At 70.6% G+C, this 110,569-nt stretch carries 108 protein-coding genes and 1 pseudogene (2 of these 109 cut by a window edge); 50 read left to right on the top strand and 59 right to left on the bottom strand.

Annotation, left to right across the window (positions count from 1 at the left end; genetic code table 11):
- From pheA to EYW40_RS12805, 3 genes are all read left to right on the top strand, one after another.
- Positions 1-30, top strand: the end of a protein-coding gene (pheA, locus tag EYW40_RS12815; RefSeq protein ID WP_135821990.1) for a prephenate dehydratase. It extends 777 nt beyond the left edge of the window; only the last 30 of its 807 coding nucleotides appear in the window; its start codon lies off the left edge, out of view; the stop codon is at positions 28-30.
- An 85-nt stretch (positions 31-115) separates the two neighbouring features.
- Positions 116-544: an Hsp20/alpha crystallin family protein gene (locus EYW40_RS12810; protein WP_135821989.1), complete on the top strand. Its 429-nt coding sequence runs from the start codon at positions 116-118 to the stop codon at positions 542-544.
- A 40-nt stretch (positions 545-584) separates the two neighbouring features.
- Entirely contained in the window at positions 585-773 is a 189-nt protein-coding gene (locus EYW40_RS12805) for a hypothetical protein (protein ID WP_135821988.1), read from the top strand.
- A gap of 130 nt (positions 774-903) precedes the next feature.
- On the opposite strand, the gene leuS is transcribed toward EYW40_RS12805, so the two are convergent.
- Positions 904-3,582, bottom strand: a complete 2,679-nt coding sequence (leuS, locus tag EYW40_RS12800; protein ID WP_135821987.1) for a leucine--tRNA ligase — start codon at positions 3,580-3,582, stop codon at positions 904-906.
- A 149-nt stretch (positions 3,583-3,731) separates the two neighbouring features.
- Between leuS and EYW40_RS12795 the strand changes: the two genes are divergently transcribed.
- A complete protein-coding gene (locus EYW40_RS12795; protein ID WP_135821986.1) occupies positions 3,732-3,938 on the top strand; it encodes a DUF7535 family protein in 207 nt (68 codons plus the stop codon).
- 7 nt (positions 3,939-3,945) lie between these two features.
- Here EYW40_RS12795 and EYW40_RS12790 read toward each other — a convergent pair whose 3' ends face one another.
- The 6 genes from EYW40_RS12790 to EYW40_RS12765 all read right to left on the bottom strand — a co-directional run bounded on the left by EYW40_RS12790 (position 3,946) and on the right by EYW40_RS12765 (position 11,279).
- The gene (locus EYW40_RS12790) at positions 3,946-4,926 is read right to left on the bottom strand and encodes an ornithine cyclodeaminase family protein (RefSeq protein ID WP_135821985.1); all 981 of its coding nucleotides are present in this window, start codon (positions 4,924-4,926) and stop codon (positions 3,946-3,948) included.
- A gap of 379 nt (positions 4,927-5,305) precedes the next feature.
- Positions 5,306-6,991 carry a thermosome subunit alpha gene (gene thsA, locus EYW40_RS12785; RefSeq protein WP_135822071.1) on the bottom strand — a complete coding sequence of 562 codons (1,686 nt, stop codon included), beginning with the start codon at positions 6,989-6,991 and terminating at the stop codon, positions 5,306-5,308.
- A gap of 144 nt (positions 6,992-7,135) precedes the next feature.
- Positions 7,136-7,684, bottom strand: coding sequence for a KH domain-containing protein (locus EYW40_RS12780; protein ID WP_135821984.1), 549 nt, complete (start codon positions 7,682-7,684; stop codon positions 7,136-7,138).
- Positions 7,685-7,739: 55 nt separating this feature from the next.
- Entirely contained in the window at positions 7,740-9,044 is a 1,305-nt protein-coding gene (locus tag EYW40_RS12775) for an MFS transporter (protein WP_135821983.1), read from the bottom strand.
- 106 nt (positions 9,045-9,150) lie between these two features.
- On the bottom strand, positions 9,151-10,011 hold the full coding sequence (locus EYW40_RS12770; protein WP_135821982.1) for a winged helix-turn-helix domain-containing protein: 861 nt from the start codon (positions 10,009-10,011) through the stop codon (positions 9,151-9,153).
- Positions 10,012-10,043: 32 nt separating this feature from the next.
- The gene (locus EYW40_RS12765; protein WP_135821981.1) at positions 10,044-11,279 is read right to left on the bottom strand and encodes a tryptophan--tRNA ligase; all 1,236 of its coding nucleotides are present in this window, start codon (positions 11,277-11,279) and stop codon (positions 10,044-10,046) included.
- Between the two features lie 317 nt (positions 11,280-11,596).
- Between EYW40_RS12765 and EYW40_RS12760 the strand changes: the two genes are divergently transcribed.
- Positions 11,597-12,718 (top strand): hypothetical protein, encoded by a 1,122-nt coding sequence (locus EYW40_RS12760; RefSeq protein ID WP_135821980.1) that lies wholly within the window; start codon positions 11,597-11,599, stop codon positions 12,716-12,718.
- 24 nt (positions 12,719-12,742) lie between these two features.
- Here the strand turns inward: EYW40_RS12760 and EYW40_RS12755 are convergent, their stop codons facing one another.
- Positions 12,743-14,023 carry an MFS transporter gene (locus EYW40_RS12755; RefSeq protein WP_135821979.1) on the bottom strand — a complete coding sequence of 427 codons (1,281 nt, stop codon included), beginning with the start codon at positions 14,021-14,023 and terminating at the stop codon, positions 12,743-12,745.
- A 181-nt stretch (positions 14,024-14,204) separates the two neighbouring features.
- On the opposite strand from EYW40_RS12755, the gene EYW40_RS12750 reads away from it, so the two are divergent.
- Positions 14,205-15,116: a hypothetical protein gene (locus EYW40_RS12750; protein WP_135821978.1), complete on the top strand. Its 912-nt coding sequence runs from the start codon at positions 14,205-14,207 to the stop codon at positions 15,114-15,116.
- A gap of 138 nt (positions 15,117-15,254) precedes the next feature.
- Here the strand turns inward: EYW40_RS12750 and EYW40_RS12745 are convergent, their stop codons facing one another.
- The 6 genes from EYW40_RS12745 to EYW40_RS12720 form a co-directional block, all read right to left on the bottom strand.
- Positions 15,255-15,641, bottom strand: a complete 387-nt coding sequence (locus EYW40_RS12745) for a hypothetical protein (protein ID WP_135821977.1) — start codon at positions 15,639-15,641, stop codon at positions 15,255-15,257.
- A gap of 75 nt (positions 15,642-15,716) precedes the next feature.
- A complete protein-coding gene (locus tag EYW40_RS12740; protein WP_135821976.1) occupies positions 15,717-16,292 on the bottom strand; it encodes a TorD/DmsD family molecular chaperone in 576 nt (191 codons plus the stop codon).
- Positions 16,289-17,623: an NrfD/PsrC family molybdoenzyme membrane anchor subunit gene (nrfD, locus tag EYW40_RS12735; RefSeq protein WP_135821975.1), complete on the bottom strand. Its 1,335-nt coding sequence runs from the start codon at positions 17,621-17,623 to the stop codon at positions 16,289-16,291. Before nrfD ends, EYW40_RS12740 begins: the two co-directional genes overlap by 4 nt.
- A complete protein-coding gene (dsrO, locus tag EYW40_RS12730; RefSeq protein WP_135821974.1) occupies positions 17,623-18,390 on the bottom strand; it encodes a sulfate reduction electron transfer complex DsrMKJOP subunit DsrO in 768 nt (255 codons plus the stop codon). The genes nrfD and dsrO overlap by 1 nt, the downstream gene beginning before the upstream one ends.
- Positions 18,391-18,392: 2 nt before the next feature.
- Positions 18,393-20,876: a molybdopterin-dependent oxidoreductase gene (locus tag EYW40_RS12725; RefSeq protein ID WP_135821973.1), complete on the bottom strand. Its 2,484-nt coding sequence runs from the start codon at positions 20,874-20,876 to the stop codon at positions 18,393-18,395.
- A 186-nt stretch (positions 20,877-21,062) separates the two neighbouring features.
- Positions 21,063-21,719 carry a helix-turn-helix domain-containing protein gene (locus EYW40_RS12720; protein WP_135821972.1) on the bottom strand — a complete coding sequence of 219 codons (657 nt, stop codon included), beginning with the start codon at positions 21,717-21,719 and terminating at the stop codon, positions 21,063-21,065.
- Between the two features lie 243 nt (positions 21,720-21,962).
- Here EYW40_RS12720 and EYW40_RS12715 point away from each other — a divergent pair, with 243 nt between their 5' ends.
- Genes EYW40_RS12715 through EYW40_RS12705 form a run of 3 tightly spaced genes read left to right on the top strand, consistent with a single transcriptional unit; the run spans position 21,963 to position 24,266 of the window.
- Positions 21,963-22,187: a FeoA family protein gene (locus tag EYW40_RS12715; protein ID WP_135821971.1), complete on the top strand. Its 225-nt coding sequence runs from the start codon at positions 21,963-21,965 to the stop codon at positions 22,185-22,187.
- A gap of 1 nt (position 22,188) precedes the next feature.
- Entirely contained in the window at positions 22,189-24,078 is a 1,890-nt protein-coding gene (feoB, locus tag EYW40_RS12710) for a ferrous iron transport protein B (protein WP_135821970.1), read from the top strand.
- Positions 24,075-24,266, top strand: a complete 192-nt coding sequence (locus tag EYW40_RS12705) for a hypothetical protein (RefSeq protein ID WP_135821969.1) — start codon at positions 24,075-24,077, stop codon at positions 24,264-24,266. Before feoB ends, EYW40_RS12705 begins: the two co-directional genes overlap by 4 nt.
- A gap of 30 nt (positions 24,267-24,296) precedes the next feature.
- Here the strand turns inward: EYW40_RS12705 and EYW40_RS12700 are convergent, their stop codons facing one another.
- Positions 24,297-25,064: an HFX_2341 family transcriptional regulator domain-containing protein gene (locus EYW40_RS12700; protein ID WP_237560604.1), complete on the bottom strand. Its 768-nt coding sequence runs from the start codon at positions 25,062-25,064 to the stop codon at positions 24,297-24,299.
- Between the two features lie 110 nt (positions 25,065-25,174).
- On the opposite strand from EYW40_RS12700, the gene EYW40_RS12695 reads away from it, so the two are divergent.
- The 5 genes from EYW40_RS12695 to EYW40_RS12675 all read left to right on the top strand — a co-directional run bounded on the left by EYW40_RS12695 (position 25,175) and on the right by EYW40_RS12675 (position 31,498).
- Entirely contained in the window at positions 25,175-25,579 is a 405-nt protein-coding gene (locus EYW40_RS12695; protein WP_135821968.1) for an ArsR/SmtB family transcription factor, read from the top strand.
- Positions 25,580-25,863: 284 nt separating this feature from the next.
- Entirely contained in the window at positions 25,864-26,724 is an 861-nt protein-coding gene (locus tag EYW40_RS12690) for a sulfurtransferase (protein ID WP_135821967.1), read from the top strand.
- A 451-nt stretch (positions 26,725-27,175) separates the two neighbouring features.
- A complete protein-coding gene (locus tag EYW40_RS12685) occupies positions 27,176-27,436 on the top strand; it encodes a hypothetical protein (RefSeq protein WP_237560603.1) in 261 nt (86 codons plus the stop codon).
- Between the two features lie 64 nt (positions 27,437-27,500).
- Complete coding sequence (locus tag EYW40_RS12680; protein WP_135821966.1) at positions 27,501-29,120, top strand: SLC13 family permease; 1,620 nt, start codon at positions 27,501-27,503, stop codon at positions 29,118-29,120.
- Between the two features lie 110 nt (positions 29,121-29,230).
- Positions 29,231-31,498, top strand: coding sequence for an NADP-dependent malic enzyme (locus EYW40_RS12675; RefSeq protein ID WP_135821965.1), 2,268 nt, complete (start codon positions 29,231-29,233; stop codon positions 31,496-31,498).
- Positions 31,499-31,522: 24 nt separating this feature from the next.
- On the opposite strand, the gene EYW40_RS12670 is transcribed toward EYW40_RS12675, so the two are convergent.
- Complete coding sequence (locus EYW40_RS12670; RefSeq protein WP_135821964.1) at positions 31,523-31,963, bottom strand: universal stress protein; 441 nt, start codon at positions 31,961-31,963, stop codon at positions 31,523-31,525.
- Between the two features lie 162 nt (positions 31,964-32,125).
- On the opposite strand from EYW40_RS12670, the gene lwrS reads away from it, so the two are divergent.
- Together lwrS and dpsA are read left to right on the top strand one after the other, a co-directional pair.
- Positions 32,126-32,509 (top strand): LWR-salt protein, encoded by a 384-nt coding sequence (gene lwrS / locus EYW40_RS12665; RefSeq protein WP_135821963.1) that lies wholly within the window; start codon positions 32,126-32,128, stop codon positions 32,507-32,509.
- 85 nt (positions 32,510-32,594) lie between these two features.
- Positions 32,595-33,140, top strand: a complete 546-nt coding sequence (gene dpsA, locus EYW40_RS12660) for a DNA starvation/stationary phase protection protein DpsA (protein WP_135821962.1) — start codon at positions 32,595-32,597, stop codon at positions 33,138-33,140.
- A 17-nt stretch (positions 33,141-33,157) separates the two neighbouring features.
- Here dpsA and EYW40_RS12655 read toward each other — a convergent pair whose 3' ends face one another.
- From EYW40_RS12655 to EYW40_RS20025, 3 genes are all read right to left on the bottom strand, one after another.
- Complete coding sequence (locus EYW40_RS12655; RefSeq protein ID WP_135821961.1) at positions 33,158-33,547, bottom strand: metal-dependent transcriptional regulator; 390 nt, start codon at positions 33,545-33,547, stop codon at positions 33,158-33,160.
- A gap of 77 nt (positions 33,548-33,624) precedes the next feature.
- The gene (locus tag EYW40_RS12650) at positions 33,625-34,419 is read right to left on the bottom strand and encodes a DUF7260 family protein (protein WP_135821960.1); all 795 of its coding nucleotides are present in this window, start codon (positions 34,417-34,419) and stop codon (positions 33,625-33,627) included.
- Positions 34,420-34,490: 71 nt separating this feature from the next.
- Entirely contained in the window at positions 34,491-34,664 is a 174-nt protein-coding gene (locus tag EYW40_RS20025; RefSeq protein ID WP_202614514.1) for a hypothetical protein, read from the bottom strand.
- A gap of 261 nt (positions 34,665-34,925) precedes the next feature.
- On the opposite strand from EYW40_RS20025, the gene EYW40_RS12645 reads away from it, so the two are divergent.
- On the top strand, positions 34,926-35,498 hold the full coding sequence (locus EYW40_RS12645) for a DUF7978 family protein (protein WP_135821959.1): 573 nt from the start codon (positions 34,926-34,928) through the stop codon (positions 35,496-35,498).
- An 83-nt stretch (positions 35,499-35,581) separates the two neighbouring features.
- Here EYW40_RS12645 and EYW40_RS12640 read toward each other — a convergent pair whose 3' ends face one another.
- Positions 35,582-35,779, bottom strand: coding sequence for a heavy-metal-associated domain-containing protein (locus EYW40_RS12640; protein ID WP_135821958.1), 198 nt, complete (start codon positions 35,777-35,779; stop codon positions 35,582-35,584).
- Positions 35,780-35,910: 131 nt separating this feature from the next.
- Between EYW40_RS12640 and EYW40_RS12635 the strand changes: the two genes are divergently transcribed.
- From EYW40_RS12635 to EYW40_RS12585, 11 genes are all read left to right on the top strand, one after another.
- Positions 35,911-36,501, top strand: coding sequence for an AsnC family transcriptional regulator (locus EYW40_RS12635; protein ID WP_135821957.1), 591 nt, complete (start codon positions 35,911-35,913; stop codon positions 36,499-36,501).
- A gap of 92 nt (positions 36,502-36,593) precedes the next feature.
- Entirely contained in the window at positions 36,594-36,887 is a 294-nt protein-coding gene (locus EYW40_RS12630) for a hypothetical protein (protein WP_135821956.1), read from the top strand.
- A 5-nt stretch (positions 36,888-36,892) separates the two neighbouring features.
- Positions 36,893-37,798, top strand: a complete 906-nt coding sequence (locus tag EYW40_RS12625; protein ID WP_135821955.1) for an alpha/beta fold hydrolase — start codon at positions 36,893-36,895, stop codon at positions 37,796-37,798.
- 181 nt (positions 37,799-37,979) lie between these two features.
- Entirely contained in the window at positions 37,980-40,634 is a 2,655-nt protein-coding gene (locus EYW40_RS12620) for a heavy metal translocating P-type ATPase (protein ID WP_135821954.1), read from the top strand.
- 128 nt (positions 40,635-40,762) lie between these two features.
- Positions 40,763-42,202, top strand: a complete 1,440-nt coding sequence (locus EYW40_RS12615; RefSeq protein ID WP_135821953.1) for an APC family permease — start codon at positions 40,763-40,765, stop codon at positions 42,200-42,202.
- Positions 42,202-42,903, top strand: a complete 702-nt coding sequence (locus EYW40_RS12610; RefSeq protein ID WP_135821952.1) for a universal stress protein — start codon at positions 42,202-42,204, stop codon at positions 42,901-42,903. Before EYW40_RS12615 ends, EYW40_RS12610 begins: the two co-directional genes overlap by 1 nt.
- A gap of 96 nt (positions 42,904-42,999) precedes the next feature.
- Positions 43,000-44,250 (top strand): inorganic phosphate transporter, encoded by a 1,251-nt coding sequence (locus EYW40_RS12605; RefSeq protein ID WP_135821951.1) that lies wholly within the window; start codon positions 43,000-43,002, stop codon positions 44,248-44,250.
- Positions 44,251-44,318: 68 nt separating this feature from the next.
- The gene (locus EYW40_RS12600; protein WP_135821950.1) at positions 44,319-44,519 is read left to right on the top strand and encodes a hypothetical protein; all 201 of its coding nucleotides are present in this window, start codon (positions 44,319-44,321) and stop codon (positions 44,517-44,519) included.
- Between the two features lie 69 nt (positions 44,520-44,588).
- Positions 44,589-45,359 carry an SDR family NAD(P)-dependent oxidoreductase gene (locus EYW40_RS12595; protein WP_135821949.1) on the top strand — a complete coding sequence of 257 codons (771 nt, stop codon included), beginning with the start codon at positions 44,589-44,591 and terminating at the stop codon, positions 45,357-45,359.
- A gap of 117 nt (positions 45,360-45,476) precedes the next feature.
- Entirely contained in the window at positions 45,477-46,091 is a 615-nt protein-coding gene (locus tag EYW40_RS12590) for a rubrerythrin family protein (RefSeq protein ID WP_135821948.1), read from the top strand.
- A gap of 73 nt (positions 46,092-46,164) precedes the next feature.
- Positions 46,165-47,343 (top strand): DUF4330 family protein, encoded by a 1,179-nt coding sequence (locus EYW40_RS12585; protein WP_135821947.1) that lies wholly within the window; start codon positions 46,165-46,167, stop codon positions 47,341-47,343.
- A gap of 231 nt (positions 47,344-47,574) precedes the next feature.
- On the opposite strand, the gene EYW40_RS12580 is transcribed toward EYW40_RS12585, so the two are convergent.
- The 4 genes from EYW40_RS12580 to EYW40_RS12565 form a co-directional block, all read right to left on the bottom strand.
- Positions 47,575-47,952, bottom strand: a complete 378-nt coding sequence (locus tag EYW40_RS12580) for a hypothetical protein (protein ID WP_135821946.1) — start codon at positions 47,950-47,952, stop codon at positions 47,575-47,577.
- Between the two features lie 168 nt (positions 47,953-48,120).
- Positions 48,121-48,393: a DUF7553 family protein gene (locus EYW40_RS12575; protein ID WP_135821945.1), complete on the bottom strand. Its 273-nt coding sequence runs from the start codon at positions 48,391-48,393 to the stop codon at positions 48,121-48,123.
- Between the two features lie 54 nt (positions 48,394-48,447).
- Positions 48,448-49,845 (bottom strand): FAD-dependent oxidoreductase, encoded by a 1,398-nt coding sequence (locus EYW40_RS12570; protein ID WP_135821944.1) that lies wholly within the window; start codon positions 49,843-49,845, stop codon positions 48,448-48,450.
- Positions 49,846-49,960: 115 nt separating this feature from the next.
- The gene (locus EYW40_RS12565; protein WP_135821943.1) at positions 49,961-51,292 is read right to left on the bottom strand and encodes an MFS transporter; all 1,332 of its coding nucleotides are present in this window, start codon (positions 51,290-51,292) and stop codon (positions 49,961-49,963) included.
- A gap of 412 nt (positions 51,293-51,704) precedes the next feature.
- Between EYW40_RS12565 and EYW40_RS12560 the strand changes: the two genes are divergently transcribed.
- Entirely contained in the window at positions 51,705-52,127 is a 423-nt protein-coding gene (locus EYW40_RS12560) for a hypothetical protein (RefSeq protein WP_135821942.1), read from the top strand.
- A 60-nt stretch (positions 52,128-52,187) separates the two neighbouring features.
- Entirely contained in the window at positions 52,188-53,021 is an 834-nt protein-coding gene (locus EYW40_RS12555) for a cytochrome c oxidase subunit 3 (protein WP_135821941.1), read from the top strand.
- Positions 53,022-53,055: 34 nt separating this feature from the next.
- Here the strand turns inward: EYW40_RS12555 and EYW40_RS12550 are convergent, their stop codons facing one another.
- Together EYW40_RS12550 and EYW40_RS12545 are read right to left on the bottom strand one after the other, a co-directional pair.
- Positions 53,056-53,568: a DUF7979 domain-containing protein gene (locus tag EYW40_RS12550; RefSeq protein WP_135821940.1), complete on the bottom strand. Its 513-nt coding sequence runs from the start codon at positions 53,566-53,568 to the stop codon at positions 53,056-53,058.
- Complete coding sequence (locus EYW40_RS12545) at positions 53,568-55,904, bottom strand: DUF6789 family protein (protein WP_135821939.1); 2,337 nt, start codon at positions 55,902-55,904, stop codon at positions 53,568-53,570. Before EYW40_RS12545 ends, EYW40_RS12550 begins: the two co-directional genes overlap by 1 nt.
- A 149-nt stretch (positions 55,905-56,053) precedes the next feature.
- Between EYW40_RS12545 and EYW40_RS12540 the strand changes: the two genes are divergently transcribed.
- A complete protein-coding gene (locus tag EYW40_RS12540; RefSeq protein ID WP_135821938.1) occupies positions 56,054-58,015 on the top strand; it encodes a bacterio-opsin activator domain-containing protein in 1,962 nt (653 codons plus the stop codon).
- A 155-nt stretch (positions 58,016-58,170) separates the two neighbouring features.
- On the opposite strand, the gene EYW40_RS12535 is transcribed toward EYW40_RS12540, so the two are convergent.
- On the bottom strand, positions 58,171-59,286 hold the full coding sequence (locus tag EYW40_RS12535) for an outer membrane protein assembly factor BamB family protein (RefSeq protein WP_135821937.1): 1,116 nt from the start codon (positions 59,284-59,286) through the stop codon (positions 58,171-58,173).
- Positions 59,287-59,492: 206 nt separating this feature from the next.
- Here EYW40_RS12535 and coxB point away from each other — a divergent pair.
- A pseudogene (coxB, locus tag EYW40_RS12530) lies at positions 59,493-60,170 on the top strand (cytochrome c oxidase subunit II); the annotation flags it as partial.
- 154 nt (positions 60,171-60,324) lie between these two features.
- Here coxB and EYW40_RS12525 read toward each other — a convergent pair.
- The gene (locus EYW40_RS12525) at positions 60,325-60,720 is read right to left on the bottom strand and encodes a hypothetical protein (RefSeq protein ID WP_135821935.1); all 396 of its coding nucleotides are present in this window, start codon (positions 60,718-60,720) and stop codon (positions 60,325-60,327) included.
- 131 nt (positions 60,721-60,851) lie between these two features.
- On the opposite strand from EYW40_RS12525, the gene uvrB reads away from it, so the two are divergent.
- Positions 60,852-62,915, top strand: a complete 2,064-nt coding sequence (gene uvrB / locus EYW40_RS12520) for an excinuclease ABC subunit UvrB (protein ID WP_135821934.1) — start codon at positions 60,852-60,854, stop codon at positions 62,913-62,915.
- 97 nt (positions 62,916-63,012) lie between these two features.
- On the opposite strand, the gene EYW40_RS12515 is transcribed toward uvrB, so the two are convergent.
- The gene (locus tag EYW40_RS12515; protein WP_135821933.1) at positions 63,013-63,549 is read right to left on the bottom strand and encodes a DoxX family protein; all 537 of its coding nucleotides are present in this window, start codon (positions 63,547-63,549) and stop codon (positions 63,013-63,015) included.
- A 118-nt stretch (positions 63,550-63,667) separates the two neighbouring features.
- Positions 63,668-65,311: a Na+/H+ antiporter NhaC family protein gene (locus tag EYW40_RS12510; protein WP_135821932.1), complete on the bottom strand. Its 1,644-nt coding sequence runs from the start codon at positions 65,309-65,311 to the stop codon at positions 63,668-63,670.
- 232 nt (positions 65,312-65,543) lie between these two features.
- Here EYW40_RS12510 and EYW40_RS12505 point away from each other — a divergent pair, with 232 nt between their 5' ends.
- Together EYW40_RS12505 and EYW40_RS12500 are read left to right on the top strand one after the other, a co-directional pair.
- On the top strand, positions 65,544-67,961 hold the full coding sequence (locus tag EYW40_RS12505) for a ribonucleoside-diphosphate reductase subunit alpha (protein WP_135821931.1): 2,418 nt from the start codon (positions 65,544-65,546) through the stop codon (positions 67,959-67,961).
- Between the two features lie 18 nt (positions 67,962-67,979).
- Positions 67,980-68,972, top strand: a complete 993-nt coding sequence (locus EYW40_RS12500; protein WP_135821930.1) for a ribonucleotide-diphosphate reductase subunit beta — start codon at positions 67,980-67,982, stop codon at positions 68,970-68,972.
- 11 nt (positions 68,973-68,983) lie between these two features.
- Here the strand turns inward: EYW40_RS12500 and EYW40_RS12495 are convergent, their stop codons facing one another.
- The 3 genes from EYW40_RS12495 to EYW40_RS12485 form a co-directional block, all read right to left on the bottom strand.
- Positions 68,984-70,717, bottom strand: a complete 1,734-nt coding sequence (locus tag EYW40_RS12495) for an excinuclease ABC subunit C (protein ID WP_135821929.1) — start codon at positions 70,715-70,717, stop codon at positions 68,984-68,986.
- Positions 70,718-70,769: 52 nt separating this feature from the next.
- Positions 70,770-71,783 carry a helix-turn-helix transcriptional regulator gene (locus EYW40_RS12490; RefSeq protein ID WP_135821928.1) on the bottom strand — a complete coding sequence of 338 codons (1,014 nt, stop codon included), beginning with the start codon at positions 71,781-71,783 and terminating at the stop codon, positions 70,770-70,772.
- A gap of 116 nt (positions 71,784-71,899) precedes the next feature.
- Positions 71,900-72,172, bottom strand: coding sequence for a hypothetical protein (locus EYW40_RS12485; protein WP_135821927.1), 273 nt, complete (start codon positions 72,170-72,172; stop codon positions 71,900-71,902).
- Between the two features lie 258 nt (positions 72,173-72,430).
- On the opposite strand from EYW40_RS12485, the gene EYW40_RS12480 reads away from it, so the two are divergent.
- Together EYW40_RS12480 and EYW40_RS12475 are read left to right on the top strand one after the other, a co-directional pair.
- Complete coding sequence (locus EYW40_RS12480; protein WP_135821926.1) at positions 72,431-73,345, top strand: ABC transporter ATP-binding protein; 915 nt, start codon at positions 72,431-72,433, stop codon at positions 73,343-73,345.
- On the top strand, positions 73,342-74,211 hold the full coding sequence (locus tag EYW40_RS12475; RefSeq protein WP_135821925.1) for an ABC transporter permease: 870 nt from the start codon (positions 73,342-73,344) through the stop codon (positions 74,209-74,211). Before EYW40_RS12480 ends, EYW40_RS12475 begins: the two co-directional genes overlap by 4 nt.
- 13 nt (positions 74,212-74,224) lie before the next feature.
- Here the strand turns inward: EYW40_RS12475 and ligA are convergent, their stop codons facing one another.
- From ligA to EYW40_RS12455, 4 genes are all read right to left on the bottom strand, one after another.
- A complete protein-coding gene (gene ligA / locus EYW40_RS12470; protein ID WP_135821924.1) occupies positions 74,225-76,285 on the bottom strand; it encodes an NAD-dependent DNA ligase LigA in 2,061 nt (686 codons plus the stop codon).
- Between the two features lie 46 nt (positions 76,286-76,331).
- Positions 76,332-76,772, bottom strand: a complete 441-nt coding sequence (locus tag EYW40_RS12465) for a hypothetical protein (RefSeq protein ID WP_202614512.1) — start codon at positions 76,770-76,772, stop codon at positions 76,332-76,334.
- Between the two features lie 67 nt (positions 76,773-76,839).
- On the bottom strand, positions 76,840-77,265 hold the full coding sequence (locus tag EYW40_RS12460; RefSeq protein WP_135821923.1) for a hypothetical protein: 426 nt from the start codon (positions 77,263-77,265) through the stop codon (positions 76,840-76,842).
- Positions 77,266-77,343: 78 nt separating this feature from the next.
- The gene (locus EYW40_RS12455; protein WP_135821922.1) at positions 77,344-78,546 is read right to left on the bottom strand and encodes an MFS transporter; all 1,203 of its coding nucleotides are present in this window, start codon (positions 78,544-78,546) and stop codon (positions 77,344-77,346) included.
- A 317-nt stretch (positions 78,547-78,863) separates the two neighbouring features.
- Between EYW40_RS12455 and EYW40_RS12450 the strand changes: the two genes are divergently transcribed.
- From EYW40_RS12450 to EYW40_RS12430, 5 genes are all read left to right on the top strand, one after another.
- Entirely contained in the window at positions 78,864-80,156 is a 1,293-nt protein-coding gene (locus tag EYW40_RS12450; RefSeq protein ID WP_135821921.1) for an O-acetylhomoserine aminocarboxypropyltransferase/cysteine synthase family protein, read from the top strand.
- Positions 80,153-81,373, top strand: coding sequence for a homoserine O-acetyltransferase MetX (gene metX, locus EYW40_RS12445; protein WP_135821920.1), 1,221 nt, complete (start codon positions 80,153-80,155; stop codon positions 81,371-81,373). Before EYW40_RS12450 ends, metX begins: the two co-directional genes overlap by 4 nt.
- Positions 81,374-81,423: 50 nt before the next feature.
- Positions 81,424-82,269, top strand: a complete 846-nt coding sequence (locus tag EYW40_RS12440) for a hypothetical protein (protein WP_135821919.1) — start codon at positions 81,424-81,426, stop codon at positions 82,267-82,269.
- Positions 82,270-82,333: 64 nt separating this feature from the next.
- Positions 82,334-83,101, top strand: coding sequence for a hypothetical protein (locus EYW40_RS12435; protein ID WP_135821918.1), 768 nt, complete (start codon positions 82,334-82,336; stop codon positions 83,099-83,101).
- Positions 83,102-83,177: 76 nt separating this feature from the next.
- Positions 83,178-83,942 (top strand): hypothetical protein, encoded by a 765-nt coding sequence (locus EYW40_RS12430; RefSeq protein WP_135821917.1) that lies wholly within the window; start codon positions 83,178-83,180, stop codon positions 83,940-83,942.
- Positions 83,943-83,977: 35 nt separating this feature from the next.
- Here the strand turns inward: EYW40_RS12430 and serB are convergent, their stop codons facing one another.
- On the bottom strand, positions 83,978-84,613 hold the full coding sequence (gene serB / locus EYW40_RS12425; RefSeq protein WP_135821916.1) for a phosphoserine phosphatase SerB: 636 nt from the start codon (positions 84,611-84,613) through the stop codon (positions 83,978-83,980).
- 150 nt (positions 84,614-84,763) lie between these two features.
- Between serB and serA the strand changes: the two genes are divergently transcribed.
- Complete coding sequence (gene serA / locus EYW40_RS12420) at positions 84,764-86,353, top strand: phosphoglycerate dehydrogenase (protein ID WP_135821915.1); 1,590 nt, start codon at positions 84,764-84,766, stop codon at positions 86,351-86,353.
- 6 nt (positions 86,354-86,359) lie between these two features.
- Here serA and EYW40_RS20020 read toward each other — a convergent pair whose 3' ends face one another.
- Positions 86,360-86,614 carry a hypothetical protein gene (locus EYW40_RS20020; protein ID WP_135821914.1) on the bottom strand — a complete coding sequence of 85 codons (255 nt, stop codon included), beginning with the start codon at positions 86,612-86,614 and terminating at the stop codon, positions 86,360-86,362.
- A 116-nt stretch (positions 86,615-86,730) separates the two neighbouring features.
- Between EYW40_RS20020 and EYW40_RS12410 the strand changes: the two genes are divergently transcribed.
- Positions 86,731-87,432, top strand: a complete 702-nt coding sequence (locus EYW40_RS12410) for a hypothetical protein (RefSeq protein WP_135821913.1) — start codon at positions 86,731-86,733, stop codon at positions 87,430-87,432.
- On the opposite strand, the gene thrC is transcribed toward EYW40_RS12410, so the two are convergent.
- From thrC to EYW40_RS12395, 3 genes are all read right to left on the bottom strand, one after another.
- On the bottom strand, positions 87,422-88,675 hold the full coding sequence (gene thrC, locus EYW40_RS12405) for a threonine synthase (RefSeq protein WP_135822067.1): 1,254 nt from the start codon (positions 88,673-88,675) through the stop codon (positions 87,422-87,424). The genes EYW40_RS12410 and thrC overlap by 11 nt on opposite strands.
- Positions 88,676-88,751: 76 nt before the next feature.
- On the bottom strand, positions 88,752-89,132 hold the full coding sequence (locus EYW40_RS12400; RefSeq protein WP_135821912.1) for a helix-turn-helix domain-containing protein: 381 nt from the start codon (positions 89,130-89,132) through the stop codon (positions 88,752-88,754).
- A 33-nt stretch (positions 89,133-89,165) separates the two neighbouring features.
- A complete protein-coding gene (locus tag EYW40_RS12395; protein ID WP_135821911.1) occupies positions 89,166-89,408 on the bottom strand; it encodes a DUF8001 family protein in 243 nt (80 codons plus the stop codon).
- A 193-nt stretch (positions 89,409-89,601) separates the two neighbouring features.
- Here EYW40_RS12395 and EYW40_RS12390 point away from each other — a divergent pair, with 193 nt between their 5' ends.
- Positions 89,602-90,072: a hypothetical protein gene (locus tag EYW40_RS12390; protein WP_135821910.1), complete on the top strand. Its 471-nt coding sequence runs from the start codon at positions 89,602-89,604 to the stop codon at positions 90,070-90,072.
- Here EYW40_RS12390 and argF read toward each other — a convergent pair whose 3' ends face one another.
- From argF to EYW40_RS12335, 11 genes are all read right to left on the bottom strand, one after another.
- Positions 90,073-90,984, bottom strand: coding sequence for an ornithine carbamoyltransferase (gene argF / locus EYW40_RS12385; RefSeq protein ID WP_135821909.1), 912 nt, complete (start codon positions 90,982-90,984; stop codon positions 90,073-90,075).
- The gene (locus EYW40_RS12380; protein ID WP_135821908.1) at positions 90,981-92,024 is read right to left on the bottom strand and encodes a [LysW]-lysine hydrolase; all 1,044 of its coding nucleotides are present in this window, start codon (positions 92,022-92,024) and stop codon (positions 90,981-90,983) included. The genes argF and EYW40_RS12380 overlap by 4 nt, the downstream gene beginning before the upstream one ends.
- Positions 92,021-93,148 (bottom strand): aspartate aminotransferase family protein, encoded by a 1,128-nt coding sequence (locus EYW40_RS12375; protein ID WP_135821907.1) that lies wholly within the window; start codon positions 93,146-93,148, stop codon positions 92,021-92,023. Before EYW40_RS12375 ends, EYW40_RS12380 begins: the two co-directional genes overlap by 4 nt.
- Positions 93,145-93,999 (bottom strand): acetylglutamate/acetylaminoadipate kinase, encoded by an 855-nt coding sequence (locus EYW40_RS12370; RefSeq protein WP_135821906.1) that lies wholly within the window; start codon positions 93,997-93,999, stop codon positions 93,145-93,147. Before EYW40_RS12370 ends, EYW40_RS12375 begins: the two co-directional genes overlap by 4 nt.
- Positions 94,000-94,045: 46 nt before the next feature.
- On the bottom strand, positions 94,046-95,083 hold the full coding sequence (gene argC / locus EYW40_RS12365) for an N-acetyl-gamma-glutamyl-phosphate reductase (RefSeq protein ID WP_135821905.1): 1,038 nt from the start codon (positions 95,081-95,083) through the stop codon (positions 94,046-94,048).
- Complete coding sequence (gene lysX / locus EYW40_RS12360; RefSeq protein ID WP_135821904.1) at positions 95,080-95,949, bottom strand: lysine biosynthesis protein LysX; 870 nt, start codon at positions 95,947-95,949, stop codon at positions 95,080-95,082. Before lysX ends, argC begins: the two co-directional genes overlap by 4 nt.
- A 72-nt stretch (positions 95,950-96,021) precedes the next feature.
- Entirely contained in the window at positions 96,022-96,186 is a 165-nt protein-coding gene (gene lysW, locus EYW40_RS12355) for a lysine biosynthesis protein LysW (RefSeq protein ID WP_135821903.1), read from the bottom strand.
- 204 nt (positions 96,187-96,390) lie between these two features.
- Positions 96,391-97,872: an argininosuccinate lyase gene (gene argH / locus EYW40_RS12350; protein ID WP_135821902.1), complete on the bottom strand. Its 1,482-nt coding sequence runs from the start codon at positions 97,870-97,872 to the stop codon at positions 96,391-96,393.
- Between the two features lies 1 nt (position 97,873).
- Positions 97,874-99,112, bottom strand: a complete 1,239-nt coding sequence (locus tag EYW40_RS12345; protein WP_135821901.1) for an argininosuccinate synthase — start codon at positions 99,110-99,112, stop codon at positions 97,874-97,876.
- 293 nt (positions 99,113-99,405) lie between these two features.
- Positions 99,406-100,215 carry a hypothetical protein gene (locus EYW40_RS12340; protein WP_135821900.1) on the bottom strand — a complete coding sequence of 270 codons (810 nt, stop codon included), beginning with the start codon at positions 100,213-100,215 and terminating at the stop codon, positions 99,406-99,408.
- 120 nt (positions 100,216-100,335) lie between these two features.
- Complete coding sequence (locus tag EYW40_RS12335) at positions 100,336-101,496, bottom strand: helix-turn-helix transcriptional regulator (RefSeq protein WP_135821899.1); 1,161 nt, start codon at positions 101,494-101,496, stop codon at positions 100,336-100,338.
- Between the two features lie 86 nt (positions 101,497-101,582).
- On the opposite strand from EYW40_RS12335, the gene EYW40_RS12330 reads away from it, so the two are divergent.
- Positions 101,583-101,777 (top strand): DUF7554 family protein, encoded by a 195-nt coding sequence (locus EYW40_RS12330; RefSeq protein WP_135821898.1) that lies wholly within the window; start codon positions 101,583-101,585, stop codon positions 101,775-101,777.
- A 50-nt stretch (positions 101,778-101,827) separates the two neighbouring features.
- Positions 101,828-102,328 carry a 2'-5' RNA ligase family protein gene (locus EYW40_RS12325; RefSeq protein ID WP_135821897.1) on the top strand — a complete coding sequence of 167 codons (501 nt, stop codon included), beginning with the start codon at positions 101,828-101,830 and terminating at the stop codon, positions 102,326-102,328.
- A gap of 37 nt (positions 102,329-102,365) precedes the next feature.
- On the opposite strand, the gene EYW40_RS12320 is transcribed toward EYW40_RS12325, so the two are convergent.
- From EYW40_RS12320 to EYW40_RS12310, 3 genes are all read right to left on the bottom strand, one after another.
- Entirely contained in the window at positions 102,366-104,537 is a 2,172-nt protein-coding gene (locus EYW40_RS12320) for an ATP-dependent DNA helicase (protein ID WP_135821896.1), read from the bottom strand.
- A gap of 42 nt (positions 104,538-104,579) precedes the next feature.
- Positions 104,580-105,527, bottom strand: a complete 948-nt coding sequence (locus EYW40_RS12315) for a cation diffusion facilitator family transporter (RefSeq protein ID WP_135821895.1) — start codon at positions 105,525-105,527, stop codon at positions 104,580-104,582.
- 62 nt (positions 105,528-105,589) lie between these two features.
- Positions 105,590-106,246 carry a hypothetical protein gene (locus EYW40_RS12310; RefSeq protein WP_135821894.1) on the bottom strand — a complete coding sequence of 219 codons (657 nt, stop codon included), beginning with the start codon at positions 106,244-106,246 and terminating at the stop codon, positions 105,590-105,592.
- Positions 106,247-106,409: 163 nt separating this feature from the next.
- Here EYW40_RS12310 and EYW40_RS12305 point away from each other — a divergent pair, with 163 nt between their 5' ends.
- Positions 106,410-106,916: a metallophosphoesterase gene (locus EYW40_RS12305; RefSeq protein WP_135821893.1), complete on the top strand. Its 507-nt coding sequence runs from the start codon at positions 106,410-106,412 to the stop codon at positions 106,914-106,916.
- 287 nt (positions 106,917-107,203) lie between these two features.
- Here EYW40_RS12305 and EYW40_RS12300 read toward each other — a convergent pair whose 3' ends face one another.
- Entirely contained in the window at positions 107,204-108,100 is an 897-nt protein-coding gene (locus tag EYW40_RS12300) for an ArsR/SmtB family transcription factor (protein ID WP_135821892.1), read from the bottom strand.
- 98 nt (positions 108,101-108,198) lie between these two features.
- On the opposite strand from EYW40_RS12300, the gene EYW40_RS20320 reads away from it, so the two are divergent.
- Positions 108,199-108,327, top strand: a complete 129-nt coding sequence (locus EYW40_RS20320) for a DUF7859 family protein (RefSeq protein WP_259370030.1) — start codon at positions 108,199-108,201, stop codon at positions 108,325-108,327.
- On the opposite strand, the gene EYW40_RS12295 is transcribed toward EYW40_RS20320, so the two are convergent.
- Both EYW40_RS12295 and EYW40_RS12290 read right to left on the bottom strand, forming a co-directional pair.
- Complete coding sequence (locus tag EYW40_RS12295; protein ID WP_135821891.1) at positions 108,328-109,344, bottom strand: threonine aldolase family protein; 1,017 nt, start codon at positions 109,342-109,344, stop codon at positions 108,328-108,330. It lies immediately after the preceding gene.
- 96 nt (positions 109,345-109,440) lie between these two features.
- Positions 109,441-110,205: an Lrp/AsnC family transcriptional regulator gene (locus EYW40_RS12290; protein ID WP_135821890.1), complete on the bottom strand. Its 765-nt coding sequence runs from the start codon at positions 110,203-110,205 to the stop codon at positions 109,441-109,443.
- A 304-nt stretch (positions 110,206-110,509) separates the two neighbouring features.
- On the opposite strand from EYW40_RS12290, the gene EYW40_RS12285 reads away from it, so the two are divergent.
- Positions 110,510-110,569 carry the beginning of a universal stress protein gene (locus tag EYW40_RS12285; protein ID WP_135821889.1) on the top strand. Its footprint extends 369 nt past the window's final position, so the window shows 60 of its 429 coding nt (coding positions 1-60); its start codon is at positions 110,510-110,512; its stop codon lies off the right edge, out of view.

Raw genomic sequence — 110,569 nt, 5'->3', positions numbered from 1 at the left:
TCCTACGACAGCGAGCACGTCCTCTACTGAGCGGACCGGCGACGCCCGCCCCGACGCGACGTTTAAGCCCGCGAGCGTCGTACTCCCGGCCGAGGGCGCGAGCCCTGGGGAGACCATGCAACGCAACCCGTTCGACGACTTTCAGGAACTGCTGGACCGGATGAGCCGACAGGCCGAGGAGGGGCTGCTCCGCGGAGCCGGCGCGGACCTGCGGGGGGTCGCGGTCGACGTGGCGGAGCGCGACGACGAGTTCGTCGTCACCGCGGACCTGCCCGGCTACGAGGCCGACGACATCGACCTGACCGTCGCCGACGACCGCCTCCACCTGTCGGCGGAGCGCTCCGAGGAGCGCGCGGTCGAGGGGGACGACGGCGCGCGCTACCACCGCCGCGAGCGCCGGCACCAGTCCGCGAACCGGACCGTGCGGCTGCCCGACGCGGTCGACGAGAGCGCCGTCACCGCCGAGTACGAGCACGGCGTCCTCACCGTGACGCTCCCGAAGCGCGAGGAGCCCTCCGGCGGCCGGCGGATCGACATCGACTGATACCGGCAGTTTTTACCACCGGCGTGGAACAGGGCCGAGTATGGACATCACGCGCGAGTTCACCCGAACGGAGCTCGCGGGCCTCGCGACGGTCGCGGCGACGATACTGGTCACCTCCTGGCTGCAAACGCCGGTCGACGGCGTTTCCCGGGCCGCGACCGCGCTGCTCGCCGGGAGCGCGGCGCTGGCGAGCGCGACGCTCGGACTCCGGATGATCAAGCGAGCGTAGCGGCGACCGCCGCCTCCCAGCCGGCCGGCAGGTCGCCGCCCCGCTTGAGGGGATCGACCGTTAGGTCGTAGTACGCGGAAAACAGCTGACGGACGACCACCCGCCGGTCCCCGTCGGGCGCGCCGGGGCGCTACTCGACGATGTCGATCGCCGGACGGCCGGGTTCGGCCTTGTTCGCCACGCCGTCGTCGGCCTCGGCGGCGCGGACGACCCGGACCGGCGCGTCGAACTCGCGCTCTATCAGCCACGCGGCGGCCACGAGCGACTCGTACTCCGTCTCGGGGTCGAGCGTGCGCGACAGCGCCTCGCGCTCGGCCTGCAGGTCCTGTCCGTAGGACGCCGCGGCGTCGCCCTGCTCGCGGATGTGGTCCTCGCCCATCAGCTCGGAGATCAGGTTGTCGGCGTCGCTCTCGACGGCGATCTCCAGGGCGTCGAACTTCCACTCGGGCGTGACGACCACGTCGATCCGCTCGGGGTCGTCGATGCCGGCGACCTCGACGATCTGGCGGACGTCCTCGCGGGTGTTCTCCACGAGATTCCGGCGCTTCCGGGCGGTCCCGCGGTCGACCGCGGCGCTCGGCCAGTCGGCCTCCGCGACGAACCCGTCGCCGCCGAGTTCGTCGTACAGCTCCTCGGCCAGGTGGGGGACGACGGGGGAGAGCAGGCGGACGGCGACGTCCAGCCCGCGCTCGAACGTCGGGCCGTGCACGTCGTCGGCGTAGTCGCGGTAGCCCCGCAGCGTGCCGACCAGGTCCTGGGCCTGCCGGAGCGCGACGTTGAACGTCAGGTCGTCGTACTCCTCGGTCGCGACGGCGACGGCGGCGTCGGTCTCGCTTTCGACGTACTCGGCGACGGCGTCGCGGTCACCGTCGGCCGCCCCGCTCTCGAAGTCCTCGACCAGCTCCTTGAGTCGGGTCAGGAAGCGGTACGTCGAGCGGACGCCCTCCTCCGTCCAGTCGAAGTCGCGCTCGGGCTGGGCGGCCTGCATCATGAACAGCCGGGCGGTGTCCGCGCCGTACTCCTCGACGATGCGCTGGGGCGAGACGGTGTTGCCCTTGGACTTCGACATCGCCTCGCCCTCCAGCTGGACCATCCCCTGGGCCAGCAGGTTCGTGAACGGCTCGCGGTGCTCCAGGCCCTCCTCGTCGGCGACCACCTTCGTGAAGAAGCGGGAGTACAGCAGGTGCATCACCGCGTGCTCGATGCCGCCGACGTACTGGTCGACCGGCATCCAGTCGTTGGCCTGCGCGCGGTCGAACGGCGCGTCGTCGAGGTCGGGGGAGACGTAGCGCAGGAAGTACCACGAGGAGTCGACGAACGTGTCCATCGTGTCCGTCTCGCGGACGGCGTCGCCGCCGCAGTCCGGACAGGTCGTCCGCTTCCACTCCTCGGCGGCGTCCAGCGGGTTGCCGGTCGTGTTGACGAACTCCGGCAGTTCGACCGGCAGGTCGTCCTCGGGCACCAGCACGGGGCCACAGTCGTCGCAGTGGACGACCGGGATCGGCGTCCCCCAGTAGCGCTGCCGGGAGATGCCCCAGTCGCGCAGGCGGTACTGGGTCGCCTCCTCGGCACCCTCGGTGTCCGCGGTGATGCGCTCGCGGGCGGTTTCGCTGTCCAGCCCGGAGTACTCGCCGGAGTCGACGAGCACGCCGTCGTCGGTGAAGGCCGACTCGGAGACGTCCGGCGCGTCGGGGACGCTCTCGCCGTCCCAGCCGTCGGGTTCGGGGGCGACGACGGGGTCGATGTCGACGCCCATCTTCTCGGCGAACGCGTGGTCCCGGTCGTCGTGGCCGGGGACGCCCATCAGCGCGCCGGTGCCCACGTCCGAGAGCACGAAATCCGCGACGAAGACCGGCAGTTCCCCGCCGGTGACGGGGTTGGTGGCGACCAGGTCCGTCTCGACGCCGTTTGGCTCGTCGCCGTCGGGGTCGGCCTCGTGGTGGACGAACTCGTGGACGGCGTCGTCGGCCTCGACGAGTTCCTCGGCGATGGGGTGGTCGGGGGCCAGCGCGAAGAACGTCGCGCCGAAGACGGTATCGGCCCGCGTCGTGAACGCCTCGACGGTGCCGTACCGTTCGGGGTCGTCGGCGTCGCCGACGGCGAAGGGGAGGCGGGTGCCGTACTGGCGGCCGATCCAGTTGCGCTGCATCTGCCGGACGGAGTCGGGCCACCCGTCCAGTTCGTCGATGTAGTCGACCAGTTCGTCGGCGTATTCCGTGATCTCGAGGAACCACTGGGAGAGTTCGCGCTGCTCGACGGGATTGTCACACCGCCAGCACAGTTCCTCCTCGCCCTCGACCTGCTCGTCGGCAAGCACCGTCTCGCAGGACGGACACCAGTTCACGTCGGCGTCGCGGCGGTCGACGAGGCCGGCCTCGTGGAACCGCCGGAAGAACCACTGGTTCCACTTGTAGTAGTCGGGGGTGCAGGTGGCGACCTCGCGGTCCCAGTCGTACCCGAAGCCCATCGACTCCATCTGCCCTTTCATCGTGTCGATGCAGTCGAAGGTCCAGTCGCGGGGGTTCGTGTCCCGCTCCTTGGCGGCGTTCTCGGCGGGGAGGCCGAAGGCGTCCCACCCCATCGGGTGGAGCACGTCGTCGCCGCGCATCCGCCGGTACCGGGCATACGCGTCCGTGATCGTGTAGTTCCGGACGTGGCCCATGTGGAGTTTCCCGGACGGGTACGGGTACATGCCGAGGACGTACGTGGGGTCCTCGACGTCGTCCGGCGTCCGGTACACCTCCGCGTCGTCCCACGCGTCCTGCCAGCGGGCTTCCACCGCCGCGTGGTCGTAACTCTCGTCGCTCATTCGCTTACCTACCGTTCCGCGAGTCGTCACCCTATACCTTTCCATCCGACAGCGCCGCCGCGGCAGGGTCTGGGACGCGGTCGCTGCCGCCGCAGTCGGCCGCCCGCGGCGGGGCGACGCTTTAGCCCCCCGGCGTCGTAGAAGCCGGCATGAGCGACGCTGACGACCCCGGACTCCCGCGGAAAGCCCTGCGTACGGTGACGCCGCCGTTCGCCGGCCACGAGGACCGCGAGATGAACCTCATCGGCTGGGGGTACTTCCTCGGTCTCCTGATACTGCTGGTGCCGCTGCTGCCCTTTATCGTGATCCTCTGGGCGCTGACGAAACTGCTCGACAGAACGGCGGGCGGGGAGTGAGGCGGCCTCAGATCAGTTCGAACGGGTAGCCGTTGCCCTGCTCGTCGGCCGCGGCGTAGACGACGTGGGCCGCGGCGACGTCCTGGATGGCAAGGCCGGTCGAGTCGAACACCGTGACGCCGTCGTCGTCGGTGCGGCCCTCGCGGTCCCCGACGACGATCTCGCCGATCTCGCCGTAGATGTCGTCGTCGTCGATCGCGCCCTCGCTCCAGGGGACGTTGACCTCGCCGGAGTGGGTACACTGCTCGTGGTCGTCGATGACGACCTTCGCGGACTGGAGGACGGCGGTTTCGAGTTCCTGCTTGCCGGCGGCGTCGGCCCCCATCGCGTTGACGTGGGTGTGCTCGCCCAGGTCCTCGGCCGAGACGATCGGCTCGCGCACCGGCGTCACCGTCGACAGCACGTCGCAGGCGGCGGCGTCGGCGATGGAGCCCTCGCGGACGGTAAAGCGGTCCGCGAACTCGGCGCGGAACGCGTCGACGCGGTCCGGGTCCTTGTCGGCGACGACGACCTCCTCGATGGGGCGGATCTGGGCGATCGCCTCCAGTTGCGTGTACGACTGGACGCCCGCGCCGACGATGCCAAGCGTCGTCGCGTCCTCGACGGCGAGGTGGTCGGTGGCGACGGCGGCGGCCGCGCCGGTCCGCTTCATCGTCAGTTCGGTGCCGTCCATGATGGAGAGGGGGTACGCCGTCTCGGGGTCGGAGTAGATCATCGTCCCCATCACGGTCGGCAGGCCGTGGTCGGCAGGGTTGTCCGGGTGCACGTTCACCCACTTGACGCCGGCGGCGTCCCAGTCGCCCGCGTCCATGTACGCCGGCATCGACCGGAAGTCGCCGTTGTACCGCGGCAGTTCGATGTACGACTTCGCCGGCATCTGTACGTCGCCCCGCTCGTAGGCGGCAAACGCCGACTCGACCGCCCGGATGACCTCGTCCATCCGCGCGTTCTCGTCCACGGCGTCGCCGTTCAGCAGTAACGTCTCCATGCGCGAACCTCCAGGCGCGCAATACTTAGTTGAACCGGAACCGCTGGTTTCGCGGAGTCCCGCCCGGCAGCGCCGCCGCTGGCGAGTCGGCCAATAAAGAATACGGGGTCAGTCGGCGCGCGGTGCGGGGCGGTGGGTCGAACGCCTGCCGTGGCCGGGAGCGCGTCGCGCCGCAATAGGCGGCGGGGCGCGCGACCCGGGGAAGGGCAGGCCGTCTGCAACGTCTGCACCCGTGAGCGAGGGCCTCAGCCCGAGCGAACGGTCCGAGGAACCCTCGACGGGACGCCGTCGGCGTCCCCGAGGGGGTGACGACGTGATTTTGATCGACCTTTTACCGAACGAGGGCGCGAAGCGCCCGAGTGCAGCGTAAAAGGTCGGCTTACATCGCGCCGCCCATGCCACCCATACCGCCCATGCCGCCCATGCCGCCGCCCATACCGCCGGGGCCGCCGGCACCGGGGCCGCCGTCGTCGCCGCCGTCGTCGGGGTCGACCTGACCGCCGGAGAGGTCGCCCGCCGCGATGACGTCGTCGATGCGGAGGATCATCACGGCCGCCTCGGTGGCGGACTCGATGGCCTGGGTCTTCACACGGAGCGGCTCGACGACGCCCTCGGACTCCATGTCGATGATGTCGCCCGTGTAGGCGTCGAGGCCGGCAGCGGTGTCGCCGGCGTCGTGCTGGCTCCGCAGGTCCACCAGCGAGTCGATGGGGTCGAGGCCCGCGTTCTCGGCCAGCGTGCGCGGGTTGACCTCCAGCGCGTCGGCGAAGGCCTCGACGGCGAGCTGCTCGCGCCCGCCGACGCTGTCGGCGAACTGGCGCAGCTGCAGGGCGAGCTCGGTCTCGGGGGCACCGCCGCCGGGCAGGACCTTGCCGTCCTCGAGCGTGACGCGGACGACGCCGAGCGAGTCCTCGATGGCGCGCTCGACCTCGTCGACGACGTGCTCCGTGCCGCCGCGCAGGATGAGGCTGACGGACTTGGCGTCCTCGACGTCCTCGACGAAGATGCGCTGGTCGCCGCCGACGTCCTTCTGGGCGACGCTGCCGGCGAAGCCGAGGTCGTCGGCCTCGATGTCGTCGAGGTTACCGACGACGCGGGCGCCCGTCGCGCGGGCGAGCTTGTCGGCGTCGCTGGACTTCACGCGGCGGACGGCGATGATGCCCTCCTCCGCGAGGTAGTGCTGGGCCATGTCGTCGATGCCGTCCTCGGCGAACACGACGTCCGCGCCGACGTCGGCGAGCGTGTCGACCATCTCCTTGAGCTGCTCCTCCTCCTGGTCGAGGAACTGCTGGAGCTGGTCGGGGTCGGTGACGTTGACCTCGGCGTCGATCTCGGTCTCCTTGACCTCGAGCGCGTCGTCGAGCACGGCGACGTCGGCGTCCTCGACGAAGTAGGGCATGTTCTCGTGGACGCGCTCCTTGTCGACGATGACGCCCTCGACGAGCTCCGAGTTCTCGATGGAGCCGCCGACGACCTTCTCGACCTTGATGTTGTCCGTGTCGATGCCGTCCTCGTCGGCGACCGAGCGGACCGCGTCGACGACGAGCTCCGCGAGCACGTCGCGGGCGCTCTCCGCGCCCTTGCCGGTCATCGCCGTGGAGGCGATCTGGGTGAGGATCTCGGTGTCGTCCTCGTCGACGTCGATGGCGACGTCCTCGAGGATGTTCTTGGCTTCCTCAGCGGCCTGACGGTACCCCTGGGCAAGCGTGGTGGCGTGGATGTCCTGGTCCAGCAGGTCCTCGGCCTGGCTCAGGAGCTCGCCGGAGACGACGACGGCGCTCGTGGTGCCGTCGCCGACCTCGTCCTCCTGTGTCTCGGCGACCTCGACGATCATGTTGGCCGCCGGGTGCTCGATGTCCATCTCCTTGAGGATGGTCACGCCGTCGTTCGTGACGACGACGTCGCCCGTCGAGTCGACGAGCATCTTGTCCATCCCTTTCGGGCCGAGCGTCGTGCGGACGGCCTCGGAGACGGCCTGCCCGGCCGTGATGTTCATCGACTGCGCGTCCTTCCCGGAGGTTCGCTGGCTGTCCTCGGAAAGTACAATGAGTGGCTGGTTGCCCATCTGCTGTGCCATAATCAAGCTACAGGTTGAATGGGATTCTATATAAAACTACCGGACACGGCGTGGGAAACCGCCGCACGAACCCCCACGGGGTGTCGTGTTACGTCGTCACAAGGGAGGGGTTTAAGTGTGGTTTCCGTCCCGCTATCCGGGGAACTGGTGGTACTCCATACCCCGGCGCTTGAGTTCGTTGTGCTTGCGTTCGAGGAACGAGTAGACGGAGCCGTGGGGCGCGCCCTCCAGGATCATCTCGGCGGCCTCGCGGACGATCTCGACCTGCTCGGGGTCGCCGATGACGCCAAGCGTCGAGCCGTAGATGACGACCGACGCGCCGGTGAGCTCCTCCATCAGCTCGCGGGTCCGGCCGTTCTCGCCGATGAGCCGGCCCTTCTTGCGCTTCAGGTCGCTCTTGTTCCGGGCCGCCGCGTCGATGTCGACCAGGTCGAACATCATCATCTCGTCGTCCAGAAGCGTTAGCGCGGTCTCGGGCTTGAAGCCGCGACCGATGGCTCTCACGATGTCCGGCCCCTTCAGGCCGCGGATGGGGTCGCCCGTCTTGTCGATGCTGACCGAGCCGTTCTCGGAGTCGATGTCGAGTCGCACCTCGGCCCGGCTCTCGATCTCGCGCATCGTCTCGCCGCCCTCGCCGATGAGCACGCCGATGCGGTCCTGCGGAATCTTCACGTGCTGCATGCACGGCGGTAGGCGATACGCCGGTTTAAGCGTTCGCCACCGCGGACGGGGACGGTCACGCCGGCCCCGTCAGCGACACCTCGTGGACCGGGGGGATCCGGCGCATCGAGGGCACGGCGGCCCAGTACAGCGCGAACAGGCCCATGAACGTGCCGCCCGCGGCGAGCACGACCCCGGGGCCGATCGCGCCGGCGACCGCCCCGCCCGCCAGCGATCCGACGGGGGTTGCGACCTGCGACGCGCTCCCGAGGACGCTGCTCACCCGCCCGACCATCCCCTCCGGGACGCCCGACTGGACCAGCGCCGCCAGCAGGACGTTGACGACGCCGACCGGCACGAACGCGAGGCCGAACAGGACGACCGTCGCCGGAAACGGCCCGGCGAGGACCGAGGCGGTCCACAGCACGCTGCTGACCGACAGGCAGGCGACGCTGAGCCGGCCGAACGGCAGGTGCTCCAGCCGCGAGGCCAGGAGCGCGCCGCCGAAGTTCCCGGCGGCGAGCGCCGCCGCGAGGACCCCGTACGCGCCCGCCCCGCCGACCGTGTCCGCGTACGCGGGCAGGACCGCGAACGTCGCGCCGGCCGCGAAGTTGACGAACGCCGCGCCGAGGACGGTCAGCGAAAGCACCGTCCCGCGGAGGAAGTCGATCCCCTCGCGGAGCTGTGCGAGGTAGCCGGGGTCGGTGCCGCCGTCGGCCACGGGCGTCGCGTCCGGGTCGGCGTCGTCCGCAGCCGTTCCCTCGGCTGGCGCGCCCGCCGGCTCGTCGGCCGTCGCGGCGTCGTCGCCGGCTTCGGGCACGGTCAACGTGGCGAACAGCGCCGCCGCGACGGCGAACGTGACGGCGTCGACGAGGAACAGGGAGACGGCCCCGACGAGCGCCACGAGCGCGCCGCCGACGGCGTTGAACACCGTCTCGGTCCCCTGGTAGGCCAGCGAGAACGCCGAGTTGGCGTCGACGAGTTCGTCGTCCTCGACGATCCGCGGGAGCGCGGCCGTCTGCGCCGGGTAGACGAGCTGGTTCAGCAGCGCCAGCGTCGGCATCACCGCGAGCACCAGCGGCGCGGACAGCGCGCTAAGCGCCGCGGCCAGCGGGACGACGAGCACCAGCACGCCCTGCGCGACCTGGGTGCCGACGAGCACCCGCCGGAGCGGCCAGCGGTCAGCCAGCGGGCCGAACAGGAACTGGAGGGCCGCGGGGGCCATCGTCAGGAAGCCGGCGACGCCGGAGTACAGCGGGTCGTCCGTCAGGGCGTACACGAGCCACATCGCGGCGACGTAGTAGACACTGTCGCCGACGTTCGTCACCAGCCGGCCGGCGAACAGCCGCGCGAAGTCGCGGTTCCGGAGCAGCGATCGCATGTCCGGATCGGAGCGCCCCGACCGGCATAACTGTAATCAGAATTATGTTTCTGTTTCGTCCGAAACAGATGCGCGTTTCTGTAAGGATTCATACACGACGGGGCGCTCACGCCGACCGCCGCTCGTACCCGTCGACGGTCGCGTCGGCGTCGACGTCGACGAGCAGCGTCTCGTCGTCGAGGGGGACAACCACCCGGACGCGGGACGGGTCGGTCGACAGCAGTTCGTGGCGGTCGGAGATGAGCCAGTCGAGTTCCCACAGCGGCGTCTCGCGGAGGTCGACGCCGTGGTCGTGGTGGAACGCCACGACCGCCGGGTGGTCGATGACCGCCGAGCCGACGACCGACACCGACGAAAAGGTACAGCGGTCGCAGGCGTGGGTCAGCCCCGGGAGGCCCAGGTCGTCGTCCGGTTCGTCGTCCACCGTCGTCCGCATCCGCCCGAGGCAGCGCGGGCAGAACCCGGCGAAGAACTGCGACATCTGGGTCCGGATCCAGCGGTCGAAGGCGTAGGGGAGTTCCTCGCGGTCGTACCCCTCGACCAGCCCCGGCGGGACGCCGAACTCCGTCACGGACAGGCCACAGTCCCGGCAGCCGATCCGGGCGCGCTCGTCGCGGTAGGTCGCTTCGAGCCCCCCGCCGCAGTCGAAGCAGCGCCCGTCGACCGGGACCGGGTCGACCGTCAGTTCGCGGGTGTACGCGCCCGAGAGCACCGCCCCGATCACCCGCCTGCCGGCGTACCGGAGCGCGTAGCCGTCGTCGACCTCCCCGACGAACACGCCGACGAGCTTGCCGAGGTGGTAGTTGAACTGGCCGCTGTCCCGGACGCCGGTCCGCTCGCGCAGCTCCGAGAACGACAGCGACCGGTCGTCGGCGTCGTACAGCGCCCGGAGGATCGCAAAGCGGGTCTCGTTCGACAGCAGTGAGAACGCCGCTTCGGGGGAGCGGGCGGCGTCGTCGTCGGTCATGCGTGACGGCTCGCGGCGGCCCCACTTGAACCCTACTCCGGCGTGTCGGCCCGCAGGCGGGCGCGCTCGGCCTCGCGAAGCCGGTACGGCGCGAGCTCCTCGCGGAGGTCGCCCAGCGCCGCGCGCCGGCGCCGGTGGGCGTCGAGGAAGTCGGCGATGCGCTCGATGGCGGCGGCCTTCAGTTCGCCCGAGAGCAGGTCGCCGGCGCGGTACTCATGGGCCAGTCGCTCGACCTCGGCGTCGTCGGGCTCGAAAAAGGCGTGGAGGTAGCGGAAGGCGACGTCGACCGCCGGGTCGCCGCCGTGCTCGCGGTGCTCGGCGACGCTCCCACGGCCCCCGGAGTGGGCGTGGCCGTTCACCTTCTCGGCGACCGTCTCGCGGTCGTCCGTCAGCCGGATCGACGGCGCGTCGTCGGAGCTGCTCATCTTCCCCGGGCCGCCGAGACCGGGCAGGAACGTCGACAGCAGCGCGCCGGGCTTTCGCACGTCGTACGCCGCCTTGCCGGCGACGTCCCGCGCGACGCGGACGTGGGGGTCCTGGTCGACCGCGATGGGGACGAGCGTCGGGTGCTCCCCGCGGACGAGCTGGGGGAGCAGCAGGTGCGTGGCCTGCATCGCCGGGTAGAACGACTCGCCGGCGTTCCGGGGCTCGCCGTACGTCGCCTCGACCGTCGACTGGGTGATCCCGGCGGCAAAGCGGGTCGCCTGCGGGTACAGCGCGCCGGCGTCGGCGGTGTCTATCACGATCCGCGTCCGCTCGGGGTCGAACCCGACGGCGAGCAGGTCCCGCAGGTTCTCGCGGAGGTGCCCGCGGACCTCCCCGGCGGTCAGGTCCCGCGTGAACAGTTTCTCGTCGTCGGAGACGGGGACGTACACGTGCGCGCCCGTCCGCTCCTGCAGCGCCTTCGCGAAGTAGAAGGGAAAGACGTGGCCCAGATGGAGCGGCCCGGAGGGGCCGACGCCCGTGACGATGGAGTGGGGGTCGCCCCGCTCGGCGGCCGCCAGGAACGGATCGAGGTCCCGCCCGGCGTAGAACACGCCGCGCCGGACCAGCGGGTGGTCGGGGAAGCGGCCGACCTGCTCGGCGGTGACGGGGGTCGCCCCGAACTGCTCTATCACGCGGTCGTACTCCTCGTCGCCGACCGCGCGGGGCCGCACCCCGGCGACTGCAGGCGGAAGGCTCCCGCTCGGCGCGTCCGCGCCGGTCCCGTCCGCGTTCGGCTGGTCTGCTGGCTGTGCGTCGTCGGTCGTGGCTGTGTCGTTCGGCATCGTGTCGGTGGCGTCGCGGCTGGTCGGACGGCGGTTCGCGAGAGAAAGCGAGTGAGCGCCGGCCGCCCGGGCGGCGGGTTACGCCGCGCCGACCGCGCCGCCGACACTGTCCGCTCCCGGGGGCTGCCAGCGCCAGCGCGTCGCGGGAGCGGACTGCATCGGGACCCCGTAGCCGGCGCGCCGAAAAAAGCGTTTCGAGGGAGGGCGACGTCGCGAGCGGCGTACGCGCCGCGTCGAACGGGCGGGGACGGGGGATCGCGCCGTGGCGGCCTCCACCTTTATCCCACACCCGGACGAACCGAAAGCAGTACCGAAACATGGTCCCCCGACCCCTCCGTCGGACGGTCCCGGCGAGCGATAGCCCCGCCGTCAGCGCGTACGGGCCGGTGTTCGCGCTGTTGGTGGCGTCGCTTCTGTTGCAGCGGTTCCTCCCGGCGGTCGTGAGGACGGTGGTCGACCGCCTCTCGGCCGTCGCGGGGCCGCAGGCCGTCGGCGCGGCCGTCTACGCGGTCCTCGCGACCGCCGCGTACGTCGCCGTCGCCGGCCATTGGGGTCGCGGCGTCGAGTGGGACGCGCTGCTCTCGGTGGGCGGGACGACGGCGCTGGTCGGGTTCGCCGGGGCGTACCGACTCCTCGGCGCCGCGGCGCTCCCGGCGTTCCCCGACGACGCGGTCTCCGCGCTGCTGGTCGGCGGGGTGGCGATGGGGGCGCTCGGCGTCGGCTACGCCCGGTTGCGGGGCGTCGGCGTGCGGTTCACCGGCCCGGCCCGCGACGCCCTCCCGGTCGCCGGCGCGGTCGGCCTCGTGGCGGCGGTCGCCTGCCTGGGGTGGGTCGCCGCGTTGGCGGCCCGCGGGAACGCGGTCTTTCTCGGCCCGGTCGGCGGGGTGTTCGGCCCGCGGCGGTCGGCGGCGGCGCTGCTCGCGGACGCGGCGCTGCCGGCCGCGCTCGTCGGGAGCGGGACGGCCGTTCTCTACAACGGCGCGGTCCAGGCGGACCTGCGCGGGCGCGTCGGGCCGAACGGGGCCGTCGCCGCGGTCACGGCGCTGGTCGGTCTCGGCGCGGTCCAGATCCGCGTCGGCGGGCGGGCCGACCCGGTCGCGACGGCGGCGACGGTCGGGGCCGTCGCGCTGGCGGCGGTGTTCTGTGCGTTCGTGGCCGCGCGGGCCGCGGCCGCCGGCCCGCTCGACGCCGACCGGCCGGCGGTCGCGGCGGCGGTCGGCGTGGTCGTCGTCGCGCTCGTCCTCGGCGCGGTGGCGTCGGTCAGGCCGGCCGATGGGCTGTTCGTCGCTTACGGCCTCGCGCTGACGGTCGTCGCGGCCGCCGCCGGCGTCGGGTACGAACGGACGCGGTCGGTGTGGGTGCCCGCACTCGCCTTCGCCCTCCAGCGCCTCCTCACCGACGCCGGGGTGGCGCTGGCCCTCGCTTCCGCGGTCGGGTGAACCCGGGCCTCGCGTTCGAACACCTCAGTCCGTCGGCAGTATCGACCCCTTCGGCGTCACCGTCTCCTCGACCTGCGTCCACACGAGGACGACGCCGACCGCCGCGAGCGCCGCGCCGAACGCGAACGGCACGACGAAGCCCAACTGGACGAGAAAGCCCGACGCGAGCGGGCCGAAGGCGACGCCGAAGCCGAAGGCCATCGTCAGCACGGACAGCGTCGACCCGGAGCGGCCCGCGGGCGCGATGTCGCCGGCCAGCGCGAGCGAGGGGGCAAACACCAGCGCGCCGGCGACCCCCTGGGCGAACCGGGCGACCACCATCAGCCAGGGGTCGAGGATGATCCCCTGAACGAACGTCGTCGGCACGAGCAGGACCAGCCCGGCCACGATGAAGTTCTTGCGGCCGTAGAAGTCCGTCGCCCGGCCGATCGGCGTCTGCAGGAGGACCTGGGCCAGGATGAACGCCGCGAACTCCAGGCCGAACAGCGTCGGCCCCTGGTCCAGCCGCGCGTTGATGATGTCGCCCAGCGTCGCGAACAGCGCGATCCCGACCGCCATGAAAAACGAGGCGACGCCGAGCGTGAACACGGGGTCAAGGGTCCCCCGGCCGCTCCGGTCGAAGACGGCGATGCCGCCGAGCGCGTCGTCCCCGCCGCCGGCGACGTCGTCGGGGTCGCGGATCAGCGCCGAGACGAGGACGAAACTGAGCGTCGCCGTCGACGTGGCGAAGTAGAAGGCGGCGTCGAAGCCGCTCATCACGACGTCGAGCGGGCCGAGCGCGACGGCGTACGGCCCGCCGGCGACCATCGCGCCGGCGGCGATCGGCCCCGCGCCGAACCCGACCAGCCGGAACGTGTTGTACGTCCCCATGTTCCCGCCGCGGTTCTCCGCCGACGCGAGGTCGTTGACCAGCGCCACCGTCGTCGGGATGATCAGCGCGCCGGCCAGCCCCTGGAGGCAGCGCAGGGCGACCAGATGCCAGTACCGGGTCGCCAGCGAGTAGGAGAAACTCGCCACGCCGATAAGCACCAGTCCGACGAGGACGAACACCTTCCGGCGGCCCGTGCGGTCAGAGATCCGCCCGGTGAAGGGCTGGAGCGGGCTGTTGACGAATCCGAACAGCGAGAGCACGATGCCCGTGACAGCGACTTCCGTGAGCCCGAACGTGGAGCCGGCGAGCACGTCGCTCCCGATGAAAAGCGGGAGCACGACGATGAGAAAGGAGTTGCCGATCGACTCGGTCATCCGGGCGATGGCCAGCGTGAGCACCTGCGGGTCGATCCCCAGTCGGTCCGCTACGCCCATCTCCCCACCGGCACTGACGGCGCCATACCCGGCCATTCCGTAGCGACCGCCAAGATACTGTCGACGGCCCGGGATATCGCCCGGTTCTGCCTTCGTCCGGCCGCCCGCGGGGCGCGGCGGCAGGTCAAATGGCCGTTTGAGTCATGACGAGACATTTACCGGTCGCCGCCCACGGGAGCGTATGCACAGACGAACGCTGCTCGCGGCGACCGGCGTCGCCCTCGGCACCGCAGTCGGTGGCTGTCTGAGCGGGTCCGACTCCGACGACTCGACCGACGACCCGACCGACGACGCGGCAGGCCCGACGGACGATACCGCGGAGACGACCGGCGACCCGGACACGACCGAACACACCGACACCACGACGGACGGCTCCGGCGGCGTCGTCGTCGAAGACGTCGTCGTCAAGAAGGCCGTCACGTACACGTCGATAATGGGGTCCGGCGGCGTCCTCGTCGGCCCCGACCGGCAGTACGTCGTCGCAACGGTCCGGGCCGACGAGAAGCCCTCGGCGTCGGAGTTCGCGTTCGAGGCCGACGGCGAGTCGTGGGAGCCCGGGCTACCCGACACGGAAGGGGCGATCAACTACGCCGTCGAGGGCCACGAGGGCGGCCCCGTCAGCCGGAGCTTCGAGGACGGGACGTCGTTTCTCGCGTTCACCGTCCCGTCGCCGCTGTCGGCCTCGGACGCCCGGATCCGGTACACGGGCGACGGCGGCGGGGAGTGGGCGCTCTCCGCGGACGCGCTCGACCGGCTGGCGGCGGCCGGCCCGCGGTTCGAACTCGACGACCTGACGGTCCCCGGGGAGGTCTCGCAGGGCGAGCCGCTGTCCGTGTCGCTGACGGTGACGAACGTCTCCGAGACGGACGGGCGGTTCCTCGCGGCGGCGTACTGGCCGACGAAGACGATCGCGGACGACGACGAGTCCCACGTCGTCGAACGCGAGATGGCGGCCGGGGAGTCCGTCGCGGCGATGGTCGATATCGACACTGCGTACACGACCGACGAGGACGAACCGGTGACGCTGTCGCTCCGGGGTCACGTGACCGCCGACCGCGAGGTGCAGGTGCGGGACGCGTCGGGGCCGGAGTAGTTCGGCCCGGCCCCCGGCAGTTCACGCCAGCGGCGCGCGGGTCGCGGTGCGCGGTGCACACCGCGCGGCCCGCTCGACGGGGTCGGCCATACTCCGTGGGTGGAGGTATCGCCCGTCAAATGCTCACTAAGCGGGGTTTTAGTCGGGCGACCCCGACGCCGCCGGCTCGCCGTCGCAGCCGGCCCCTTCCGTCGCGGTCGGCCCGCGGCTCAACTGGAGGTCGTCGCGTTCCCACAGCGTCGCGTCGAGGTGTTCCGTGAGCGATTCGAGCCGGTCGATCGCCGCCCGGTGGGTGTCGCTCCCGGCGAACCGCGCCCACTCGCGCAGGGATTCGAACTCGAAGACGAGCTTCGTCTCCGGCGAGAGGCCCTGCTCGTTGTGAAACACCTCGAATCCCGCGACCGTGTAGTGGGTGACCCAGCGCAGCGCGTCCGCTTCGAGCCACGCGTCGTACGCCTCGCGGCACTGGCCGGGGACGTCGAACTGTACCTCGTAGACGTGGGATATCCGCGTCAGTGGTGTCATGGGGTTCGTGGCGTGTCGCGGTCGTTCGGCGGCGGTCGCGTTCGCCGCCGGTCGGTGCGCCGGTCCGGGCGGGTGCTACTCGCCCTCCGTCACCTCCGTGACGGTCGTCCCGCCCGTTTCGACGGCCCGCTCCGTCAGGTCGAGCAGCGTCCGGTAGAACCCGTCCGGGTCGTGGTCGCGCACCCGGGCGGCGAACGTCCCGACCCAGCGCCGCGGGTGCTCGTCGAGGAACTGCTCGACGACGTCCGGGTCCTCCGTCTCGGCCAAGTGGGCGACGAACTCCAGTTCCGTCGCGACGTGGTCCGCGAGGGCGGGCCGCTCGGGGTCCGGGCGGGTCCCGAACTCCCGGTACCAGCGCCGGACCGCGTCCGTCGACGGGCCGCGGACGGGGCCGAGTTCCCCGTCGTCGTCGCCGTCCCGGTAGACGCTCTCGTAGGGTGGACACTGTCCCGTCCCCGGGCCGAGGAACAGTCGCGTGTACTCGACCCGGAGCTCCCGGAGCTCGACGTCCGCCGAGAGGCCGGGCGAGGCCTCGCGTAGCACCCGGATCAGGTCCTGCGTCGGGTACTGCCAGTACCGCGACAGCCCCCTGAACACCGCCGCCCGGTCCGGCGGCTCCGCCTCCGCCTCCGGATGTTCGGTGACGGTCACGGGGACCCCTCCTCCGTCTCGGTGCCGCCGTCGGGCGCGGCGCGGCCGGCCGACGGGAGCTGGGAGCCGCTCTGGATCGGCAGGTAGCGCAGCCCCAGCGTGAGGATCAGCGCCCCGATAGCCACGATGCCGAGGGTGACGATGACCTCGACGAGCGTCGGGGTGTACGCCCCCGACGTCGCCCAGATGTCGCCCGCCAGCCCTCCAGCGGGCTCGCCGACGGAGACCCCCGGCGGCGCGTCGACGTTCACCTGGTCGTAGCCGACGAATATCAGGCGCACGCCCTCGAACACAACGCCGAACACCGCGAGCGCGGCGGCGGCGAACACGACCCGGGTCCGCCGCCGGAGCGACGGCGTCACGAGCAACGCCAGCGGGACGAGCCCCCCGACCACCGTCCAGATCCAGAAGAAGACGGTGTCCCCGAGCAGGAACCCACTGGTGATCGCCCAGAACCCGAAGTGCTCGGCCCAGGCGTGGGGCAGCCGCTCCGCCCCGAGCAGGTAGACGACGTGGAACGCCAGGAACACGCCGAGGAGTTTGCCGAGGCCGGGCACCAGCGACTCGTCCAGTTCGAAGCCGGTGAACCGGTCCGCCAGGACGGCCGTCACCAGCAACAGGCCGAGCCCGGAGACCAGCGCCTTCGCGATGAACACCGGCGCGACCAGCGGGCTGAACCAGTCGCCCCGGCCGACCTGCGTCGCGAAGATCCACCCGGTGACCGAGTGCAGCATCACGGCGGCCGGCAGCGCGACGGCGGCCGACCAGAACGCCAGCCGCCGGTCGCGCTCGCGGCCCTCCCGGGTGTCCTCGACGCCGAGCGCGAGCCGCGACCCCGCCGCCGCGAGGTCCCGCCGCGTCAGCAGCCAGAGGTACCAGACGTTGAACAGCCCGTACAGCACGATGATGCCGAAGTCCCAGACCATCGGCGACCGGAGGTTCGGCGAGGTGACGAACTGGTAGAGCCGCTCCGGCCGGCCGATGTCCGGGACGATGAGCAGCCCCGCCACGACGATACACGCCAGGCTCAGCAGGACGCCGAGCCGCGAGAGGTTCTCGTAGCGGTCCGAGTGGAAGAACTTCGGCGCGCTGCTGACTATCATCCCGCCGGCCGACAGCCCGACGAACAGCACGAACATCATGATGTACAGCCCCCACGTGAAGACGTTGCGCATCCCCGTGGCGGCCAGTCCGGCCGTGAGCTGGTACGCCCACGCCGCCGCGCCGGCGAGTATCAGCAGCGCCAGCAGCCCAAGCCACGCCTTGCCGAGGCTCCCGAACTCCGGGATGGCAACGATCCAGTCCCGCTCGCGGGCGGTCGCGTCGGCCATCAGTCGCCACCTCCGGCTTCGGGCACCTGCGGCTGTGGGTCCGCGTTCGCCGGCTCGCCAGCCACGTCGGGCTGGGGGTCCTCCGGGAGTTCGCTCTCGAGTTCGTCGCCCTTCCAGGGCCGCCCGGGCGACATCTCGCCGCTGATGTAGTAGGTGCTTGGCTCGGTCCCCTTCTCGTCGAGCAGCCGATGGGTCTCGTACTCGGCGACGTACTGCGACACCGTGCTCGACGGGTCGTCGAGGTCGCCGAAGATGCGGGCGTCGGCCGGGCAGTTCGACACGCAGGCGGGGTCGAGGCCCTCGTCGACGCGGTGGCTGCAGAACGTGCACTTCTCGACGACGCCCTGCGGGCGCTCGGGGACATTGCCGGTCCCCTCTTCCGGGCGGTGTTCGGGCTCGTCCCAGTTGAACACGCGGGCGTTGTACGGGCAGGCGGCCATGCAGTACCGGCAGCCGATGCACTTGTCGTAGTCTATCTCGACGATGCCGTCGTCGCGGGTGTACGTCGCGTTGACCGGGCAGACCTTCACGCACGGCGCGTTCTCGCAGTGCTGACACGCCGTCGGCTGGTACGACATCTCCAGGTTCCCGTCGTCGCCGTTCTTGGGGTACCGACCCGACGGGGTGTCCACGTGGTCGCCGCCCTCCGTCAGCACGCGGTTCCAGTAGTTCCCCATCGCGACGTTGTTCTCCTGTTTGCACGTCACGGCACACGCGTGACAGCCGATACACCGCTCCTGGTCGATGACGAGTCCGTAGTTTGTCACTGTCAGTCACCTCCCGCCTCGGCCCCCGCGCCGGTGGGGGACCCGTCAGTGTACTGGCCGGTGTCGACGTCGTCCGGTGCCGATTCGACCTGGACGCGCACGTCGTAGTACGCGAACGTTTGCCCGACCTCGGCAGTCTCCTCCGAGATGAGGTCCTGCAGATGCCCCTGCACGAAGTCGCGGGTGTACCAGCCCTGGTCGGTGTTCACGAGACCAGGGCGGATCCCCTCGTTGTACTTCGCCTTCACGACCATCTCGCCGCGGTCGTTGAACACCCGGACGTACTCCCCGTCGTCGATACCGCGACGCTGCGCGTCCTCGGGATGGATGTCGAGCTGTGGCTGCGGGTTGATCTCCCTGAGCCACGGCTGGGATTCGTACTGTGAGTGGATCCGCCACTTCGAGTGCTTCTGCATGAAGATCAGGGGGTAGTCGTCGGCCGTCTCGTAGTCGTCCGTGGTTCTCCCCTCGATCGGTTCGGGGAGTTCGAGCGAGACGCCCTCCTCGGGGAGGTTCGGACCGCGCTCGGTCGGCGCGTCGTCGTCGTACAGTTCGATGCGGCCCGTGTCGGTCCCGAACTCGCCGGTGTAAAACGGGGAAGGCGTTTCGTCCGTCGCGACGGTCCCGTTCTCGCGCAGCTCGTTCCAGGAGAACCGGTCGTCGTTCTCCACGAACGATTTGAGGACGGTCCGCTTGTCCTCGGGGAACTGGTCCCCGTAGCCGAACCGCTCGGCCAAGCCACGCAGGATGTAGTAGTCGTCCCTGCTCTCCCACAGCGGCTCCTGGGCCTTCTCCCGGTACCCGATGTTCGGATGCGTGTAGCAGGTCATCACGTCCTCGGTTTCGAACCAGTGAGCGGCCGGGAGGATGATGTCCGCGTGCTGGGTCGTCGGGGTGTGGTGTATGTCGGCCCAGGCGACCATATCGACGTTCCGTATCGCCTCGATCCAGGACTGGCGCTCGGGATACTGGTTTATATCGTTGCACTGCATCCCGTACATCGCCTTGTACTCCCCCTGCTGGAGCGCGTCCAGCTTGTCGGCTTCGCCGACATACGACGTTTCCTTCGCGTTCTCCGGCGACCCCCAGTCGCCCGTCTGGAGGTACGATCCGCTGTAGTTGGCGTACTGCGAGTGGATGTTCCCGTGGTTGCCGTAGTCGCCGGTGAGCGCCATCAGCGTCGCGTACGCCTGCCCGAACACGTGCCCGTAGAGGTAGCGTCCGACGCCGTAGCTTGGCATGATGCCGCCCGACCCGCGGGACGTGAACCACTCGATCGTGGTCCGGATGTCCCCCTCGTCGAGGCTGGTGACAGAGGCGACCTCGTCGAGCGGGTAGTCCGCGGCGTGGTCGCGGAGTTCGGTCAGCCCGGTCCTCGTCTCGACCCCGTCGACCGTGTACTCGCCGAAGAGGGCGAAGTCCCCACCGGTCTCGGGGCCGACCGCGGTCGGCTCGCCGGTCGCCTCGTCGATGACGACGATGTCGCCCTCCTCCGCGTCGTCGAACACCTCGGTCGCCCGTAACAGTTCGCCGGTGTCTGTGCGCACGAGCGCCGGGGCGTTCGTGCGCGTCCGGAGGAACTCGGCGTCGTAGGCGTCGTTCTCGAACACCCAGTGCATCATGCCGAGCGCGAGGTAGACGTCCTTCCCCGGCTCGATCGGGAGCCAGAGGTCCGCCTTCTCGGCCGTGTTCGTGTACATCGGGTCGACGACCACGAGCTTCGCGCCCGCGCGCTTCGCGTCGAGGATCCACTGGGCGTCCTGCTGGAACTGGCTGGCGAAGATGTCGCTCCCCCAGATGATTATCGTCCCGGCGTTCACCCAGTCCTCGTTCGGGTTCGTCGGCGGGAGGTACGTCGAACCCTCGCCCGTGACCCGCAGGAAACCGCGCCCGACGTTCGTGTCGATGCCGGGGGTCCCGTCGACCGTCCCGCCGATCAGCTGTGTGAGCCGGGAGAACCCGGTCGTGCCCGAGTCCCCGGACCCGGTGTGCCAGAGCATGCTCTCCTCGCCGTACTCCCGCTGGGTCCGCCTGATGCCCTCGGCGACGAGGTCCAGCGCCTCGTCCCAGGAGACGCGCTCGAACTGCGCGTCCTCGCCGCGCTTCTCCGGCTGCGGGTCGTCAACCGACCAAGACGACCGCACCATCGGGTACTTCAGCCGCGTCGAGTTGTACACCCGCTGGACGTGGCTCAGCCCGAGGGTACAGCCCCGGCGGAACTGCTCGTTGGCGGGGACCTGCTGTTCGACCGCGCGGATCTGCCCGTCGCGAACGTGCACTTCGAGCGGGCATTTCCCCCGGCAGTTCGGCGAGCAGACGCTGTAGTACGTCTCGTTGTCCCCGAGGTAGCTCTCGCGGTCGGCGTCCGCGCCGTCCGTCTGCTGGAGCAACTGGAGCGCGCCGCCCCCGCCAGCCGCCATCGCGAGGGACGCCGCCCCGCTGGCCTTCAACACGTCGCGGCGCAGGAGGGGGTCGGTGTCGCTCATCGAACCCCCCCGTCATCGGCGCGGGTGACGCCGTCCGGACTGTGCGCTTCCGTCTTTTGCCGTTCGTCGGAGTCGGAGCCTGTCCGACGGAGTGGTTCCCGGTTCACACGGGAAACTCGTCCGTCCAGCCCCCAATCTCCGATGCGGGATAGTTCAGGCGTTTAAGAGGTGGAGCCGCGACGCCGGTCAGCCGGTGTCGGCCGCCTCCGCGAACGCCGCCGTCGCGAGCGTCGATTCGACGGCGCTGAGCCGCTGTGAGAGCGCGGACTTCGAGATGTCGAGCTCCGCCGCGAGCTCCCCGAACGAGCTCTCCCGGGACGGCGAGTAGTAGCCGGACGCCACGGCCGCCGCGGCCGCCTCCCGCTGTTTCTCCGTCAGCTCGCGGAGGTCGAGCGTCACGCGCTCGGCCGGGCCGTCGGTCTCGTCGGGGTCGACGCGCCGCAGCCGGCGGAGCGAGAACCCGTCGAACACGTCGTCGAGCCGGTCGACGAGGTCGGTGAGCTGGTCCCGGTCCGGCAGGTACGTCCCGATCGTCACTCGGTTCTCCGCGACGTCCAGCACCCGGGGGACGCAACCGAGGTCGCTGAAGACCGTACACGGGCACGCGCCGTCGACGGCGCTGGTCGTATGGACGACCCGGGCCCCGTCGGCGTCCGGGCGGTCGTCGACCCAGACCGTCACGTCGGCGTGGCACTCGTCGTCGACGAGTTGCTGGCGCACGTCGACGAACTCCCCGTCCAGGTCGCCGAGCGGGCAGGCTCCGGGCGCGGGCGGGCGGACGTCGAACTCGACGTGGAGGCGACGGCTCGACGAACCGGCGTCCAAAGCGTTCTCCCCGCTCATACCCGTGCGTACGACCTCCTCGCATAAATTCCCCAACGCGTTTCCCGGCGCCTGGCAACCGGACCGCGCCGTCGACGGCATCGGCGGGGCCCTGGAACGGGCGGCTCGGCCCGCCGAGAGCCCCGTTTCGCCGCCCGTACGTCCGGGCCCCGACGGCGGCGTGGCGGCGGACCTTCCCGTGCCCTGAGAAGAGCGCCCACATATTTGGCCCCGCCGATGCGAGTTCGATTTAGGTGACCCTAAATGACGGTGCCGCTCGCGGCCGTCCGTCGCGGGGAAACGTTCGCCATCGAGACCGTCCCGGACGCCGAGGTCCGTGCGAAGCTGTTGCGGGTCGGGCTCCTCGACGGGACGGTGGCGTGTCGCCGCCGCGTCCGGAAGGGGCCGGTCGTCATCGAACGCGGGGGGACGGAACTGGCCCTCGGCTCGTCGCTCGCGGCCGAGATCGAGGTGTCGCGGGTCGACTGAGATGGGCCGCGAAACCGCCGACGGACGGGACGGCGCGGAGACGGTCGCCCTCGTCGGCTGCCCGAACGTGGGCAAGAGCGTCGCGTTCGGCGAACTCGCCGACGACTACGTCGACGTCTCGAACTACCCCGGCACGACCGTCGAGACGACCGTCGCGACCCTCGACGGCTACCGGCTGGTCGACACGCCCGGCGTCTACGGGATCTCCTCTTTCTCCGAGGAGGAGGCCGTCACCCGCGGGATCGTGCTCGACGACGCCGACGCGGTCGTCAACGTCGTCGACGCCACGCAACTGGAGCGGGATCTCTTCCTGACGCTCCAGCTGCTCGACATGGGGGTGCCCACGGTCGTCGCGGTGAACATGCTCGACGAGGCCGAGGCCGACGGGCGCGAGGTCGACGTCGACGCGCTGGCGGAGGCGCTCGGCGTCCCCGTCGTGCCCACCGTCGCCGTCGACGGGCGCGGGATCGACGAGATCCGTTCGCGCGTCGGGGACGCCCGCGCGCCGGCCGAGACGGGGGTCGAGCGGTGGTACTCGGCGCTGCCGGACGACCTGTCGGCCACGCGGGCCGAGCGGACCCTCCTCGTCGAGGCGGACGAACCGACGGCCGCCCGCGTCCGGGACCGGGGCGACGTCGTCGCCGACGGGGGGATGCCGACCGTCGACGACGACCTCCGCGAGGACGTGTACGCCCACCGGCGCAGCCGCGTCGGCGACGTGGTGTCGGCGGTCGTGGACGACGGCGGCGCCGGCCGGCGCTGGGGCGACCGGATCAGCGACCTGCTGATCAGGCCCGCGACGGGCACGCCGATCGCGGTGGGGCTGCTCGCGGTCATCTACTACGTCATCGGCGACCTGGTGGCACAGCGGCTGGTGGACTTCGTCGAGGGGGCCATCTTCGCCGAGCGGTACAACCCCGCCGTCACGGCGCTGGTCGGGGAGGCGGTGCCGGTGGGGCCGTGGGCGCGCCCGTTCGAACACCTCCTCGTCAACGGGAACCTCGGGCTGCTCACGGTCACCGTCCAGTACGTCGTCGGCGTGTTGCTCCCGCTCGTGACGGCGTTTTACCTCGCCATCGGCCTCCTCGAGGACGCCGGTATCCTGCCGCGGCTGGCGGTGCTGACCGACCGGGGGCTCGACCGGATCGGCCTGAACGGCCGGGCCGTCGTGCCGCTCATCGTGGGCGTCGGCTGCGTGACGATGGCGGTGATCACCACCCGGATGGTCGGGTCGCGGCGCGAGCGGCTGATCTCGACGGCGCTGCTCGGCCTGGCGATCCCGTGTTCGGCCCAGCTCGGGATCATCATGGGGCTGCTCGCCGGCCTCGGGATCGGGTGGTGGTTCGCCTACCTCGGCGTGCTCCTGTTCGTCCTCGGCGTCGCCGGGACGGTGCTCGACAGGACGCTCCCGGGCCAGCAGGAGGCGCTCGTGACCGAACTGCCGCGGCTTCGGGTCCCCCGCGTCCGGAACGTCGTCCGGAAGACGGCCGGCCGGGCGGGGATGTTCCTCCGGGAGGCCGTCCCGCTGTTCGGCGTAACGGCCGTCGCCGTCTCCGCGCTCGACTACGTCGGCGGGATCGCGCTCGTCGAACGCGGGCTCGCGCCGCTGACCGGGTTCCTCGGCCTTCCCCAGCGGTTCGGCCGGGTGCTCGTGCTCGGGCTGATCCGCCGGGACTTCGCCGCGGCGGGGATGACCGACCAGGCGCTGGCCACGGCGGAGACGTTCGTCGGGCTGGTCGTCATCACGCTGTTCGTCCCCTGTATCCTCTCGATGACGATGATCCTCAAGGAACGCGACGCCCGGACCGGGCTGGTCATGTGGGTCGGCTCGTGGGTCGTCGCGTTCGCGGTCGGGGGCGCGGTCGCCGCGGCGCTGGGGGTGGTCGGGTGACCCCGTCCGACCCCGACGCGGAGGCGGTGACGCTTCCCTGCCCGCAGTGCGGGTACGACATCGACCCGACCCGGCGGATACAGTGTCCCCGATGTGGCGAGCGCGTCGACTGCTCGTCGGTCGACTGCGGCGAGTGCGGCTCCTGTCCGTCGGTCGGGGGCACGCTCAGCGACTGGCTGAGACGCTGACCTGGAAGTCGTCGCCGTTCCGCGACCGACCTACCCGCCGGACTCGGGGAGCTTGTGCCGGAACGCACGCAGCGCGTTCCGCCCGGTGTCGGTCAGCGACACCTGCTTCGTCCGGCCGACGGACTCGATCCGGAGGTACCCCTGCTCGGTGAGCGGGTCGACGATGCGGTTGTTCAGCAGGGCGAACTTGGCCTTCTCGTTCGCGGGGTCGGCCCGGGTCATGAACGCGAGGTCGTTCTCCTCGGCGAAGGCGATCAGGTCGCTCTTCTTCGGCGTGTACGCCGCGTCGGTCGACGACTCGACGTAGTCGAGGACCTGGACTTGGTCGGCCGTCGGCGTTTCGAGCGGGTACGACGGGAGCTGTTCCGCCACCGCCATGCCCTCGGTGCGGGGGGTCTCCTCGACCGGGTGCGACCCCGACTCGGGGTGGACGTGGTAGCCGCTCGCGTCGGTCGCCATGCACGCGAGCGCGGCCCCCACCGCCGCGAGCTTCGGGCCGCTCGACACGTTGACCCTGACGATGTCGTCGTCGTACCGGTCGGCGATCGTCGTGATCTCGCCCAGGACGTCGTACACGTCGTCGAGGTCGACCGTCCGGGCGTGCACGGTCACCCCGCGGTCCGCGAGTTCGGACTCCAGCCGGTCGTGGTAGGCCGTCCGCTCGGACTCCGGGTCCCCGAGCAGGTAGAGGGTGTCGGCACCGTACTCCAGCACCGGCTCCCTGATCCGGTCGAACTCGTACCCGAGGGGGGCGACGTGGACCTCCTCTATCGTCCGCAGGGCGGCGTCACCTGACATCGTATTTAGTAATGATAGTATCGATACTATAGTTGTAGGGGTTGTATAGATAGTATTCGGATAGTCGATAAATACTGACCGGCGCAACGTACGGACGACGAAACACGCCCATGACGATGCAACCGCCCTCCAGCGAGCAGTCCGAGCGTACGACGGAAACGACGGGCCGGAGCGACGCGACGTCCGGGTCCGACGAGTCGACAGTCGACCCGGCGACGGTGCTCGAACTGATCGGCGACGCGAACACCCGCGCGGTGCTGGGTGCGGTCGCCGGCCAGCCCAGGAGCGCCCGGGAGATAGCCGAGGCGACGGACGTCTCCAGGGTGACCGCGTACCGCCGGCTGGACCGCCTCGAAGCGCTGGGGCTGGTCGACTCGACGACGGCGTTCGACGAGAACGGCCACCACCACGAACAGTACCGGGCGACCTGTGAGCGCGTGGTCGTCCGGCTCGACGCGGACGGGCTCGGCGTCTCGGTCCGAACGTCGCCCGAGGGGGACGAACCCGGGGAGTAGCGTCCGCACGGCCGGGAACCGTCGGTCCCCGCGCTTCAGCCCTCGCCGTCCGACCCCGAGACGCCCCCGACTCGGAGATACCTGCAACTGTTGCCGGAGAGCGGCCGGGCCGCCCCCGCCTGGTGCCCGGGACGGCCCACGACGCGACGCGGGTCCCGGCCGCCCGGGGGCCACCGGACGAAGCTCCCGGATATCGCCGGCAACATGATCCGGGAGTTCGGCGGGAAGGCGGTACCTGCCGAATGTGTAGTTTCTTTAAGAAGGGGACCCGTACGTGACCGTGTATGAGCGACAGCGACTACGCGAACGACGTGCTCGTCTCGGCCGACTGGGTCGAAGAGCACATCGAGGAGTTCGAGAGCGACGACCCCGAGTACCGACTCGTCGAGGTCGACGTCGACACGGAGGCCTACGAGGAGAGCCACGCGCCCGGCGCGGTCGGCTTCAACTGGGAGACACAGCTCCAGGACCAGACCCAGCGCGACATCCTCGAGAAGGGGGACTTCGAGGACCTGCTCGGCTCCCACGGCATCAGCGAGGACTCGACGGTCGTCCTGTACGGCGACAACTCCAACTGGTTCGCCGCCTACGCCTACTGGCAGTTCCAGTACTACGGCCACGACGACGTGCGCCTGCTCGACGGCGGCCGCGAGTACTGGGTCGAGAACGACTACCCGACGACCGACGAGGAGCCGGACTTCTCGGCCGTCGAGTACGAGGCCGGCGGCCCGCGCGAGTCCATCCGCGCGTACCGCGACGACGTCGAGAAGGCGATCGACCGCGGCGTGCCGCTCGTCGACGTCCGCTCGCCCGAGGAGTACAGCGGCGAGGTGCTCGCCCCGCCGGGACTCCAGGAGACCGCCCAGCGCGGCGGCCACATCCCGGGCGCGAAGAACATCTCGTGGGCGGCCGTGACGAACGACGACGGCACGTTCAAGACCGCCGAGGAGCTGGAAGAACTGTACGCCGAGGAGGGCATCGACGGCGAGGGCACGACCGTCGCGTACTGCCGCATCGGCGAGCGCTCCTCCGTCGCGTGGTTCGCGCTCCACGAACTGCTGGGCTACGACGACACCGTCAACTACGACGGCTCGTGGACCGAGTGGGGGAACCTCGTGGACGCGCCGATCGAAACCGGCGAGTAACCGGCGAGACGGTTCATCGTCGAGCCGTACTCGCGGTTTCGTAGTGTTCGGCGAGTAACCGGCGAGGCGTTCATCGCCGCGCGACCGTTCCGATTTTCTTGCGCAGCCTCGGCGAGAGCGCCGCAGCGACCCCCTTCGTGTCGGTGTGGCCGCCCGTGATCCCGTCGGGGCGGTGACCGCCGAGGCGGGCGTTGTCGGAATTTATAACGTGGCGTCGTCTTGTAGCACGGTATGGTACGCATCGCGGCGGTCGAACCGACTGCCACGGCGGACGCGGGAGCCGGACACGACGGCCCCGTCCGGTCGTGGCCGGCCCACGCATGGGTGGGTCACCCGTAGGTGTTCTTGCCGAAGATGAGTGGACACACGACGCGTAAGGCACGGTCCCCCGACGCCCGTCGGACTCCAGTGACACGTTTCGCGGACAGCGGAAGAACCGGTGGTGATACGTTTGGCGACGGACGACGCTGAACCCGTCGAGTCGACCGACCTCGACGACGTGTCGCCGATGGCGTGGCGGCTCCTCCGGGTCGCCGCGGGCTACGAGCAGCGGGAGGTCGAGCGGGAGGTCGACGACCTGATGCAGGCGCACCTCTCGATGCTCGAAAACGGGAACCGGGCGCTCTCCCGGCCGCGCCGGCAGTTGCTGTTGGACCTGTACGCCGCGGAACTCGACGGGGACCAGGTCGCCGCGATCGTCGGCAATTTCTGAATCTGTCATGGTTTGTGGCAAACCAAAATAATTAATAACGACACCGGGAAAGACGCCTGTATCAATGATACACCGTCATTTGAGCGACGTACAGCAGCGAGTGGCGAAGTTCTGCGTCGCGTGTCTGGGGGCGTTGCTCATCGGGCTCGCGCCGTCCCCGTCGGGGCTCTCGGTGGCCGGCCAGTACGCGCTCGCGACCATGTTCTTCGCCGGGTTTCTCTGGGTGACCGGCGCGCTCCCGCTGGCCGTCACCGCGTTGACGATCCCGGTGTTACTCACCGGGACCGGCGTGTACGACGACATGGACACGGCGCTCGTCGGCTTCTCGGACCACCTCATCTTCCTGTTCATGGCGGGGTTCATGCTGGCAAACGCCATCCAGAAGTACGACATCGACCGGCGGATCGCGCTGTACACGATGGCGAAACTGGGCAGTTCGCCCCGCCGCCTGATCGGGGCCGTCATGATCTCCACCGCGGGGCTGTCGATGTGGGTCTCGAACACGGCGACGGCAGCGATGATGACGCCGATCGCCGTCGGCGTGCTCTCGCAGGTCCTCAGCACCGGCGGCACCGCGGCCGCCGGCGAGTCGACCCCGGGGAACGCGGCCGCCGAGTCGGTCCCGGACGGCGGGGTGGTCGGGGGCGGTGACGAGTTCACGAACATGCAGATCGGCATGCTGCTCGGGACGGCCTACGCCGCCAGCATCGGGGGCGTCGGGACGATAATCGGCACGCCGCCCAACGCCGTCCTCGTCGGACAGCTCAACGCGACGCTGGGGTACGAGATCGGGTTCGTCGACTGGCTGCTGATCGGGTTCCCGGTCGTCGTCATCACGCTCCCCATCGTCTGGTATCTCCTCACGTACGTCCTGTACCCGCCGCAGGTCGCGAACGTCGACGACGCACAGGCACAGGCGCAGGCGCTCCTCGACGAGGAGGACAGCCTCGGCACGCGGGGTCGGCGCGTCGCGGTCATCTTCGGGGCGACCGCCGGGCTCTGGGTGGTCGGCGGGCTCGGGACCTTCGTCGAGCCGTACCTCCCCGACGTGTGGATGACCACGCTGTTCGGCGGCAGCGGGGCGACCGTGTTCGGCCTCGACGGCCACCAGGGGCTGCTCTACTACGTGATGGTCGGGGTGATGGCGATCCCCGCGCTCGTCCTGGCCGACACCATGGAGTGGGACGAACTGGTCGACATCGACTGGGGGACGCTGCTGCTGTTCGGCGGCGGCATCTCCCTCGCGCGGGGGCTCGCGGACACCGGCACGACGGGGTGGATCGCGGACACGGTGTTCGGCGGCCTCACCGGGACGCCCGTGGTCCTCGTCATCGCCGCCGTTGTGTTGCTCGTCGTGTTCCTGACCGAGATGACGTCCAACACCGCGACGACGAGCGTCATCGTGCCGATCCTCATCGGGCTGGGCAGCGTCTTCGCGGCCACGCTCGGCCTCACCGAGTTCAAGACGGCCATCTTCCTCTCGGTCGCCGGGACGATCGCCGCGAGCTTCGCGTTCGCGCTCCCCGTCGCGACGCCGCCGAACGCGATCGTCTTCGGGAGCGGGTACATCCGGCAGCGGCACATGCTTCGCACCGGCGTCGTCCTCAACGTCCTGATGACCGCGGTGCTGACGGGGCTGATCTGGGTGCTGTTCACGTTCGTCTGGCCGCACCTCCTCTGGTGAGCGGCCGATCCCCTGCGCTGGCTTCTCTCTTGCTGCATTCGGCCACCGAAACGGCGCGCCGTGAGACGTGCGATCATTAATACTACGGCAACACAACGGTACGACACCCGATGTCACTGGAAGACGACGCGCGCGAATACCACCGGCGTTCGCCGCCGGGCAAAGTAGAGATATCGACGACCAAGCCGACGAGCACCCAGCGTGACCTCTCGCTCGCGTACTCGCCCGGCGTCGCGGCACCCTGCCGGGACATTGCCGAGGAGGAGACCCGGGCGTTCGACTACACGGCGAAGGGGAACCTCGTCGGGGTCGTGTCGAACGGCTCGGCGGTGCTGGGGCTGGGCGACATCGGCGCGCAGGCATCCAAGCCCGTCATGGAGGGGAAGGGGGTGCTGTTCAAGCGCTTCGCCGACATCGACGTGTTCGACGTCGAACTGGACCTCGACGACACGGACGCGTTCGTGCAGGCGGTCGCGGGCATGGAACCGACGTTCGGCGGGGTCAACGTCGAGGACATCGCCGCGCCCGAGTGTTTCGAGATCGAGCGTCGGCTCCGCGAGCGAATGGACATCCCGGTGTTCCACGACGACCAGCACGGCACCGCGATCATCTCCGGTGCCGCCCTGCTCAACGCCGCCGACATCGCCGACAAGGACCTGGCCGACCTGCAGGTAGCCTTCGCCGGCGCGGGCGCGGCCGCGACGGCGACCGCCCGCTTCTACGTCTCGCTCGGCATCCCGCGGGAGAACATCACGATGTGCGACGTCGACGGCGTCCTCTCGGAGCGCCGCGCCGAGGCCGGCGAACTGAGCGAGTTCACCGAACCGTTCGCGCACGGGGTCGCGGACGGCGAGTTGGCCGACGCGATGGAGGGCGCGGACGTGTTCGTCGGCCTCTCTGTCGGCGGCATCGTCGACGGGGAGATGGTCCGCTCGATGGCCGACGACCCGATCATCTTCGCGATGGCCAACCCCGACCCGGAGATCGATTACGAGGAGGCGAAGGCGGCACGCGACGACACGGTCATCATGGCGACGGGGCGGTCGGACTACCCCAATCAGGTCAACAACGTCCTCGGGTTCCCGTTCATCTTCCGCGGGGCGTTGGACGTCCGCGCCACCGAGATAAACGAGGCGATGAAACGCGCGGCGGCGGAGGCGCTGGCGGAACTCGCCCGCCAGGACGTCCCCGACGCCGTCGTCAAAGCCTACGGCGACCAGCCCCTCCAGTTCGGCCCCGACTACCTCATCCCCAAACCCCTCGACCCGCGCGTCCTCTACGAAGTGACGCCCGCCGTCGCACGGGCGGCGATGGAGAGCGGCACCGCCCGGCGCGAACTGGACCTGGACGACTACCGCGAGGAACTGGAGGCCCGCCTCGGGAAGGCCAGGGAGATGATGCGCGTCGTCATCAACAAGGCCATGTCCGACCCCAAACGCGTCGCGCTCGCGGAGGGGGAACACGAGAAGATCATCCGCGCGGCGAGCCAGCTCAGCGAGGAGGACATCGCCGAGCCGGTCCTCGTCGGCCGGGAGGCGCGGATCCGCGAGACGGTCGCGGAGCTCGGCCTCGACTTCGATCCGGTCGTCGCGGACCCTAGCGACGGCAGGTGGGAGCGCTACGCTGACGGGCTGTACCGGCGTCGCCGGCGGAAGGGGCTCACCCGGAGCGAGGCGGCCGACCTCGTCCGCGACGACCCGGACTACTTCGCGAGCATGATGGTGGAGACGGGCGACGCGGACGCGATGCTCACCGGCCTCACCCACCACTACCCCTCGGCCCTGCGGCCGCCGCTGCAGGTGATCGGCACCGCGGAGGACGCCGACTACGCCGCCGGCGTCTACATGCTCACGTTCGGGAACCGCGTCGTGTTCTGTGCGGACACGACGGTGAACCTGGACCCCGACGAGGCGGTGCTCGCCGAGGTGACGAAACACACCGCGGAACTGGCCCGCCGGTTCAACGTCGAGCCCCGCGCGGCGCTGCTGTCGTACTCGGACTTCGGCAGCGTCGACACCGAGGGTGTCAGGAAACCGCGGAACGCCGTCTCGCGGCTCCGCGAGGACCCGGCCGTCGACTTCCCGGTCGACGGCGAGATGCAGGCCGACACCGCCGTCGTCGAGGGGATGCTGACCGGGACCTACGACTTCGCCGACCTCGACGGGCCGGCGAACGTGCTCGTGTTCCCGAACCTCGAAGCGGGCAACGTCGGCTACAAACTGCTCCAGCGGCTGGGCGGCGCGGAGGCCATCGGCCCGATGCTGGTCGGCATGAACAAGCCGGCCCACGTCCTCCAGCGCGGCGACGAGGTCAAGGACATCGTCAACCTCGCGGCCGTCGCCGTCGCCGACGCCCAGCAACGCGACCGGGACGGCTGACGCGGTCGGCGTAGCGCCGCGGGGTCACTCCCGGCGGACGAACGTGACCGGGCACGGCGCGTTGAGCATCACCTTCTGGGTCGTCGAGCCGAAGATGGCCTTGCCGGCCGGCGACCGCTTCCCGCCCCCGATGACGACCAGGTCCGCGTCGGCCGCGAGGTCGACGATCGTGTCGGCGTGGGGGCCGATCGACGTGCGCAGTTCGTACTCGACCCCCTCGGCGTCGAGCAGGTCGACGACGGGACCGAACGTCCCGTGTTGGTCCGCGATCCGCTCGGGCGTCAGGTCGGCCTCGTCGACGCCGAGGCTCGCGGCGGTGCTGTCGTACTCCCCGTCCGTGAACACCTGTGCGACGACCACCCGGGCGTCCGCCGGCTTCGCGATGTCGACGGCCGTCTGCGCCAGCCTGGTCCCCTGCCCCTCGTCGCCGGGTTTGCACGCGAGAAGTACCGTTTCGAGTCCCATGTATCAATGATACGCTATGCGGGACTTAAACCTACCCCCGCGGCGACAGGAAACCGAAGCCGTTCCCCCGGCGTGTTCCGCGTGCAGCGGAAACGATATCGTCGGATGGAGTTGATACCGCGACGGACCAGCCCTTTTGGCCGTGTGCGGGGAACGGCCGCTATGGCGAACTCCGGGTCCGCCCGATACGTCTTCGGCGTCTCGTTCCGAATCGAACCGTCGACGCCCGGGACGACCGTCGAGCCAGCGACGTTCGAAACCGACCTGTACCGCGAGGCCGACGCGCCCGGCCGGGAGGGGTGGCTGTTTTTCCGGGACAACCTCTGGCACGGGGAGTTGAGCGACCCGGCGCACTTCCGCGACCGGACCGAGGACGCGCTCGGCGTGCGCGTCGACGACGTCTCGTTCAGCGAACTCCGGACCGACGGGGCGTATCTGGACGCGCTACGCGACGAGGTGGGGTCGTCCCTCGGCGAGTTCAACGCCGACACGGTCGACGAGGCGCTCTCGAAGTACCTCGGGAGTTCGATCAGGGTCGTCGACTGAGTCGGCCGCCGAGGTTTAGGCAATACGAAAAATTGTTTCAATATTGAGAAATTATAAGTGGGTAGCGCCACAACTACCGAACGTGATGAACACGCAGAAGACGACCCGGCAGACAGCGGGCACGGTCGAGGAGAACGCGCTCAGGCTCGACACGGAGAAGGCAGAGCAGATCATCGACGCGCTGAACACCGACCTCGCGGACGCGTACGTGCTGTACCACCAGCTCCACAAGCACCACTGGAACGTCGAGGGCGCGGAGTTCCTCGATATCCACGTGTTCCTGCAGGAGGTGTACGAGGACGTCGAGGACGCGGCCGACGAACTCGCCGAGCGGCTCCAGGCGCTGGGCGGCGTTCCGCACGCGAGCATGCCGACGCTCGCCGAGAACGCGACGGTCGAGCCGGAGGACGAGGACGTGTACGACGTGCGCACGTCGCTGGCGAACGACCTCGAGATGATGGGCGACATCATCGAGAGCTACCGCCAGCACGTCGAACTGGCCGAGGGGCTCGGCGATTACGCGACGGCCGAGATGCTCCGCGAGCAACTCGAAACCGTCGAGGAGCACGCCCACCACATCGAACACTACCTCGAGGACGACTCGCTGGTCGTCGAGGCCGCGACGAACTGAGCCGGCGACGCGTCCCGCTATCGTGACGGGCGCTCCTCGGCGGGCGCGTCGAACTCGCCGAGCAGCGTCGTGACCAGTCGGTCGGCGACCGACGGCCCGACGAGGCCGGCCATCTCCATCGCCTCGCGCTCGTGGGAGTCGAGGTCCAGAACCCGCCGGAAGAACCACGAGAGCGCCACGTACGCCTCGTGTAGCTCCGCGGCCCGGTCCCGGCCGGCGTCCGTCAGCGTGGCCCCCTCGTAGCGTTCGTACGCCACCAGCCCGTCGGCGTCGAGCCGCTGGAGGGCCTCGGTCACCGTCGCCGGCGAGCGGTCCAGCGTCTCGGCGACCCGCCCGGGCGACACCGGCGGCGAGGACCGGTGTTCCGCGATGTAGAGCGCGAGGAGGTACTGCGGGGCCCGGCTCACGCGGACCGCCCCCGCGCTGTCCGCCCCCGATCCGCCGTCCGTGCGGGCCGCCGAAGCGGTGGGGTCCCGGCCATCGGTCACACCCGCCGGACGAGCCGCGCCCGCAGGCGTCGCTGGCGGTCGGCCAGGGCGTCGTCGAGGCGGGCGACCGCCGACAGCACGGGGTGGGTCTCCGCGAACTCCTGGTACAGGTACTCCACCAGCGCCAGGTGAGCGAGTTCGGACCCGTGCCCGCCGTCGGTCGCGCTCCGGAGGGTCTCCTGCCGGTCGACGGCGACCGCCTCGCACGTTCGCCGGTGGTCCGCGAGGGCCTCGTGTCGCCGCCGCAGGGCCGGAAACCCGAGGTCGGCGGGCGACCGCGCGTCCGCGGACCGGAGGCGCTCGATGGCCGACGACAGGCCGCGTCGCGCCGACCGGACCGAGTCGGCCTCCCGGTCGAGCGCGTCCGCCATCGTGGCGAGCGTCCGCCGGCGTGCGGCCGCCTTCGACCGGACCGTCTCCCGGAGGCGCGGCGTGAACTCGTTGTCCGTGTCCGGGGCCAGCGCGAGCGCGACGGCGTCGCCGAACTCCGCGCGGAGGGTCGCTAGCAGCGACTCGTCGCCCTCGACGTCGGCGACGCTGTGGGGGCGAACCGTCTCGGCGAACGCCTCGCGCACCCGGCGGCACCGCGACCGTCCGGGGCGCTCCCCGCCGGACGCCGCGGCCGGAACGACGCCGCCGGCGGCCGCCGACCCGCGGCGGTCGACCGGCGCGGCCGGGACCGACTCGACCGCGTCGCGAAAGCGGTCGTACGCCCGCCGCTCCGCCGCGACCCGCTCGCGTTCCTCCCGTACCCGCGACCGCGCGCGGTCGAGACCGGATTCGACCCCCATCGACGGTCACCTCGTGACCGCCGGTCGCCGACGGAGCGGGGTCGTCCCGCCGAACCCGTCCCCACGCATCGCTACCGCCTCACCGCCACGGGGCGTTCGGCCGAGATGAACGGCTCGCCGTCGTCGCCGGCGAGGACGAGTCCACCACACCGCAGCCGGGTCACCCGCCACTCCGGAAGCTCAGGGATCCCGTACTCCGCCGGCGCACCGTAGGAGCCCGCGATGGCCCACTCCCGCGCAAGCATTCAGACCGCCCCCGCGGAGCCGGCGGCTCGGAACGCGTTTCGATCGACGGAACAGCCGCTTCGTGACGGGGTCGACCGTGTCGGCCCGCCCGCCACGCGGTCGCCTTGCATACGGATTAGGCCAACCTAAAACACCAAAAACGTGGCGATTTTTTAGGCTTGCCTAATTACTGGTAGGGCGCGGGCGAACACAACGCCTACACCCGAACCAGCCGCCGCTACTCGGTGGATTTATCAGTCACGCATATAACAAGCCAACGTATGTCAGCTCCACAACAGACCAGGCAACGCCGGACGAACACCGAATCCCCGAAGGACGGGTTCCGACCCGTCGGCGGGGCGATCTACGGGTTGTTCGCCTTCATCGGCGCGTTCGTCCTCACGGGGGTCTACTTCTTCTACCGCATCGACGAGATCACGAACGGTGGCATCGACGGGGTGCTCCCGGAGGACCCGGTCGCGCTCGCGTGGCCGTTCTACAACGCCCACCAGGTCGAGATCACGTCGTCGATGGGGCCGCAGTCGGTGAACTACCTCGAGGAGATCCCCCAGCTCGACCCGCTCGTGTTCAACGCGATCCCGGCGGTCGTGCTCCTGCTGGCCGGCTTCTCCGTGGCGCGGCGGGTGCAGGAGCCGCTGTCGGACCAGGCCAGCGCCGTGGCCGGCGCGAGCGTCGCGGTGGGATACCTGCCGCTGTTGGCCGCGGGGACGTTCGTGTTCAAGTACGAGGAGATGGGCGTGAGCTTCGGCCCGGAACTGGGCGGCTCGCTGGTGATGTTCGGCCTCATCTTCGCCGTCGGCTTCGGCGCGCTCGGCGGCTATCTGGGCGGGTAGCGGGCGAGAATACGGCTCCGGAACGGCACCGGAGGCAGTTCGATTTCCGTCCCGGCGGCCCCGAGGAGGCCGGCGGGGCGCCGTTACGCCGAGGCGTCGTAGCCGGCGTCGGCGACGGCGTCGACGAGCGCGTCCGGGTCCGCGGACCCCTCGACGGTCGCCGACTCCGCCTCGCGGTCGGCGCTCGCGTCCGTGACGCCGTCGACGCCTTCGAGGGCCTCCTCGACCGTCCGCTCGCAGTGCTCACAGCTCATTCCCTCGACGGAGATGGTGCGTGGCATACGGTTCGAAGGTACGGGAGCCGGGTCTTTGTCGCTTACTGCTTCGAACCCGAACTACGAGCGCCACATGGGTTGGGCTTCGAAAGCGAAACGCGGGAAACAGTATTGTGGTTCGGGGGCCTACGCGACGTATGCGCGACCTGGACGAGACGGACATGGAGATCCTCTCCCTGCTGGCGGAGGATGCACGTCGGCCGTTTAGCAGCATCGGCGAGGCGGTCGGCCTCTCCGGGCCGGCCGTCTCCGACCGCGTCACGCGGCTGGAGGAAACCGGGGTGATCAACGGGTTCACCGTCAACGTCGACCGCGGGCAACTGCGGGCGGGCGTCCCCGTGTTCGTCCGGATCGAGAGCGGTTCGGACGAGGTCGAGACGCTCCGGTCGCGGCTCAGCGGGGCCGACGGCGTCGAACACCTCTTCGTCACCGCCGAGGGCGAGGTCTGGTTCTACGGGCGCGCCGAGGGGGAGAACGTCCGCCAGTGGATCGACGGCCTGCTGGAGGCGGTGCCGACGACCGACTACTCCGTAACGCTCGTCGACGACCTGGAGTGGGCCCCCTCGCTCGACGGCACCGAGTTCGCGATCACGTGCGCGGAGTGTGGGAACACGGTGGACAGCGAGGGCGAGTCGAGCCGGATCGACGGGACCGTCTACCACTTCTGCTGTCCTTCCTGCCGGAGCCGCTTCGAGGAGCAGTACCGGAAGCTCGAGGAGGGGGCGTAGCGCGGGGTTTGGAACGCGAAGTCCCGCCCGCGCCGGCTTCCGATCTCGAAGCGAAAAGTGCCGTAAATCGGGATGAACAAAGTACGCACACCATGGCACGGCGAACTGAGACCCGCGGGTCGCTCTCCAAGCATCGGTCGGGGCTGCTGTTCGGACTCGTCTTCGCGGCGTCCCACGCGGCGTGGCTGGGGTTCGCCGCCGCCGGGGTGTCCGAGTCCACGGTGGCGACGGTCGCCCGGACGAACGGCGTCGAGTACGAGGGCACCGTCGACGTCGACGGCCCCCTGTTCGCGCTCGGCCTCGTGATCGCGGCGGTCGCAGGGTATCTGATGGGCGCGCTCTTCGCCGTCCTCCGGAACCGCACGGCGGTCGCGGACGGCGGGTAGCAATCATGCCGACGACGTATCCGCCCGGGTACGTCCCGTTCGAGGCCGCCCGCGAGGCACTGCCGCCGCCGACCGGCGTGCGCGTCTCCGAGGCGGTCGAACTGGAGACGCTTCACGTCCCCGGGCCGGACCCGGCGCTCGTCTTCGTCCACGGCGGCCTCGGGTCGCTGTGGAACCCGTACCCCCAGCTCGCGACGTTCGCCGGCGACCGCGAACTGGTGACGTACTCGCTGGCCGGGAACGGCGGCTCGACGGAGCGCCCCGACCAGTCGATCGACGGGCACGTCGCCGACCTCCGGGGGCTGCTCGACGAACTGGGCGTCGAACGCCCGATCCTCCACGGCCACAGCTACGGCACCGCTGTCGCCGTCGAGTACGCGAAGCGCCACCCGGCGGCGGGGGTCGTCCTCCACGCCGGCGGGGACCACGACCTCACGCCGTCGTGGGAAAAGCCGCTGCTGCGGCCGTTTCTCGCCCTCCGGCTGTACCGGCTCGCGCCCGACGACGCGCTGGTTCGCCGGCTGGTGTACCGGGTGGGGTTCCACGGGGCGACGCCCCGCGCCGTCGTCGAGGACTTCCTGCTGTCGAACCCGCTGCCAGACCGGCGGTCGGCGTGGACGACCGTCACCGAGGCGTTCTGGGGGTACGACGGCCGGGCGGACGCCGACCGTCTCACCGCGCCCGCGCTGGTCGTCCACGGCCCGGCGGACGGCATCGTCCCGGTCGACGTCGCGCGCGACACCGCGGCGCGGCTTCCGTCGGGGGTGTTCTGCCGGCTCGAACGGACCGGACACGTGGCGTTCGCGGAGCGACCCGCCGCGTACAACGACCTGTTGCGGGCGATGTTCGACGCCGCCGTCGGGGGCCACGACCTCGAAGCGGCGGTCCGGGCCCGGACCCGGCGCGAGTGAACCGGGACGGATGTCCGGGGCGAATCTGTCCCGTCGTCACCGACCCGTCGGCCGACCGCATTCGGGCCGGATCCTTCGGCCCGCGGGCCGGAGTGCCTTCGGTTCCAAAGTTCCGTGTGGCGCTCGCCTTCGCTCCGAAGCAGCAAACGCACTAAGGTAGGAACCCGTAGTACAGTACAAGATGAGCACCACAACCGAACACCTCGACATCACGGGGATGAGCTGTGCCAACTGCTCGGCGACGGTTGGCGACGCGCTCGAATCGCTCGACGGGGTGAAGGAGGCGAACGTCAACTACGCCACCGACGAGGGCTCCGTCGAGTACGACCCCGACGAGGTGTCGCTCCGGGCGATCTACGACGCCGTCGCCGACGCCGGCTACGGCGTCGTCTCCGAGACGGCGACGATAGCCATCTCCGACATGACGTGTGCGAACTGCGCGGAGACCAACGAGGAGGCCCTGGAGGCCGTCCCCGGCGTCGTCGACGCCGACGTGAACTACGCCACCGACGAGGCGCAGGTGACGTACAACCCCGCCGAGGCCTCGATGGCGGCGATGTACGACGCCATCGAGGACGCGGGGTACTCGCCGGTCCGCGAGGGCGGCGACGCGGACGACGACGGGGACGCCCGCGACGCCGCGCGGGAGGCGGAGATCCGCAAACAGCGTCGGCTGACGCTGTTGGGCGCGGCGCTTGCGGCGCCGCTGCTGTTTTTCATCGTCGACAAGCTCCTGCTCGGCGGGAGCGTCCTCCCCGAGACGGTGTTCGGGGTCGAGTTCGGCTGGGTCGAGTTCGCGCTCGCGACGCCCGTGCAGGTCGTGCTCGGCCGGCCGTTCTACAGGAACTCCTACAAGGCGCTCGTCACGAACGGCCGCGCCAACATGGACGTGCTGATCGCGCTCGGCTCCTCGACCGCGTACGTCTACTCGGTCGCCGTGCTCGCGAACCTCATCGCCGGGAGCCTCTACTTCGACACGGCGGCGCTGATCCTCGTGTTCATCACGCTCGGGAACTACCTCGAAGCCCGCTCGAAGGGGCAGGCCAGCGAGGCGCTGCGGAGGCTGCTGGAGATGGAGGCAGACACCGCGACCGTCGTCGACGACGAGGGCAACGAAACGGAGGTCCCCCTCGAGGACGTCGCGGTCGGCGACCGGATGAAGGTCCGGCCCGGCGAGCAGATCCCGACCGACGGCGTGGTCGTCGACGGGCAGTCCGCGGTCGACGAGTCGATGGTCACCGGCGAGTCCGTCCCCGTCGAGAAGACGGAGGGGGATGAGGTGGTCGGCTCCACCATAAACGAGAACGGCGTGCTCGTCGTCGAGGCGACGAAGGTCGGCGCGGATACGGCGCTCCAGCAGATCGTCCAGACGGTGAAGGAGGCCCAGTCCCGCCAGCCCGACATCCAGAACCTCGCGGACCGCATCTCTGCGTACTTCGTGCCGGCGGTCATCGCCAACGCCGTGCTGTGGGGCGTCGTCTGGTTCGCCTTCCCCGAGGCGCTGGCCGCGTTCGTCGACTGGCTCCCGCTGTGGGGGCTCGTCGCGGGCGGCCCGGGGGTCGCCGGCGGGGCGGTCTCCGTGTTCGAGTTCGCCGTCATCGTGTTCGCCTCGGCCGTCCTGATCGCCTGTCCCTGCGCACTCGGGCTCGCAACCCCGGCGGCGACGATGGTCGGGACGACCATCGGCGCGCAGAACGGCGTCCTGTTCAAGGGCGGCGACGTGCTCGAACGCGCGAAGGACGTCGACACGGTCGTGTTCGACAAGACCGGCACGCTGACCGAGGGCGAGATGGAACTCACCGACGTCGTCGCCGTCGGCGGCGACGGGGAACCGGTCGCGGACGGCGGGGAGCGATCCGACGGATCGCGACCCTCGTCGGACCGCCGGTTCGACGGCGGGGAGCCGGCGACCGACGGCGGCGCGCTGACCGGCCGGGACCGCCTCTCCGAGGACGAGGTGCTCCGGCTCGCCGCGACCGCCGAGAGCGGGAGCGAACACCCGCTCGCCCGGGCCATCGTCGAGGGGGCCGAGGCGCGGGGCCTCGACGTGGGCAGCCCGGAGGGGTTCGAGAACGTGCCCGGCCACGGCGTCCGGGCGACCGTCGACGGCGAGGAGGTGCTGGTCGGCAACCGGAAGCTGCTCCGTGACAGCGGCGTCGACCCGTCGCCGGCCGCCGGGACGATGGAGCGGCTGGAGAGCGAGGGGAAGACGGCGATGCTGGTGGCATACGCGGGCGAACTCGCGGGCGTCGTCGCCGACGCCGACACGGTCAAGGACAGCGCGAAGGAGGCCGTGCGCGAACTGCGGGAGCGCGGCCTCGACGTGATGCTGATCACGGGCGACAACGAACGCACCGCCCGCGCGGTGGCCGAGCAGGTCGGGATCGACCCGGGGAACGTCCACGCGGAGGTGCTGCCCGAGGACAAGTCCGACGCGGTCGAGGCGATCCAGGAGGAGGGCCGGAAGGCGATGATGGTCGGCGACGGCGTCAACGACGCGCCAGCGCTCGCCGTGGCCTACGTCGGCACCGCCATCGGGAGCGGCACGGACGTCGCCATCGAGGCGGCGGACGTGACGCTGATGCGCGACGACCCGCTGGACGTGGTGAAGGCGATCCGGGTCTCGGACGCGACGCTCCGGAAGATCAAGCAGAACCTCGTCTGGGCGCTGGGCTACAACACGGCGATGATCCCGCTCGCCTCGCTGGGGCTGCTCCAGCCGGTGCTGGCGGCCGGCGCGATGGCGATATCGTCGGTGTCGGTGCTGACCAACAGCCTGCTGTTCCGCCGGTACACGCCGGACCACGACTACGAACTGCTCGGCCGGCTCCGCTGACCGGGGCCCTCGAACGCGTCAGGGATCACGCCGCCCCGAGCGGCTCCCATGTGGCCCGAGCCGTCGGCCCGGGAGCGCACGTCCTGTTTCGTCCCAAAGATGATTGTCCCCGTGTGGGTAGGTATCGTATGGGCGACGACGGGACCGCCGGGTCACCGGAGGGGACGAACATCGCGGGCGAGGCACCGGACGTCGAACCGACGGTAGAGACCGAGGAGGCGACGATCACCGACGACGCGGAGCTGGAACGGACGCTGGGGCTCACCGGGGGGCTCGCCATCGGGATCGGGACGATGATCGGCGCCGGCATCTTCGTCTTCCCCGGGTTGGCCGGCGCGGAGGTCGGCACCGCGGCCGCGGCGTCGTTCGGCGTCGGCGGGGTCGTGGCGCTGCTCGTCGCGCTGCCGACCTCGGAGCTGGCGACGGCGATGCCGAAAAGCGGCGGCGGCTACTACTTCATCTCGCGGGGGCTGGGCACCCTCGCGGGGACGGTCGTCGGGCTCTCGCTGTGGCTTGGGCTCGTGTTCGCCACCGCGTTCTACCTCGTCGGGCTGGGCTTTTACGCGCTCGACGCGCTCGCCATCCTGGGGGTTTCGGTCGGCGCGAGCCCCGAACTCGTCGTCTCCGTCCTCGCGGTGGTCGCCGGGGTCCTCTTTACCGCGCTCAACGTGACTGGCACGGAGAACGCCGCCAAGCTCCAGAACGGCATCGTCGCGCTCCTGCTGTCGATGCTGGTCGCCTTCCTCGGCTTCGGGCTGCTGGACGCGGTCGGCGTCGTCGACGCCGGGACGCCGGCCGGCACCGACAGCGACGTGTGGACGGCGTTCCCGATCCTCTCGACCGCCGCGCTCGTGTTCACGTCGTACCTCGGCTTCGCGCAGGTCGCGACCGTCGCCGGCGAGATGAAGCGGCCGAGCCGGAACCTGCCGCTGGCGATGATCGGGTCGGTGCTGGTCGTGACGGCACTGTACGTGTTGACCATCTTCGTCGCCACGAGCACCTTCACGCGCGACCAACTCGGCTCGTTCGGCGAGACCGCGATGGTGGAGGTGGGCCGCGAACTGCTTGGCGTGGGGGGCGCGCTCGTGATCGTCGTCGGCGGGCTGCTCGCGACGATGTCGAGCGCGAACGCCTCGATCCTGTCGACCTCGCGGGCCATCTACGGCGTCTCGAAGGACGCCCTGTTGCCGTCGTGGGCCGCGCGCATCAACCTCAAGTACGGGACGCCACACGTCGCGCTCGGGATGGCCGGCGGCCCCATCGTCGTGCTGGCGGCGACGCGGCAGGTGGAGCTTCTGGCTGAGGTCGCGTCGTTCCTGCACCTGATCATGTACGGGCTGATCTGCGTGGCGCTGCTTGCGATCCGCCGCGACGAGCCCGACTGGTACGACCCCGACTTCCGGGTGCCCGGCGGGCCGGTCATCCCGGCCGTCGGCGCGGTCGCGAGCTTCGGCCTGATCCTCTTTATGAACCGGCAGTCACAGATAGTCGGGCTCGCCGTCATGGCGGCGACCGCCGGGTGGTACTTCTATTACGCCGACGACGTTAGCCTCAAGGGGGCCCTGTAATGACTCGCGTACTCGTCTCGCTGGCGGTGCTGGAGGGTGAAACGGTGTCGTCCGGGCTGGTCGACCTCCTGGCGACCGTCGACGTGACCGTCCTCGGGTACCACGAGGTGCCGGAACAGACGCCGCCGGACCAAGCCCGCGCGCAGTTCGAGGACCGGGCCGTCGACGCGCTGGAGGACGTCACCCGGGAGTTCCGCGAGGCGGGCGGCGACGCCGACTACCGGCTGGTTTTTACCCACGACCGCGGGCAGTCGGTTCGGCGGGTCGCGGCGGAGACCGGAGCCGACGCGTACGCCATCACCGGGGTGACCGGCCCCGTCGAACGGCTGCTCGTCCCGGTGAGCGGCGGCGTAAACGTCGAGCGGATCCTCGGGTTCGTCGAGGCGCTCGTCGACAGCCGCGACATCGGCGTCACGCTCCTGCTCGTGACGGACGGCGACGGGGCCGGGGAGACGGTCCGGTCGGCCGCCGCCGACCTCGAACGGGCGGGGGTCGACGTGACGACCCGGGAGGTTTCCGGGGACCCCGTCGCCCGGACCGTCGAGGAGGCACCGGGCCACGACGCGGTCGTGATGGGCGAGCGCGCCCCGTCGCTCTCGTCGCTCGTGTTCGGGGCCGAGGCGGACCGGATCGCCGCGGGGTCGGTCGGCCCGGTACTGGTAGTGCGAGGGGACGAGGCGGCCGACGCGCCGGCGGAGTGAGGCAGAGGAGCGTCCGACGGGACCGCCGGCGGGGTCCGGACTCGCCGTCGTAACCGCCGTTTTATCAGACTGGCCGATGGAGTAGCCGGTACTAGTATGGTGACACTCCTCGCCGCGGCGGGCGTCCTCGTCGCGGTGTTCGTCGGATTCAACATCGGCGGGTCGTCGACCGGCGTCGCGTTCGGGCCGTCGGTCGGGAGCCGCCTCGTTCGGAAGACGACCGCCGCGGCGCTTTTCACGGGGTTTGCGTTCGTCGGCGCGTGGACCGTCGGGCGGAACGTCATCGACACGATGAGCAGCAGTATCGTGCCCGCCTCGCAGTTCTCCCCGGTCGCAAGCGTCGGCGTCCTCTTTTTCACCGGGGCGTCGCTGCTCGTCTCGAACCTCTACGGCGTCCCGGCCTCGACGTCGATGACGGCCGTCGGCGCCATCGTGGGGCTGGGGCTCGCGACCGGCACGCTCAACGAGGCGCTGATGTTCACCATCGTCTCGGCCTGGATCGTCGCGCCGCTCGTGGGGTTCGTCGTCGGCGCGGTCATCGGCCGGTATCTCTACCCGTACCTCGACCGCCGGATCGCGTTCACCCGGCTCGACTCGCACCTGATACGGCTGGACCGGTCCGGGACCGTGCCGCGCCCGCGGTTCAACGACGACGCGTCGATACGCGACATCGTCGGCTCCGCCGCGGTCGTTGTCATCGCCTGTTACATGGGCTTCTCCGCGGGGGCGTCGAACGCGGCGAACGCCGTCGCGCCGCTGGTCGGCTCGGAGGGGCCGCTGACCGTCGACCAGGGCGTGGTGCTCGCGGTCTTCGCGTTCGGCCTGGGCGGGTTCACCATCGCCAGGCGGACGCTGGACACCGTCGGCGACGACATCACCGAACTGCCGATCCTGGCGGCGCTCATCGTCTCGGTCGTCGGCGGGACCATCATCACGATCCTGTCGATGCTCGGCATCCCGGCGAGCCTGGCGGTGAGCACCACCTGCTGTATCATCGGCCTGGGCTGGGGGCGGGCGAGCCGTGCCGCGACGGCCGTCGAACTCGCGACGCCCGACCCGGGGCGCGATCCGGACGTCGAGGTGTCGACGGGGGCGCTCGCCGCCTCGCGGGCCGAGGACGCCCCCACCGGCCCGACGGTCGGGGACCTCGCTCGCGGCGAAACCCCGCCCGAGGAGCCGCCGGAGGAACTCCCGGAGGTCCCGGACATCGGCGAGAAGGCCCCCCCGGAGCTCGACCGGAAGAGCCTGTTCGACCCGGCCGCCGTCAAGCGCATCGCGGTGCTGTGGGTCCTCACGCCGACGCTCGCGGTGGCGGGGTCGTACCCCCTGTTCCTCCTCGTGCTGTAGCCCGGCCGAACGGCACGCCGCCGTCCCGGAGGGTGAAGGCTTATGCCCCGGCTCCCGCCAGTACCGGCATGGCGGAAACGCTCGTGGCCCTCTACCGGCGCAACGAGGTCTTCTGGTTGGGGCTGGCCGCGGTCGTCCTCGGCGCGTTGCTCCCCGACACCCTCACAGTCGGCGGCCTCGACGTCCCGCAACTGTTCGTCGTCACCGGGGGCGGCCTCTTAGTCACGAGCGTATTCGTCGGACTCTACCGGTTCCTCGCACCGGAGTGACTGCCGGCGTGGGGGGTGCTACCACACGTATATGTGGGTCCTCGGGTTAGTTGCGGGCGGGATCCCACCATGGAACGATTTACCGACGAGACGGCGCTCGTCACCGGAGCCGGATCGGGGATCGGACGCGCAACCGCCCGGCGTCTCGCCAGCGAGGGGGCGAACGTCGTGGTCTCGGACATCGACGAGGAACGCGGCGAGGACGTGGTCGCGGCCATCGAGGACGACGGCGGGACCGCCACCTTCGTCGCGGCCGACGTCGCCGACGCCGAGGACGTCGAGCGGTTGGTCGAGGTCGCGGTCGACACGTACGGAAGCCTCGACATCGCCCACAACAACGCCGGCATCCTCACCGGGTTCGAGGGCGTCGCCGACATCGACGAGGGCGACTGGGAGGCGCTCATCGACGTCAACCTGAAGGGCGTCTGGGCCGGGATGAAGGCCCAACTGCCGGTGATGGAGGAGCAGGGTGGGGGCGTCATCGTGAACACGGCCTCCGAGGCGGGGCTCGTCGGGATGGGCGGCCTCGGGAACTACGTCGCCAGCAAGCACGGCGTCGTGGGACTCACGAAGACGGCCGCCCTCGAGTACGCCGGCCGGGGCGTCCGCGTCAACGCGGTCGCGCCCGGCCCGACGGAGACGAACATCCAGGAGACGATGGCGGGCGGGTCGGACCCCCGCGAGTTGCCGTTCGACACGAGCGCCATGTCCGACGTGCCGATGGGCCGCAACGCCGACCCGGAGGAGATGGCCGGCGTCGTGGCGTTTCTCTGCTCCGACGACGCCTCCTTCGTGACCGGCGTCACCATCCCGGTCGACGGCGGGCAGGCGGCCGACTGAACCCGGGCGGCAGCGGTTCGCCGGGCGGGCCGTCGCCCGCGTCGGCCGGCGTCCCCGACCCCGCCAAACCCTGCCCCCGACGACGCTTACAAACCGTCCCCGTCCGTATCCCGGGACATGACCGCAGACGGATTCCTCGACACGCTCTGCGACGACAACGAAACCGCGCTCTCACGGCTCGGCTCCTCGAAGTCGCTGTACGCGCTCACGGGCGGAGAGATGGACGCCGACGCCGTCCTCGCGGCCGCGGCCGACGACGCGAACGCGGCCGCGGAGACGTACGGGGCGTGGGCCGACGACGGCGACGTCGCCCTCTTCGCCGAGGCCGCCGCGGCGGAGCGCGACCACTACGACGACGTGACGGCCGAAATCGGCGACCACGACGCCACCGCGACGCCGGCCGTCTACGTCTACCTCGACGGGCTGGACGACCCGGTCGCCCGCCTCGGCGGCCTCGTCGGCGCGTCGCTGGCGGGCAAGCAGCGGGCCACCCAGACCTCCGGCTTCTTCACGGGCGAGGCGGACCCGTCGACCGCGTCGCTGTTCCGCGAGTACGGGTCGACGCTGGAGGCGCGCCGCGACGCCGCCGTCGACGCGCTGGCCGACCTGGCCGACGACGACGGGGACTGGGACCGCGCCGCGGACGCCGCGAGCGGCGCGGTCCAGGCCGCCTACGACGACTACGTCGAGAAGCTGGAGGCGATGGGCGTCAACCCGAAGCCGGTGTGCTGAGGTCCGACGACCGCCGCGGGACCGACACATAGCCGTTACACTTTTGTAAACAAGGTTACCTTTAAAGGAACGTATGCCCGACATTCTCGACCGACGGGGCCGGCTCTTCGGGACGGTCAACGTCGTCGATCTGCTGGTGTTGCTGCTGGTGTTTGCCGTCGCCGCGGCCGGTCTGACGCTGGTGCTCCCGAACCCGCTCCCCGCGGTCGCCGGCGTCGGGGTCGCGCTGGTTCTGGTCGCCGCCCTGGTTCACTGGCTGTTCGATCCCCGCGCCGACATCGACGAGCGGGCGACGTACGTCGACCTCCGGGTCGACCGCGACGCGGTGTCGCCCCTGACCGACCTGACGGCCGGCACCGCGGTCGTCGCGGACGGGCTGGGGACGCTCGACCTGACGGACGCGTACGTCCCGCCGGGCGATGCGGACGAGATCCGGCTCAGGGCGGGCGAACTCGACCCCTACGACCCGTCGCTGCCCACGCCGCGGAGCGACCTCACCGGCGAGGAGGTCGATGTCAGGGTCGCCGGAGCAGAAACGACGGCGCGGGTCGACGCCGTCGCCGACGCGCCGGAGTTCGCGATGGCGAGCCGCCCGGTCCTCGTTCGCGCGGACGTGACGCGGCCGGTCGCCGAGGAGTTGGCCGCGGGACAGACGTGTCCGCCGGACGTTCGCCCACACGCCGAGATAGAGTCCGTCACGCGGTACGGGACGACCGAGGCGGACGGCGTCCGGGTGTTCCTGGGCGTCGCCCTCCGCGGCCCCGCAACGGACGGCGGGGAACCGTGGCTCGGCGACGACGAACTGTACCCGGACGACCCGCTGACGCTCCGGACGGGGACGGTCCGACTGCGCGGCGAGGTCGCTCGCCGCGACGCGTCGGCGGAGCCGGGCGAGCCGACCACCGTCACGGCCGACCTGGAGGCGTCGCTGACGCCCGCTCAACTGGACCACGTGACGCCGGGGTTGGTCGAGACGGACGACGGCGGCGCGGAAGTGCTGACCGTCGAGGAGTCGGGGGCGCACGAAACCGACGAGCACACCCTGACGGCGACGTTGCCCGTCCGCGAGTGTCGCGACCACCTCCGGTTCAAGGGCCGGCCGCTCCGGATCGGCGAGGACGTTGCGCTCGACTTCGGGACGGTTCGGGTGGAGGCGACCGTCCGCGACGTCACCGAGGAGCACGACGCGCCGCCCGCCGAATCAACCGCCGAGGAGCGGACCGAACCGAAGACGGAACCGACATCGGAGTAGCGACCGCCGGCCATCGAAACAAGAGGTCCGCGTGGTGCAGGCTGTTTGCTTCCCGTTTTACCCGTTGTTCGCTGCCAAGAACCGTTGGTCAGGTCACCGAGGAATGCGGCGGGCAGCCGTGTCCCACGGAGGGTCGCGTCACGCTCTCGGCCCAACCGGGACAGCCGGGCCGAAACGAACCGACGAGGTACGGGGAGGGAGCGTCGTATATCTCAGCGCGATTTTCAGCGCTCAGCGCTCGTAGTCGACCTCCCGGTCGCCATCGCGGTCCGCGTCATCGAGTAGCTGGTCGAGTTCCCGTTCCAGTTCCGCCTCCGAAAGCGAGCCCTCGGTGTACTCCCGCTGGACGGACCGGATCGGATCGTCGACGCTCCCGTTCGTCGTCGCGGCATACCCCGATTCACGGTCCCTCGCGGAGGCGGTCCAGCCGGCGTACAGTTCGTACGCGACGTACGCCGCCAGCGCCACGACAAGCGCCAGCACCGACCACGCGAGAAACCGACTCACGAGACGGAGCACCTGTCCGGCCACGAGGAGCGCAAGTAGCCCCCCGCCGACGAGCACGGCGGCCTTGAGGCCGCCGAAGTCGACCGGTAGTCGGTCACCCATACCTAATCATCGTACAGAGCTGACAAAAGGGTTGTCCAGGTCGGGGGCTGCTTCGGACGGATGGCACGAACCGTCCCCCCGCAGCCACGATCCGCACAGAGGCCGGCGACAGCAACGGGCAGTCGGGGGAGGGTCTCGCTCCCGGGCCACGGGGGTGCGCGAGCGTGGCTACACGCCGGGCAGGTCCTTTCGGTACTCGGTGATCGCGTCCTTCGCTGCGTCGATGTGCTCGCCGACGGCGTCGTTCGCGTTCTTCCGTATCTCGGCGAGGATGTTCTCGTGGCGCGCCAGCCGGCCGTGGTCGGGGCCGCGGTCGGCGGTCGCCAGCCGGGCGAACTCGTCGGACTGGTCGTACAGCCGGTCACGGACCTCGTCCTCGTCGGCCGCCTCGCTCGCTTCGCGGAGTCGGTCGCTCGCTCGTTGGAGTTCCTCGCGGACCATGCGGGGTCGTTCGGCGACCGCAAACAAAGGCGTTGCTGCGGACGGACGATCGGGTCAGTCGTCCGCGGCGGCGGCCCCGTCGCCGGCGTCCGCCGAGACCGACCCGTCGGCGGCGTCCGCGCGGGGGAAGTTGTCGATGGTGGCCGCCCGAAACGCCGCCTCGTCGAACTCGTAGTCGTCGCCGAGGAAGTCGATCAGCGTCCGGGTGTCCCGCATGGCGTTCTTGAGGCAGGTCGAGGCCCCCGGCGACGGCGTGATGTTGAAGATGATGTCGTCGCCGACGATCTTCGCCTCGCCCATGTCGAGGGACCACTCGTTCGTGTCCACGATCTGCGGCCGGACGCCGCCGTACCCCTCGGCGCGCTCGATGTCGTCGAGTTCGACGCTCGGGACGACCTTGCGGACGTGGGGCAGGAACTGGCGCGGCCCGACCTCCGGGAGGTCGTAGACGAGGTTCCGGAGGACGTACGGCAGGAGCACCCGGTCCGAGAGGATGTTGGCGTAGCTGAGGAACGACGCCGCGTTCAGCCCGAACACGTCGAGGAAGTCGCTCACCGTCGAGACCCGCCCGCGTTCGAGCGTCGGCACGAGCTTCGCGGTGGGACCGAAGCGGGTGATGCTGGGGTCGTGGACATCAGCGTCGCCGTGGACGGCGGCGAAGGGGAGCTTCTTCATCTGCAGCGTGTACACCTTCCCGTTCAGGAGGTCGTCGGCGAGGAAGAAGCTCCCGGCGACGGGGAGCAACACCTTGTCCTGACCGTAGCCCAGTTCCTGGGCGATCTGGAGGCTGTGGGAGCCGGCGGCGACGACGGCGGCGTCGCAGTCGAAGCGGCCCTCGTCCGTGTCGAGCGTGTAGCCGTCGAGCGTCGGCGTGACGTCGGTGACCTCCGTTCCGGTGTACACGTCGACGCTCGCCTCCTCGGCGGCCCGCTCGACGAACGACTTCGTCGTCTCGCCGTAGTCGACGACGTAGCCGTCGGGCGTCTGTAGCGCGAGCATCTCGACGCCGGGGTCCCGTCCCTCGACGACCTTCGGTTCGATCGCACCGATCTCGTCGCGGCCGATCGGCCGGAGCTTCGGGAAGAGGTCGCCAAAGCCCTCCTCGTGGTACCGCCGTTCGAGTTCCGACACCTCGACCTCGCCGACGCCGATCACCATCTTGCTCCGCTTCGCGTGCATCTCGCGGTCGGAGTCGAAGTTCTCGAGGTAGCCCGCGAGCAGTTCCGCACCCTCCTTTACGTCCTCGGCCTTGTCGAGCGTGTAGTTCGTCTCGATGTCGCCGAAGTGAAGCGTCTGGGAGTTGTTCGTGCTGTGGGAGTTGATCGCGGCGACTTCGGACTCCTTCTCGACCAGCGCGATGGAGTCGATATCGGTGAACTTCGCGGTCGTATAGAGGAGCGACGCGCCGCTGATACCGCCGCCGACGATGACGAGGTCGTATTTGCCTGACATTGTTACCTGCGAAGGGTCGCTGTGCTGAGGACTGGCCCGCAGACTCATAACTCGTTTTCTTTGCGATTCGTGTCACCGGTCGACGGGGAAGGGATCCGACGGGCCGTTACTCCGTCTAGTCCTCGGGAACCGTCACGCCGAACGCCGCCGCGTCGGCGTCGGCGACCGCCGGAAGCCGCCGGAGCCGCGGGGACACGAGGAAGTAAAGCCCCGTGAACCCGAAGCCGAAGGCGGCCAGGGCCATCGTGGTCGTCGTCCCGAGCAGTTCGGCGACGACGCCGCCGGCGAGCGAACCGAGCGGCAGCGTCGCGCCCGACGCGGTCCCCTTGACCGCCGAGACGCGGCCGAGGCGGTCGACGGGGAACACGGTCTGGTTGAGCGTCTGCGTGAGCACGCCGTCGGCCCCCGCCGGCACCCACGCGAGCCCGAACAGGACGACGGTGAAGGCGGGCGACGGGGCGTACGCGGAGCCGAGCCAGCAACACGCCCCCAGCGTGTGCATGACCGGCTTCAGCCGGCCGTAGGCGAGCCCCTCCAGCGCGGGCGCGACGAGCGACCCGACCAGCCGCCCGATGCCGAGTGCGCCGAGCATGAGGCCGTAGAGGGCGGGGCCGCCGAGCGCGTCGCCGAACGCGGGCAGGATCGCAAGCGTCACGCCGGTCGCGAGGTTGGCCACGGCGGTCATGGCGACCAGGTCGACGAAGGCGCTCCCGCGGAGCGTCTCGACGCCCGCCCGGAGGTCGTCGACGTACGAGTCGACCGCGGCGCGGAGCGACTCGCCGCCGTCCTCGTCGGCCGTCCCCCCGCTCCCCGCCGCGCCGTCGCCCCCCGACACGGCGATGCCGGCGAACAGCAGCGCGGCGACGCCGAACGTGGCCGAGTCGAGCAGGAACAGCGTCGTCGCGCCGAAGACGGCGATGAACGCGCCGCCCAGCGCGTCGAAGATCATGTCCAGCCCGAGCGTGACGGTGGCGAGCGCGGAGTTGGCCCGCGAGAGGCGCGTTTCGGGGACGATCCGCGGGACCAGCGTCGCCTCCATCGGGGCCATCGGGAGCGTCGCGAGCATCAGGACCGGGATCACCGCGAAGATGACGCCGACGCTCAGGTTGCCCGTCGCCGCGGCGAGCGGGAGGACGAGGACCGCGACGCCCTGAACGACCTGCGACCCGACGAGTACGGGCCTGAGCGGCAGCCGGTCGACTATCGGCCCGGCGAGTATCTGCAGCAGCCACGGGAGCAACAGGACGGCGTTGGCGATCCCCGTCAGGAACGTCGAGCCGCTGAGTTCGAAGACGAGCCACAGGACGGCGACGGTGTAGAGGCTGTCGCCGGCGTTGGTCACGAACTGGCCGGCGAGAAACCGCAGGAAGTCGCGGTTCCGCCACAGCGACGGCTCCTCGGGGCTCGCGTCGGCGTCGGGCGTCTCGGCCCTCTCCGAGACGGTCATCGGGGACCACCCCCGCGCGCCGCCGGTCGGTCGTGGCGGGGCCGTCGCTGCCGGGAGCGATGCGGCTGATAGTTACGGAGCGATTCGTCGTCGTCGGACGAGCCGCGGGGGGCCCCCTGCGGCTCGGCGGATGTCGGCATGTGCGTGCGTGTTCGATGGGTGGACTGCGGCTACAGGACGTAGCGAGGCGGCGCGAACCCGAGTGCTGCGGCTATCGGGCCCGCCGCGCGGCGGGGGGCGAGAGGGGATCGAACACCGGACGGCACGGGAGCCGACGGGTCATAGAACGGTTCGACCGGATGCATTTCGTCGGGTCCCATAAACCCACCGGTTCGAAGCACCGCCCTGTCCCCGGAACCGAGCGCCCGAGCGTCGGATTGATGTGCCCGCCGCGACTGGTTCCAGTCGTCCCATGCCTCCCTCCCGCCGCCGGGTCCTCGCGACCGCTGGCATCGCCGTCGGCGCGCTTTCCGGCTGTCTATCGGGCGACGACCCCGAGCCGCGCGCGCCGCTCGTCACCGCCCTCGTCCCGCGGAACTTCCACGACGAACCACACCGGTTCGAGCTGACCGTCAGCCGGGACGGCGAGCGCGTCCACGAGTCGAGCCACGAACTCGACGGGGCCGCGGAGCGAAGCTGGACGGAGGACAGCGTCGAGGGCCCCTGGGGCGACGCCCCGGGAGCGCTCGACATCGAGGTGGTCGTCGACGGCGGCGAGGCCCACGAGCACAGCTACACTCAAGAGACCCGCGACTGCTTCGCGTTCGGGCCGACCGTCGAGGCCGACGGCTCGTACAACCCGTGGATCGCCGTCGGCTACGAGTGCGGCGAGTGAGGACGACGCCGGCCGGACCGACGCCCCGCCTTTTTGCCGGTCTCCGCCGTACGGCTAGCGATGGTCGAACGGGCCGCTGGACGCGGCGAGACGCCCGGGAGCGACGCCGCCGACCACGGCGATGAGGGCCACGAACACCGGAGTCGGTGGCCGATCCTCGCGGCGGCCGGCGCGGGCGCGCTGTACGCCGGGCTGGCGCTGTATTTCCTCCTCGATGCAGCGGGGGTTGCGCCGACGTGGATCGGCGGCGGCCTCGCCGCGCTCGGGGCCGTCGGCGTCGTCGCCGGCCTCGCGGGCTGGGTCGTCGAGGCGTACGCGCTCCCGGGCGGGAAGGGCCGGGAGACGTACCGCGCCACGATGGCGCTGTTCCTCGGGACGGACGTCGGCACGTTCGGGGCGGGGTTCGTCTACTACTTCTTCGTCCGCGTCGGGACGTGGCCGCCCTCGGAGTTGCCCGACCTCGTCGGCTCGCTCGTGCTGGCAAACACCGCGATCCTCCTCCTTTCGAGCGTCACGCTCCACTACGCGCACGCCTCGCTCGAACGCGACCGGGGGCGGCGCTTTCTCGCCCTGCTCGGCGCGACGGTGCTGCTGGGGGCGGTCTTCCTCGTCGGGCAGGCCTACGAGTACTACGAGTTCGTCGTCGCAGAGGGCTTCGCGCTCTCCTCGGGCGTCTACTGGAGCGCGTTCTACGGGCTGACGGGGCTGCACGGCCTGCACGTGGCGCTTGGCGTCGTCCTGCTGTCGGTCGTGCTGTTCCGGGGGGTTCGCGGGCGCTACGGGCCGGAGCGGGACACCGGGGTCGCCGCGGCGTCGCTGTACTGGCACTTCGTCGACGCCGTCTGGCTCTTCCTGGTCGCGGTGCTGTACGTCGGGGCGACGGTGTCGCTGTAGCGGCGGAGGGGACGGCGCGGACCGCGGCCGGCGCTCACTCCGCCTGCCGCCGCTCGAACGCGGCGTACCGCCGGTACAGCGGCGGCGTCAGCACGCCGAGCGCGCCGAACGCCATCGCCGCCAGCCCCAGCGGGAGCAGGAGCGGGTCGACGGACGTACACGCCTTGTCCGAGCGCAGCGTCGCGTAGTACGTCTCGCCCCCGTAGTCGACGAGCACGCCGTCGGCGAACGCCCCGCGGTTGGGGAACGCGCCGTCGACGCTCCCCTCGCCGTCGGGCGCGTCGAGCGCCTCCTCGAACGCTTCGCGTTCGGCGGCGGAGAGGTTCTCGAAGGCGACTCGCTGGAGCGTCGGGCCGCCGGCCCCGTACCCCGAGAGCAGGCGCTCAGTCTCCTCGGGCGACTCGACGCCGACGAGCGGCGTGCCACAGAGGCCGGCCTCGCCCTGCACCGCGCCGTAGCCGCCGAGCACCGCCGCGCCGATGCCGGCCGCGAGCAACACGGTCCCGACGAACGGCACGCCGTAGGTGAGCAAGGCGTCGCGGACCATCAGCGGTCACCCCCTCCCGGCCCGGACCCGCGGTCCGGCGGCTCCGAACCGCCCGGCGGCGGCCCGCCCTCGCCCACGTTCCGGCGGTACTCGGCGTAGCGGAGCGTCCCGGCGAGGCCGAGGCCGTACAGCCAGTGGGCGACGAGGACGAACGCGAGGTAGCCGACCAGCGCCAGCCCGGACTGGCCGGTGTAGAAGGCGACGGCGAAGCCAAGCGACATGATGGAGGCGTAGGAGAGGCCGGTCACGACCAGCAGGCGGCCGGGGAGGTACTCCGCGAGCGCCCGGAAGAGGATCGCCCACGTCGTCATCCCGCCGAGCAGGAACACGGCGTAGCCGAGCGCGATGCTCTCACCCAGGCCCACCAGTTCGGACAGTTCGACGAACCCGATGATGTCGAACACGCCGACCAGCGCGCCGGTAAAGAGCACGCCCGTCATCGCGAGCGTCCCGATCAGGCCGCCGAGCGCGCCGTACAGCGTATCGGAGAGGATCGAGCGGACCAGCCCGCGCGGGTCCCGGAGCACGTTCGGGCTGCCGACCGAGGGGTCGTCGGTGCTGGAGGGCCGCACCGTCTCGGGGTCCGGCTCCGTCGGCTCGATGGCGTACCGGCGCTCCAGCCGGTCCTCGAACCACGCCCACTCGCGGGTGAACTGGTTCGTCCGCTTCAGGTCCCACACGTCGGCGTCCTCGACTGGGCGGCCGTTCCAGTACGACCACACCATGTTGTACAGCCACAGCAACACCGCGACCCCGATGACGAACGCGCCGACGGAGGCGACGCGCTGGAGCGGCGCGAACTCGGCGGGGTAGTTCGCGTACCGGCGGGGTAGCTCCCCGAACCCGAGCGCGATCAGGGAGCCGAACGTGACGACCGAGCCGACGACGAAGAGGCCGGCCTGGAACCGCGCCAGCCGCCGGTCGTACAGCCGCCCGGTGATGAGCGGGTACCAGTAGTACGACGCCGCGAGCATCATCATCGGGATGATGCCCATCACGATCATGTGGAAGTGGCCGACGACGTAGTAGGTGCCGTGGTAGAGCACGTCGACCGGGATGGCCGCGAGGAACACGCCGGTGACGCCGCCGACGACGAACGTACCGATCGAGCCGAGACAGAGCAGCATCGGCGCGACGAGGCGCACCTCGCCGTCCCAGATGGTCGTGATCCAGTTGAACGTCTTGATGGCGCTGGGGACGGCGATGGCGACGGAGATGCCCATGAACGAGGCCTTCAGCCGCGGGTCGAGGCTTGTGACGAACATGTGGTGGGCCCAGACGCCAAAGGAGAGCACGCCGATGGCGAGCGTCGAGTAGACGATGTAGCGGAAGCCAAAGAGGCTCCGCCCGACGAACTTCGGGAGCAGGAAGCTCATCAGCCCCGCCGCCGGCAGGAAGATGATGTACACCTCCGGGTGGCCCCAGAACCAGAACAGGTGCTGCCAGAGGATCGGGCCGCCCCCCTCGACGGCGTAGAACGTGGTACCGAAGTTGCGGTCGAGCAGGAGCATGACGAGCGCGCTCCCCAGGAGCGGGAACGCGAACAGCGCCAGCCCGCTCGTCGTCAGCAGGTTCCACGAGAGGATGTCGAGGTTCGACCAGTCCATGTCCTCGCCGCGCTCGTAGACGATGGTTACCACGAAGTTGAGCGCGCCGATCGTCGTGGCGATCCCCGAGAGGTGGAGGCCGAGCAGGAGGAAGTCGATCTGCGGGTTCTCCTGTGTCACCGACAGCGGCGTGTACAGCGTCCACCCGATCCCCGGCTCCTCCATCACGGCGAACAGCGACGCGAGCGGGCCGGGCGACACCGCGCCGAGGGTCTGTGCGGCGACCTGGGCGACCAGCCCGAAGCGGGCGAGCAACAGCGCGGGGGGCAACAGCCAGAACCCGACGGCGTTGAGCCGCGGGAACGCCATGTCGTCGGCGTCCAGCAGGAGCGGGAGGACGTAGTTGCCGACCCCGAAGAACACGGGGAGGACGAAGAAGATCAGCATCGTCAGCCCGTGGGTGGTAAACAGGGCGTTGTACGTCTGCTCGGTCCAGACGGTCGCCGCCGGCGTCAGCAGTTCCAACCGGATCATCATCCCGTCGACGCCGCCCCACAGCGCGGCGACGGTGCCAAAGAGGATGTACAGCAGGCCGATGTCGCGGTGGTCGGTCGTCGTCGTCCAGCGCAGGAACTGCTCGCGGAGGAACGACCGGTCGAGGGGCGAGCGCCGCCCGTACCCGCCGTCGGCCCGGGGGCGGTCCCCGCACCGGCGGGCGTAGAGGACGAACAGCGACAGGAGGACCGCCAGCGCGGCGAGCGCGCCGGCCTCGGCGACGACGCGGTTCATCGGCGGACCACCGTCGCCGGCGACCCGCCGGTCCGTGGCCCCGTGTCGACCGTGCGTGGCATGCTCGCGGGACCACGGCCAAGCCAATAAACGTCGACCCGAGGGCCCCAGACGATAAATTTATTGATATCCCATCATGTTTACCGGTAATGGCCGGGAGAGACGAAATATCGGTCGATTGGCGGGAGTTAGCCCGGTCGATGCCCGGCGGCGTCGCGGTCCAGCGGGACGGGGACCTGGTGTACGTCACCCCGCAGTTCGCGGAGATAGTCGGGACGGCGCGGGAGGACCTGCAGGGGTACCCGTGGGAGGTGGGGTTCGAACCGCGGCGGATCGAGAAGGTCCGGGCCGCGCTCGACGCCGCCCGGGCCGACGGGCGCTGGCAGGGGGACGTGTGGGTGGGCGGGACGGACGGCGACCGCGTCGAACTGACCCTCTCGGTCCCGGACGAGGACGGGACCGTCGTCTGGTCGCTCACCGAAAGCGGGTCGCGCGGGGGGACGGAGTGGGCGAGTCCGGAGTCGCTGCTGCTGGGGGAGTCGCCCCGGTTGCTGCGGTCCGTCCTGAGCACCGTCGACGACGTCGTCTACGTCATCGGCGACGACGGCCGCTTCTGGTTCTGGAACGAGCACCTCGCCGAGACGACGGGGTACAGCTACGAGGAGATCGGCGAGATGAGTCCAAGGGAGTTCATCCCGGAGGACCAACACGAGTACGTCCCCGGGCTGTTGCAGGCGATCGAGAGCTTAGACGACCGGCGCGTCAGGGTCGACATCCTCACGGCCGACGGCGAGCGCATCCCCCACGAGTTCAGCGGGACGTCGTTCGAGGACCCCGAGACGGGCCGGTCGTTCAGGTGCGGCATCGCGCGCGACATCTCCGACCGGCTGGAGCGGGAAGGGAAGATACGCCGCCAGCGCGACGAACTGGCGGCGCTGAACCGGATCAACGCCCTCCTGTTCGAGACCACGCAGGAGGTGATCCAAACGGGGAACAAGGGGCCGATCATGCAGGCGCTCTGCGAGCAGGCAGTGGCGTCGGAGTTCTACTCCTGTGCCTGGGTCGGCCAGCGCGAGCGGGGGACCGGCCGCCTCACCCGCGTCGCCTCCGAGGGGTTCGAGGGGGACCGCGAGCGGATACGGACGGACGGGACGGCCGACTGCGACGTGCACGAAACGATCCGCCGGGCGGTGAACGCGGACGACCCCGAGGTGTCGATCCACCGGGATCCCTCGACCCGGCAGTGGTTGGGCACCGCGGGGGGAGAGGGGATCGAGTCGGTCGCCGCCGTCCCGCTGGACCACGGCGACGTGGTCTACGGCTGTCTCGTGCTCGGCACCGGGCGGTCGAACGCGTTCACCAGCCGGGAACGGACCGCGCTGTCGGTGCTCGGCCACCTGCTCGGGACCGTGTTGCACGCCGCCCGGACGCAGAAGCTGGTGTTTGGCACCTCCGTCGTCGAACTCGAGTTCGAGGCGACGCGCGGGGAGCCGCTCCCCCTGTTTCTCGGGGCCGACGTCGACGGGACCATCTCGCTCGAAGGGTCCGTTCCGGGGAGCGAGGGGTGGGTGCTCTACCTGTCGGTCGAGGGGGTGGGGCCGGACGCCGCCGCGGACGCGATCCGGGCGGCGACGGCGGTCGAACGCACGCGAGTGATCACCGACGGCTCCGCGTCGGGTCGTCTGGAGGTCGTCGTCCCGTCCCCGTCGCTGCTCGACGCCGTCACCGCCGCGGGGGCGACCCTTCGGGAGGCCAGCGTGGGGCCGGACGGCGCGCGGTTCGTCGTCGAGGCCCCGGTCGACGCCGACATCTCGCACATCGTCGACCACATCGTCGAGGAGTTCCCCGGCGCGGACCTGCTGGCGACCCGCGAGCGGGACCCCGAGCCGGCGACGATCGCGGGCCCCGACGGCATCCTCGACGAACTGACCCCCCGTCAGCGGGAGGTGCTCGAAGCCGCCTACCAGGCGGGCTACTTCGACTGGCCGCGCGAGAGCACCGCCGAGGAGGTGGCGGAGGCGTTCGAACTCGCCCGGCCGACCGTCCACGCCCACCTCCGGAAGGGGGTGTCGCGGATCCTGACGGAACTGCTTGACCCCGACGGGCGGTGAGCGGTCCCGACGCCGCGGCGTCGTCCGACGGCAGCCACTGAGACCACGCTACAAGTGTAGCGTCGCGATTCGTCGCTGGCTGTCACGCTGTCGTGACGGCCGGGATCGGGACGGCTGGGGACGTGGCCCCGCGTCCGGTCGGAACGGCCGAGCCATCACCGCGGGAGCGCGTACACGTAGTGGTCCGTCCCGCCCACGTACACCGTATCGCTGGTCACGACGGGGGAGGCGTAGATATCAGCCCCCAGTTCGAACCGCCACTGCTCGGTCCCGTCCGACGCGGCCAGCGCGTAGAGGGTTCCGTCGCCGCTGCCGACGTGGACCGTTCCGTCCGCCACGGTCGGCCGCGAACTGACGTCGAACCCCGTCTCGAACTCCCAGCGTACGGTTCCGTCGGCCGCGGAGAGTGCATACACGCTGTCGTCGGTGCTCCCGACGAAGACGGTGCCGTCGACCACGACCGGTTGCGCCTCCACCGTCCCGGCGGGAGCCTCCCAGATCACGGACCCGTCGGCCGTCGAGAGCGCGCGGGAGCCGACGTAGACGACGTCGTCCACGACCGTCGCGGGACACTCGACCGGGCGGTCGAACTCGGTCCGCCAGCGCTCGGCGCCCGTCTCCGCGTCGACAGCGTAGACGACCCCCCACTCGTCGTCGTCGTACACGTAACTGCCCTGGTTGCAGCCGACGTAGACGGTGCCGTCGTGGACGGCCGAGCCGAAGAAGTTCGTCCGGTCCGCCCGGAACGTCCACGCCTCGGTGCCGTCCGCCCGCGACAGCGCGTACAGCCGGTTCGCGATGCTGCTGGCGTACACCGCGTCGTCGGTCACGGTCACCGCGGGAACGCCGACCGCGTCGGGGAGGTCGGCGACCCACCGCTCGTCGCCCGCGGTCGAGAGCGCGAACATGCCGTCCGCCCGGCCCGCGAAGGCGGTGTCGCCCCGAACGGTCGGGTCGTACACGTTGCCCCCCGCCACGTACGACCATCGTTCGGTCCCGTCGTCCGTCGCGACCGCATGGAGCCCCCCGTCTTCCGCGCCGAACACCTCGCTAACGTAGAGCGTGTCCCCGTCGACGACGGGCGTCGACGGCCACCCCGACAGTTCGAACCGCCAGCGTGGCTCCCGCCCGGTCCCCGGATCCCCGTCGGCGGGGTCGCTCACGGCCTCGGAAGCCGACTCCAGACAGCCGGCGGAGCCGGCGAGCCCGACCGCGGCCATCGTTTCGAGGAACCCGCGTCGGCCGGTCCGTCGGTCGCTGGCGTCGGTCATCGTGCAGCGGCGAAGGGATCGACCCCGGCGTCGTTCGTGTGGGCGGTCCGTGTTCGTCGGAGAACTCCCCCGGCTGCTGACGTATCGACCATACGACGGAACGCCGCTGCCGGCACCTAAAACGGGACGCTACATGCGTCGCGGCCGGGACGTACGCCACCGCCCCCGGCCCGAGCTATTTACGCCGCGGTGTTGGCGGGACAGCCATGCGGGTCCGCCCACGACGGGTCGCGCTGGCGTCGCTTTCCGCGGCCGCGCTGCTGGCGCTGTTTACCGCGCCGGCGGCCGCCCAGTCGGTCAACCGCGAACTCATCGACGACCTCAACGCCCAACTGCTGTACGTCGCGCTCCCGCTGACGGTGTTCGTCGAGGTGATCCTCGTCTACGCCGTGGTGCGGTTCCGGGGCAACGAGAACCCCCGGCCGACCGTCGACTCGCCGCCGCTTGAGATCACCTGGACGATAGCCACCGGGATCATCCTCCTGTTCGTCGGCGTCTCGGCGTACGTCGTGCTCACCAGCCCGTACGTCTCGACGGACGGCGACGTGGGGCCGACCGACGAGCGCGTCGAGGCGCTTGGCTACCAGTGGGGCTGGCAGTTCACGTACCCGGAGGCCAACGTCACGACGCAGGACACGCTCGTCCTCCCCGCCGAGCGGAACGTGACGATCCAGCTCGACTCGGCGGACGTGTTGCACTCGCTTTTCGTCCCCGAACTCGGGGTGAAACAGGACGCGTTCCCCGGCCGGACGATGGTGATCCGGACCTACCCGACGGAGACGGGCACGCACCGCGCGTACTGCACCGAACTGTGCGGGGCGGGCCACTCGCGGATGCGGGCGGACGTGGTCGTCGTCGACAACGAGACGTACCACGACTGGCTGGCCGCACACGGGGGCGAAACGGGGGTCACCGACACGCCCGAGGGAAGCGAGAACGGGAGCGACGCCGCCCTCCCGACGCCGGAGCCGCCGCTACGCGGTGACGTTCGGAAACGGTCAGTAGCCGGGACGCCGGGGGCGTCGGCGGAGGAAGCCGTCAGGCCGACAGGCGGTGTTGCCGCACGCGCTCGGTGACGAGCCCGTACGTTCCGGTGGCGACGAGCGCGGTCGCGGCCATACCGGTGGTGACGAGGCCGAGTCCGGGGTTCGTGCCGGCGGTCAGCCCCATGGTCGTTTCGACGGCGGCGAGGCCGACGAACAGGCCGGCGGTCGAGAGGAGGGCGCGGGTGCGGACGCGCCACCCCCACGTGAGCACCGCCGCGAACGCGACGAGGCCGAGCACCGCCGTCGCTTCGCCGACGTAGCCGTAACCGATACCTGAGGTCGAGACGCGACCGAGCCCCTGAGTCGACCACGGGAGGAGCGTGGAGAGGACGACGGTCAGGGAGGCCGCCATCCCGATCTTTTCACAGCGGGAGAGTCTAAACTGCATGCGTGTTCGGTGGAACACGACGGAGGGGCATAAGTATTGTCGTACTGATATGTTTGTGTACGTTTGACACGTGAACGGTGGGCACACCCGACCGTGCGGGTAAAGTCGCTGCGGACCCAATCGCGTCCATCGTGAGCGACGCCAACTCCGGGCCGCTGTCGCCGGACCGCCCCGACGAGGAGCGACCGTTCCGGGTCGACGCCCCGTTCGACCCGGCGGGCGACCAGCCCGAGGCCATCGAACAGCTCGCCGACGGCTTCCGGCGGGGGATGGACCGCCAGACGCTGCTGGGCGTCACCGGGTCGGGCAAGACGAACACCGTCTCGTGGGTGATAGAGGAGATCCAGAAGCCGACGCTGGTGATCGCCCACAACAAGACGCTGGCGGCCCAGTTGTACGAGGAGTTCCGCAACCTGTTCCCGGACAACGCCGTCGAGTACTTCGTCTCCTACTACGACTACTACCAGCCCGAGGCCTACGTCGAGCAGACGGACACGTTCATCGACAAGGACGCCTCGATCAACGACGAGATAGACCGCCTGCGCCACTCGGCGACGCGGTCGCTGCTGACCCGCGACGACGTGATCGTCGTCGCCTCCGTGTCGGCCATCTACGGGCTGGGGGACCCGTCGAACTACGTCGACATGTCGCTGCGGCTCGAAACGGGCCAGACGATAGACCGCGACGAGCTACTGGGGCAGCTGGTCGACCTGAACTACGAGCGCAACGACGTCGACTTCACGCAGGGCACGTTCCGGGTGCGGGGCGACACCGTCGAGATCTACCCCATGTACGGCCGGTACGCCGTCCGCGTGGAGTTCTGGGGCGACGAGATAGACCGCATGGTGAAGATAGACCCGCTGGAGGGCGAGGTCAAAAGCGAGGAGCCCGCGGTGCTGGTCCACCCGGCGGAGCACTACTCCATCCCCGAGCAGCGCCTCGAACGCGCGATGGAGGAGATCCGCGAGGACCTGGACAGCCGCATCTCCTACTTCGACCGGAAGGGCGACGCAATCGCCGCCCAGCGCATCGAGGAACGCACGACGTTCGACCTGGAGATGATGCAGGAGACGGGCTACTGCTCGGGCATCGAGAACTACTCGGTGTACCTCGCCGACCGCGAACCCGGCGACGCGCCGTACACGCTGCTGGACTACTTCCCCGACGACTTCCTCACCGTCGTCGACGAGTCCCACCAGACGCTCCCCCAGATCAAGGGCCAGTACGAGGGCGACAAGTCCCGAAAGGACTCGCTGGTCGAGAACGGGTTCCGCCTCCCGACGGCGTACGACAACCGCCCGCTCACCTTCGAGGAGTTCGAGGAGCGGACCGACCAGACGCTGTACGTCTCCGCGACGCCCGCGGACTACGAGCGCGAGCACAGCGACCGGATCGTCGAACAGATCGTCCGGCCCACCCACCTCGTCGACCCCGAGGTCGAGGTCGCGGAGGCGACTGGGCAGGTCGACGACCTCATGGACCGCATCGACGAGCGCGTCGAGCGCGACGAGCGGACGCTGGTCACGACGCTCACCAAGCGCATGGCCGAGGACCTCACCGAGTACCTGGAGGAGGCCGGCGTCGACGTGGCGTACATGCACGACGAGACGGACACCCTGGAGCGCCACGAACTGATCCGCTCGCTCCGGCTGGGCGAGATCGACGTGCTCGTCGGCATCAACCTCCTCCGGGAGGGGCTGGACATCCCGGAGGTGAGCCTCGTCGCCATCCTCGACGCCGACCAGGAGGGGTTCCTCCGCTCGGAGACGACGCTGGTCCAGACGATGGGCCGGGCCGCCCGCAACGTCAACGGCGAGGTCGTGCTGTACGCCGACGACCCCAGCGACGCGATGGAGTCCGCCATCGAGGAGACCCGCCGCCGCCGGGAGATCCAGCGCGAGTACAACGAGGAGCACGGCTTCGAGCCGACCACCATCGAGAAGGCGGTCGGCGAGACGAACCTCCCCGGCTCCCAGACCGACACCAGCGACGTGGCCGGCGACGGCCCCGCGGACGCCGACGAGGCCGCCCGGCGGATCGAGCGCCTGGAGGAGCGGATGGGCGAGGCCGCCGACAACCTGGAGTTCGAACTCGCCGCGGACATCCGGGACCGCATCCGGGAGCTGCGCGAGGAGTTCGACGTCGACGGCGGCGACGACGACGGGGTCGCGCCCGAGATAGACCCCGAGTTCTGAGCGCCGGCGCTCGGCGGGAGAGCCGGCGCGGAAAACGGGTACTGCCCCGACAACGGCGGGGCGGAGCTACGAGAATCGGGGAGCGGAACCGGCTACCTCAGCCGAGGAGGTAGCGGAGCTTCGGCCGCTGTTGCACGAACTCGGTCTCCTCGAGGAAGGCGTCGACCCCGAGGATCCGGCCCGCGGCGAACGTCCCGACCAGGACGAACATCAGGAGCCCCAGCAGGTCGCCGTTGACGTAGCCGTGGGCCCACTCGGCGTTCCCGAGGTAGAACAGGGTCATGAGGACCCCGCCGAAGAACGCCGCCAGCCGGGTGAGCGCCCCGAGGATCAGCCCGAGGCCGATGAGGAACTCCCCGACCGGGATCATGAAGTTGGTGAACTCCAGGAGCCACGGCGTCTCCGCGACGAAGGCCAGCAGCCCGCTGATGGGACTCCCGCCCGCGTTCGCCAGGTAGCCGGCCGCGCTAAAGGGCTCGCCCGCGACGAACGCGAACTTGCCCCAGCCCGACATGAGGAACCAGTACCCCACGACCAGGCGGACCAGCACCGTCACGTAGCCGGCGACCGACCCCGCGTATTCGAACTCCTGTTCCCGCCCGAGCCAGTCGACGGTTGCTTCGTTGGTTGCCATAGCGGTCACCTCACAGATGAAGATTCGCGGAGCTACCCCTTATACCGGGAGAACGATTCCCAGCTGCTGAGAACATGTTCCCCGGCGGCACTTATGTGGCCGCCGGGGTCCTGCGCCGTCAGTCGTCGCCCGGCGGTCCGGACTCCCTGGTCGCGCCGTCGAACGGCTTGGCGGCGACGTCCTTCCGGTTCGCGTCGAACTCCGAGAGGAGGTAGACGAGCGCGACGAGCACGACTGCGCTGACCGGGAGGAACACGGCCGGGCCGAAGCCGGTGATCCCGTAGATCAGGTAGGCGAGCGTCGCGACCACGAGCGCCGTCAGCGCGTAGGGGATCTGGGTCCGCACGTGGTCGATGTGGTCGGAGCCGGCGAACGTCGACGAGAGGATCGTCGTGTCGGAGATCGGCGAGCAGTGGTCGCCGAAGATCGACCCGCTGAACACCGCGCCGACCGCGACCGCGACCATCTCCGGGCTCTGGGTCCCGACCTCCCAGGCCAGTGGGACGGCGACGGGCGTGACCAGCGACATGGTCCCCCACGAGGTGCCGATCGAGAAGGAGATGACGGCGGCGGTGAACAGGACGACGATCGGCAGCAGCGTCGGGGAGACGAACCCCTCGGCGATGTTCGTGACGTACGCGCCGGTTTCGAGCGCGGAGGCGACCGAGCCGATCGACCACGCGAGCACGAGGATGCTGACGGCGTGGAGCATGATGCCGAAGCCGTCGAGGACGGACTCCATCCCCTCCTCCAGGTCGATGTGGCCGTCGATCAGCCCGAGGGTGATCGCGGTCGCGACCATCCCGAACGAGCCCCAGACGAGCGCGCCGGTGAAGTCCGCGTTATCGGCGATGGCGAGGGCGTCGCGGCCGGGCGCGTAGCCGGTCCAGAACGCGCCGCCGAGCACGACGACGACGAGGACGGTCACCGGGAGGGCGAACGTCCGGAGCCGGGGGTCGTCCGTCACGGGGTCGCCCAGGTCCTCCTTCATGCTCTGGAGCGGGTTGGCGTCCTCCCGGGTCACGTTGCCCGTCTCGCGGGCGCGGGTCTCGGCGTCGAGCATCTCGCCGAAGTCCCGCTGCGAGACGACGACGATGCCGACCAGCACCAGCGCGAACAGGCAGTAGACGTTGAACGGGATCGACCAGAGGAACGTCGCCACGGCCGACGGCGTCTCCCCCTGGATCCCCAGTTCCTCGTAGGCCGTCTGGACGAGGCCGATCTGGAACGCGACCCACGAGGAGATGCCGAACGTCGCGACCGGCGCGGCCGTCGAGTCGAGGACGTACGCCAGTTTCTCCCGGGACATCCGCATGTTGTCGGCCATGTCCTTCATCGCCGACCCGACGATAGCGGTGTTGGCGTAGTCGTCGAAGAACCACACCATGCCGAACAGCCACGTGACGATCCCGACCCGCCGGTGGGAGTCGACCTTCGAGCGCGCGAACTGCGCGACGGCGAGCGAGCCGCCGAGCCGCCACAGCAGGGCGATCCCCGCGCCGAGCAGGAACGTGAAGATGATGATCTTCGCCTGGAACGTGCTCTCGCCGACCGCGCTGACGATCCAGTCGAACGCTTCGACCACGCCGGTAAACGGCACCGCGACGTACTCGAGGGCGCTGTCGGCCGCCTCGGCCGCGACTATCGCGCCCCCGAACCACACGCCGAGGAACAGCGACAGCATCGCCCGCCTCGTGACGATCGCAAGCAGGATCGCCAACAGCGGCGGGGCGAGCGACAGCGCGCCGAACTCAGATGCCATGTTACTCAGTATCATACACAGGGATTGAAATCATTCACGGTTCGGACCGTCGCGGACGAAGTACAAGTTAGATTGTACTACTACAACTTTATTGGCAAACCTTATGTGGACCACGTCCATCACTCCGAGGCGCGACCGACCGGCGGGATCGGCGGCAGACGCCGCGTAGCGACCGGTTCGCCAGCGACGGCTCTCGCGTTCGCCGCCGCCCGCCGGCGCGTCCACACCACCCATGAACGCAGTCACCCACACGGACCGCCTGCGGTCGATACTCGACCGCGCCTGCACCGGTCACGACGACCAGATCCCCGACGGGGTTCGCGAGGACGTCCTCGCGGACGCCGAGAGCGACCTCTACGCCGGCGCGAGCGCCGACGAGGCCTACGACGCGCTGATCGGCGAACTGACCGCCCGCATCGACTCCGTCCCCGAGTTCTCGGACGTGGCGGCCGCCGCGTTCCGGCAGCGGTACTACCGCGAGTTGCTGGGCGAGGACCTCGCGGGCGACGCGCTCGACGACGCCTACCGCGAGTCGTTCGTCGACGCCGTCGAGCGCGGCGTCGACGCCGACCTGCTCGACGAGCGCATGGTCGAGTACGACCTCGACGCGCTGGCCGACTACCTCGTCCCGGAGCGCGACGAGGCGTTCGACTACCTGGCGATGGAGACGCTCCACCAGCGGTACTTCTTGCGGACCAACGACGGCGAGCGCCTCGAACTCCCCCAGACGTTCTGGATGCGCGTGGCGATGGGCGTCGCCCTCCGCGAGGCGGAGGGCGAGCGCGAGGCCTACGCCAGGGAGTTCTACGACGCGCTGTCGACGCTGCGGTTCGTCCACTCGACGCCGACGCTGTTCCACGCCGGGACGACCCACCCCCAGCTCTCGTCGTGCTATCTCACGACGGTCCCCGACGACCTGGAGGACATCTTCGACGGCTACAAGGAACACGCGAAGCTGTCGAAGTGGTCGGGCGGCCTCGGCAACGACTGGACGCCGATCCGGGCGACGGGGTCGCTCATCGAGTCGACCGGCGTCGAGTCGACCGGCGTCGTCCCGTTCCTCAAGATATCCAACGACGTGACCGCCGCGATCAACCGCTCGGGGAAGCGCCGCGGCGCGGCCTGCGCGTATCTGGCCGCGTGGCACCTCGACTTCCCCGCGTTCCTCGACCTCAGGCGCAACACCGGCGACGAGCGCCGGCGCACCCACGACCTGAACACCGCCGCGTGGGTGCCCGACCTCCTGCTGAAGCGCGTCCGTGAGGGCGGCGAGTGGACGCTGTTCTCGCCGGACGAGGTCCCCGAACTCCACGAGACGTACGGGGAGGAGTTCGAGGAGCGGTACCGCGAGTACGAGCGGCGGGCCGACGCGGGCGAACTGCGCCAGTACGAGCGCGTCGACGCCGAGGAACTGTGGCGCGACATGCTGACGCGGCTGTTCGAGACGGGCCACCCGTGGATCACGTTCAAGGACGCCTGCAACGTCCGGTCGCCGCAGGACCACGCCGGCGTCGTCCGCTCGTCGAACCTCTGTACGGAGATCACGCTGAACACCGGCCCCGAGGAGACGGCCGTCTGTAACCTCGGCTCGGTCAACCTCGCCGCCCACGTCGACGCGGACGGCCTCGACCGCGAGGCGTTCGCCGACACCGCCGGGACGGCGATGCGGATGCTCGACAACGTCGTCGACCTGAACTTCTACCCCACGGAGAAAGCCGAGCGCTCGAACATGCGCCACCGCCCGGTCGGGCTGGGGGTGATGGGCTTCCACGAGGCGCTCATGGAACAGCGGATCCCGATGGCGAGCGAGGAGGCGGTCGCGTTCGGCGACGAGGTGGGCGAACTGCTGGGCTACCACGCGGTCCTGAACTCCTCCCGGCTCGCCGCCGAGCGCGGGACGTACGACTCCTACGAGGGGTCGAAGTGGGACCGCGGTATCCTCCCGCAGGACACGGTCGAACTGCTGGAGGCGGAACGCGGCGTCGAGACCCCGCTGGACCCGACCGAGCGCCTCGACTGGGACCGCGTGCGCGAGCACGTCGCCGCCCACGGGATGCGCAACTCCAACACGATGGCCGTCGCGCCGACGGCGACCATCTCCACCATCGCCGGCACGTCCCCGAGCATCGAGCCGCTGTACTCGAACCTCTACGTCAAGTCGAACATGTCGGGCGACTTCACCGTCGTCAACGACCACCTCGTCGCCGACCTGCGCGAGCGCGACCTGTGGGACGACGCGATGGTCGACCAGCTGACGTACCACGACGGCTCCGTCCAGGAGATAGACCGCGTCCCGGACGACCTCAAGGAGCTGTACCGCGGCGCGTTCGAGGTCGACCCGCGCCACCAGATCCGCCTCACCGCCCGCCGCGGCCAGTGGATCGATCAGAGCCAGTCCCACAACGTCTTCTTCCCGTCGACCGACGGCTCGTTCCTCGACGACGTGTACCGGACGGCCTGGAAGTACGGCCTGAAGACGACCTACTACCTGCGGACGCTCGGCGCGAGCCAGGTCGAGAAGTCGACCATCGACATGGCCGAGTACGACGACACCCAGCGCCGCGACGGCGCGGCCGGGGACGCGGCCCAAGAGGGCGACGACGGCTCCGCCCCGACCGTCGAGGACCCGACCTGCGACGCCTGTCAGTGACCACGACACCGACCACCAATGCCAATCAGCAACGACGACACCCACGACCCGAACAAGATACTGCCGATCGACTACGACTGGGCCCGCGAGTACTACCGCGACGGCGTCGCCAACAACTGGACGCCCGAGGAGGTGCCCATGCAGGACGACGTGAGCCAGTGGCAAAACGGCGAGATAACCGACGCCGAGAAGCGCCTCGTCGAGTGGAACCTCGGCTTCTTCTCGACGGCGGAGTCGCTGACCGCCAACAACATCGTCCTCGCGCTGTACGAGTACGTCACCGCGCCGGAGTGTCGCCAGTACCTGCTCCGGCAGGCCTACGAGGAGGCGGTCCACACGGACACGTTCATCTACTGCTGTGACACGCTCGGCTTCGACCCCGAGTACATGTACGGGATGTACGACCGCATCCCGTCGATCCGCGAGAAGGACGAGTTCGTCGTCGACCTCACGCGGGCGGTCGACCGCGACGACTTCGCCATCGAGACGACCGACGACGTCCGCGAGTTCGTGCGCGACTGCGTCGGGTTCTACGTCATCATGGAGGGGATATTCTTCTACGCCGGCTTCGCCATGATGCTCGCGCTGAAGCGCCGCGGGAAGATGGTCGGCGTCGGCGAGCAGTTCGAGTACATCATGCGCGACGAGTCGCTCCACCTGAACTTCGGGGTGGACCTGATAAACCAGATCCGCGACGAGCGCCCCGGCGTCTGGACCGACGCGTTCGAGGGGGAGGTCGAGGACCTGGTCCGCGAGGCCGTGCGACTCGAAGGGATCTACGCCGAGGAGGCCTGCCCCGACGAGGTGCTCGGGATGTCGGCCGACCAGTTCGTCGAGTACGTCGAGTACGTCGCCGACCGGCGGCTCCAGCAGCTGCGGATGGACCCCGTCTACGGCACGGAGAACCCGTTCCCGTGGATGGCCGAGCAGGCCGACCTCAACAAGGAGAAGAACTTCTTCGAGTCGACCGTGACGGAGTACCGCGACGCCGGCAGCCTGGACTGGGACTGAGCGCCGGCGGCCTACAGCCTGCTCGCTAACGTCTCGGCGGTCTTCTCGCCGACGCCGTCGACGCTCCGCAGTTCGTCGGGGGAGGCCCCCCGGACGTTCTCGACGCTGCCGAAGCGCCGGAGCAGGCGCTTTCGCGTCTCGGGCCCGACGCCGGGCACGTCGTCCAGCACGGTTTTCACCTCGTCCCGGACGGTCTGGTGGTACTGGACCGCGAAGCGGTGCGCTTCGTCGCGCACGCGCTGGAGGAGGTGGAGGTGAGGCGCGTCGTCGGGCCAGTCGTACACGCCCGACGGCGTCACGACGAGTTCGCGGTCCTTGGCGAGCGCGACGGCGGGCACGTCCCAGCCCGTCTCCGCGAGGGCGTCCCGTGCCGCGCCCAGTTGCCCCTCGCCGCCGTCGATGAGCAGGAGGTCCGGGTCCGGGCGGTCGTCCCGCCCCTCGACGGCGCGCTCGGCCCGCCAGCGGACCAGCGCGCGCATGTTGGCGTAGTCGTCGTTGCGCTCCTCCAACTTCTTCCGGCGGTAGTCGGCCTTCTCGGGGTCGCCGTCGACGAAGGTCACGTCGCTGCCGACGACGGCGCTCCCGCCCGCGTGGCTCACGTCGAACCCCTCGATGCGGGCGGCGGCGTCCAGCCCGAGTTCGTCGGCCAGCGCCCGCGTTCCGTCGCGGTCGCCGCCGCGGCTCCGGGCGTTTTTCAGCGCGAGGTCGACGAGCTTCGCCTCGCGGCCCGCGCCGGGCACCCGCACGTCGACGCCCTCGGCGTCGAGCCACGCGGCCACCTCCTCGTCGCCGTGGCGCTCGGGCAGGAGGACGGCGTCGGGCAGCTCCCGCTCGGCGTAGTACTGGGCCAGGAACGCCGCGAGCACCCGCGGCACCCGCTCGTCGCCCTCGGGCGCGGCCATCCGGTGGCGCTCCCGGTCGACCAACTGGCCCCCCTCGCTGTGGAGCCGGGCGACGGTGGCGTCGTCGCCCGCGACGGCGACGCCGAGCACGTCGACGCTGCGCTCGCCGCCGTGGCTCGACACGGCCTCGCCGCCGCCCGCGTGGAACGACTCGACGACGTCGAGGCGGTCCCGGAGGTTCGCCGCGCGCTCGAACTCCTTGCCCTCGGCGGCCCGCTCCATCTCGCGGCGGAGCGGGTCCGCGAGCACGCCCGTCTCGCCCTCGAAGAACCGTCGGACCGAGGCCACGTCCTCCGCGTACGCGTCCTCGCTTATCTCCCCGGTACACGGCGCGGTGCAGAGGCCGACCTCGTAGTCCAGACAGGGGCGGTCGCGGTCCGCGTACTTGTGGTCCGAACAGCCCCGCAGGCCGTACGTCTCCCGGAGCGCCTTCACGACCGTCTCGACCCGGCCCTTGTCGGTGAAGGGGCCGTAGGCGACGGCGTCCTCGTCGGGGTCCCGCGTCACCTCGATCCGCGGGACGGCGTGGGCGGTGAGCTGGACCAGCGGGTACGACTTGTCGTCCTTCAGCCGGACGTTGTAGCGGGGCTGGTGGCGCTTTATCAGGTTGGCCTCCAGCAACAGCGCCTGCGTCTCCGTGTCGGTGACGGCCACCTCGACGCCGTCGGCCCGCTCGACCATGCGGGCGATCCGGTCGCTCCGCGGGTCCGCGTACGAGCGCACCCGGTCCCGCAGGTCGACGGCCTTCCCGACGTACAGCGTCGCCTCCCCCTGCCGGAACTGGTAGACGCCCGGGTCCCGTGGGAGGTCGCTCGCCCGCTCCCTGACCGCGGCGGCGTTCATCGTCGGTCGCTAGCCGCGGCGGCGGTTAGTCCCTTTCGGCTCGCCGGGCCGGTCACTCGCCGTACGGCGGTTTCGCCGCCTCCGGGCCCTGGCCCTCCAGGTGGATGATGTTCTCGCGGCCGATCGAGAGCTTCTCTATCTCGCCGTTCTCGGTCATGTCGGAGAGGAGCCGGCTCACCTTCGCCTTCGACCACTCCGTCTCCTGGACGATGGCCGCCTGCTTCATCCGGCCGTCGTTCTCCCGGAGGAGCTGTAACACCCGCTGCTCGTCGGTGATCAGGGGTTCGTCGTCGGCCCGGTCCGACTCGGCCTCCGACTCGGCCCCCGGGGCCTCGTCCGAGCGACGTCGGTACAGGACCCACCCCGCAATGAGCCCCACGCCGAACACCAGCGCGCCGGCCGTGAGCTTCACCACGGTCGCGCCGTCCGTCGGGTCCGTGCCGAGCTGGAGTTCCAGCCCGTCCCGGAGCCCGTCGCCGTCCGTGTCGGGGTCGGTCGGGTCCGTGCCGTAGTTCTCCATCTCGGCCCCGTCGGACAGCCCGTCCATGTCCACGTCGGAGTCGGTCAGGTTGAGGCCCTGCTCGACTTCCTTCCCGTTGGGAAGCCCGTCGCCGTCGAGGTCGCCGTCCTTCGTGATGGCCCGCGTCGAGACGTTCACGGCGTCGACCGTCGTCCCGTTCGCGTTCGTGAGCACGACCGCGACCGTCCCCCGTTCGGTCTCGTTCGTCGCGGGCTGGGCGGCCGAGAACGTGACCGTCGCGTTCGGCCCAGTCACGTTCGCGACGCAACCGATCCGGGACGTGTGGTTGCCCCCGCGATACCGGTCGGCACACACCCGGTAGTCGGAGTCGTTCGCGCCCGCGACGGCGACCGACAGGTTGTACGGCTCGTCGGTCCAGACGTACGTCGAGTCGTTGTACGTCATGACGGCCCCGGAGCCGGAGATCTCGACGTCGCCGATCCCCGCCTCCGTCGCCGTCGCCGGAGCGCCCGATACGACGGTCCCGAGACACGCAACTACGAGGAGAACACCCAGCACGGCGAGCCCCCCTCTCGCCAACGTCATAGTCCTCATTCGCCACCCTGTCCTATACCGTTTGTCGAGGGAAACTGAGACGTCACGACGGTGAGGCCTCTCACGGCCCACGGACCGACGCCGGCGTCGGCGGCCCGCTCACGCGTTCACGCCTCGGTGTCGTTGCCGGCACCCGCCGTGTCGTTACCGCCCTCCATGGTGGTCTCCTCGCCGACGCCGTCCTCCATGGTGGTCTCCTCGCCGCCCTCCATCGTGGTCTCTTCGCCGCCGACGGCCACGTCGGTGTCCTCGCCGATGCCGCCCTCCGTGCCGTTCGTTTCGTTCGCCCCGCCGGGGCCGCCACAGCCGGCCAGCCCGACGAGCAACACGGCGACCGCTGCGACCAGTACGACGCGTCCGCGTGGCAGGTTGGCTCTCATGCCGTCAGGGACGGCACGGCGGACGGGATTAAATCGCGGGAGCCGTTGCGCTCGGTTCCGGACCGTTCCGGTCCCGGCCCCGGGAGACCGAACCGCCGCCCGCGACGGCGTAAGGTTCTGTTAGTCACCCCCGCTCCGCCCCGCCCCCCATGTGAGCGGCGTATTCCGGCCGAAGAGCAACGCTTCCGCCGTTTCTCGGGATTTGTTCCACCGGTTAGTCCGAACGTATTTATAACGGGAGACCGACAGACACGGACGATGAACGCGATCGAACTCGACGACGTCACGAAGCGGTTCGGCGACGTCGTCGCCCTCCAGAACGTCGACCTGACCGTCCGGGACGGGGAGATCTTCGGCTTCCTCGGCCCCAACGGCGCGGGCAAGTCGACGACCATCGACATCCTGCTCGATTTCGTCCGACCGACGTCGGGGACGGCGACGGTGTTCGGCCACGACGCCCAGACCGAGAGCGAGACGGTGCGCTCGAAGCTCGGCGTCCTCCCCGACGGCTACCGGGTGTACGACCGCCTGACCGGGCGGCAACACCTGGAGTTCGCCATCGAGTCGAAGGGGGCCGACGACCACCCCGAGGAACTGCTCGAACGGACCGGCGTCCTCGACGCCGCCGACCGCAAGGCCGGGGGCTACTCGAAGGGGATGGCCCAGCGGCTCATGCTCGCCATGGCGCTGGTCGGCGAGCCCGACATGCTGATCCTCGACGAGCCCTCGACCGGGCTGGACCCCAACGGCGCGCGGCGGATGCGCGAGATCATCCGCGAGGAACGGGACCGCGGCGCGACGGTGTTTTTCTCCAGCCACATCCTCGAACAGGTCGAGTCGGTGTGTGACCGCGTCGGCATCCTCCGGGACGGCGAAGTCGTCGCCGTCGACAGCGTCGAGGGGCTGCGCGACACCGCGGGCACTGACATGACGCTCCGGGTCACCGTCGACGAGGTGACGCCGGCGGTCCGCGGGGCCGTCTCGGACCTGCCGGGCGTGTCGGCCGTCGACGTCGAGGGGTCGACGCTCGTCGTCTCCTGTCGCGGCGACGCCAAGACGAAGGTGCTCACCGCCGTCGAGGACGCCGGCGGCGACGTCCGGGACTTCTCGACGGAGGAGGCGTCGCTCGAGGAACTGTTCGCGGCCTACACCACGGAGGAGGTGCGGGTATGAGCCTCAGCCCCGCCTCCGTGCGGGCGGTCGCGCGGAAGGACTTCCGCGACGCCCTCCGCTCGAAGACGCTGTGGATACTGTCGGCGCTGTTCGTCCTCTTCGCCGCCGGCATGGCGTACATCTACACGCTGCTCCAGCAGGGCACCGGCGGCGAGTTGTCGTCGCTCGACCTCGTCTTCTTCCTCCAGTCGCCCGTGGCGCTGCTCGTGCCGCTGACGGCGCTGTTGCTCGGCTACAAGTCGATCGCCGGCGAGATAGACTCCGGCAGCGTGAAGATCCTGCTGTCGCTGCCCCACTCGCGGAGTTCGGTCGTCCTCGGGAAGTTGCTGGGCCGGACCGCGGTGCTGACCGTCCCGATCCTGATCGGCTTCGCGGTCGCCGCGGTGGTCGTGGTCGCGCTGTACGCCACGTTCTCCCCGGGCTACTACGTCGCCTTCGTCGCCCTGACGGTGCTGTTCGGGCTCGCGTACGTGAGCATCGCCGTCGCGGTGTCGGCCACGACGAAGTCCACCTCGCGGGCCGCCGTCGGCATCTTCGGCGTGTTCGCCCTCTTCAACTTCCTCTGGGACGTGTTCGGCTGGGGACTCCACTACGTCGTCACCCGCCTGACGGAGGGACGGGGCGTCTTCTACCCCTTCCCGAACCCCCCGAACTGGTACTTTTTCTTCCAGCGGCTCTCGCCCAACGGCGCGTTCAGCGGGTCGATGACCGCGATGCTCCCCGGTGATAGCCAGGTCACGGAGTATTTCCCGCAGGGCGACGTGCCCTTCTACCTCCAGGACTGGTTCTCGCTGCTGATCCTGGTCGCGTGGATCGTCGTCCCGCTGTCGCTCTGCTACCGGCGGTTCAAGGCGGCCGACATCTGACCCCGGCGGCCGCTCACACGCCCCGTTCGTCGAGCAGGTCCTCGAACGCCGCCTCGTCCAGCACCGGCACGTCCTCGCTTTCCGCGTCGGTCACCTTCGTCGCGCCGGGGTTCTCGCCGGCGACGAGGTAGTCCGTGTTGCCCGAGACGCTGCCCGTCGCCGACCCGCCGTGGCGCTCGACGAGTGCCTGCGCCTCGCTTCTGGTGTACCCGTCCAGCGACCCCGTGAACACGAACGTCAGGCCGGCGAGTTCGTCGCCGCCCTCGGACTCGTAGGGCCGCGGCTCGACGCCGTGCTCGCGGAGCGCGTCGAGCGCGCGGCGGTTCGCCTCGCTGTCGAAAAAGTCGCGGACCTGCGCGGCGACGGTCGGGCCGACGTCAGGGACGTCCTGCAGGTCGTCCTCGTCGGCCTCGACGACGGCGTCCAGCGTGCCGAACTTGCGGGCGAGTTCGCGGGCCGTCGCGGGGCCGACGCCGGGGACGCCGAGCGCCGAGAGGAAGTCCGGGAGGTCGGGCTCCGTCGAGTCGGCGAGTTCGGCGAGCAGTTTCTCGGCACTCTTCTCGCCCCACCCCTCCAGGTCGAGCAGGTCCTCGCGCTCGATGGCGTACAGGTCCGCGACGCTGTCCTCGACGAGGCCGGCCTCGACGAACTGGCGGACGCTCCGCTCGCCCAGCCCCTCGACGTCCAGTCCGTCGTCGCTGGCGTAGTACTCGACCGCGCGGCGCAACTGGGCGGGACAGGCCATCCCGCCCGTGCAGAAGGCCATCGGGCCGTCGCGCTCGACCGGGCTGTCACAGACCGGGCAGGTCTCGGGGAACTCGTAGTGGCCCTCGCTCCGCTTCTCGGTCACCTCGGCGACGTAGGGGATCACGTCGCCGGCGCGCTCGACGCGCACCTCGTCGCCGACGGCGACGCCCATCTCGGCTATCTCGTCGGGGTTGTGCAGGCTGGCCCGCGAGACGGTGACGCCGCCGACGTCGACGGGGTCGAGCAGCGCGACGGGGGTCAGCCGGCCCGTCCGGCCGACCTGCACGGCCACGTCCCGGACCGTCGTCCGCTCGGCGCGGGCGGGGAACTTGTAGGCGAAGGCCCAGCGGTAGTGGCGGGCCGTCGCCCCGAGTTCCTCGCGTGTCCCGCGGTCGTCGACCTTGATCACCGCGCCGTCTATCTCGTAGTCCAGGGCGTCACGCTCGTCGTGGAGGCGGTCGCGGTAGTCGATCGCCGCGTCGATCGTTTCGGCGTGCTCGACGCGCTCGGCGACGGGCAGGCCGAAGCCGGGCAGCGCCCCGTGTTCGGCCCAGCGGGTCGGCCACTCGTCGCTCGAATCGAGCACCTCGAAGAAGTAGCAGGCGAGCGGGCGCTCGGCGACGACGGCAGGGTCCTGCTGGCGGAGCGTGCCGGCGGTCGCGTTGCGCGGGTTGGCGAAGGGCTCCTCGCCGCGCTCGACGCGTTCGCGGTTGTGCGCCTGGAACGCGTCCCGCGGCATGTACACCTCGCCGCGCACGGCGAGGAAGTCGGGCGGGTCGCGGGCGAGGCGCTGGGGGATCGCGCGGATCGTCCGGACGTTCCGGGTCACGTCGTCGCCCTCGTAGCCGTCGCCGCGGGTCGCGGCGCGGACGAGGCGGCCGTCCTCGTACACGACCTCTATCGAGACGCCGTCGAACTTCGGCTCGCAGACGTACGTCACGTCGCCGACCTCGCCGCGCACGCGCTCGTCGAACTCCCGCACGTCGGCGGCGTCGCCGCTCTGGTCTATCGACAGCATCGGCGCGACGTGCTCGACCGTGTCGAACTCGTCGACCGGTTCGCCGCCGACCCGGCGGGTCGGGCTGTCCTCGGTCTCCAGGTCGAAGGCGTCCTCCAGGGCCTCCAGCCGGGCAAACAGCGCGTCGTACGTGCGGTCGGCGACGACCGGGTCGTGCTCGACGTAGTAGCGCCGGTCGTGGTACCGGACCGCCTCGCGCAGCAGTTCGGCCTGCTCGCGGGCCGCCGCCGCGGGGAGGTCGGACACGGGGTCGAACTCCGTCGGCGGGTCGCGCAGGTAGGGGTTGTCGTCCGTCTCGGGGCTCGCCATCGCCGTGGGCTACTCGCGGCGGCCTCTAAAGCGCGGCGTCCGGCGGTCAGTCCAGCGTCACGTGCTGGCAGTTGCCGGTGATGCGGACGCTCGGCGACTCGTCCGGCCCGCCCTCGACCCACACCTCGACGCCCTCCCAGTTTTCCCCGGAGCACTCGCGTTCCCCGGCGAACGCGGGCCAGGGCCGCTCGAACCGCTCGCCGTCGACCGTCACGACGACGGTCACCGGATCGGTCGACTCGGGGAACGTGGCGTCCTCGTGGGCCTCGTTGGCGTCCGAGAGGCGGTACTCCCGCTCGAAGAGCACCGTCCCGTCGTCGGCCGCGACGGCGACGGTCACGTCGCGGCCGGCGTCGCGGTCGCCGAGGTAGACGCTCACGGTGTGTGCCGCGTCGTCCGCGGCCAGCGCGTCGGCGCAACCGGCGAGGCCGACGCCGGCGGCGGCGAGCAGGCCGAGCATGGACCGGCGAGAGGGCGAGGGAACCATAGGGGACGCTCGTGCAGCGGCAGTATATGCCTTCCCCTCGGTCCGGGCGCGGTGACCGAAAGACGGGTCACTCGTCGTCCGGCGTCTCTATCTCGATGGTGACGGCGTCGTCCGGGTCGATGCCCGAGACGCCGAGGTCGACGCCCAGATCCGACTCCAGCGCCGCGAGGAACGCCTCGGGGTCGACCGTCTCGACCAGCAGGTCGGCGGCGGCTTCCCCGGCCGTCGCGCCGACGGCCTGCCCGCCCAGCGTCTCCACGACGGGGCCGGCGGGCGAGCGCCCGACCACGTCGCGGACGAGAAGCCGGCCGGAGAGTCGGCCGACGGTGCGGACGGCCTCGTCGTAGTCGACGGCCTCCTCGACCGGCGCGTCGCCGAGGACCGCCGCGAGGTCGACGGCCTCCAGCACGTCCCGGACCGCGTCGACCGCGAAGTACGCCGAGAGCACGCGTGCCAGTTCGTCCACCGGGTCGAACGCCGCGGTTCCGTCCATGGGTCCCTAGCCGGGAGTGCGGAGAATAAGCGTTGGCGTGGCCGAGACGACAGGTCCGCGGGCCGACACCGTCCCGGACTACGCCTCGTCGGTCCCGCCGAACGTTCCGGTCCGATCAATGTCCAGTCGGAGGAGGACCGGCAGCGTCACGGCCGCGAGCAGCACCTCCAGCGCGCCGACGACGAGAAACGCCGTCCCGAAGCCGTATGCGTCGGCGACGGTGCCGCCGAGCAGGAAGCCCGCGAGGAAACCGAGGCTGCCGAACAGGTTGAACCCGCCCATCGCCGTCCCGCGGTCGCGCTCGGGCGCGAGGTCGGTGACGAGCGCCATCGTCGCCGGGGCCATCAGCGCGCCGAGCACCCCGACCAGCACCATCCCCGCGCCGGCGAGGGAGACGGTGGGCGCGTGCCCGACGGCGATGACGACCAGCCCGTAGGCCGCCGACCCCGCGACGATTGGGAGCCGGCGGCCGTACCGGTCCGACAGCGCGCCGAATGGGTACTGGAGCAGCGCGAAGGGGGCGAAGAACAGCGCCAGCATCAGCCCCGCCGCGCCCGGGCCGAGGTCGAAGGCGGTCCGGAAGTACAGCGTACCGACCAGCGCGAAGAAGCCTGCGGTGAGGCGGTCGATGAAGCCGAAGGCGTAGGGGACCGACAGCGTCGGCGTCGCGGTCAGGTTCGTCAGCGCCCCACGGAGCCCGCCCTCGCGGGCCGCCGCCCGGTCGGGGACGAGCGCGACCAGGCCGCCCGCGGCGAACAGCAGGACGCTGGCGAGGTACAGCGGCGCGAGCGGTGTGACCTCGGTCAACTGGCCGCCAAGCGGCGCGCCCGTCGCGGTGCCGAGGCCGATGGCGATGCCGGCCGCGCCCATGTTCCGGCCGTGGCCGCCCTCCAGGTCCATCAGCATCGTCATCGCGAGCGAGAACGCGCCGATGGTCGCCGCGCCCTGGAGCGCCCGGACGACGAGGACGGCCCCGAACGAGAGGTCGGTCACGGCCGGCGCGAGCGCGAGCGCGGCGTAGCCGACGCCCCCGCCCAGCGCGCCGGCCGCGATGAAGGGGACGCGCTGGCCAGCGGCGTCGCTCGCCGCCCCCCAGACGCCGACGAAGACGACGAACGCGGCGAACTCCGCGACGAGGAACCACATGCTCGCGTCGAGCGACGTGGTCGCCCCCAGCGCCGCCACGAGGTCCGAGATGCCCGGATAGAGCAGCGTCTGGGCGAGCAGCACGGCGAAGACGACGCCCGCGAGGAGGACCCTGTCGCGGTCCGTCCGTGTCATCGTCGGCCCGTAGGGGCCGGAGCCACTTGAGCACCGCCGATTCGGGGGCGTGCGGCCGGCAGCGACGAGTCGCCGGCCCGCGCGGAAACCTGGCCGTGGAACTCCCGACCGGACCGCTCCGCCACGCAGAGCGTGTCGTCCGGGTCGAAGCAGACGGCCTCGGGCGACGGCATTCCGGTCGCCGGTTGGGCGGCAAGCGGGGAGAGTCCCCACGTCCGCCGGGAGCGCCGTCGCGGGGCGTGACAGACAGTGGCAAGACTTGCGAATGTTGCCGTAACTACGGGTTATATGAGTTTGAGAATATATGAGCCATACACATGACCAACGACGACGAGTCCGGGGAGCCGGGCCTCTCGACGCGGTCGGTCCACGCCGGCGCGTCGGCCGACGAGGCGACGGGTGCCCGCGCCACGCCGCTCTACCAGACCACCTCCTACGAGTTCCCGGACGCGGACCGCGCCGCGGAGCTGTACGCGCTGAACGCCGAGGACCACATCTACTCCCGGATCAGCAACCCGACCGTCGAGGTACTGGAGGAGCGCCTCGCCAGCCTCGAGGGCGGCACCGGCGCGGTCGCCACGGCCAGCGGCATGGCGGCGCTCGACGCCGCGACGCTGGTCCTCGCGGAACAGGGCGACAACGTCGTCTGCTCGACGGACACGTACGGCGGCACGACGGCGTACCTCTCGCACACCGCCAGCCGCCGCGGGATCGAGGCCCGGTTCGTCGACACGCTCGACTACGACGCCTACGCCGAGGCCGTCGACGAGGACACCGCGTACGTCCACGTCGAGACGGTCGGCAACCCCTCGCTGGTGACGCCGGACTTCGAACGGGTCGCCGCGGTCGCCCACGACGCCAGCGTCCCGCTCGTCGTCGACAACACGTTCGCCACGCCCGCGCTCTGTCGCCCGCTGGAGCACGGCGCGGACGTGGTGTGGGAGTCGACGACCAAGTGGCTTCACGGGTCGGGCACCACCGTCGGCGGCGTGCTCGTCGAGGACGGGACGTTCGACTGGGGGGCCAACGGCTACGACGAGGTCGCCGGCGACAACGCCGCGTACCACGACACCGACTTCGTGCGGGACTTCGGGGACGCGCCGTTCGCGGCGGCCGTGCGCTACCGCTCGCTCCGCAGCCTCGGCGACCAGCAGTCGCCGTTCGACGCCTGGCAGACCCTCCAGGGGCTGGAGTCGTTCCCGCTCCGGATGGAGCGCCACTGCGGGAACGCCGCCGTCGTCGCGGAGTACCTCGCGGACCACGACGACGTGGCGTGGGTCGCCTACCCCGGGCTGGACTCCCACGAGACCCACGACAACGCGAGCGAGTACCTGTCGGGCGGCTACGGCGGCATGATCGCCTTCGGGCTTGAGGGCGGCTACGAGGCGGGGAAGGCGTTCTGCGAGAACGTCGAACTCGCCTCCTTCCTCGCGAACATCGGCGACGCGAAGACGCTGGTCATCCACCCGGCGAGCACCACCCACGGCCAGCTCTCGCCCGAGGAGCAGCGCCAGGCCGGCGTCACGACCGACCTGATCCGGCTCTCGGTCGGCATCGAGGACCCCGCCGACCTCCTCGCGGACATCGAACGGGGGATCGAGGCGACATGAAGGCGACGGCCGGGGTCGTCGACGTGGGCGAGTTCGAGTTCGACTGCGGCGAGACGGTCCCGTCGCTCGAACTGGCCTACGAGACGTACGGCGAGTTCACCGGCGACAACGCGGTGCTGGTCTGCCACGCGCTGACCGGGAGCGCCCACGTCGCCAACCGCCGGCTGTCGGACGGCGAGGCCCCCGAGACGGGCGGGCAGGCCCGTGCCTGGTGGAACGACATCGTCGGCTCCGGGAAGGCCGTCGATACCGCGGAGTACTACGTCGTCTGCGTCAACGTCCCCGGCTCCTGCTACGGGTCGACCGGCCCCGCGAGCGAGAACCCCGAGACCGGCGAGCCGTACGGCACCGAGTTCCCGCCGGTCACCGTCACCGACTGGACCCGCGCCCAGCGGCGGGCGCTGAACGAACTCGGCGTCGGCCGGCTCCACGCGGTCATCGGCGGCAGCGTCGGCGGGATGAACGTCCTGGAGTGGGGCAAGCAGTACCCCGACGACGTCCGCCGGCTGGTGCCCGTCGCCACGGCGGCCCGCCTCGACCCGCAGTGTCTGGCCATCGACGGCATCGCGCGGCGGGCGATCACGACGGACCCGAACTGGAACGGTGGCGACTACTACGGGCAGGACCACCCGAACGACGGCCTCGCGCTCGCCCGCCAACTGGGCCACGTGATGTACCTCTCGAAGGCGTCGATGGAGAAGAAGTTCGGCCGCCGCGCGGCGGGGCGGGACGCCGCCCGCGACGCCTTCCCGTCGGACCCGGCCGCGGACTTCTTCCCGTACCGCGACGTGGAGTCGTACCTCGACTACCAGGCCGACAAGTTCGTCGAACGCTTCGACGCGAACAGCTACCTGTATCTCACGCGGGCGATGGACAACTACGACCTCTCGGCGGGCTACGACTCCGACGCGGGCGCGCTCGCCGCGTTCGAGGGCGAGGCGCTGGTGGTTTCTTTCACCGGCGACTGGCACTTCACGAGCGAGCAGGCCGAGTCGCTCGCGTCGGCGTTCCGCGATGCGGACGTGCCGGTCGCCCACCACGTCGTCGAGTCCGACCACGGCCACGACGCCTTCCTCGTGGAACCGGAGAACGTCGGCCCGCCCGTCGAGGACTTCCTCGCCGACGGCGTCGACGGCCGCGCGGTCACCGACACCGCGACGGGCGGTGACGACGACGGGGCCGAGTTCGCGCCGGTCCACACGAGCCTGTTCTCCTGACCGCCCGGCGCGTCCGTAGTTATATTACGTACCCCTGACACGCCACAGGCATGTCCGACGCAGGTGATCGGGGGAACCGCGACCGCCAACGGGGCGACGCGTCACCCCGGAACGGACCGGACGGCCGACGGCGAAACGTGGGCGACCGGGCGGGAGTCCGAACCGGTGGCCAGCAGGGGGATCGGGGCGGACAGGGACCCGGCCGCGGCGGACGACGGTCCCGTGGCGCGGGGGCCGGACAGGACACCCGGCAACGCGGCGACAGAGGGGGACCCCCGCCGACCCGGGCGACCGGTGGGCGGTTCCCGTCGGACGCCCGGACGACGGTCGGGTACGTCGTCCTCGCGCTCGCGGCGATGGGCCTCGGCGTCGGGCTGATGGTCGGCACCGTCTCCGCGGTCGGTGCGGATGCGCTGTCGACGGAGATCGTCGGCGGGGAGGACCGACAGCCGAGCGAACCGGAACTGACCGCCGAGGAGGAACGGAAGCAAAACACGGTCGAGCGAAAGCAGTTCCGGGAGCAACTCGTCCAGTTCACCCTGTACTTCATCCCGCTGCTGACCGTGTTCGCCGGCGGGTTCGGCGGGTTCGTCGTCGGCTGGCGCGTCGAGGCCGGCCTCGGAGCGGTCGCCGTCGCCGCCGGGGTCGCGGCCCTCGTCGGCGCGACGCTGTTCATGTTCGTCGGCGGGTACGTCGCCGCCGAGCAGGCGCCGGAGTACGAGCCGGCCCCGGATTTGAACGTCAACGTCCCCCGCGTGCAGTTGACGTTCGACGCCGGCTCGCACCTCTCGAACAGCATCGGCGCGGGCATCGCCGGCGGCGTCGCCGGCGCGCTGGCCGGCGTCTGCGGGCGGCGGATCGGCCCCGACGGCCGCCCAGCCCCGCCCGATCAATAATATTTGCAAGTGTATTTATTGAAAATAGGTAACTATAATAGTCTGAAGTCGGAGTCGTACACTGATGTCAGATTCAGGAGACGACAGTCGCCAAGGGAACGTACAGAGCGGTCAGGGGAGCGGTCAGCCGCAGGGACAGCCCGCCGGAACGCAGCAGGGCCAGCCGAGCGCCGGGCAGCCGGCGCCGGGTCAGGCCCCGCCCGTCCAGCAGGACTCGATCACGGACAAGGTGAAAGACCCCGTCGTCCAGGAGTTCACGAAGGGGGTAAGCGCCCTCTACGCCATCGCGGGCGTCGGTCTGGGGCTGCTGGTGGTCGTGTACGGGTTCGTCGGGAGCCCGGCTATCCTGAGCGGGGCCCAGGCGGACGCCGCCAGCGAGGTGTCGGAACTCGGCGCGTACTACGCCCAGCAGAACGTCAATAGCCTCGCCCAGTCGGTCGTGCAGTTGCTCCCGATAATCGCGGTCGTCGCCGCGGTGCTGGTCGGCCTGTACGCCGCCCGAACGATAGACGCCGACGAGCAGACGAGCTACGTCGGGGCCGGGGTCGCGTCGTTCGCCGGGAGCGTGCTGATGGTCGTCCTCGGCGGGTACCTCGCCGGGTCGCAGGTGTCGTCGCTGCAGGACGCCGCGGAGGAGGCCCAGACGGCGATCGGGAACATGAACCAGCCGCCCGAAGTGGTCCAGCAGGTCAGCGTGTTCGCCGGCGCGGAGGAGTACTCCGTCCAGCTCGTCGACCTCGTCATCAACTCCGTCGCGGTCGGCGTCGTCGCCGCGGTCGTCGCGGTCGTCACGGCGTACGCCTACCGGAACTTCCTGGCCGGAGCGGCGTAGCGTCGGCCGGTCCGTCCGTGCCGCGACCCGTCCGTCCGCTTGCAACTTTTATAAACCCCCTATGTGTAACTGGTGAATGATGTCAGATCGCGGTGGAAACCAACAGAACAGGAACGCGCAGGGCGGACAGACAGGCGGAAACCAGCAGCCGCGACCCCAGCAGCAGCCGCCGGGCCAGCCGACCGGGCAGGCCCGGGGCGGCCAGGGCGTCGGCGACATCGCCACCTCCCCGACGACGAAGAGCTACCTCAAGTTCTTCACCGGCATCTACGCCGTCGTCGGGCTGGCGGTGGGGCTGAGCGTCGTCCTCATCGGCGTGGCCGGCGGGTCGCCGCTCGAACCGGACCTGAGCGGGACGGTCCAGAACGCGCTCGACCAGAACGTGAACAACGTCGACGCGATCCTCCAGCAGATGCAGATGAACCGCCTCGGCGCGACGGCGATCAACGCCGCGCCGCTGCTGGCGGCCGTACTGGGCGTCATTACGGGCGGCTACGTCGGGAGCCGCCTCGGCGGCTCCGACCGCGAGGCGTACATCACCGCCGGTCTCAGCGCGGGCGTCGGCTCGGTCGTGCTGGTCGCGATCACCGGCTTCCTCGCCTCGACGCAGATCAACCCCGTCCCGCAGCCCGAACTCGCCGAGGGCGCCACCGGCACGACGGGCGCGCAGGCCGACCTCGGCATGGGTGCCGTCGAGGGCATCCCGTCGGCCATCCTCATCGGCGGCACCGACCTCGCGGCCGGTGACCTCCTCATCAACTCGGTGCTCGTCGGCGTCGCGGTGGCCGTCTTCGCCGCCGCGACGGTGTACGTGGTCCGCAACTTCAGCCCCGAAGCCTGAATTTCCCGCCCGGTCCCCGCGACCCGATATCGCCGTTATAACACGCCGTACTCCGTCAGGAGCGACTGCAGTCGGTCCATCCGCGCGACGACCGCGTCGCAGTGCGGCCGGACGGCGTCCTTCGGGACGAACCCGACCGCGGTCCCCGCGACCTGGAGCATCGGGAGGTCGTTCGCGCCGTCGCCGACCGCGACGGCGTCGTCGAGCGTGAGGCCCAGGTCGTCGACGAGCGCCGAGAGGGCGTCGTCTTTCGTCCCCTCGATGAGCGGCCCCTCGACCTCGCCGGTGAGTTCGCCGTCGGCCATCGGGAGCCGGTTGGCGACGATGCTGTCGACGGTCACGCCCTCCTTCTCCAGCGCGGCCTCGACGCCGCGTTCGAAGCCGCCGGTGAGGACGGCGACGTGGACGCCGGCGTCGCGCAGCGCCGCGATGAGGTCGGCCGCGCCGGGGCGCAGCGTCACCTCGTCGAACGCCGCGGCGACCTCGGCCTCGGGGAGGCCCTCGAGGAGGGCCGCGCGCTCGCGCAGGCTGGTCGCGTACTCTATCTCGTCGTTCATCGCCCGCTCGGTGATCGCCGCCATCTCGTCGGCCACGCCGCGGCGCTTCCCGAGCAGGACGGTCATCTCCGAGTCCGACAGGGTTCCGTCGAAGTCGAACGCGACGACTGTCATGGCGCGGAGTTGCGGCGGTACCGTTGAAAAGGAAGCGATCCCGCGGTCGCGGCCGCGCGCCCGCACTGGTCGGCGATCCGGCAAGTGGCAGTTTTCGCCACCCATGTCGACAAAGGAAGCGTTAACAGGACCGCGCGAATCCATCCGGACATGAAGGTACTCGTGACGGACCCCATCGCGGACGCCGGCCTGGAACGGCTCCGGGAGGCGGGCCACGAGGTCGTCACCGCCTACGACGTGGAGGGCGACGAACTGTTAGCCGCCGTCGAGGACGCCAACGGCCTCATCGTCCGCTCGGGCACGGAGGTCACCGAGACCGTGTTCGAGGCCGCCGAGGAACTCGTCATCGTCGGCCGCGCCGGCATCGGCGTGGACAACATCGACATCGACGCCGCCACCGAACACGGCGTCATCGTCGCCAACGCGCCGGAGGGCAACGTCCGCGCGGCCGCCGAGCACACGGTCGCCATGGCGTTCGCCTCGGCGCGGTCGATCCCGCAGGCCCACGTCCGCCTGAAGGCCGGCGAGTGGGCGAAAGGCGACTACCTCGGCACCGAGGTCAACGGCAAGACGCTCGGCGTCGTCGGCCTCGGCCGCGTCGGCCAGGAGGTCGCCAAGAAGCTGAACTCGCTGGGGATGGATCTGGTCGCGTTCGACCCCTACATCAGCGAGGAGCGCGCCGACCAGCTCGGCGCGGAACTGGTCGACCTGGAGGACTGTCTCGACCGCGCGGACTTCCTGACGGTCCACACGCCGCTGACCCCCGAGACGGAGAACATGATCGGCGAGGCGGAGCTGGCCCGCATGGAGGGCGGCTACCTCGTCAACTGCGCCCGCGGCGGCGTCGTCGACGAGGACGCGCTCGCGGCGGCCGTCGAGGACGGCGTCCTCGCCGGGGCCGCGGTCGACGTGTTCGCCGACGAGCCGGTGTCGCCGGACAACCCGCTGCTCGACGTCGAGGACGTGGTCGTCACGCCCCACCTCGGCGCGTCGACGGAGGCCGCACAGGAGAACGTCGCCGTCTCGACGGCCGACCAGGTGGTCGCCGCGTTCCGCGGGGAACCGGTCGTCAACGCCCTGAACGCCCCCTCCATCGACGAGAGCGCGTTCCCGCGCGTCGAGCCGTACATCGGCCTCGCGGAAACCGCTGGCAAGATCGCCGCCCAGCTGTTCGACGGCCGCATCTCGGAGGTCGAGGTGCGCTACGAGGGCGATATCGCCGACGAGGACGTCGAACTCGTCACCGCCAGCGGCCTCAAGGGCGTGTTCCAGCCCCTGGAGTGGCAGGTCAACTCGGTCAACGCCCCGCAGATCGCCGAGGAACGGGGCATCGAGGTGACCGAGTCCAAGACCCGGCAGGCCGAGGACTTCCAGAGCCTCGTCACCGTGACGGTGTCGGACGGCGAGGAGTCGATCAGCGTCGACGGGACGCTCTTTGCCGACGACGACGCCCGCATCGTCCGGGTCGACGGCTACCGCGTCGACGCCATCCCCGGCGGCCAGATGATGGTCGCGCGCAACACCGACGAGCCGGGCGTCATCGGCCTCATCGGCAGCGTGATGGGCGACCACGACGTCAACATCGCCGGCATGTACAACGCCCGCGAGACGATCGGCGGGGAGGCGCTGACGGTGTACAACGTCGACAGTCCGGTTCCCGAGGAGGCCTTCGAGACGCTGACGGCCGACGACCGCATCATCGACGTGCGGTACATCCAGCTGAACGGCGTCGAGGAGTAGCGGGGACTAACGCAGGCGGTCGAGGAGCCCGCCCGCGTCGCCGTCGTCGCCGTCGTTTTTCGCCGCCCGCGTCCGCTCGTCCAAGAGCCGTTCGTAGCGCGCTATCACCGCCTGCCGTCGCTCACGTTCGCGTTCCAGCGCCGTCTCCAGGGCCGCGACTCTGGCGCGTAGCTGTGCGGTCCGCGCGCGGTCGGCGACGCCGCCGGCCGTCGCGGCGCGCTCGCGGGGGTGTTCGGATGAGGGTGGTCGGTTGGTCGCCATGCACCCTCGAATATGCGAAGACGTACCAAAGAACCCCATCAGACGGCCGTCGTTCGTCCGTATGACGGCCGGGGGCGCCGGGGAAAGCATTTATATTTCGTACACCACCGCCCGATATGAAGCGGCGCGCCCTCCTCGCCGGCCTCACCGGCGCGCTCGCCGGCTGTAACGCCGGCGGGTCCGACCCGACGACGGGATCGACCGAAACCGGGACCCGAACGACGACCGCGACGTCACGGTCGACGACGCCGACGCGGTCGGAGACGGCCCGAACGACCGAACGGGCCGATCCCGAACCGGTCCCCGAGGAGGTGTTCTCGCTCGACTACCCGGACCGGATCGGCGACCTCCTGTCCGTCTCGATGTCGTTTCGGTCCCGCCAGACGGCCGAATCGCCCGCGCGGGTCCACGTCGAACTGACGAACGTCAGCGGCGAGACGGTCACCATCGAGTACCCGCCGACGGGGCCCGTAGAGCCGTGGCTCGGTCACGAGGGCGGCGATGCCACGCTGTTGTTCGTCCCGGACGACAGGCAATACGTCGCAGCATCCGGCGACGTCGAGAAGGAAGAACTGATCCCTGATGAGCCGTCGAGGGACGGCTGCTGGCGGTCGGGGGCCACGGTTGCCGTTGCCGGAGTCGCGGCGGGAACGACCCTGGTGCCCGGCGGGTCGGTCGACGAGACGTACACGCTCGTGGCCGACCCGGAGAACGAGGGCTGCCTCCCGTCGGGGGAGTACGGATACTCGGGGGGCGTCGACCGCGAGGTCGGATACAGCTACGAGACCTACGACTGGTCGTTCGCGGTCACTCGCTGAGGTGGGCGAGCACCGCGTCCGTGTCGTTGGGCACGGGCTCGGGGTCGCCGCCGGCCTCCGCCGCCGCGTCGGGGTCTTTCAGCAGGTGGCCCGTCGTGAGGCAGACGACCGCCTCGTCGGCGCCGACGACGCCTTCCTCGCGGAGTTTCCGGAGGCCGGCGACCGACGCCGCGCTGGCGGGTTCGACGCCGACGCCCTCGCCGGCGAGCGCGCGCTGGGCGTCGGTGATCGCCTCGTCGGAGACGGCGACGGCGGTGCCGCCCGTCTCGCGGATGCCGGGGAGGGCCTTCGGCGCGTTGACGGGGTTGCCGATCCGGATCGCCGTCGCGCGGGTCTCGACCTCGTCCCAGCGCTCCGTGTCCGCCCAGCCGTTCTCGACGGCCTCGACCATCGGGGCCGCGCCCTTGGCCTGCACGCCGGTGAGCTTCGGCACCTCGTCCTCGGCCATCGCGCCGGCCTGCACGAGTTCGCGGAAGCACTTGTACAGCGCGGCGGTGTTGCCGGCGTTGCCAACGGGAAGGACGATCCGGTCGGGGAACCGCCCCTCGTCGTCGCGGAACTCCTCCAGGATTTCGAGGCCGATCGTCTTCTGGCCCTCCAGCCGGAACGGGTTCAGCGAGTTGAGCAGGTACGCCTCGCCGCGCCCGGCCAGGTCCTGCACGATGTCGAGACAGGCGTCGAAGTTGCCGTCGACCTCGAGGATCCGGGCGTCGTGGAGGCTGGCCTGTGCCACCTTGCCGGCGGCGACCTTGCCGGCGGGCAGGAGCACGAGCGTCTCCAGGCCGGCGCGCGCGCCGTAGGCCGCAAGCGCGGCGCTGGTGTTGCCGGTCGAGGCGCAGGCGAGGCGGTCGACGCCCAGTTCCTGGGCGACGCGCACGCCGACGGTCATCCCGCGGTCCTTGAAGCTGCCCGTCGGGTTCATCCCCTCGTGTTTCACGCGGAGGCGGTCGACGCCGACCTCGTCCTCCAGCCGGGGCACCTCGTGGAGCGGCGTCGACCCCTCGGGGAGCGTGACGCCCTCCTCGAAGGGAAGCGCCGCGCTGTAGCGCCACACACCGTCGCCCTCGAACGCGTCGAACGTCGGCGGGTCGGCGTAGCGCGCCTCGAGGAGTCCGTCGCAGTCGTCACAGCGGTACCGGATCGCCGAGAAGGGGGCGAACGTCTCGCCGCACTCGATGCAGGCCAGCCAGACGCCGTCGTCGGCCTCGTCGGGGGCGGCGTCGCGCTCCGCGGAGAGCGTCATCGAACTCATTGTCCGGCCCAACGCGCCCGGCGGGGAAAAGCGGTCCGCTCCGGGCGAAACTCCGGGGCGCTCGCGGTCACTCAGCCGCGAACCCGTCGATCGCGGCGTGGACCCGCTCCGTCCACTCGTCCAGCGAGTCGTGGAGCAGTTCCTTGGCCTCCGGGAGCGGCGTCGCGGTGTACTGGTAGACGTAGCCGCCGGGGTCCAGCAGGCGGCGCTCGCGCTCGGCCAGCCCCTTCTCCAGCAGCGTTGTCAGCGACCGGTTGACGTTGCTGCGGTCCCGGTCGAGTTCCTCGGCCAGTTCCTCGACGGTGCTGCCCGGGTGGTCGAGCAGCGCGAGGTAGGCCCGCGTCTCGTGGGCCTGGATGTCGAACACGCAGGTCATGACCTCGCGGAACTCCGGGTCGGCGGCCTCCAGCAGTTCGCCCATGTCCCCCGCGGGCTCGGAATCGACCATGCCGCCCCGTTCGGGCGGCCGGCGGTTAAAGCCTCACTCCGGCGAACCCGCGTACCCCCGCTTCTCGATGCACTGGCGCATCTCCGCGCGGCTGTCGTGCTTGTGGAGCGTCGTCGGCGTGTCGCAGTAGTACGTCTCGCCGTCGTGGCGGAGCGTCACCTCGTGGGTGGAGCCGAGCAGCTCCGTCTCGACGACGACGCGCCGGCCGTCGGCCAGCGCGTCGAGGATCGTCTCGGCAGCGAGTTCGCCCGCGGTCGCGTGGAGTGGGTCGGGCATCGTCGTTGTCGGAGCATCGGATTCGAGGCGTATGAGTGTTTGTAGCCGCGGTCGAACGCCCACGCAGGAGCCGAACCGCTTCGCGATGGCCGGCGGGCGACGCGCGGACCCGACGACGACCGTTCCCGCGGGGACGTGTGCGCGACGCGCATCAGCGGCCCAACACTTTACCGGCGGCGGGAGAGCGGCGACTATGGCCACGACCGACGAAGTGGGGCTGCGGACCGAGCGGAGCAACGCCTACGTCCTGTACGGGGCGCTCGCCGGGGTGGTCGCGGGCCTCGCGTTCGGCCTGCTCATCCAGTTCCGGCTGCAACGGATGACCGCCATCGGCGCGATGTACACGCTCGGCGAGCCGAGCCTCTCGGTCGGGTGGGTCGCCCACGTCGTCCACAGCGCGCTGTTCGGCGCGCTGTTGGGCCTCGTCGTGGACCGCGAACCGCTCCGGACGGCCGTTCGCAACCCGCTGAAAGGAGCCGGAGCCGGGGTCGCGTACGGCCTCGCGCTCTGGGCTGTGAACATCGTGTTCCTGTGGCCGCTGTGGCTCAACGGCGTCGGCCTGTCCGGCGCGCCCGAGGTGCCCTTTCTCGGCGTGATGCCGCTGGTCGGCCACGTCGTGTACGGCGGACTCGCGGGGGCGCTGCTGTCCGCGGCGGTCCGGTAGCTACGCGTCCAGCAGGTACGCGAGCAGCCCCTTCTGGGCGTGCATCCGGTTTTCCGCCTGCCGCCAGACGAGCGAGCGGTCGCTCTCGATGACGGCGTCGGTTATCTCCTCGCCGCGGTGGGCCGGCAGGCAGTGCAGCACCGTCGCGTCGGGCGCGGCGTGGTCGAGCAGGTCATCGCACACTTGGAACCCCTCGAAGTCGTTCATCCGCACGTCGCGCTCGTCCTCCTGTCCCATGCTGATCCACACGTCGGTGTAGATCACGTCGGCGTCCTCGGCGGCCGCGACGGGGTCGTGTGTCACCGTCGGGTCGCCGCCGAGGTCGCGGGCGCGCTCGACCACGTCGTCGTCGACGCCGTACCCTTCCGGCGTGGCGACCGTGAGGTCGACGTCCGTCAGCGCACAGCCGAGCGCGAACGACTGGGCGACGTTGTTGCCGTCGCCGACCCAGGCGGCGGAGACGTCGTCGAAGCCGCCCTCCGTCTCGCGGATCGTCAGCAGGTCCGCGAGCGTCTGACAGGGGTGGGCGTCGTCGGTCAGCCCGTTGACGACGGGCACGTCGGCGTACTCGGCCAGCACCTCGACGTTCCGGTGCTTGAACACGCGGGCCATCAGGGCGTCGACGTACCCCGATAGCGCCCGCGCGGTGTCTTTCAGCGGCTCGCCGCGGCCGAGCTGGATGTCGTTCTCGCCGAGAAACACGGCGTGGCCGCCCAGCTGGGTCATCCCCGTCTCGAAGGAGACGCGGGTCCGCGTCGAGGGCTTCTGGAACAGCATCCCCAGCGTCCGGTCGGGCAGGTCGCGGTGGGGTTCGCCGTCCGCGAGCAGTTCCTTGTACGCCGCCCCCTTGTCGAGGACGGCGGTCAGTTCGTCCGGGGAGAGGTCGTCGACGTCGAGGAAGTTCTCGGTCATGGTTTGAGGCGGTCGGCGACGCGTTCGAGGACCGCGATGGAGCGGTCGAACTCGTCGAGCGGCAGGTGTTCGTTCGGCGCGTGGTCCAGGTCCGAATCGCCCGGGCCGTAGGTCGCCATCGGGCAGTCCCAGGCCCGCGCGTAGAGGTTCATGTCGCTGGTGCCGGTCTTGCGGAGCAGGCGGGGGTCGCCGTCCTCGGCGCGGATCGCCGCCCGGAAGGCGCGGGCGACCGCGTTCCGGGGGTTCTCCATCACCGGGGGGATCGGCTCCTCCCAGGTGACGGTGCCCGACTCCAGTTCGCCGTCGGCGATCTCCCGGACGGCCGCGGCGGTCCGCTCGGGCGGGATCCGCAGCTGGACGTCCATCGTCGCCTCGACGGAGAGGCCGTCGGCGGTGAAGCCGCCGTCGAACGAGACGGGCTTCGTGGTCACCTGTTCGAACACCGGCTCCCACTCGTCCGGTTCGAACGCGTCCTCGACGCGGGACCACCAGCGGATCCCGTCCTGGATCGCGTTCGGCTCGGGCCGGGAGGTGTGGCCGGACTCGCTGGTGGCGACGTAGGTGCCCGCGAGGAAGCCGCGGTAGCCGAGCGTGATGCCGTCCCAGCCGCTCGGCTCACCGTTGACGACGGCGTCGGGCGCGTCCCGGTCGTCGACGAGGTGGCGCGCCCCCCGCGAGTCGGTCTCCTCGCCGACGACGCCGACGAAGGAGACGCCCGTCCGCACCGCCGCGGCGGCCATCGCCGCGAGCGGGCCGGTGGCGTCGACGGAGCCGCGGCCCCACAGGTTGCCGTCGTCGTCCACTTCGACGGGTATCTCGCCGGGCACGGTGTCGACGTGGGAGGTCAGCAGGACGGCGTCGTCGGCCGGCGCGCGGACGTTGCCGACGTCGTCGAGCCACGCGTCGCGGCCGCGGGCCTCGAAGAACTCGACGAGGCGCTCGGCGGCCGCGGCCTCCTCGCCGGTGGGGGAGGGGGTCGACACGAGGTCGACGAGCAGGTCGCGGGCCTCCTCGTCGGTGACGGCGGCGCTTGCGCTCATGTGACGACGGCCTCCATCGCGTCGACCACCTCGTCGACGTGGGATTCGTCTATCGTCAGCGGCGGGAGCAGGCGGACGACGGTCCGGCCGGCCGGGAGCGCGAGCACGCCGTGGTTCATCGCCAGTTCCTTCAGCGCGCGGTTCGCGCCGCGGCCGACCTCGACGCCGACCAGCAGTCCCTCGCCGCGGACCTCGCGCACGTCGTCGCCGAGCGCGGCCTCCAGTTCGGCCTGCAGGTACTCGCCGGTCGCCGCGGCGTCGTCGGCCACGCCGTCCTCGACGATGGCGTCGACCGTCGCGCCCGCCGCCGCGGAGACGACGGGACCGCCCGAGAACGTCGAGGCGTGCGAGCCGTAGTCCTCCGCGATCCAGTCGCGACACAGCGTCGCGCCCATCGGCAGGCCGTTCGCCAGCCCCTTCGCGGCGGTGATCATGTCGGGGGTGACCCCCGCCCGCTGGCAGTTCCACAGCGCGCCGGTGCGGCCCATCCCGGTCTGGACCTCGTCGAAGATCAGCGCCGCGCCGACGTCCTCGGTGACCTCGCGGGCCGCACGCAGGTACTCGGTCGAGGCGGGGTTGATCCCGCCCTCGCCCTGTACCGGTTCGACGATGACGCCCGCGGTGTCCCCGTCGACGGCCTCGGCGAGCGCCTCGGCGTCGTCGTAGGGGACGAACTCCACGTCGCCGGCCAGCGGCTCGTAGGGCTCCTTGTACTTGCTCTTCCAGGTCGTCGCGAGCGACCCCATCGTGCGGCCGTGGAAGCCCTGCATCGTCGCGACGAGCTTCGAGTTCCCCGTCGCGGCGCGGGCGAACTTCAGCGCGGCTTCGTTGGCCTCGGTACCGGAATTGCAGAGCCACACCTTGTCGATGGGGTCCGGTGCGGTCCCCGCGAGGCGCTCGTACAGCGCCGTGCGCGCGGCGTTGGGGTAGGACGCCTGCACGAAGGTGAGCTTCTCGACCTGCTCGACCACGGCGTCGGTCACCGCGGGGTGGCCGTGGCCCAGCGGGACGCAGGCGTACGACGCGCCCATGTCGAGGAACTCGTTGCCGTCGTCGTCGTAGAGGTACGGGCCGTCGCCGCGCTCGATCCGGATCGGTTTCTCGGAGAAGACGAAGCCGCTCATCCGTCGACACCCCCGTCGACCGCAGCGCCGACCGCGCCGGGCGTGATCGTCGTCCCGTGCCCGTCCAGCGCGGCGACGATGGGGTCGTTGACGTTCGCGTCCGCGACGGTGACCGACGCCGCGCCGCCCTCCAGGGCCTCGGTCGCCGCCATCACCTTCTTCGTCATGAACCCCTCCGCGGCGTCCTCGACGCGCTCGAACTCGGCGGGCGTCGACGCCGCGTCGATCAGCGTCGACTCGTCGTCGGGGTCCTCGTACACGCCGGCGACGTCGGTGAGGACGACCAGGTCCGCGCCGAGCGCGCCCGCGACGGCGGCCGCCGCGCGGTCCGCGTCGGCGTTGACGGGCGTGCTGCCGTCCTCCGGCGCGAGCATCGGGACGGTGACGACCGGCGTGTAGCCGTCGCCGAGCAGCGTCTCCAGCAGGTCCGCGTTCACGTCCTCGACCTTGCCGGAGTGGTCGCCGCGCCGGATCTTCTTCTTGCCGTCCTCGACGACCCGGACCGCGGACTTCCGCGGTCCGGTGAGCAGTTTGCCGTCGACGCCCGACAGGCCGAGTGCGTCGACGCCCTCCGCCTGGAGCGCGGCGACGAGGTCGGTGTTTAGCTTGCCGGGCAGCACCATCTCGAACACCTCCATCGTCCGCTCGTCGGTGAACCGCCCGACGACGCCGCCCGGCGTCTCGACGTACTCCGGTTCCTCGCCCAACTGCTCCAGCGTCTCGTCGACGGCCGTCGACCCGCCGTGGACGACGACCACGTCCTCGCCGTTGGCCGTCAGGTGGGCCACGTCCGCCAGTGCGCCTTCCGGGTCGACGGCGCGCGCGCCGCCGATCTTGACTACTACTGTCATTGTGGTACTGAAAACTCGGTGTCTGTCTGCATCGTCGAAAATCGGGTCACGGTGCGCCGACGGGGTGGAGCCCCTGGAACTCCAGGCCCGCCGTCTCCTCGAAGCCGAGCGCGACGTTGGCCGCGTGGACGGCCTGGCCCGCCGACCCCTTCATCATGTTGTCGATGGCCGAGAAGACGACGAGGCGCTTGTTCGAGGGGTCCAGTTCGAAGCCGACCTCGGCGTGGTTCGTCCCGGCGACGGCCTTCGGCTCGGGGTAGCGGTACACGCCGGAGCCGCCGGCCGCCATGCGGACGAACGGTTCGTCCTCGTAGGTCCCACGGTACGCGCCCCAGAGGTCGCCCTTCGAGACGGGGCCGTCCGGGAACACGTGGCAGGTCGCGGACGCGCCGCGGATCATGTCCACCGCGTGGCAGGTGAAGGAGACGGAGGTGCCGAGGAACCGCTCTATCTCGGCCTCGTGGCGGTGGCCGGTGGGCGCGTACGGGCGGACGACGCCCGAGCGCTCCGGGTGCGACGACGCCTCGCCGCCGCCCGCGCCGCCCTCCGAGGAGCCGACCTTCACGTCGACGACGACCTGCTCGTCGCCCGAGAGGACGCCGTCGGCGAACAGCGGGTAGAGGCCGAGGATCGTCGCCGTGGCGTTGCAGCCGCCGGAGGCGATCAGGTCCGCGCCCGCGAGGTTCTCGCGGTTGATCTCCGGGAGCGCGTACTCGGCCTCGTCGAGCAGTTCCGGCCGGCTGTGGCCGTCGTACCACTCGTCGTACGCCGCCTCGGAGTCCAGCCGGAAGTCCGCCGAGAGGTCGACCACGGTGTCGGCGGCGTCGCGGAACGCGTCGATCCGCTCCATCGAGACGCCGTGGGGCGTCGCGGCGAACAGGACGTCGACGCTCTCCAGGTCCGCGGGGTCCGAGAAGCGCAGGTCGGTCCCCCGCAGGTTCGGGTGGACCGAGCCAACGCTCTTGCCGTCGTAGCTCCGGCTGGTCGCCTGGGCCACCTCGAACTCCGGGTGGCCGACGAGCAGCCGCAGCAGTTCCCCGCCGGTGAAGCCGCTCCCGCCGACGACCGTCGCCGAGAGCGTCACTGCGCGGTCACCTCTTTCTTCTCCGCGGCGGTCGCCTCCAGCCAGTCGACGACGGCGGCGGGCACGTCGATATCCGTCGTGTCGTTCAGCGCCTTGAACTCGACGGTGTGGTTCACCTCGTGGACGGTGTAGCTGTCACCCGTCTCCATCAGGTCGACGCCGAGCAGGCCGCCGCCGACGGCGTCGCTCGCGCGCTCGACGAGTTCCCTGGCCTCGTCGTCGAGTTCGAACTCCGCGGTTTCGGCGCCCTGTGCGGCGTTGGTGAGCCAGTGGTCCGACGAGCGGACCATCGCGGCGACGGGCTCGCCGTCGGTCGCCAGCACGCGGATGTCCCGGCCCGGCTTCTCGACGAACTCCTGGACGTAGAACACCTTGTGCTCGTAGTGGCCCAGCGTCGCCTTGTGTTCGAGGATGGCCTCGGCGGCGCTCTTCGAGTCGATCTTCGCCATCAGGCGGCCCCAGGAGCCGATCACCGGCTTGAGGACGCAGGGGTAGCCGAAGTCCTCGATTATCTCCATCGCGGCGTCCTTGGTGAACGCCACGTCCGTGTTCGGCGTGGGGATGTCCGCGCGGGTGAGCGCGAGGCTGTTTTTCACCTTGTCCGCACACACCTCCGCGGTGTCCGGGGAGTTGACGACCGGCACGTCGTACGCCTCGCAGAACTGCGTGGCGTAGAGGCTCCGGCTCGTCGCCAGACAGCGGTCCAGCACAACGTCGAGGCCCTCGAACGCCGGCGGGGCGTCCTCGATGTTGAACCGCTGTTTCCGGACGTCTATCTTCGTCACGTCGTGGCCCCGGTCGCGAAGCTCCGACAGCAGGAGCTTCTCGTCCTTGCGGATCCGGGAGTACAGCATGCCGACCTTCATTGTCCTGTCTGGGTGGCGTTCGTCCGCGTCGCGTCGTGCGCTCGCTGCGTGGTTGTCCGCTCCGGCGTCACCTTACTCCCCCCAGTCCTCTTCCAGCTCGGGGGCCTTCTCGAGGACCGGCGGGTTCGTGTCGGTGACTTCGAGCTCAGCGCCGCAGGTTGTACAGTCGAGTATCTCTCCCGCTTCGAGGTCGTCGTGCAGGGCGACGTCGGCCCCACACTCAACGCATTCCGCCATTGTACCCCTTACTCGTCGTGGAGACACCTTAAACCCTTCGAACTTACCAGAAAAATTAAGTAATCTGCAGCCACCTCTAATGGAGGTAGGAGCGTTCAAAACCGAGTTTCGTGTTCCAATATCAGATTCGGAATGTGTTATTCGTCCCCTCGCGGGGACGGCGGCAGCGGCGGGCCGGTCGCCCGCCGCCCCCCGGGACGGCGCTCAGTCATACGACGCCACCTCCGCGCGGAGCGTCTCCGCGGCGTCCGCGAGCAGGTCGCGCTCCGTCTCGACGGCCTCGCCGTGGACCGCCAGCGCCGTCTCGGCCTCGCCGATCTGGGCCGCGACGGCGTCGGCCGCGGGGCCGCCCGCCGAGTCGCGGCTCTCCACGCTCTCGGCGGGGTCCAGCGCGGCCAGCACGTCCTCGCGGTCGACGTACGCCGACAGCGGGTCGCCGAGCACCTCGCGGGCCGCCGCGTCCAGCGCGTCGTAGTCCGCCTCGGCCGACTCCTCGGCACTGCGTCCCTCCATGCGCTCGGCCGCCGCGGCGACCATCTCGTGGGCCGAGCGGAACGGCAGCCCGTGCATCGCCAGCAGGTCCGCGACGCCGGTGGCCGTCGAGAACCCCTCGCCCGCCGCGGCGGCGAGCGCGTCGGCCTCCCACTCGGCGGTGGCGACCGCGCCCGCGGCGACGTCGGCCGCCTCGACGACGGTGTCGACCGTCACCCAGGCGTGGGGCGTCGCGCGCTGCAGGTCGCGGTTGTACGCACGGGGCAGGCCCTTCAGCGTCGTCAGCAGGCCGTTGACCCCGCTCGCTGCGTCGCCCGCGGTCGCGCGGACCAGCTCCAGCGTGTCGGGGTTTTTCTTCTGGGGCATGATCGACGACGTCGAGGCGTAGTCGTCGTGCAGGTCGACGTACCCCCTGTTCGCGAACAGCACCAGGTCCTCCGCCAGCCCCGACAGCGTCGTTGCGTGGTTGGCCAGCGCCGTCGTCGCCTCCAGCAGGAAGTCCCGGGCCGAACTGGCGTCCATCGAGTTGCCGACGACCGTCTCGAAGCCGAGCAGGTCGGCGGTCCGCTCGCGGTCCACGTCGAAGGGGGTGCCCGCGAATGCCGCCGCGCCCAGCGGCGAGCGGTTCGTCCGGTCATACGCGTCGAGCAGGCGCTCGGTGTCGCGGGCGACCGCGGACTCGTAGGACAGCAGCCAGTGGGCCACCGTCGTCGGCTGGGCGGGCTGGAGGTGCGTGTAGCCGGGCATCACCGTCGCGTCGTGTGCCGCGGCCGCCTCCGTCAGCGCCTCGCGCAGCCCCAGCGTCGCCTCGGCGGCGTCCAGCAGGTCCTCGCGCAGGCGGTAGCGGATGCAGGTCGCCACCTCGTCGTTGCGCGAGCGGGCGGTGTGCATCTTCCCGCCCTCGTCGCCGACGCGCTCGATCACCGCCGTCTCGATGGCGGCGTGGACGTCCTCGCCGTCGGGGAGCGCGCCGTGGCCCGCCGCCTCGACGTCGTCCAGCGCGGCGAGTATCTCGCCGGCCACCGCGTCCTCGACGATGCCCTGCTCGGCGAGCATCGTCACGTGCGCGCGGTCGACCGCAAGGTCCGCCTCGAAGATGCGCCGGTCCGCGTCGAGCGAGGAGAGGAACTCGCGGGCGGGGCCGCCGCTGAAGCGGTCGCGACGCACCACGTCGCCGGAGCTCCCCTCGGTCATCTCAGTCCCCCTCGCCGTCGCCGCCGTCGGGCGTCAGCGTCTTCTGGTTCGCGGCGTCGGTGACCGCGTTCGCCAGGCGACCCTGGAAGCCGTGGTACTTGGCGACGCCGGTGGCGTCCTTCTGGGTGATCCCCTGTCCCTCGACCGTCTCGGTGTTGAACGACGCCGCGTCCTCGGAGTAGGCGGCGTACTCGCTCTCGCGGGCCACCGGGCGGGCGCTCCCGCCCTCGAGCTTGACCGTCGCGGTGCCCGTGACGCGGGACTGGGTCTCGTCGATGAACCCCTCCAGCGCGCGGACGAGCGGCGCGTCGATGAGGCCCTGGTAGGCCTTGTTCGCCCACTGCTGGTCGACCTGCTCCTTGAAGTCGCGCTCCTCCTGGGTGAGGACGAGCCCCTCCAGCGCCTCGTGGGCGTTCAGCAGGACGGTCGCGGCGGGGTGCTCGTAGTTCTCGCGCACCTTCAGGCCGAGCATGCGGTCCTCCATCATGTCCGTGCGGCCGACGCCGTACGCGCCGGCGCGCTCGTTCAGGTGCTCGATCAGCTCGACGGGGCCGTACTCCTCGCCGTCGACGGCGACCGGCTCGCCGTCGTGGAACTCGATCTCAACAAGGTCCGTATCGCCCGCCGTGCCGGGGGCGTCGGTCCACTCGTAGATGTCCTCCGGCGGGACGTAGCCCGGGTCCTCCAGCTTCGCGCCCTCGACCGAGCGGCTCCAGAGGTTCGTGTCGATCGACCAGTCGCCCTCGTTGCCGCTCTCGACCGGGAGGCCGCGCTCCTCGGCGTACTCCATCTCCCACTCGCGTGTGAGTTCGAGTTCGCGGACGGGCGCGATGACGTCCAGGTCGGAGTCGCGCCAGACGGCCTCGAAGCGCAACTGGTCGTTGCCCTTGCCGGTACAGCCGTGCGCGACGGCGTCGCAGTCGTGTTCCTTCGCGGTCTCTAGGATCGCCGTTGCGATCACCGGGCGCGCCAGCGCGGTGCCGAGCGGGTAGCCCTGGTAGGTCGCGTTCGCCTTCAGCGAGTCGAGACACAGCGTGGCGAACTCCTCTCGCGCGTCGACGACGTACTGGTCGACGCCGAGCGCTTCCGCGGTCTCTTCGGCCTCGTCGAACTCCTCGTCGGGCTGGCCGACGTCGACGGTGACGCCGATCACCTCGTCGTATCCGTACTCCTCTTCGAGCAGTCCAACGCACACCGTGGTGTCGAGTCCGCCCGAGAAGGCGAGTGCCACGCGTTCCATCTGTGTCCGAACGAACCCGCTTGACGGTATTAAATTCTTCTATTCTAATACCGTAAGAAAAGCTCAGAGACGCCTATAGTCGATTTACAGACCTCTCATCTGTTGAGTGGGGTTTCGGGTCGAGGAGTGGTAGTAGAGGTGGGCCTAACGGAGGCCCGGTCGTCGCGGTCGCGGAGAAACGGGGGCGGATCCGTCGCTGGCGGGGTGACTCGACCCGCGGGGACGACGGAAGTCGCTCATCGTGCGCTCTAGTAGGCCAAGGGGGCTATTAAACCCTTCCGGCGGGGCAAATGTTACGGCTCCGGGACGACGGTCGCTGTCGCCGATGCAGCCACGGCGGCCAGCGTCGAACCGCTCCCGTCGACCGTCGCGTCGCTGCCGGCGGTCGTCGTCTCGTCGCCGTCGGCCGTCGTGTTGCCGTCGTCGGCGGTCGACTCGTTCGCGCCGGCCCCGCGTTGCGGACCGGGGCCGACGTCCGGCCCGCGGTCTCCGTCGGTCGCGTTCCCGACGTCCTCGGGCGGCCCGCCGCCCGGCCCCAGACCGCCGCCGGCGTGCTCGCCCGCGATGCCGCGCGCCAGTTCGGCGATCCCCGGCCCCGTCACGTTGCCGGCCCGCTGGCGGAGCGCCCGGATGCGCTCGCCGCGTTCCTGGTCGAGGACGCCCGGTTCGTCGGCGAGGGCCTCGCTGCTCAGGTTCGTCATGTGCCGGACGTTTCGGCTCTCGGCGACCAGCGTCGCCATCCGGGCGCGGTACTCGCCCTCGGAGATCGATCCGTTCTCGCGGGCGGCCGAAAGCGCCGCCCGGCGCCGTTCGATCTCCTCGACCTGCCGTTCGAGCGCCGGAAGCCGCTCGTCGACCACCGCCGACGCGCCGGCCGCCGAGCGGTTCAGCCCGACGCGGAACGAGCGCTCGGCGAGTTCGCCGTCGACCTCCGCGCCCTGCACGCCGACGACGCCGGCGAGGCGTTCGCCGGGCGCGGTCGTGTCGTTCGTCTCGTTGTCCTGAAGCCCCGGGCCGTCGGCTCCAGCCACCGCGACCGCGGGGACCGCCACCGCGACCGCAGCCACGACGGCCAGGGCGGCGACCAGTGTGCGTCCGTCCATCTCGGCCGATCGTTGCGGCCACACCCACATATAAACGCAAGTCCCTGTGTCCGGATCAACGTCGATTAAGCCGATTTTATTCGCCGGAGGGAAGCGGTTCACCGGCTCACCCCGCCGTCCCTACGGCTCCGCCTCGTCCGGCCCCTCGCCGGGGAGCGACAGCACGTTCTCGCGGCCCAGCCGGAAGCTCTCCAGTTTCCCCTCGTCGCGGAGGTCGCCGACCACCTGGCTCGTCTTGGCCTCGGTCCAGTCTAAGGCCTCGACGACCTCCTGCTGTTTCATGCGTCCCCCGCGCTGGTCGAGCAGGCGGAGCACGCGCTCCTCGTTGCTGAGCAGTTCCGGGGGTGGCCCGTCGTCCGCGTCGCCGTCCGCGTCGGCGGCGGCAGACGCATCGCCGTCGTCGCCCGCGTCAGGCGGTTCCGCGGCGGCCCCACCGTCGTCGGCGTCCGGGGTCTCGTCGTCCGCCCCGCCGAGGCCGCCGTCCCGGAACCGGAGCGCGGCGACGCCCGCGGCGGCGACCCCGACCAGCGCCAGCGCCGCGAGGAGCCAGCCCGATCCGACGTCGCCGTCGGCCGCACCGCCCCCGTCAGCGCCGCCGTCCGACCCCCCGCCCGCGGGCGTGAGAACTATCGACGGCTCGTCGGACGCGAAGTCCGTCATCGACCCCCGCCAGGTGGCGGACGCGTCGCCGCCGTCGTCGGGGTCCGGCGACACGTCGGCGTCGTAGCCCGCCGGCCACTCGACCGTCAGCCGCGTCTCGCTGCTGAGGAAGAACCCGCGTATCGCGTCGCCGATCCGGATCCCGTCGCCGTCGACGGCGGCGAACCCCTCCCACGTGAACGAGTAGGTGACGACGCCGTACTCGTCGGGGATCGCGCGGCGGTCGGCGGCGACGGACACGTTCCGCGCGGCCATCTCCCGTCCGGTGTCGTTCTCTGCCGCGCCGACGGTGCCCTCGATGCGCTCGCGGAAGTCCGCGGTGTAGTTCCCGGGGTTGGCCTCGATGTCCCGCCGCAGGTCCTCGAACGCCTGCGTCGTGTTCTCGTCGTCGAGGCGCGTCCAGTACTGTAGCTCCCACCGGGCGGTCCCGTTCTCGTCGACCGAGACGAGGATCCGTATCTCGTCGGTTTCGACGTCCTGACTGACCACCTCGTGGGGGGCCGGATCACCCTCCTGCCCCCCGTCGAACGCCGGCGACGCGACCGCGGGAACCGCCACCGCGGTCAGCAGGACCAGCGCGAGACAGGCCGCCCGTACGGTTCCGGCCGTGCGTCCCTGCATCGATACTCCCTCGCGGTGGCGCTCGGAAATGTCTTGTCGTCTCGGTAGCCACAGAGTACTTAGGTGTTTGCTGCGAAGGCCCGGGTATGCGTGATACCAGGGGGGACATCGAGGTAGAGACCCTGCTGAAGCTCGTGCTCGGGCTGCTTGCGGTCCTGCTCGTGCTGGAGATAGTCGGCTTCTTCGTCGACGGACTGCTCGCCCTGCTCGGACCGCTCCGGCCGCTGGTGACGCTGGTCGTGCTGGTGCTCATCGTGCTCTGGCTGCTTGACCGGCTCTGAGAGCGAACGCTGACCGGCAGGCTCTTGCCACCCCGGACGCAACCTCGGCCGTGCTCAGTCTCAACGCCCCGATCCCGGGCCGCGTCGCCCGACTCGCCGCCGACCTCCATCCGGAGCTGGTGGCGTTCGACGAGATCCGGGAGCACCACTCGCTGCTGGTCAAGCGGCTCGGCGACCCCGACCACCTCCCGCCGGTCCAGCACGACGTCCGGCGGACGCTCGCCGGTGCGCCCGCGTTCGAGGTCGGGGTCACCGGCGTGGGGTACTTCCCGAACCCGCCGATGGGGCCGGCCCCGGTGCTGTACCTGAGCGTCGAGAGCCCCGGCCTCCGGGAGGTCCACGGCCGCCTCGTCGAGCGCTTCGGCGCGGTCGACGGACTGGAGGGCGACGAGTACACGCCCCACGTCACCCTCGCCCGCGGCGGCGACGAGGCGGTCGCCGAGCGGCTGACGGAACTCGACGTCGAGCCGGTGACGTGGGCGGTCAACGAACTGCGGTTCCGCGACGCGCGCTACGGCGAGACCGTCAGCACCGTCTCCTTGCCCGCGTGAGGGGTCGGCCGCCCGCGCCGCCGGCCGGTCGCCCCGGCTACGGCGTCGGCGGCTCCCCGTCGTACGCGTCCAGCCCCTGATAGAAGTTCAGCATCGCGAACTTCAGCTTCGTCGGGTCCACGTCGACCATCTCCTCCCGCTCCTCCGGCGGGAACGAGTCGTGGACGCCGTACTTCCCCATCTCCGCGCTCGCCGTCTCCGTGTAGCGCTCGTCGAGCAGGACCCGCACCCCGAAGTCGTCCGGCGCGCGGATCACCCGGCCGAGCGCCTGCCGCGTCTTGCGGATGGTCGGGATCTCGACGGCGTACTCCCAGCCGGCGTCCTCGCCGCGCTCGGAAAACGCCGCGCCGTAGGCCGCCTGCACCGCCTTCGCCCGGTCGTCGAGGTGGGGGTAGGGGACGCCGACCACGACGACGGTGCGGGCGTCGTCGCCGTCGAAGCTCACGCCCTCCGCCAGCGTCCCCCACAGCGACGTACACAGGACGGCGTCGTCGCTGTCGGTGAACTCCCGGCGTAGCTCCTCGACGGAGTCGCCCGGCTCGTCGCGGTAGACGGTCGCCTCGACGTCCAGCAGTTCGTGGTACCGCTCGGCCTCGGCGTAGCTCGGGAAGAAAGCGAGCGTGTTGCCGGGCGTGAAGCGGACGGCGTCCGAGAGCGCGCCAGCCACCGCCGCCTGCGTGTCCGGGTCGTCGCGCTCGCTGGCGAACAGCGCGGGCGTCTCCGCCGCGAACGTCCGGCGGCGCTCCGCCGGGAAGCTCAGCCCGTACGCCATCGTCACGGGCGACTCCAGACCGAGCACGTCGCCCATCACGTCGAACGGCCGGAGGGTGGCGCTCATCAGCACGCTCGCGTACACCTCATCGAACAGCTGGCCCGTCACCTCCTGGGGAATACAGGTGTACAGTTCGGCCCGCCCGTACACGTCGCCGGTGCCCGCGTCCCGGCGGACCGAGACGACGGGGTACTGCCCCAGCGCCGCGCCCTCGTCGACCCACGAGGAGATGAAGGTCGCCGCCTGGAGCGTCTGGCACTCGGTTCGGGTCGTCGCGTCGCCGCGCTTGTAGGCCTCCTCGTACTCCTCGTCGAGTTCCCGGCCCAGTTCCGCCGCGGCCGCCAGGTCCTCGTCGACGCCGGGGCCGGTGTACCCCTGCAGGAACGCGCGGGTGAGGTCGTCGCGGCCCTCCTCGTTGGCGATGGCGACGTCCTCCCAGTTCTCGCCGACGCGCTCGCGCTCGCCGAAGCCCAGCGCGTCGTCGTACGTCTCGACCAGCGCCGCCCGGAATGCGCCGACGACGTTGCTCGCCGCGGCGGCCCGCGGGTCGTCGCTCTCGTCGAGTTCGTCGAGCGCCTGGTCCAGCGTGTTCTCCGTCAGCGTCCGGGTCGCGTGGTCGCGGGCCGCCCCCTCGACGTTGTGGGCCTCGTCGAAGACGGTGATCACGTCCTCCGGGTCCCGGCCCAGCCACCGGAAGAACTGCTCGCGGATCGCCGGGTCGAGCAGGTGGTGGTAGTTACAGACGACGAGGTCGACCCCCTCCATCCCGTCTTTCAGCAGTTCGTAGCCACACAGCGTCCGCTCGCCCGCGTACTCGTACACGTCCTCGGGCGTGCGCACGTCCTCGAACAGCCAGTCGTAGAACTCGTCGGTGTCGGCCGCGAGGTTGTTGTAGTAGTGCTCACAGGTGTTTGCCTCCTCCAGGTCCTCGACCTGCGCCTCGACGGCGTCGAGTTCGTCCATCACCGCGCTGCGGGCCTCGGCGGCGCGCTCATCGCCCTCCTGGCTCTCCGCGAGCAGTTCCTCCTGGCGGCGTTCGAGCTGGTCGCGGTCCCGCTCGGCGTCGATCAGTTCGTACGTGTTGTCCCGGAGCACCTGACACTCCTCGAAGCCGACGTCGATGTGGCACATCGACGCCTTCCCCTTGAACACGACCGCCCTGATCGGCTCCTGGCGGGTGATCTGGCGGGCCTCGGTGACGAACTGGCGCATCTGCTGGTGAACGTTGGTCGTGATGACGACCGTCTTGTCCGACTCCCGGGCGTACTCCAGGGCGGGCACGAGCGCCGACAGCGTCTTCCCGGTGCCACAGGCCCCCTCGAACAGCACGTCCTGCCGGCGGGACAGCGCGTTGTAGATGCGGTCCATCGCCTCCCGCTGGTCGTCGTAGGGGTCCTCGTACGGGAAGAAGCGCATGTACCCGTTCGTCTCTGACACGGCGGGTCCTTTCGCGCCACCGATTAAAAAGTCTCGCCCCGCCTACGCCGTCTCCGGCTCGATGTACACCTTCTTCACGCCGGAGTTGGCCGCGATCACGTCGTCCTCCAGCCGGGTGATCAGATCGTCCATCTCGTCGGCGTCGATCGACGGGTCGAACGCCACGTCCGCGGCGACGAGGATGCGGTTCGGCCCGAAGTACACCGTCCGGAAGTCGACGACTTCGACGACGCCGTCGCCGCCCGCGACGATCTCGCGGAGTTCACGCTCCTTCTCCTTCGGGACGCTCTCCCCGATCAGGAGCCGCTTGTTCTCCCACGCCAGCGCGACCGCAAAGCCCATCAGCATCAGCCCGATGAGCAGGGCGCTGGCGGCGTCGTAGACTGGGTTCTCGGTCACCCGGGTGAGGTAGACGCCGAGCAGGGCGATCCCCGCACCGCCCAGGGCGATGGCGTCCTCGGTCAGCGCCGTCAGCGTCGTCACGTCGCTGGTCTTGCGGAACGCCTCGCGGAGCGTCGACCAGCCCTGCTCGGCCATCTGTTTGGTGATGGCCTCGTACGCCTTCTTGAACGCCCACGCCTCGAAGATGATCGCGCCGATCAGGACGGCGTAGTTCACGAGGATGGGGTCGAACGAGGCCCCAAACAGGGTGACGTCCTCGCTGGCCCGGTGGACGCCGCCGTGGACCAGCGCGTCGTAGCCGTGTTTCGCGCTCTCCCAGCCGGCGATGCCGAAGAGGAGCACGCTGACGAGGAAGCTGTAGAAGAACTGCGCCTTGCCGTAGCCGAAGGGGTGCGCCCGCGTCGCGTCCTGCGCGCCGAAGCGGATGCCGATCAGGAGAAACACCTGATTGCCCGTGTCGGAGACGGAGTGGTACGTCTCCGACAGCATCGCGGGGCTGCCCGTCAGGAGGTAGCCGAGGAACTTCATGACGGCGATGGCCCCGTTGGCGACCAGGGCGGCGAGGACGACTGATTTGCTGCTTGCCATCACGTCCACTCGCGGCCGCCCGTGACAAAGAAGTTAGGACTCGGACGGCGCTCGCGGCGCGGTCAGGGGTCGTACCGCCACTCGCCGTCGTCGTGGGCGACGCCCGGGACCGCGAGCAGCCGCGGCCGGACGCAGTCCCACCACGCGTCGCGGTCGTCGTAGCCGGCCGAGTGAGGCGGGTACACCGCGCCGACGATCCCATCGGCCGTCGCCGGGCCGTCCTCGCGCAGGAACGCGACCACCGCGCGGACGGCGTCGCGCCGCCAGTCCCGCATCATCCGGCTCGCGCCGGGAAACGCCATCCGGGCCACCGCCCGGTCGACCGCGTCGCCCGCCTCGACGGTCCCCTCCGGCGTCCGCTCGCGGAGCGTCGACGCCGGGAGGTGCCAGACGACCGCGGTCCGCGCCGCGCCGTCGTCGCCGGTCGCCGCCACCTCGCGCCGCCGGAGTTCGCCCGCCGCTTCGAGGTCGGCCAGCGCGTCGGCGACCGCGTCCCGGGGCGCGTCGGCGGCGACGGCCACCTCCGCGACCGTCCGCGGCGCGGCGTCGACGAACGCGTCGCGGACGGCCGGGGCGACGGGCTCACCGGTCGTCCCGGTGTCACCGTCCGGGTCGGCCGCCTCGTCCCCGTCGCCGCTCTCGTCGGCCCCGGGTCCGTCAGCGTCGCCGTCGGCTCCGCCTCCCGGATCGGCGGCGCGGCCCGGCGACTGCTCGCTCATGGGTCGCCGTACGCGGGGGGGACTGATAGTGGTTGCTCTCGCCAAGCACGGGTGATCGCCGGTAGCGGCTCGGGCGATCACCGGGGAACAGTGAGCGCGACCACTGTCGAGGGTGTCGTCCTCGGACGAAAGACCCGTAACCCGCGCCCGCAAAGCGGCCGCCGTGATAGTCGTCTGCTCGGACACGCACAGCGGGAGGGACCACGAACTGACCGACCACATGGTGGCGGCCGTCCGCCGGGCCGACCTGGTCGTCCACGCGGGCGATTTCACCACCGTGGCGGTGCTCGACGCCCTGCAGGCCGAGAGCGACCGGCTGTTCGCCGTCCACGGCAACGCCGACGGTCCCGGGGTGCGCGACCGGCTCCCGGCGGCGCGGACGTTCGACGTCGGCGGTCGCACGGTCGCGCTCACCCATCGACGCGACGGCGGGGCGACGGGGCTGGCGATGTTCGGTCGCTCGCGGGACGCTGACCTGGTCGTCTCCGGGCACACGCACCGACCCTCAGTGTCGCAGGCGGACGACGTGACGCTGCTGAACCCGGGGAGCTACGCCGACCCGCGGGGCAACCGGCCGGGGTACGCGGAGCTAGAGCGGGACGGGGACGCGCTCCGCGGGCGGCTACTGGAGCCGGACGGGACGGTGGTCGAGACGTTCGTCGTCGGATAAAATCGGAGCCCGACGGCCGCGGCCGGACCGCATCGCGGTGGAGGGCGGGCCGGCTGGCGGGTGGGAACCAGCCGGGCCGCGGGGACGCGGGGTGGGGTGCCCCGGAGGGCGTGGTCACGACGAGGGCTATCGACTGCCGTCGGGGACCATCGGAGGGCCGAAGCGGTCCGGCGTGGGCCGTCGGTGGCTGGCTGGTGGGTCGGGGTGGGCCGTGAGGCCGCATCCCTACGTTACGGGTAATATATAAAGAGGATGTCGTAAGCTCAAACGGCGATTTTAGTCACCGGTCAGCGGTCGACGTGGCGGAAGAACACCCACACCGTCACGACGATGACGCCGGCGGCAAACAGCAGGAGGCCGGGCGGTATCCCGCCGTTCAGCCCCATGTCGAGCGCGGACGCGGCGGTGTCGTTGGCGGCGACGGTCTCGTTCGCGTTCCTGACCGTCTCGTTCGCCGCGGTCGTCGTCGCGTCCGTGGCGACGGCCTGGTCCGTGACCGTGTCCCCCGCCGCGTCGACCGTCGTCCGCGTCAACTCGACCGTGGTGTCGGTCGCGTCGGTCGCCTCGGTGGTTTCACCCATGATCCCCACGTCGTCCCCGGTCGTGGTCTCGGTGGGCGACACGGTGGCGTTGCCGTCGGCGGACGTGAAGCCGACGTCGTTCCCGCCGTCGGCGTCGGCCGGGGCGGCACCGCCGCCGCGCTCGCCGCCCCCGCCACCGCCGGTTCCGGGGGGGGTGATCGGGGTGTTGCCGACGAGGTTCTGGAGCGCGATGCTGGCGGCCGCGACGACCCCGACGCCGCCGAGCAGCCGGGAGAGCGCCGTCTTCAGCGAGGACGTCTCCTCCTCCTGCCCGGCGAAGAGGACCAGCGGCTGGTCGGCGGGGGCGTACACGTTCATCTCGCGGCCCTTCTCGGAGTAGACGGTGTCGACGACTTCGACGACCTCGGCCCCTTCGAGCTTTTCGAGGTGGTACTGCGTGTTCTGGAGCGACGTGTCGACGGCGTCGGCGAGCGCCGAGGGCGTCGCGGGGTCGTCGTGGAGGGCGGCGAGCAACTGGCGGGCGGTCTCCGAGGAGAGGGCGGCGAGGACGTCGTCGGCGTCGTCGCTGTCGACGCCGACGACCCGGGGGTCCGCGTTCTCGGACGCAGACGCGTCCGAGGTGGAGGGCAGGAGGTCGGCCATGTGTCCGTTATCCCTGTGGGACGGCATGAACTTTCTCCCTTCGACGCCGGGTCGCGCCCGTCGAAACGTATTTGCGCCCGCCCCGAGTAGCCGGCCGCATGGCTTCGGTCGACCCGTTTATCGTCCTCATCGTCGGCGGGCTGTTGGCGCTTATCTTCTTTCTGTACCTGATGGTCCGCCGCACCCTCAAGGGGTTCCAGGAGGGCGTCGACGACGGGCGACGGTAGTTACAGCGCCGCTCCGACGCGCTCGACGGCTGCCTCCACGTCCCCGCGGTCGACGTCCAGGTGCGTACAGAACCGGACGGTCGTCTCGCCGAACGCCGACCCCAGCACGCCCTCCGTCTCGCAGAACGAGAGGAACTCCTCGGCGTCCGTCCCCGCGCCGGCCACGTCGACGAGCACGATGTTCGTCTCGGGCGGCTGGACCGACAGGCCGTCGACGGCGTCGAGCCCCTCGGCGAGCAGCCGGGCGTTCTCGTGGTCGTCGGCGAGGCGGTCGACGTTGTCCAGCGCTTCGAGCCCCGGCCCGGCGATCACGCCGGCCTGGCGCATCCCGCCGCCGAACAGCTTCCGGTTGCGGCGGGCGCGCTCGACGAAGGCCTCGCTCCCCGCGAGCATCGACCCGACGGGCGCGCCCAGCCCCTTCGAGAGGCAGAACATGACGGAGTCGACCGGTTCGACGATCCGCGCGGCGGGCACGTCGAGCGCCGTCGCCGCGTTGAACAGCCGCGCCCCGTCGAGGTGGACCGGCACGCCGAGGTCGTGGGCCGCCTCGGCGGCGGCGTCGATCTTCTCGGGCGCGATGGCGACCCCACCCTTGCTGTTGTGCGTGTTCTCCAGGGAGAGCAGGCCGGTGCCGGGGCGGTGGAGGTCCTCCTCGACGTACCCCTCGCGGACCTGTTCGGGCGTCGGCACGCCGCGGTCGCCGCCGTCGAGCGTCCGCACCTGCAGGCCCGAGAGCTGCGCGAAGCCGCCGAGTTCCCACTTGTACACGTGGCTCTCGCGCTCGACGAGCGCCTCCTGCCCGCGCTCGGCGTGGGTGCGGGCCGCGACCTGGTTGCCCATCGTCCCCGTCGGGACGTACAGCGCCGCCTCCGTGCCGACCGCCTCGGCCGCGCGGCGCTCCAGTTCGTTCACCGTCGGGTCCTCGCCGTACACGTCGTCGCCCACCTCGGCCGTCGCGGCGGCCTCGCGCATCGCCTCGTCGGGCGTCGTCACCGTGTCGCTCCGCAGGTCTATCATGCCAGCCCGTACGCGCTCGGCCCAATAAAACGGCGGCATCGCGGCCGCGCTCGCGGAGCGCGGGTGGCTCGGCGGCGCGGTCCGCGTGAGTCCCCCTCAGTCGACGGTCTCGACCGCGCCGTCCCCGGCGAACGCCTCGATGACGCGGTCCGTGTTCCCGCTCCGGGACAGCACCGTGACGATGTCGTCCGGCCGGATCTCCGTCGTGCCGTGGGGCGTCAGCACGCGGTCGTCGCGCTCGATGGCGATCACAAGCGAGTCGTCGTCGAGGACGCCGTCCCGGACGGCCGCCTCCAGCGTCCGGCCGACGACCGGCGCGTCGCGCCTGACGGTCACGTCCACGACGTTGGCGTCGCCGGTGAGGCTGATGAAGTCCGTCGCCTCGCTCGACGGGACCTCGTCGTCCGGGCCGAACGCCCCGTACGGACTGTCGGTTTCGGCCTCGACGAGCGTCTCGTCCTCGATCTCCAGCCCCAGCTTCGACAGGGCCCGGGAGACGCGGCGGAGCGCCTCGGTGTCCTCGCCGACGGCCATGACGTGCAGGTTCCGCCGCCCGGTCATCAGCTCGCGGACGTTGGTCACGCCGGGGACGGCACTCGCCTCCCGTGCGAGCACCTTCCGCTCGGAGACCGGCGCGTTGCAGACGTAGAGGTTCGTCAGGTGGCCGTCCGCGCGCTCGAAGTCGACGCCCGCGGTGTACCCCCGGATGATCCCGTGGTCCTCCAGCTGGTCGATCCGGTTCCGGATCGTCCCGGGCGAGACGTTCACCTGGTCCGCGATGGTCGGCGCGGAGGTGTTCCGGGCGTCGCACATCAACTCGTAGATGATGCGACGGTCTATCTCGTCGAGCCGATGGTCCATGCCCCCCGTAGCACCACGGCACACTTCATCTCACCGTTCGGGGTGCTGGCGAGGGACGAACGTGAGCCACCGTGGTTCAGTAATCAGCAATTTAGTACCATAATTATTACTGAATGCGGAAACGAGACGGGTAGTTTATATTTCTGCGATCCGTTGTCGGGGACATGAAGCGACTCGACCCCGTTCGTTCGGCCGCCGACCGGAGTGGGAACCCGGGCGTAACGGCCACCACAGGAACCGGCCAGCGAAGCGGCGGAACGACGCCGAACCGGCCGGAGACGGCGGCCGCCGGGGAGGGTCGGCGGTGAACGCGCTCGCCCACCTCGTCGTCCCCGTCGCGAGCGAGGCCGACGCCAGGGCCACC

Origin of the sequence: Halostella litorea, assembly GCF_004785955.1 — an archaeon.
Taxonomy (GTDB): domain Archaea; phylum Halobacteriota; class Halobacteria; order Halobacteriales; family Natronoarchaeaceae; genus Halostella; species Halostella litorea.
This window is presented reverse-complemented; position numbering and strand designations above follow the sequence as displayed.

What these genes read in the sequence shown, in the direction of transcription:
- EYW40_RS12295 (WP_135821891.1), bottom strand. Translation starts at nt 109,344, where the DNA reads ATGATAGACCTGCGGAGCGACACGGTGACGACGCCCGACGAGGCGATG.
- EYW40_RS12640 (WP_135821958.1), bottom strand. Translation starts at nt 35,779, where the DNA reads ATGCCACGCACCATCTCCGTCGAGGGAATGAGCTGTGAGCACTGCGAG.
- EYW40_RS12805 (WP_135821988.1), top strand. Translation starts at nt 585, where the DNA reads ATGGACATCACGCGCGAGTTCACCCGAACGGAGCTCGCGGGCCTCGCG.
- EYW40_RS12720 (WP_135821972.1), bottom strand. Translation starts at nt 21,719, where the DNA reads ATGAGCGGGGAGAACGCTTTGGACGCCGGTTCGTCGAGCCGTCGCCTC.
- EYW40_RS12745 (WP_135821977.1), bottom strand. Translation starts at nt 15,641, where the DNA reads ATGACACCACTGACGCGGATATCCCACGTCTACGAGGTACAGTTCGAC.
- EYW40_RS12490 (WP_135821928.1), bottom strand. Translation starts at nt 71,783, where the DNA reads ATGACGTTGGCGAGAGGGGGGCTCGCCGTGCTGGGTGTTCTCCTCGTA.
- EYW40_RS12575 (WP_135821945.1), bottom strand. Translation starts at nt 48,393, where the DNA reads ATGGTCCGCGAGGAACTCCAACGAGCGAGCGACCGACTCCGCGAAGCG.
- EYW40_RS12450 (WP_135821921.1), top strand. Translation starts at nt 78,864, where the DNA reads ATGACCAACGACGACGAGTCCGGGGAGCCGGGCCTCTCGACGCGGTCG.
- EYW40_RS12590 (WP_135821948.1), top strand. Translation starts at nt 45,477, where the DNA reads ATGACCGCAGACGGATTCCTCGACACGCTCTGCGACGACAACGAAACC.
- EYW40_RS20020 (WP_135821914.1), bottom strand. Translation starts at nt 86,614, where the DNA reads ATGGCGACCAACCGACCACCCTCATCCGAACACCCCCGCGAGCGCGCC.
- EYW40_RS12605 (WP_135821951.1), top strand. Translation starts at nt 43,000, where the DNA reads ATGGTGACACTCCTCGCCGCGGCGGGCGTCCTCGTCGCGGTGTTCGTC.
- EYW40_RS12455 (WP_135821922.1), bottom strand. Translation starts at nt 78,546, where the DNA reads ATGACACGGACGGACCGCGACAGGGTCCTCCTCGCGGGCGTCGTCTTC.
- EYW40_RS12690 (WP_135821967.1), top strand. Translation starts at nt 25,864, where the DNA reads ATGAGCGACAGCGACTACGCGAACGACGTGCTCGTCTCGGCCGACTGG.
- ligA (WP_135821924.1), bottom strand. Translation starts at nt 76,285, where the DNA reads ATGGCGAGCCCCGAGACGGACGACAACCCCTACCTGCGCGACCCGCCG.
- lysW (WP_135821903.1), bottom strand. Translation starts at nt 96,186, where the DNA reads ATGGCGGAATGCGTTGAGTGTGGGGCCGACGTCGCCCTGCACGACGAC.
- EYW40_RS20320 (WP_259370030.1), top strand. Translation starts at nt 108,199, where the DNA reads ATGGCTTCGGTCGACCCGTTTATCGTCCTCATCGTCGGCGGGCTGTTG.
- EYW40_RS12435 (WP_135821918.1), top strand. Translation starts at nt 82,334, where the DNA reads ATGTCAGATTCAGGAGACGACAGTCGCCAAGGGAACGTACAGAGCGGT.
- EYW40_RS12540 (WP_135821938.1), top strand. Translation starts at nt 56,054, where the DNA reads ATGGCCGGGAGAGACGAAATATCGGTCGATTGGCGGGAGTTAGCCCGG.
- EYW40_RS12795 (WP_135821986.1), top strand. Translation starts at nt 3,732, where the DNA reads ATGAGCGACGCTGACGACCCCGGACTCCCGCGGAAAGCCCTGCGTACG.
- EYW40_RS12695 (WP_135821968.1), top strand. Translation starts at nt 25,175, where the DNA reads ATGACGATGCAACCGCCCTCCAGCGAGCAGTCCGAGCGTACGACGGAA.
- lwrS (WP_135821963.1), top strand. Translation starts at nt 32,126, where the DNA reads ATGGCGAACTCCGGGTCCGCCCGATACGTCTTCGGCGTCTCGTTCCGA.
- EYW40_RS12290 (WP_135821890.1), bottom strand. Translation starts at nt 110,205, where the DNA reads ATGGACCATCGGCTCGACGAGATAGACCGTCGCATCATCTACGAGTTG.
- EYW40_RS12330 (WP_135821898.1), top strand. Translation starts at nt 101,583, where the DNA reads ATGCGTGATACCAGGGGGGACATCGAGGTAGAGACCCTGCTGAAGCTC.
- EYW40_RS12780 (WP_135821984.1), bottom strand. Translation starts at nt 7,684, where the DNA reads ATGCAGCACGTGAAGATTCCGCAGGACCGCATCGGCGTGCTCATCGGC.
- EYW40_RS12340 (WP_135821900.1), bottom strand. Translation starts at nt 100,215, where the DNA reads ATGGACGGACGCACACTGGTCGCCGCCCTGGCCGTCGTGGCTGCGGTC.
- thsA (WP_135822071.1), bottom strand. Translation starts at nt 6,991, where the DNA reads ATGGGCAACCAGCCACTCATTGTACTTTCCGAGGACAGCCAGCGAACC.
- EYW40_RS12755 (WP_135821979.1), bottom strand. Translation starts at nt 14,023, where the DNA reads ATGGGCGTAGCGGACCGACTGGGGATCGACCCGCAGGTGCTCACGCTG.
- EYW40_RS12300 (WP_135821892.1), bottom strand. Translation starts at nt 108,100, where the DNA reads ATGGCCGACCTCCTGCCCTCCACCTCGGACGCGTCTGCGTCCGAGAAC.
- argF (WP_135821909.1), bottom strand. Translation starts at nt 90,984, where the DNA reads ATGACCGAGAACTTCCTCGACGTCGACGACCTCTCCCCGGACGAACTG.
- EYW40_RS12370 (WP_135821906.1), bottom strand. Translation starts at nt 93,999, where the DNA reads ATGACAGTAGTAGTCAAGATCGGCGGCGCGCGCGCCGTCGACCCGGAA.
- EYW40_RS12480 (WP_135821926.1), top strand. Translation starts at nt 72,431, where the DNA reads ATGAACGCGATCGAACTCGACGACGTCACGAAGCGGTTCGGCGACGTC.
- EYW40_RS12555 (WP_135821941.1), top strand. Translation starts at nt 52,188, where the DNA reads ATGGTCGAACGGGCCGCTGGACGCGGCGAGACGCCCGGGAGCGACGCC.
- metX (WP_135821920.1), top strand. Translation starts at nt 80,153, where the DNA reads ATGAAGGCGACGGCCGGGGTCGTCGACGTGGGCGAGTTCGAGTTCGAC.
- EYW40_RS12440 (WP_135821919.1), top strand. Translation starts at nt 81,424, where the DNA reads ATGTCCGACGCAGGTGATCGGGGGAACCGCGACCGCCAACGGGGCGAC.
- thrC (WP_135822067.1), bottom strand. Translation starts at nt 88,675, where the DNA reads ATGACGCTCTCCGCGGAGCGCGACGCCGCCCCCGACGAGGCCGACGAC.
- EYW40_RS12635 (WP_135821957.1), top strand. Translation starts at nt 35,911, where the DNA reads ATGCGCGACCTGGACGAGACGGACATGGAGATCCTCTCCCTGCTGGCG.
- EYW40_RS12510 (WP_135821932.1), bottom strand. Translation starts at nt 65,311, where the DNA reads ATGGCATCTGAGTTCGGCGCGCTGTCGCTCGCCCCGCCGCTGTTGGCG.
- serA (WP_135821915.1), top strand. Translation starts at nt 84,764, where the DNA reads ATGAAGGTACTCGTGACGGACCCCATCGCGGACGCCGGCCTGGAACGG.
- EYW40_RS12390 (WP_135821910.1), top strand. Translation starts at nt 89,602, where the DNA reads ATGGCCACGACCGACGAAGTGGGGCTGCGGACCGAGCGGAGCAACGCC.
- EYW40_RS12395 (WP_135821911.1), bottom strand. Translation starts at nt 89,408, where the DNA reads ATGCCCGACCCACTCCACGCGACCGCGGGCGAACTCGCTGCCGAGACG.
- EYW40_RS12495 (WP_135821929.1), bottom strand. Translation starts at nt 70,717, where the DNA reads ATGAACGCCGCCGCGGTCAGGGAGCGGGCGAGCGACCTCCCACGGGAC.
- EYW40_RS12345 (WP_135821901.1), bottom strand. Translation starts at nt 99,112, where the DNA reads ATGGAACGCGTGGCACTCGCCTTCTCGGGCGGACTCGACACCACGGTG.
- EYW40_RS12625 (WP_135821955.1), top strand. Translation starts at nt 36,893, where the DNA reads ATGCCGACGACGTATCCGCCCGGGTACGTCCCGTTCGAGGCCGCCCGC.
- EYW40_RS12535 (WP_135821937.1), bottom strand. Translation starts at nt 59,286, where the DNA reads ATGACCGACGCCAGCGACCGACGGACCGGCCGACGCGGGTTCCTCGAA.
- EYW40_RS12500 (WP_135821930.1), top strand. Translation starts at nt 67,980, where the DNA reads ATGCCAATCAGCAACGACGACACCCACGACCCGAACAAGATACTGCCG.
- EYW40_RS12775 (WP_135821983.1), bottom strand. Translation starts at nt 9,044, where the DNA reads ATGCGATCGCTGCTCCGGAACCGCGACTTCGCGCGGCTGTTCGCCGGC.
- feoB (WP_135821970.1), top strand. Translation starts at nt 22,189, where the DNA reads ATGGGCCGCGAAACCGCCGACGGACGGGACGGCGCGGAGACGGTCGCC.
- EYW40_RS12460 (WP_135821923.1), bottom strand. Translation starts at nt 77,265, where the DNA reads ATGGACGGAACCGCGGCGTTCGACCCGGTGGACGAACTGGCACGCGTG.
- EYW40_RS12765 (WP_135821981.1), bottom strand. Translation starts at nt 11,279, where the DNA reads ATGCCGAACGACACAGCCACGACCGACGACGCACAGCCAGCAGACCAG.
- EYW40_RS12550 (WP_135821940.1), bottom strand. Translation starts at nt 53,568, where the DNA reads ATGGTCCGCGACGCCTTGCTCACCTACGGCGTGCCGTTCGTCGGGACC.
- nrfD (WP_135821975.1), bottom strand. Translation starts at nt 17,623, where the DNA reads ATGGCCGACGCGACCGCCCGCGAGCGGGACTGGATCGTTGCCATCCCG.
- EYW40_RS12335 (WP_135821899.1), bottom strand. Translation starts at nt 101,496, where the DNA reads ATGCAGGGACGCACGGCCGGAACCGTACGGGCGGCCTGTCTCGCGCTG.
- EYW40_RS12580 (WP_135821946.1), bottom strand. Translation starts at nt 47,952, where the DNA reads ATGGGTGACCGACTACCGGTCGACTTCGGCGGCCTCAAGGCCGCCGTG.
- EYW40_RS12505 (WP_135821931.1), top strand. Translation starts at nt 65,544, where the DNA reads ATGAACGCAGTCACCCACACGGACCGCCTGCGGTCGATACTCGACCGC.
- EYW40_RS12595 (WP_135821949.1), top strand. Translation starts at nt 44,589, where the DNA reads ATGGAACGATTTACCGACGAGACGGCGCTCGTCACCGGAGCCGGATCG.
- serB (WP_135821916.1), bottom strand. Translation starts at nt 84,613, where the DNA reads ATGACAGTCGTCGCGTTCGACTTCGACGGAACCCTGTCGGACTCGGAG.
- EYW40_RS12410 (WP_135821913.1), top strand. Translation starts at nt 86,731, where the DNA reads ATGAAGCGGCGCGCCCTCCTCGCCGGCCTCACCGGCGCGCTCGCCGGC.
- EYW40_RS12620 (WP_135821954.1), top strand. Translation starts at nt 37,980, where the DNA reads ATGAGCACCACAACCGAACACCTCGACATCACGGGGATGAGCTGTGCC.
- EYW40_RS12515 (WP_135821933.1), bottom strand. Translation starts at nt 63,549, where the DNA reads ATGGCAACCAACGAAGCAACCGTCGACTGGCTCGGGCGGGAACAGGAG.
- EYW40_RS12750 (WP_135821978.1), top strand. Translation starts at nt 14,205, where the DNA reads ATGCACAGACGAACGCTGCTCGCGGCGACCGGCGTCGCCCTCGGCACC.
- EYW40_RS12380 (WP_135821908.1), bottom strand. Translation starts at nt 92,024, where the DNA reads ATGAGCGCAAGCGCCGCCGTCACCGACGAGGAGGCCCGCGACCTGCTC.
- EYW40_RS12725 (WP_135821973.1), bottom strand. Translation starts at nt 20,876, where the DNA reads ATGAGCGACACCGACCCCCTCCTGCGCCGCGACGTGTTGAAGGCCAGC.
- EYW40_RS12675 (WP_135821965.1), top strand. Translation starts at nt 29,231, where the DNA reads ATGTCACTGGAAGACGACGCGCGCGAATACCACCGGCGTTCGCCGCCG.
- EYW40_RS12615 (WP_135821953.1), top strand. Translation starts at nt 40,763, where the DNA reads ATGGGCGACGACGGGACCGCCGGGTCACCGGAGGGGACGAACATCGCG.
- EYW40_RS12465 (WP_202614512.1), bottom strand. Translation starts at nt 76,772, where the DNA reads ATGGTTCCCTCGCCCTCTCGCCGGTCCATGCTCGGCCTGCTCGCCGCC.
- EYW40_RS12315 (WP_135821895.1), bottom strand. Translation starts at nt 105,527, where the DNA reads ATGGCAAGCAGCAAATCAGTCGTCCTCGCCGCCCTGGTCGCCAACGGG.
- EYW40_RS12400 (WP_135821912.1), bottom strand. Translation starts at nt 89,132, where the DNA reads ATGGTCGATTCCGAGCCCGCGGGGGACATGGGCGAACTGCTGGAGGCC.
- EYW40_RS12565 (WP_135821943.1), bottom strand. Translation starts at nt 51,292, where the DNA reads ATGACCGTCTCGGAGAGGGCCGAGACGCCCGACGCCGACGCGAGCCCC.
- EYW40_RS12770 (WP_135821982.1), bottom strand. Translation starts at nt 10,011, where the DNA reads ATGACCGACGACGACGCCGCCCGCTCCCCCGAAGCGGCGTTCTCACTG.
- EYW40_RS12545 (WP_135821939.1), bottom strand. Translation starts at nt 55,904, where the DNA reads ATGAACCGCGTCGTCGCCGAGGCCGGCGCGCTCGCCGCGCTGGCGGTC.
- EYW40_RS12810 (WP_135821989.1), top strand. Translation starts at nt 116, where the DNA reads ATGCAACGCAACCCGTTCGACGACTTTCAGGAACTGCTGGACCGGATG.
- EYW40_RS12310 (WP_135821894.1), bottom strand. Translation starts at nt 106,246, where the DNA reads ATGAGCGAGCAGTCGCCGGGCCGCGCCGCCGATCCGGGAGGCGGAGCC.
- EYW40_RS12645 (WP_135821959.1), top strand. Translation starts at nt 34,926, where the DNA reads ATGTCAGCTCCACAACAGACCAGGCAACGCCGGACGAACACCGAATCC.
- EYW40_RS12375 (WP_135821907.1), bottom strand. Translation starts at nt 93,148, where the DNA reads ATGAGCGGCTTCGTCTTCTCCGAGAAACCGATCCGGATCGAGCGCGGC.
- lysX (WP_135821904.1), bottom strand. Translation starts at nt 95,949, where the DNA reads ATGAAGGTCGGCATGCTGTACTCCCGGATCCGCAAGGACGAGAAGCTC.
- EYW40_RS12760 (WP_135821980.1), top strand. Translation starts at nt 11,597, where the DNA reads ATGGTCCCCCGACCCCTCCGTCGGACGGTCCCGGCGAGCGATAGCCCC.
- EYW40_RS12570 (WP_135821944.1), bottom strand. Translation starts at nt 49,845, where the DNA reads ATGTCAGGCAAATACGACCTCGTCATCGTCGGCGGCGGTATCAGCGGC.
- EYW40_RS12670 (WP_135821964.1), bottom strand. Translation starts at nt 31,963, where the DNA reads ATGGGACTCGAAACGGTACTTCTCGCGTGCAAACCCGGCGACGAGGGG.
- EYW40_RS12585 (WP_135821947.1), top strand. Translation starts at nt 46,165, where the DNA reads ATGCCCGACATTCTCGACCGACGGGGCCGGCTCTTCGGGACGGTCAAC.
- EYW40_RS12525 (WP_135821935.1), bottom strand. Translation starts at nt 60,720, where the DNA reads ATGCAGTTTAGACTCTCCCGCTGTGAAAAGATCGGGATGGCGGCCTCC.
- dpsA (WP_135821962.1), top strand. Translation starts at nt 32,595, where the DNA reads ATGAACACGCAGAAGACGACCCGGCAGACAGCGGGCACGGTCGAGGAG.
- EYW40_RS12600 (WP_135821950.1), top strand. Translation starts at nt 44,319, where the DNA reads ATGGCGGAAACGCTCGTGGCCCTCTACCGGCGCAACGAGGTCTTCTGG.
- EYW40_RS12650 (WP_135821960.1), bottom strand. Translation starts at nt 34,419, where the DNA reads ATGGGGGTCGAATCCGGTCTCGACCGCGCGCGGTCGCGGGTACGGGAG.
- EYW40_RS12560 (WP_135821942.1), top strand. Translation starts at nt 51,705, where the DNA reads ATGCCTCCCTCCCGCCGCCGGGTCCTCGCGACCGCTGGCATCGCCGTC.
- argH (WP_135821902.1), bottom strand. Translation starts at nt 97,872, where the DNA reads ATGACCGAGGGGAGCTCCGGCGACGTGGTGCGTCGCGACCGCTTCAGC.
- EYW40_RS12700 (WP_237560604.1), bottom strand. Translation starts at nt 25,064, where the DNA reads ATGTCAGGTGACGCCGCCCTGCGGACGATAGAGGAGGTCCACGTCGCC.
- EYW40_RS12475 (WP_135821925.1), top strand. Translation starts at nt 73,342, where the DNA reads ATGAGCCTCAGCCCCGCCTCCGTGCGGGCGGTCGCGCGGAAGGACTTC.
- leuS (WP_135821987.1), bottom strand. Translation starts at nt 3,582, where the DNA reads ATGAGCGACGAGAGTTACGACCACGCGGCGGTGGAAGCCCGCTGGCAG.
- EYW40_RS12680 (WP_135821966.1), top strand. Translation starts at nt 27,501, where the DNA reads ATGATACACCGTCATTTGAGCGACGTACAGCAGCGAGTGGCGAAGTTC.
- EYW40_RS12610 (WP_135821952.1), top strand. Translation starts at nt 42,202, where the DNA reads ATGACTCGCGTACTCGTCTCGCTGGCGGTGCTGGAGGGTGAAACGGTG.
- EYW40_RS12790 (WP_135821985.1), bottom strand. Translation starts at nt 4,926, where the DNA reads ATGGAGACGTTACTGCTGAACGGCGACGCCGTGGACGAGAACGCGCGG.
- EYW40_RS12630 (WP_135821956.1), top strand. Translation starts at nt 36,594, where the DNA reads ATGGCACGGCGAACTGAGACCCGCGGGTCGCTCTCCAAGCATCGGTCG.
- EYW40_RS12430 (WP_135821917.1), top strand. Translation starts at nt 83,178, where the DNA reads ATGATGTCAGATCGCGGTGGAAACCAACAGAACAGGAACGCGCAGGGC.
- EYW40_RS12715 (WP_135821971.1), top strand. Translation starts at nt 21,963, where the DNA reads ATGACGGTGCCGCTCGCGGCCGTCCGTCGCGGGGAAACGTTCGCCATC.
- EYW40_RS20025 (WP_202614514.1), bottom strand. Translation starts at nt 34,664, where the DNA reads ATGCTTGCGCGGGAGTGGGCCATCGCGGGCTCCTACGGTGCGCCGGCG.
- EYW40_RS12485 (WP_135821927.1), bottom strand. Translation starts at nt 72,172, where the DNA reads ATGAGAGCCAACCTGCCACGCGGACGCGTCGTACTGGTCGCAGCGGTC.